Annotated in this window: 84 protein-coding genes and 2 pseudogenes (1 of these 86 running past the window's edge); 44 read left to right on the top strand and 42 right to left on the bottom strand. The window is 61.0% G+C overall.

Annotated elements, in window-relative coordinates:
- From SM755_RS15620 to SM755_RS15610, 3 genes are all read right to left on the bottom strand, one after another.
- On the bottom strand, positions 1-55 hold the 5' end (the start) of the coding sequence (locus SM755_RS15620; protein ID WP_323173484.1) for an aldehyde dehydrogenase family protein. 1,466 nt of this gene lie to the left of the window's left edge; the window shows 55 of its 1,521 coding nt (coding positions 1-55); the start codon lies at positions 53-55; its stop codon lies off the left edge, out of view.
- 389 nt (positions 56-444) lie between these two features.
- Positions 445-1,650 (bottom strand): iron-containing alcohol dehydrogenase, encoded by a 1,206-nt coding sequence (locus SM755_RS15615; RefSeq protein WP_323173483.1) that lies wholly within the window; start codon positions 1,648-1,650, stop codon positions 445-447.
- A 417-nt stretch (positions 1,651-2,067) separates the two neighbouring features.
- Entirely contained in the window at positions 2,068-2,874 is an 807-nt protein-coding gene (locus tag SM755_RS15610) for an IclR family transcriptional regulator (RefSeq protein WP_323173482.1), read from the bottom strand.
- Between the two features lie 1,607 nt (positions 2,875-4,481).
- Between SM755_RS15610 and SM755_RS15605 the strand changes: the two genes are divergently transcribed.
- Together SM755_RS15605 and SM755_RS15600 are read left to right on the top strand one after the other, a co-directional pair.
- Positions 4,482-5,492 (top strand): SRPBCC family protein, encoded by a 1,011-nt coding sequence (locus SM755_RS15605; protein ID WP_323173481.1) that lies wholly within the window; start codon positions 4,482-4,484, stop codon positions 5,490-5,492.
- A gap of 469 nt (positions 5,493-5,961) precedes the next feature.
- Positions 5,962-7,080, top strand: coding sequence for a GTP-binding protein (locus SM755_RS15600; protein WP_323173480.1), 1,119 nt, complete (start codon positions 5,962-5,964; stop codon positions 7,078-7,080).
- Between the two features lie 242 nt (positions 7,081-7,322).
- Here the strand turns inward: SM755_RS15600 and SM755_RS15595 are convergent, their stop codons facing one another.
- Positions 7,323-8,480: a glutathione-independent formaldehyde dehydrogenase gene (locus SM755_RS15595; protein ID WP_323173479.1), complete on the bottom strand. Its 1,158-nt coding sequence runs from the start codon at positions 8,478-8,480 to the stop codon at positions 7,323-7,325.
- A gap of 389 nt (positions 8,481-8,869) precedes the next feature.
- Entirely contained in the window at positions 8,870-11,560 is a 2,691-nt protein-coding gene (ppc, locus tag SM755_RS15590) for a phosphoenolpyruvate carboxylase (protein WP_323173478.1), read from the bottom strand.
- 804 nt (positions 11,561-12,364) lie between these two features.
- Here ppc and ppsA point away from each other — a divergent pair.
- A complete protein-coding gene (gene ppsA, locus SM755_RS15585; protein ID WP_323173477.1) occupies positions 12,365-14,716 on the top strand; it encodes a phosphoenolpyruvate synthase in 2,352 nt (783 codons plus the stop codon).
- A gap of 590 nt (positions 14,717-15,306) precedes the next feature.
- On the opposite strand, the gene SM755_RS15580 is transcribed toward ppsA, so the two are convergent.
- From SM755_RS15580 to SM755_RS15570, 3 genes are all read right to left on the bottom strand, one after another.
- Positions 15,307-15,666 carry a hypothetical protein gene (locus SM755_RS15580; RefSeq protein ID WP_323173476.1) on the bottom strand — a complete coding sequence of 120 codons (360 nt, stop codon included), beginning with the start codon at positions 15,664-15,666 and terminating at the stop codon, positions 15,307-15,309.
- Positions 15,667-15,724: 58 nt separating this feature from the next.
- Positions 15,725-16,858 carry an aromatic ring-hydroxylating dioxygenase subunit alpha gene (locus tag SM755_RS15575; RefSeq protein WP_323173475.1) on the bottom strand — a complete coding sequence of 378 codons (1,134 nt, stop codon included), beginning with the start codon at positions 16,856-16,858 and terminating at the stop codon, positions 15,725-15,727.
- A gap of 414 nt (positions 16,859-17,272) precedes the next feature.
- Complete coding sequence (locus SM755_RS15570) at positions 17,273-17,716, bottom strand: heme-binding protein (RefSeq protein WP_323173474.1); 444 nt, start codon at positions 17,714-17,716, stop codon at positions 17,273-17,275.
- A 443-nt stretch (positions 17,717-18,159) separates the two neighbouring features.
- Between SM755_RS15570 and SM755_RS15565 the strand changes: the two genes are divergently transcribed.
- Both SM755_RS15565 and SM755_RS15560 read left to right on the top strand, forming a co-directional pair.
- Positions 18,160-20,733 (top strand): FAD-dependent oxidoreductase, encoded by a 2,574-nt coding sequence (locus SM755_RS15565; protein ID WP_323173473.1) that lies wholly within the window; start codon positions 18,160-18,162, stop codon positions 20,731-20,733.
- Positions 20,734-21,188: 455 nt separating this feature from the next.
- Entirely contained in the window at positions 21,189-22,955 is a 1,767-nt protein-coding gene (locus SM755_RS15560) for an aldehyde ferredoxin oxidoreductase C-terminal domain-containing protein (protein WP_323173472.1), read from the top strand.
- Positions 22,956-23,241: 286 nt separating this feature from the next.
- On the opposite strand, the gene SM755_RS15555 is transcribed toward SM755_RS15560, so the two are convergent.
- Positions 23,242-23,517 (bottom strand): hypothetical protein, encoded by a 276-nt coding sequence (locus SM755_RS15555; protein WP_369335252.1) that lies wholly within the window; start codon positions 23,515-23,517, stop codon positions 23,242-23,244.
- 273 nt (positions 23,518-23,790) lie between these two features.
- On the opposite strand from SM755_RS15555, the gene SM755_RS15550 reads away from it, so the two are divergent.
- Positions 23,791-25,314 (top strand): NADH-ubiquinone oxidoreductase-F iron-sulfur binding region domain-containing protein, encoded by a 1,524-nt coding sequence (locus tag SM755_RS15550; RefSeq protein WP_323173470.1) that lies wholly within the window; start codon positions 23,791-23,793, stop codon positions 25,312-25,314.
- A complete protein-coding gene (gene fdhF, locus SM755_RS15545) occupies positions 25,311-28,646 on the top strand; it encodes a formate dehydrogenase subunit alpha (protein ID WP_323173469.1) in 3,336 nt (1,111 codons plus the stop codon). The genes SM755_RS15550 and fdhF overlap by 4 nt, the downstream gene beginning before the upstream one ends.
- Positions 28,647-28,983: 337 nt before the next feature.
- On the opposite strand, the gene SM755_RS15540 is transcribed toward fdhF, so the two are convergent.
- On the bottom strand, positions 28,984-29,145 hold the full coding sequence (locus SM755_RS15540) for a hypothetical protein (protein WP_323173468.1): 162 nt from the start codon (positions 29,143-29,145) through the stop codon (positions 28,984-28,986).
- Between the two features lie 237 nt (positions 29,146-29,382).
- Positions 29,383-29,763, bottom strand: coding sequence for a Rid family detoxifying hydrolase (locus SM755_RS15535; protein WP_323173467.1), 381 nt, complete (start codon positions 29,761-29,763; stop codon positions 29,383-29,385).
- A 138-nt stretch (positions 29,764-29,901) separates the two neighbouring features.
- Between SM755_RS15535 and glyA the strand changes: the two genes are divergently transcribed.
- Complete coding sequence (glyA, locus tag SM755_RS15530; protein WP_323173466.1) at positions 29,902-31,152, top strand: serine hydroxymethyltransferase; 1,251 nt, start codon at positions 29,902-29,904, stop codon at positions 31,150-31,152.
- 383 nt (positions 31,153-31,535) lie between these two features.
- On the opposite strand, the gene SM755_RS15525 is transcribed toward glyA, so the two are convergent.
- The 3 genes and pseudogenes from SM755_RS15525 to SM755_RS15515 all read right to left on the bottom strand — a co-directional run bounded on the left by SM755_RS15525 (position 31,536) and on the right by SM755_RS15515 (position 34,990).
- Positions 31,536-33,095, bottom strand: a complete 1,560-nt coding sequence (locus SM755_RS15525) for a BCCT family transporter (RefSeq protein WP_323173465.1) — start codon at positions 33,093-33,095, stop codon at positions 31,536-31,538.
- A gap of 360 nt (positions 33,096-33,455) precedes the next feature.
- Positions 33,456-34,051 (bottom strand): annotated as a pseudogene (locus SM755_RS15520) (IS6 family transposase).
- 171 nt (positions 34,052-34,222) lie between these two features.
- The gene (locus SM755_RS15515; protein WP_323173691.1) at positions 34,223-34,990 is read right to left on the bottom strand and encodes an MBL fold metallo-hydrolase; all 768 of its coding nucleotides are present in this window, start codon (positions 34,988-34,990) and stop codon (positions 34,223-34,225) included.
- Positions 34,991-35,873: 883 nt separating this feature from the next.
- Between SM755_RS15515 and SM755_RS15510 the strand changes: the two genes are divergently transcribed.
- The 5 genes and pseudogenes from SM755_RS15510 to SM755_RS15490 all read left to right on the top strand — a co-directional run.
- Positions 35,874-37,163, top strand: coding sequence for an orc1/cdc6 family replication initiation protein (locus SM755_RS15510; protein WP_323173690.1), 1,290 nt, complete (start codon positions 35,874-35,876; stop codon positions 37,161-37,163).
- Positions 37,164-38,733: 1,570 nt separating this feature from the next.
- The gene (locus tag SM755_RS15505) at positions 38,734-39,921 is read left to right on the top strand and encodes an ABC transporter substrate-binding protein (protein WP_323173464.1); all 1,188 of its coding nucleotides are present in this window, start codon (positions 38,734-38,736) and stop codon (positions 39,919-39,921) included.
- Between the two features lie 1,644 nt (positions 39,922-41,565).
- A complete protein-coding gene (locus SM755_RS15500) occupies positions 41,566-42,456 on the top strand; it encodes a ParA family protein (protein ID WP_323173463.1) in 891 nt (296 codons plus the stop codon).
- Positions 42,453-42,923 (top strand): hypothetical protein, encoded by a 471-nt coding sequence (locus SM755_RS15495; RefSeq protein WP_323173462.1) that lies wholly within the window; start codon positions 42,453-42,455, stop codon positions 42,921-42,923. Before SM755_RS15500 ends, SM755_RS15495 begins: the two co-directional genes overlap by 4 nt.
- Positions 42,924-42,935: 12 nt before the next feature.
- A pseudogene (locus SM755_RS15490) lies at positions 42,936-44,036 on the top strand (RNA-guided endonuclease InsQ/TnpB family protein); the annotation flags it as partial.
- 85 nt (positions 44,037-44,121) lie between these two features.
- Here the strand turns inward: SM755_RS15490 and SM755_RS15485 are convergent.
- Together SM755_RS15485 and SM755_RS24475 are read right to left on the bottom strand one after the other, a co-directional pair.
- Positions 44,122-45,351, bottom strand: a complete 1,230-nt coding sequence (locus SM755_RS15485; RefSeq protein WP_323173461.1) for an HAD-IIA family hydrolase — start codon at positions 45,349-45,351, stop codon at positions 44,122-44,124.
- A 218-nt stretch (positions 45,352-45,569) separates the two neighbouring features.
- Positions 45,570-45,761, bottom strand: coding sequence for a hypothetical protein (locus SM755_RS24475; RefSeq protein WP_369335251.1), 192 nt, complete (start codon positions 45,759-45,761; stop codon positions 45,570-45,572).
- A 511-nt stretch (positions 45,762-46,272) separates the two neighbouring features.
- On the opposite strand from SM755_RS24475, the gene SM755_RS15480 reads away from it, so the two are divergent.
- The gene (locus SM755_RS15480) at positions 46,273-47,616 is read left to right on the top strand and encodes a glycoside hydrolase family 68 protein (protein ID WP_323173689.1); all 1,344 of its coding nucleotides are present in this window, start codon (positions 46,273-46,275) and stop codon (positions 47,614-47,616) included.
- A gap of 964 nt (positions 47,617-48,580) precedes the next feature.
- Here the strand turns inward: SM755_RS15480 and SM755_RS15475 are convergent.
- Both SM755_RS15475 and SM755_RS15470 read right to left on the bottom strand, forming a co-directional pair.
- Positions 48,581-49,273 carry a lipoate--protein ligase family protein gene (locus SM755_RS15475; RefSeq protein WP_323173460.1) on the bottom strand — a complete coding sequence of 231 codons (693 nt, stop codon included), beginning with the start codon at positions 49,271-49,273 and terminating at the stop codon, positions 48,581-48,583.
- Between the two features lie 138 nt (positions 49,274-49,411).
- The gene (locus tag SM755_RS15470) at positions 49,412-50,488 is read right to left on the bottom strand and encodes a 2,3-butanediol dehydrogenase (RefSeq protein ID WP_323173459.1); all 1,077 of its coding nucleotides are present in this window, start codon (positions 50,486-50,488) and stop codon (positions 49,412-49,414) included.
- Positions 50,489-50,611: 123 nt separating this feature from the next.
- On the opposite strand from SM755_RS15470, the gene SM755_RS15465 reads away from it, so the two are divergent.
- Genes SM755_RS15465 through SM755_RS15455 form a run of 3 tightly spaced genes read left to right on the top strand, consistent with a single transcriptional unit; the run spans position 50,612 to position 53,685 of the window.
- The gene (locus SM755_RS15465; RefSeq protein ID WP_323173458.1) at positions 50,612-51,658 is read left to right on the top strand and encodes a thiamine pyrophosphate-dependent dehydrogenase E1 component subunit alpha; all 1,047 of its coding nucleotides are present in this window, start codon (positions 50,612-50,614) and stop codon (positions 51,656-51,658) included.
- Positions 51,655-52,659, top strand: coding sequence for an alpha-ketoacid dehydrogenase subunit beta (locus SM755_RS15460; protein WP_006667684.1), 1,005 nt, complete (start codon positions 51,655-51,657; stop codon positions 52,657-52,659). Before SM755_RS15465 ends, SM755_RS15460 begins: the two co-directional genes overlap by 4 nt.
- Before the next feature lie 6 nt (positions 52,660-52,665).
- Positions 52,666-53,685: an NAD(+)/NADH kinase gene (locus SM755_RS15455; protein WP_323173457.1), complete on the top strand. Its 1,020-nt coding sequence runs from the start codon at positions 52,666-52,668 to the stop codon at positions 53,683-53,685.
- 167 nt (positions 53,686-53,852) lie between these two features.
- Here the strand turns inward: SM755_RS15455 and SM755_RS15450 are convergent, their stop codons facing one another.
- The 3 genes from SM755_RS15450 to SM755_RS15440 all read right to left on the bottom strand — a co-directional run bounded on the left by SM755_RS15450 (position 53,853) and on the right by SM755_RS15440 (position 57,294).
- On the bottom strand, positions 53,853-55,178 hold the full coding sequence (locus SM755_RS15450; protein ID WP_323173456.1) for an E3 binding domain-containing protein: 1,326 nt from the start codon (positions 55,176-55,178) through the stop codon (positions 53,853-53,855).
- Between the two features lie 219 nt (positions 55,179-55,397).
- Positions 55,398-56,210: an SDR family NAD(P)-dependent oxidoreductase gene (locus tag SM755_RS15445; RefSeq protein WP_323173455.1), complete on the bottom strand. Its 813-nt coding sequence runs from the start codon at positions 56,208-56,210 to the stop codon at positions 55,398-55,400.
- Positions 56,211-56,352: 142 nt separating this feature from the next.
- Positions 56,353-57,294 (bottom strand): alpha/beta hydrolase, encoded by a 942-nt coding sequence (locus SM755_RS15440; protein ID WP_323173454.1) that lies wholly within the window; start codon positions 57,292-57,294, stop codon positions 56,353-56,355.
- A 110-nt stretch (positions 57,295-57,404) separates the two neighbouring features.
- Here SM755_RS15440 and lpdA point away from each other — a divergent pair, with 110 nt between their 5' ends.
- The gene (gene lpdA, locus SM755_RS15435) at positions 57,405-58,823 is read left to right on the top strand and encodes a dihydrolipoyl dehydrogenase (RefSeq protein ID WP_323173453.1); all 1,419 of its coding nucleotides are present in this window, start codon (positions 57,405-57,407) and stop codon (positions 58,821-58,823) included.
- 274 nt (positions 58,824-59,097) lie between these two features.
- Here the strand turns inward: lpdA and SM755_RS15430 are convergent, their stop codons facing one another.
- From SM755_RS15430 to SM755_RS15420, 3 genes are all read right to left on the bottom strand, one after another.
- Positions 59,098-59,349, bottom strand: a complete 252-nt coding sequence (locus SM755_RS15430) for a HalOD1 output domain-containing protein (RefSeq protein ID WP_323173452.1) — start codon at positions 59,347-59,349, stop codon at positions 59,098-59,100.
- 277 nt (positions 59,350-59,626) lie between these two features.
- Positions 59,627-60,394: an IclR family transcriptional regulator gene (locus tag SM755_RS15425; RefSeq protein WP_083873455.1), complete on the bottom strand. Its 768-nt coding sequence runs from the start codon at positions 60,392-60,394 to the stop codon at positions 59,627-59,629.
- Between the two features lie 858 nt (positions 60,395-61,252).
- Positions 61,253-61,531, bottom strand: coding sequence for a hypothetical protein (locus SM755_RS15420; protein ID WP_323173451.1), 279 nt, complete (start codon positions 61,529-61,531; stop codon positions 61,253-61,255).
- A 164-nt stretch (positions 61,532-61,695) separates the two neighbouring features.
- Between SM755_RS15420 and SM755_RS15415 the strand changes: the two genes are divergently transcribed.
- Positions 61,696-62,439, top strand: a complete 744-nt coding sequence (locus SM755_RS15415; protein ID WP_323173450.1) for an SDR family oxidoreductase — start codon at positions 61,696-61,698, stop codon at positions 62,437-62,439.
- A 12-nt stretch (positions 62,440-62,451) separates the two neighbouring features.
- Here the strand turns inward: SM755_RS15415 and SM755_RS15410 are convergent, their stop codons facing one another.
- Both SM755_RS15410 and SM755_RS15405 read right to left on the bottom strand, forming a co-directional pair.
- Positions 62,452-63,213, bottom strand: coding sequence for an IclR family transcriptional regulator (locus SM755_RS15410; RefSeq protein WP_323173449.1), 762 nt, complete (start codon positions 63,211-63,213; stop codon positions 62,452-62,454).
- A gap of 282 nt (positions 63,214-63,495) precedes the next feature.
- Positions 63,496-64,407: a mannonate dehydratase gene (locus SM755_RS15405; protein WP_323173448.1), complete on the bottom strand. Its 912-nt coding sequence runs from the start codon at positions 64,405-64,407 to the stop codon at positions 63,496-63,498.
- A 234-nt stretch (positions 64,408-64,641) separates the two neighbouring features.
- On the opposite strand from SM755_RS15405, the gene SM755_RS15400 reads away from it, so the two are divergent.
- The 14 genes from SM755_RS15400 to SM755_RS15335 all read left to right on the top strand — a co-directional run bounded on the left by SM755_RS15400 (position 64,642) and on the right by SM755_RS15335 (position 79,153).
- Complete coding sequence (locus SM755_RS15400; protein WP_323173447.1) at positions 64,642-65,430, top strand: 3-oxoacyl-ACP reductase family protein; 789 nt, start codon at positions 64,642-64,644, stop codon at positions 65,428-65,430.
- A gap of 91 nt (positions 65,431-65,521) precedes the next feature.
- Positions 65,522-66,529, top strand: a complete 1,008-nt coding sequence (locus tag SM755_RS15395) for a TRAP transporter substrate-binding protein (RefSeq protein WP_323173446.1) — start codon at positions 65,522-65,524, stop codon at positions 66,527-66,529.
- A 54-nt stretch (positions 66,530-66,583) separates the two neighbouring features.
- Positions 66,584-67,147, top strand: a complete 564-nt coding sequence (locus SM755_RS15390; RefSeq protein ID WP_006667670.1) for a TRAP transporter small permease — start codon at positions 66,584-66,586, stop codon at positions 67,145-67,147.
- Positions 67,140-68,444, top strand: coding sequence for a TRAP transporter large permease (locus tag SM755_RS15385; RefSeq protein WP_006825769.1), 1,305 nt, complete (start codon positions 67,140-67,142; stop codon positions 68,442-68,444). The genes SM755_RS15390 and SM755_RS15385 overlap by 8 nt, the downstream gene beginning before the upstream one ends.
- 88 nt (positions 68,445-68,532) lie before the next feature.
- Complete coding sequence (locus SM755_RS15380) at positions 68,533-69,720, top strand: UxaA family hydrolase (protein ID WP_323173445.1); 1,188 nt, start codon at positions 68,533-68,535, stop codon at positions 69,718-69,720.
- Complete coding sequence (locus SM755_RS15375) at positions 69,717-70,028, top strand: UxaA family hydrolase (protein ID WP_323173444.1); 312 nt, start codon at positions 69,717-69,719, stop codon at positions 70,026-70,028. The genes SM755_RS15380 and SM755_RS15375 overlap by 4 nt, the downstream gene beginning before the upstream one ends.
- Positions 70,028-71,164 carry a UxaA family hydrolase gene (locus SM755_RS15370; protein ID WP_323173443.1) on the top strand — a complete coding sequence of 379 codons (1,137 nt, stop codon included), beginning with the start codon at positions 70,028-70,030 and terminating at the stop codon, positions 71,162-71,164. The genes SM755_RS15375 and SM755_RS15370 overlap by 1 nt, the downstream gene beginning before the upstream one ends.
- 186 nt (positions 71,165-71,350) lie before the next feature.
- Positions 71,351-72,376 carry an NAD(P)-dependent alcohol dehydrogenase gene (locus SM755_RS15365; RefSeq protein WP_369335256.1) on the top strand — a complete coding sequence of 342 codons (1,026 nt, stop codon included), beginning with the start codon at positions 71,351-71,353 and terminating at the stop codon, positions 72,374-72,376.
- A 50-nt stretch (positions 72,377-72,426) separates the two neighbouring features.
- Complete coding sequence (locus SM755_RS15360) at positions 72,427-72,858, top strand: universal stress protein (protein WP_006667664.1); 432 nt, start codon at positions 72,427-72,429, stop codon at positions 72,856-72,858.
- Between the two features lie 115 nt (positions 72,859-72,973).
- The gene (locus tag SM755_RS15355; RefSeq protein ID WP_323173441.1) at positions 72,974-73,486 is read left to right on the top strand and encodes an LUD domain-containing protein; all 513 of its coding nucleotides are present in this window, start codon (positions 72,974-72,976) and stop codon (positions 73,484-73,486) included.
- Entirely contained in the window at positions 73,479-75,692 is a 2,214-nt protein-coding gene (locus SM755_RS15350) for an LUD domain-containing protein (protein ID WP_323173440.1), read from the top strand. The genes SM755_RS15355 and SM755_RS15350 overlap by 8 nt, the downstream gene beginning before the upstream one ends.
- A gap of 70 nt (positions 75,693-75,762) precedes the next feature.
- Positions 75,763-76,857, top strand: a complete 1,095-nt coding sequence (locus SM755_RS15345) for a mandelate racemase/muconate lactonizing enzyme family protein (RefSeq protein WP_323173439.1) — start codon at positions 75,763-75,765, stop codon at positions 76,855-76,857.
- A gap of 470 nt (positions 76,858-77,327) precedes the next feature.
- Positions 77,328-78,059, top strand: coding sequence for a fumarylacetoacetate hydrolase family protein (locus SM755_RS15340; protein WP_323173438.1), 732 nt, complete (start codon positions 77,328-77,330; stop codon positions 78,057-78,059).
- A complete protein-coding gene (locus tag SM755_RS15335; protein WP_323173437.1) occupies positions 78,056-79,153 on the top strand; it encodes a Gfo/Idh/MocA family oxidoreductase in 1,098 nt (365 codons plus the stop codon). The genes SM755_RS15340 and SM755_RS15335 overlap by 4 nt, the downstream gene beginning before the upstream one ends.
- 780 nt (positions 79,154-79,933) lie before the next feature.
- On the opposite strand, the gene SM755_RS15330 is transcribed toward SM755_RS15335, so the two are convergent.
- The 3 genes from SM755_RS15330 to SM755_RS15320 form a co-directional block, all read right to left on the bottom strand.
- Positions 79,934-80,890 (bottom strand): Gfo/Idh/MocA family oxidoreductase, encoded by a 957-nt coding sequence (locus SM755_RS15330; RefSeq protein ID WP_323173436.1) that lies wholly within the window; start codon positions 80,888-80,890, stop codon positions 79,934-79,936.
- 125 nt (positions 80,891-81,015) lie between these two features.
- Positions 81,016-82,863 (bottom strand): ABC transporter substrate-binding protein, encoded by a 1,848-nt coding sequence (locus SM755_RS15325; protein WP_323173435.1) that lies wholly within the window; start codon positions 82,861-82,863, stop codon positions 81,016-81,018.
- Between the two features lie 181 nt (positions 82,864-83,044).
- Entirely contained in the window at positions 83,045-83,305 is a 261-nt protein-coding gene (locus tag SM755_RS15320) for a hypothetical protein (protein ID WP_323173434.1), read from the bottom strand.
- Positions 83,306-83,500: 195 nt separating this feature from the next.
- On the opposite strand from SM755_RS15320, the gene SM755_RS15315 reads away from it, so the two are divergent.
- The 4 genes from SM755_RS15315 to SM755_RS15300 all read left to right on the top strand — a co-directional run bounded on the left by SM755_RS15315 (position 83,501) and on the right by SM755_RS15300 (position 88,157).
- Complete coding sequence (locus SM755_RS15315) at positions 83,501-85,693, top strand: ABC transporter ATP-binding protein (protein WP_323173433.1); 2,193 nt, start codon at positions 83,501-83,503, stop codon at positions 85,691-85,693.
- 44 nt (positions 85,694-85,737) lie between these two features.
- A complete protein-coding gene (locus SM755_RS15310; RefSeq protein ID WP_323173432.1) occupies positions 85,738-85,959 on the top strand; it encodes a hypothetical protein in 222 nt (73 codons plus the stop codon).
- A gap of 73 nt (positions 85,960-86,032) precedes the next feature.
- Positions 86,033-87,055 carry an ABC transporter permease gene (locus SM755_RS15305; protein ID WP_323173431.1) on the top strand — a complete coding sequence of 341 codons (1,023 nt, stop codon included), beginning with the start codon at positions 86,033-86,035 and terminating at the stop codon, positions 87,053-87,055.
- Entirely contained in the window at positions 87,042-88,157 is a 1,116-nt protein-coding gene (locus SM755_RS15300; RefSeq protein ID WP_323173430.1) for an ABC transporter permease, read from the top strand. The genes SM755_RS15305 and SM755_RS15300 overlap by 14 nt, the downstream gene beginning before the upstream one ends.
- A gap of 58 nt (positions 88,158-88,215) precedes the next feature.
- On the opposite strand, the gene SM755_RS15295 is transcribed toward SM755_RS15300, so the two are convergent.
- Complete coding sequence (locus tag SM755_RS15295) at positions 88,216-89,427, bottom strand: aminotransferase class V-fold PLP-dependent enzyme (protein ID WP_323173429.1); 1,212 nt, start codon at positions 89,425-89,427, stop codon at positions 88,216-88,218.
- A 193-nt stretch (positions 89,428-89,620) separates the two neighbouring features.
- Between SM755_RS15295 and SM755_RS15290 the strand changes: the two genes are divergently transcribed.
- Entirely contained in the window at positions 89,621-93,376 is a 3,756-nt protein-coding gene (locus SM755_RS15290; protein ID WP_323173428.1) for a hypothetical protein, read from the top strand.
- Positions 93,377-93,435: 59 nt separating this feature from the next.
- On the opposite strand, the gene SM755_RS15285 is transcribed toward SM755_RS15290, so the two are convergent.
- Genes SM755_RS15285 through SM755_RS15270 form a run of 4 tightly spaced genes read right to left on the bottom strand, consistent with a single transcriptional unit; the run spans position 93,436 to position 99,224 of the window.
- The gene (locus tag SM755_RS15285) at positions 93,436-94,200 is read right to left on the bottom strand and encodes a sugar phosphate isomerase/epimerase family protein (RefSeq protein WP_323173427.1); all 765 of its coding nucleotides are present in this window, start codon (positions 94,198-94,200) and stop codon (positions 93,436-93,438) included.
- Positions 94,201-94,224: 24 nt separating this feature from the next.
- A complete protein-coding gene (locus tag SM755_RS15280; RefSeq protein ID WP_323173426.1) occupies positions 94,225-96,273 on the bottom strand; it encodes an acetylxylan esterase in 2,049 nt (682 codons plus the stop codon).
- Between the two features lie 46 nt (positions 96,274-96,319).
- Positions 96,320-98,029, bottom strand: a complete 1,710-nt coding sequence (locus SM755_RS15275) for a family 20 glycosylhydrolase (protein WP_323173425.1) — start codon at positions 98,027-98,029, stop codon at positions 96,320-96,322.
- A 28-nt stretch (positions 98,030-98,057) separates the two neighbouring features.
- A complete protein-coding gene (locus SM755_RS15270) occupies positions 98,058-99,224 on the bottom strand; it encodes a HEAT repeat domain-containing protein (protein ID WP_323173424.1) in 1,167 nt (388 codons plus the stop codon).
- A 135-nt stretch (positions 99,225-99,359) separates the two neighbouring features.
- Here SM755_RS15270 and SM755_RS15265 point away from each other — a divergent pair, with 135 nt between their 5' ends.
- On the top strand, positions 99,360-100,451 hold the full coding sequence (locus SM755_RS15265) for a Gfo/Idh/MocA family oxidoreductase (protein WP_323173423.1): 1,092 nt from the start codon (positions 99,360-99,362) through the stop codon (positions 100,449-100,451).
- A gap of 72 nt (positions 100,452-100,523) precedes the next feature.
- On the opposite strand, the gene SM755_RS15260 is transcribed toward SM755_RS15265, so the two are convergent.
- Both SM755_RS15260 and SM755_RS15255 read right to left on the bottom strand, forming a co-directional pair.
- Positions 100,524-101,417, bottom strand: coding sequence for a Gfo/Idh/MocA family oxidoreductase (locus tag SM755_RS15260; RefSeq protein WP_323173422.1), 894 nt, complete (start codon positions 101,415-101,417; stop codon positions 100,524-100,526).
- Positions 101,418-101,610: 193 nt separating this feature from the next.
- Complete coding sequence (locus SM755_RS15255; RefSeq protein WP_323173421.1) at positions 101,611-102,759, bottom strand: GNAT family N-acetyltransferase; 1,149 nt, start codon at positions 102,757-102,759, stop codon at positions 101,611-101,613.
- Between the two features lie 153 nt (positions 102,760-102,912).
- On the opposite strand from SM755_RS15255, the gene SM755_RS15250 reads away from it, so the two are divergent.
- Complete coding sequence (locus tag SM755_RS15250) at positions 102,913-104,391, top strand: sulfatase (protein ID WP_323173420.1); 1,479 nt, start codon at positions 102,913-102,915, stop codon at positions 104,389-104,391.
- A gap of 9 nt (positions 104,392-104,400) precedes the next feature.
- Here SM755_RS15250 and SM755_RS15245 read toward each other — a convergent pair whose 3' ends face one another.
- On the bottom strand, positions 104,401-105,264 hold the full coding sequence (locus tag SM755_RS15245; RefSeq protein WP_323173419.1) for a sugar phosphate isomerase/epimerase: 864 nt from the start codon (positions 105,262-105,264) through the stop codon (positions 104,401-104,403).
- 225 nt (positions 105,265-105,489) lie between these two features.
- The gene (locus SM755_RS15240; protein WP_323173418.1) at positions 105,490-106,740 is read right to left on the bottom strand and encodes an Nramp family divalent metal transporter; all 1,251 of its coding nucleotides are present in this window, start codon (positions 106,738-106,740) and stop codon (positions 105,490-105,492) included.
- Positions 106,741-106,966: 226 nt separating this feature from the next.
- Here SM755_RS15240 and SM755_RS15235 point away from each other — a divergent pair, with 226 nt between their 5' ends.
- Together SM755_RS15235 and SM755_RS15230 are read left to right on the top strand one after the other, a co-directional pair.
- Entirely contained in the window at positions 106,967-107,947 is a 981-nt protein-coding gene (locus SM755_RS15235) for an LLM class flavin-dependent oxidoreductase (RefSeq protein ID WP_323173417.1), read from the top strand.
- A gap of 2 nt (positions 107,948-107,949) precedes the next feature.
- A complete protein-coding gene (locus SM755_RS15230; RefSeq protein ID WP_323173416.1) occupies positions 107,950-109,056 on the top strand; it encodes a Gfo/Idh/MocA family oxidoreductase in 1,107 nt (368 codons plus the stop codon).
- 15 nt (positions 109,057-109,071) lie between these two features.
- Here SM755_RS15230 and SM755_RS15225 read toward each other — a convergent pair whose 3' ends face one another.
- On the bottom strand, positions 109,072-109,806 hold the full coding sequence (locus SM755_RS15225; RefSeq protein ID WP_323173415.1) for a fumarylacetoacetate hydrolase family protein: 735 nt from the start codon (positions 109,804-109,806) through the stop codon (positions 109,072-109,074).
- A 214-nt stretch (positions 109,807-110,020) separates the two neighbouring features.
- Here SM755_RS15225 and SM755_RS15220 point away from each other — a divergent pair, with 214 nt between their 5' ends.
- On the top strand, positions 110,021-110,164 hold the full coding sequence (locus tag SM755_RS15220; RefSeq protein ID WP_323173414.1) for a hypothetical protein: 144 nt from the start codon (positions 110,021-110,023) through the stop codon (positions 110,162-110,164).
- On the opposite strand, the gene SM755_RS15215 is transcribed toward SM755_RS15220, so the two are convergent.
- The 3 genes from SM755_RS15215 to SM755_RS15205 all read right to left on the bottom strand — a co-directional run bounded on the left by SM755_RS15215 (position 110,158) and on the right by SM755_RS15205 (position 113,243).
- Positions 110,158-111,204, bottom strand: coding sequence for a Gfo/Idh/MocA family oxidoreductase (locus SM755_RS15215; protein ID WP_323173413.1), 1,047 nt, complete (start codon positions 111,202-111,204; stop codon positions 110,158-110,160). The genes SM755_RS15220 and SM755_RS15215 overlap by 7 nt on opposite strands.
- Before the next feature lie 84 nt (positions 111,205-111,288).
- Positions 111,289-112,284, bottom strand: coding sequence for a Gfo/Idh/MocA family oxidoreductase (locus SM755_RS15210; protein ID WP_323173412.1), 996 nt, complete (start codon positions 112,282-112,284; stop codon positions 111,289-111,291).
- Entirely contained in the window at positions 112,281-113,243 is a 963-nt protein-coding gene (locus SM755_RS15205) for a Gfo/Idh/MocA family oxidoreductase (protein ID WP_323173411.1), read from the bottom strand. The genes SM755_RS15210 and SM755_RS15205 overlap by 4 nt, the downstream gene beginning before the upstream one ends.
- Positions 113,244-113,705: 462 nt before the next feature.
- On the opposite strand from SM755_RS15205, the gene SM755_RS15200 reads away from it, so the two are divergent.
- Positions 113,706-115,154: a hypothetical protein gene (locus SM755_RS15200; RefSeq protein ID WP_323173410.1), complete on the top strand. Its 1,449-nt coding sequence runs from the start codon at positions 113,706-113,708 to the stop codon at positions 115,152-115,154.
- The last annotated feature ends 189 nt before the right edge of the window (positions 115,155-115,343 follow it).

Below are 115,343 nucleotides of genomic sequence, written 5' to 3'. Positions count from 1 at the left end.
CTCTGGCTTCAGCGTGATTCTCCTGTAACTGGCCGCTAACAGTCTCTGATGCCATCTACAGGAAGTGGTTTGTTACCATCCTCCATATATTTTAGCATAGGCTCATCACCGCTAGAGCTTCGCGTTCGAGAATCGGACCCGCGAACGAAACTCCTGCTACACCGTTCTCGATGATCGACGGGACTACCGATGACCGATGTCCGCGGCGGAGCGGTGAATCCGACGCGGTCGCGTCGGTTCGGAACTACCCGTCTCTTCCGTCGAAACCAACGCACCACCGTCGGCCGTCGCTCCGTTCGAGTCGCCGGTTCCGAACGTTCATCCTCCGGCAGAAGGCGGGGAAACCGAATCACTCCGACGGTATCGGAAACGGATGTGCTCGGCCGAGTCGACGGGTAACGGGGCCAACTCTCTCGATCGGCTGCGTTTCGCGATCCGCGACGATCAGTACGCGTCTCGAGCGACTTCCAGGAGGTCGTCGGCGTCCGCATCTCGAGGATTGTCGTGGATCTCGATCGTGTCCAACGACTTCTCCGCGATCGTGGGGAGATCGTCTTCCGCAACGCCGAGTTCGCGGAGGCTCGAGGGGAGATCAACCCTGTCGATGAGGTCCTCCACGGCGTCCACCGCTTCCCTCGCGGCTGCCTCGTCGGATAACCCGGACACGTCCACGTCCACGTCCATCGCTTCGGCGACTTCGGCGTATCGTCCGGGAACGGCTTCGATGTTGTATCGCATCACTGCGGGCGTGTACGCGGCGATGGCCTCACCGTGTGGAATGTCGGGATACATGCCGCCGGTCGTTTCGGCCAGGGAGTGGATCGCTCCGAACCCGGCGAAGTTCTCGCAGATCCCCGCCACGTGAGAGCCGAACATCATCTGTTCGCGTGCCTCCATCTCACCGTCCTCGTAGGCGGCGGGGAGGTGCTCCGAGACGAGTCCCATCACGTGTTTGGTCAGCGGTTCGACGAGGGGCGGGCGGGCGGAGGACACGTGATTCTCGAGCGCGTGGGAGAAGGCGTCGAAGCCGGTTGCCGCAGTCTGTCTCGGCGGGAGCGTCTCCGTCAGGGCGGGATCGACCAGCGATATTTCGGCGCCCAGGTACGGTCCGCTCGGGTACAGCGGCGATTGGCCGAGGGCCATCTTGAACTCGCGCTCTTCGTCGGTGATGACGGCCCAGTAATCGACCTCGCTGCCGGTTCCGGCGGTCGTCGGTACCGTCACCAGCGGGAGGGGGTGGTTCTCGATCGGTTCCTCCATCACCTCCTCGGCCGACGTCACTTCGTAATCGGCGATCTCTCCCGGATTGGTCGCCATCAGTGACGCACCCTTTCCGACGTCGATCGAACTTCCGCCGCCGACGGAGACGATGAAGTCACATCCTTCTCTCTCCAACAGTTCGGTCGCTTCGTCGACCATTCCGGCCGTCGGGTTGGGCTCGACGCCGTCGTAGGTCGCGTACTCGATGCCTTCGGCAGTGAGCGACGTTCGGATCCCGTCGACCAGGCCGGCGCCGAGGATCCCCTGATCCGTGACGATCAGCGCCTTCTCCCAGCCTTGAGAATCGACGATCGATCCGATGTTCTCGCTGGATCCGTTCCCGAATTCGACCCAGATCGGGAAGGTGAGCGTGTAGTCGCCGAGGCTCATCAGCGCTCACCCTCGCGTTTCGCGTCGAGAATGCCGGGTGATTCCGTGGCCGTACCGTCTATGGACGTCTCTCGGTCCGCATGGGTGACTTTCTCTCGCATTCCAATCGAGGATTCCATATTTTAGTATATAAATCTTAGTGTCAGGTCACGCCCAGTCGCGATTTCGCGACCGTCGCGTCTGCGTCCGTGTGACCGGCAGAAGCCCGCTCGCGACGAATACGATCCACCGGCTATACTACACCTCGCTCGAGGAGGAGCTCTCGGTTCTGACGTCCCCGTTAGCCGTCCAAACAATTCGTATACGGTAGATTGACAGTATCCCAGTCCGATGCGTTTCGAATGTGGAAACGGTCCCCGAGTAGCGATGATCGACGAATTCGCGAGTCGCCGTCTCGGAGAAGCCGCGTTCGATCCGCTACGGACCGTCACTACGGTCGTTCATCAACCGTCGCTCGAACGAGTCGACGGTCCGCTCGAGCACCGGAATGATATTTTGCTCGATCACATCGTCGGTGATGCGATAGCTCGGTCCCGAGACGCTCATGGCACCGATGGGCGGGACGTCCGGTCGCTCGACCGCCATCCCGACGCTGCGTAGTCCCTCGGTGAACTCTTCGTCGTCGATCGCGTATCCCCGATCGTCGACGCGCTCGAGTTCCTCGAAGAAGGCCCGACGATCAGTGATCGTGTTGGCCGTGTTCGCCGGTAGTCCCCACCGATCGAGGATCGCTTCGGTACGCTCCCGGGGCAATTCGGCGAGAATCGCTTTCCCGGACGCGGTAGCGTGCATGTGGTAATACGTCCCCATTCGGGCACGGTAGCGGTTCGAATCGCTTTCGTCGGGGTGTTTCACCCACTTGTGGTACGATTCCGAGATCGTGACGACGCGGCCGTGGTCCTCGATCACGAAATCGACCTCTTCGTCGGTCGCGTCCGTCAGTTCCCTCACGGCGTCGTCCGCGAACTGGTAGCCCACCTTTCGGCTCCGGGCGTGTTCGCCCAGGTCGAGGAATTTCGGACCGATGTGGTATTCGTCGCTTTCTTTCACCAGATAGCCGCACTCGTACAGGGTACTCACGTGCTTGTATACCGTGCTTTTAGCGAGCGATAGATCCTCGGCGAGCTGGGGGAGGTTCGCACCGCCGCGTTCCCGTATTCGATCGATCAACGCCAGCGAGCGGGCGGTCGTTTTCAATGTCGGATCCTTCGGTCGGTCCATCATGCGGAATGTCAATATATACCATGGTAATTAAGAATTTCGCAAATCGAAACGCCGGCTCGAATTTCGCTCCTCAGAGTAACTGGTGGCGGACCCGGGACTGTTATCTCAGTATTTCGACGATCCACAATTCATAGGGAGTGTTACCATTCATATATTCGAAATCACCCGTCGTTCACTCGCAGTTGGTGAGATAACACCACGGTCGCCCGAAAGCACCGTGATAACGCCTATGTATGGGGGCAGCTCTCGGTCTCGAGACCCGCTCGCCAATCACAGTGCCGAATCAAGCGTCGAGGAGCGAGTCGAACAGTCGGCGGGCGACACTGTCCTTCCCTCGGGTTCCGTTTTCAGATCCGCCAACCGGCCTCCTCTACGGTTGTTTCTCCTGTCCGACTACGGTACATCGGTCCTCCTCGGCCAGTCCATTACACGCGTACATCTGTAATTCTCCACATTTACGTCCGCCATCTCAGTATCAAGACCGATACATACGGCCCCTTCTCATCGGCGCGATAGGCAGTATCTGCCGCTAAGTCCTGACATCACGTACCGAACTGCAGGTCCGAACGAGGGCCACTGAGGTCGTGGTAGCCTGATAGGCCGCGGCGAACTGCGATACCGGAACTGCGATCCCATCGTCTACTTTTACGCATTCGAAACGTTCGGGCGATATTACGTCGGTCATCCGTGGTCGTACGTAGCCGGCAGCAGTTCTATGTCCTCCTCTTTTGTGCCGAAGTCGGAGTTCCGTTTGGAAACGTGGTCCCGAGATATCGTGCACCATCAACGAAAGGCAAGACTTCTAAGGTGTTGTGTTTCACAATCCGGGCGGACTGAAAGACGACAGTTTCGGGGGCTGTCAACTGTCACTACCTCATCGCTTCCGACGTGATTCGGACTTACATCAGACACCGGTCGCTAATTATGCATCTACGCGCAGTCGTACTGTTTTCCGACTACGTTCACCGCGAGCCGATCGTCAATCCACTCCGAGGGTCGGCACGTGCCCGCAGTGATCGCACATCGGCGTGGATCGTTCGTACGGTTCGACCACGTCTATTCGCAGTTCGGACATCGCATCCCACCCTTTGTGGCAACTCAGCACATGATAAGCGTGGGGGTGCTAAATGACGAGTCGTTATACCGGACCGTCGATAGCAGCAAACGCGACACTATGGGACCAGCAGACGGGTGGGCCAGTCTCCGACGGAGATTTACAAACAGTTTGTCGGCGAGGCCGGCCGCGACAGGTCGACGCAGACGTTGATCCCTACCGTAACCTCGGTGACTTCGGTAACCGCGTCATCAGTGTGATCGTGGATACCTTCAAAGACGGAAACGGGTTCGATCAGTTCTCCTGATCTTCCACTCGGTTCCACCGGCGCGGCACCGATTCAGTATACTGACAATTCGCTTCCTATCATGTTCGACTTCTCGCTGCCGGGTATCGTAGCGCTTCAAGAGCGTAAAGCGGCGAGCCGATGGCTCGAGAAAGTCGAATCGGTGTCGCAGAGTAATCCGATATTCGGATCTAGAAACCGGACATATAATGGGATTCTATATAACTGGTGAACGTTTTTTCGGAACGCCCTCAATTGTGCTACTGCATGACGCAATGGAAACGAAGCCAGACCGAGGCAGTGAGCGCAGACATCACGGAGAAGACGAACGCGCTGCCGGCCCGGTACTTCACCGATGACGACGTTTTCGAGATGGAGAAAGAGAAAGTGTTCGGCCAGTACTGGGTCTACGCCGGCCACGCCAACAGCATCAGCGATCCCGGGCAGTACTTCACGCGAACCGTCGGCGGGCGCGATCTAATCGTCGCTCGAGACGACGACGGTGACGTCTGCGCCGTGGAGAACTTCTCCGCTCGCGACGGCGACGCGCTCCTCGAGGACGCGCCGATGACCGATCCCGAACGCGTCGATCCGGACGCGCTCGACGATGCAGAGTCGGTGCACGTCGACAGCATCGGTCCGCTGCTGTTCGTCAACCTCAGTGAGGATCCGATGCCACTGGCCGAGCAGGCCGGCGTGATGAAAGACCGCCTCGAGGCACTGCCCCTCGGGGAGTACGAACTCGCCACTCGGATCAGTTCGGAGGTCGAGTGTAACTGGAAGGTATTCGCGAGCAACTACTCGGAGTGTGACCACTGTCAGGCCAACCACCAGGACTGGATCAAGGGCATCTCGCTCAACGACTCCGAACTCGAGGTCAACGACTACCACTGGGTGCTCCACTACACGCACGCCGAAGACGTCGAGGACGAGATGCGGATCCACGACGAGCACGAGGCACAGTTCCACTACTTCTGGCCGAACTTCACGGTCAACATGTACGGCACCGCCGACGGCTACGGCACGTACATCATCGACCCGATCGACACCGACCGCTTCCAGCTTATCGCGGACTACTACTTCCGCGACAGCGAACTCTCCGAGGAGGAACGCGAGTTCGTCCGCACCAGCCGCCAGCTCCAGGAGGAAGACTTCGAACTGGTCGAACGCCAGTGGGACGGGCTCAGAACGGGCGCGCTCGCCCAGGCCCAACTCGGCCCCAACGAACACACCGTCCACCGCTTCCACCAGCTCGCTCAGGAGGCCTATAACTCATAACTGATCTGAAACGCCAGAGGGGGACCCATCCGACTGAGTATATCGTTCCGTTTTTCGGAACACCGGGATTCGTCATCTGAAATTGTTGCGACGACACTCTCCGATCTGGAGTCGCGTTTCGCACCGCCTCTGCTGGCCGACCGGCTGCATCTTCTGATGGAGTCGTCGTCGAGTACCTGCGGAAGCAGGCGTAATCGCTCAGAGGCGACGAGAGCGTGAGTTCCTTCCCGTATTGCGCTAGACGAAATGATACGTTTTCCCGTTCTCCGCAACACATCAAGTAGATTAGCTGTTGTGGGCAGTGCGAGTGAGTCTATAGCGGACGTGTCCCCGTTCCGACTCGATGCCAGCCGCGAACACAGAACTGCGATAACGGTCTCTATATTGCCGCTATTGGGGCGGACAACGAACTATCACTCTCGGCGATGACGGGAGATTCATTATACGTCGATACGAGATGTTATACGGAATGGTCACGTCTCCATCGGAGATTCCGATCACCGTTATCAGTGGACCGCTAGGTGCGGGTAAAACGACGCTGGTCAACCGACTGCTGAACAACCCCGGCGATAGGCGAATCGCCGTCATCGTCAACGACATGGGCGAGGTCAACGTCGACGCGGAGTTGATCGCCGACGAGACGGAGGAGGGTGTCGTCGACCTCTCGAACGGGTGTATCTGCTGTCGGCTCCAGGACGATCTCGTCGCTCAAGCGACGCGGTTGGCCGAGGAGCGCTCGTTCGACTACCTCGTCGTCGAGGCGTCGGGAATCAGTGAACCGGTTCCCATCGCTCGCGTGCTCACGGAGGGGACAAAAGAAGGCAGCCTTCCGGACCGGTTCCGCCTCGATACGACAGTTTCGGTCGTCGACGCCTATGGGTTCTGGAAAGCGTTCGATTCCGAAGAATCCCTCCCGGATGCTGCTCCGGATCCGGAGCGCCCGCTGACCGAGGTGTTAGTCGACCAGATCGAGTTCTGCGACGTGTTGCTGCTGAACAAGTGCGATATGGTACCTGATGATGCGCGGGAGTCTATCGAGGCCGCCATCCGCGAACTCCAGCCGCGTGCGACGCTTCACCGAACGACGTACAGCGATGTCGACTCGAGTGCCGTTCTCGATACCGGATCGTTCGACTTCGAAGCGGCACGGCGACAGCAAGGCTGGAAGCGAGCCCTATCCGAAGAAGCAGCAAACGAGCATCCGGACCACGACCACGGTGACGATACCGTTTCGGCGGCCGAGGCACACGGCGTCGAGTCCTTCGTCTATCGGCGAGAGCGCCCCTTCCACCCCGAGCGGTTCGACGCGTGGCTCGACGACTGGGACGGCAAGATTCTCCGCGCAAAAGGGTTCGCGTGGGTGGCGAGTCGCCCGGAGACGGTTCTCGGGGTGAGTCAGGCCGGCCCGTCCGTTCAGGCTGGCCCGATCGGCGAGTGGGGAGACGACGACCCGGCAACACGGTTAGTGTTCATCGGTAGCGACCTCGACGAAGCGGCCGTGACTGACGAACTCGATGACTGTCTGGCGGCGTCCGACGAACGCACCGAAGCGTACGCTACCGATCCCTTCCCCCGCGGATCCGCTTGATCTCCGCCCGAATCTGATCCCTTCACTAGTCGTTCCAGCGCCCGCATACTCTTCGCAGCCGACGTTGACTGATCACCGGTGACTGCCCGGTCCGCGTCGTACTCAGGTACTTGGCGCGTCTCGTACTCGGTCCCTCGCGTCCGGCCGTCTAGGAACGAAGAATCCTGTGCGAGTAGCGTATTGTCAGATAACGTAGAGTGACGTAGTCACGCTAAAAACGGAGGCGTCTGATCGCGCGAGGGTTACGGTTCCAGCAGGACCTTCGTGACACCTTCCTCGCGGTTGTCGAATTTCTCGTACATCTCCGGTGCGCCCTCCAGGTCGACGCGGTGTGAGACGACCCAGCTGGGATCGGCGCGCCCTTCGATGATCATGTCGCGGAGTTCGCGGTTGTACTCCTTGACGTTGCACTGGCCGGTACCGAGCGCCTGCCCCTTCTCGAAGAGGAGACCAAAGTCGATGCCGAGACGTCCCTGTGCGGCCATGTCGTCCGGTGCACCGGGGTCATCGGGGACGTACAGTCCCGGAATCCCGAGTTCCCCGGTCGGGCGGACCGTCCGAATGAGATTGTTAATTACGACAGCCGGATTCTCACGAGCGGGGTCGTATGCGTCGTCGCCTTCCTTATCCGGGTCGATAGCCTGGTATCCGACGGCGTCGACGCCCTTGTCCACGCCCCCGCCGTGGACCTCCTTGATCTGTTCGACCGGGTTGCCCTCTTCGAAGTTGATCGGCGTCGCGTCACAGTGTTCCTCGGCCAGTTCGAGGCGACTGGGAACGCGGTCGACGACATAAATCTCTGCAGCACCCTTGAGCTTGGCACTATAGGCTGCCATCAGGCCCACCGGCCCGGCGCCGTAGATAGCGACGGAGTCACCGGACTGGAGGTTGGCGAGTTCCGTGCCGTGCCAGCCCGTCGGGAAGATGTCCGCGAGCAGTGCAAACGAGTCCTCGTGTTCGTCTCCGTCGGGCAGTTTGAGCGCGTTAAAGTCCGCGTACGGAATGCGGAGTTGCTCGGCCTGTCCGCCCTGGTACGGCCCCATCGCGACGTATCCGTACGCGCCGCCGGCGAATCCGGGATTGACGTTCGTACAGAAGCCGGTGTAGCCGTTCTCGCAGTTCTCACAGAAGCCGCAGGCGACGTTGAACGGCGCGACGACGCGGTCGCCCACCTCGAGGGAACTCACCGCATCGCCGACCTCGGTCACGGTCCCCATGTTTTCGTGCCCGAACACGATCCCCGGCTCTGCGGCCGTCCGCCCTTCGTACATGTGTAGGTCGGACCCGCAGATACACGTTGTCGTGATGTCGATCACGACGTCGTTTGGGTGCTCGATTTGAGGTTGTTCGACTTCTTCGACCGCGACCTCGCGTTCGCCTTTGTAAACGACGGCATTCATGGACATTGATCGATATCTCCATTCTCATCCACGAGCGGACTATATTTATATTCGGTGTTTATACTGGCGGTCAAAACTCAACATGTAAAAGTCCCAACCTTCGATGGCGTGTCTGTGTATTCTGTCGGATCTAATTGGCGGCCTTTGTTTGGATCTGATACGGTTCTTCGATCTCGTAATCCGCGCTGAGCAGGTCTGCGAGCCGCATGACTAACTACGACCTGCTCGCTTCGTACATTGCGTTACCGAAACGGTGCCTCTGGTTGCATCCGTTCTCGACCGAGAGCGACACCTCCAGCAGAGCCGATGACCGGTTCCTTTACCGGAACGGAGAGATCGGCGTTAGTAGTGCATTCGTTCGGCTCGTCTCAGCGTCTCAGTAGGCCGTTTCATCCGGTGTTTTTCATTCCGGCAGCGATTCCCTTTACCGTGAGCCGGAGCGTTCGCTCCTCGATATCCGTGCGATGGGTCTGCTCGAGCAAATGGACCTGCAGTACGTTTAGCGGATCGACGTACGGATTCCGGCGTTCGAGGTTCTCACCGAGCCAGTCGCGAGGATGGAGTTCGTCGCGTCGGCCGATCTCGGTGATCAGTTCGAGCGCACGTTCGTACTCAGCAGTTATGCGTGAGAAGAACCGCTCGCGAAGGTCGGGATCCGCGATGTCCGCGTATTGCGCAGCGATCTCGAGATCGGTCCGGGACAGCGAGAGCGCCGCGTTGTCCAGCGTGGTGCGGAAGAACGGCCACTGGTCGTACATCTCCCGAAGGATATCCATCGAGCCACCGTTGTCCAAGTACGCGTCGATACCGGTCGCGAGGGCGTACCAGCCGGGGAGGATACATCGCGACTGCGTCCAGGAGAACACCCACGGGATCGCCCGGAGATCCTCGACGCTGCGCTCGCCGCTACGGGAGGCCGGCCGCGAGCCGAGGTTGAGGTCCTCGATGACGGTGATCGGCGTCGCCTGCTCGAAGTACCGGACGAAGCCGTCGCTCTCGAGGAGGTTCCGGTACTCCCGGCGGGCGGCATCGGCCATCGTCTCCATGGCGTCGATCCACTCCGCGATAATCTCTTCTTCGGGTTGGTTGATCGCCTGCTTGCGCGCCCGGAGCTGGGCGTTGAGCATCTGCTCGATGTTGCGCTCGGCGATTCGAGGATTGCCGTACTTCTCGGCGATGGCTTCACCCTGTTCGGTGAACTTGACCTGGCCCGTGATGGTGTTGTTCGGCAGCGCCAGCAGTGCCTCGTTCATCGGGCCGCCGCCACGGGAAATCGATCCACCTCGGCCGTGGAACAGCCGCATCTGGACATCGTAATCGTCGCAGATCTCACCCAGCCGCTGTTGGTTTTTAAATAGTGACCAGTTCGCCGCCAGGAACCCGTTTTCCTTGTTCGAGTCCGAGTAGCCCAGCATGATCTCCTGGGTCCGCCCGCGGGCCTCGAGAGCCTGACTGTAGGCCTCGTTTTCGAACAGCGTGCCCATGATCCGGCGGGCCCCAGAGAGGGCGTACTCGGTCTCGAGCAGCGGAACGATGTCGATCCCCGCGTGTTCGGGAAGCGCGACCACGCCGGCCTGATCCGCCAGAAACAGCACCTCGAGGACGTGGCTGGGCTCGTCAGTCATCGAGATGCAGTAGGTGTCGATCGTCTCGACGCCGTATTCAGTTTGCCAGTCGGCGAGGCCGCCGAAGAGTTCGAAGACGCGCGCCGAGTCCTCGGAGATCCCGTTGGTTTCGCTCAGGTCGAGTACGGGCTCGTCCTGTAACACGGCGTCGGTCAGGAACGTGACGCGCTCCTCTTCCGAGAGATCGTAGTAGTCGATCCCCTCGCTCTCGAGGGCCTCGGCGATAGCGTCGGTATGCTTCTGCTGATGTTCGCGCAGGTCGAGGCTGGCCAGCGAGAAGCCGAAGGTGGCGACCTGGCGCCGGATCGGGTCGACGTGGGCCTCGACGACGTTTTCGGCCACGTTGTTACAGAGGCTCTGTGCGATGACCTCGAGGTCGTCGAGGAGTTCGTCGACGTCGTCGTAGCCGCCCGGCCGGACATCGCCGACGCGCGCGAGGCGCTCGCGCATGAGTTTGAGCTTCTGGCGGTACGGTTCGTCGGGGTAGCGTTCTTCGGCCATGCGGGCGCTGCCGGGAAGCCGTTCACGGTCTTCCTCGAGGGAAGCCTCGAACTCGCCGCCGGTGTCGATGCGGCTGCCGTCTTGGCTCAACACGCCCGAGAGGCGCTTGAGTTGCTCGCGGTACTTCTCGAGGACGACCTCGCGCTGGCGTTCGAGCGTGTTCGCGGTCACCTCAGGCGTGACGTAGGGATTCCCGTCTCGGTCGCTGCCCGCCCATGAGCGGAACTCGAACAGCTTCGGAATCTCGAGGTCGCCGTCAACCTCGGCGTCAATGGCGTCGGCGAGTTCGTCGTAGACTTCATCGACGACATCGAACAGCGTGTTCTCGAGATACCACTGGACGTTGCGCGCCTCGTCCTCGGGTTCGGGCTGGCGGTTGCGCACCTGTGGGGTCTGCCAGAGGCTCGTCACCTCCGCGTCGATGTCCCGCCACACCTGCTCCTGCTCCTTGTCGGTCAGCAACTGTTCGTCCAGCGTCTCGAGATGCGTCGAAATCTCTCTGAGTTTGGATTTGACCGTTTTCCGTCGCGCTTCGGTCGGGTGTGCGGTGAACGTCGGTTCGATTAGCACATCGTCCAACACCTGATAGACAGTATCGACGTCTTCTTCGCCCAGTTCTGCGGCCGCAGCGTCGAGACCGTCCTCAAGCGTTCCCTCGTTCGATTCAGTGCGGATAGTACGCACTCGCTCGCGTTCCTCCGCAAGATTGATCAGTTCGAAGTAGGTCGTAAACGCACGCACGACGATCCGCTGCTGATGGGGCGACAGCCCCTCAAGTTCCGCTACCAGCGGGGCACGGGACTCGCGCTCTCCGGAGCGGTATTCGACCGCGGTCTGACGACACGACTCGACCGTTTCGAACGCCTGTCGCGATGTCTGGTCCTTCAGTACCTCGCCCAGCAATTCGCCGAGTTCTCTGACGTCTCGTGAGATTTCTCTATTGTGAGTTGGCATGATCTCCCTCTGGTGATTACATCGAATACCCACATAAAGTCGATGATTATTGATAATAGCCCCATCTATACGGACGTAGACCGGTATCCGTCTCGGTCCTGCTCTCGGACTCTCGAACGCCGGAATCGGGATCGCAGAGTTCGTCGACGGAGGCGCGCCGAACCGTATCACCCATCCTGACGTCGTCGGTGGTCAGTTGACCGATTGCGCGGACGGATTCACTGTCTCCGTCGAAATCAGGCGGTATAACCGTTCTTCGCTCCCTTCGTGAGATGTGTGCTAAGACAGCCGAGTTTCCCGCTTCGGGTACAGAGCCTCATTATGTAATTATATGGATAATGGTTCCACAGCCGATACCGCGACCCCAACGTCTCTCATCCTTGCTGTTTCGCGTATCTAGATAGCACTGAAAGGGTCACTCTCTCGTCAACAGTACCGGTCCTCGTAGGATCAAGACGCGGAACCATTCGACGCAGCGTCGAGGGTACCGTCATGAATGCCGCTGTATAGCGGATCGATCCGAACGCGAGAACCTCCGAATCTTCCGTGGTCAGACACATATACTACACAAATTCACTTGTAAATACTCACCTTCCACTCGCGATTTCCAATTCTAAAACCCATAATATATATCAAATAACATTTAGTGTTTAATAATTCAAACGAAATCCTCTCATACACGACTCTTTCGGCCGATCACGGCCGTTCACATCACAGTTGTTTCCGGTTGCCGTCTCGGAACAGAGTCACGTTCCGTGGAAAAGGCGAAAATACCTTGATACAGCAGCTATTCTGTCGACATCAATGGCTGTACGCTGGTTAGACACGGTCAGTGCCGACGATCTCGAGACGGTCGGTGGTAAAGGCGCCTCCCTGGGCGAACTCATGGGAGCTGGGCTGCCCGTTCCTCCGGGATTCGTCGTAACCGCCGGGACCTATCGATCGTTCATCGAGGAAGCCGAAATCGACGAGGAACTGTTTGCGGCCGTCGACGTCGATGCCGACGACTCGGCGGTGCTGGCCGAGGCGGCCGACCGCGCCCAGGAACTCATCCTCGAGACACCGTTCCCCGACGAACTCCGCGATGAGATCCTCGAGTCGTATCGCGAGATCAGTGAGGGAGAGGCGTTCGTCGCAGTGCGGTCGTCGGCGACGGCCGAGGACCTGCCCGACGCCTCCTTCGCGGGCCAACAGGAGACGTTTCTCAACGTCACCGAGGAGGCGCTGCTCGACCGCGTTCGGGCGTGCTGGGCCTCGCTGTTCACCCAGCGGGCGCTCTACTACCGCCAGGAGCAGGGCTTCGATCACTCTGCAGTGAACATCGCGGTCGTCGTCCAGCAGATGGTCGACGCCGAGAAGTCGGGCGTGATGTTCACGAGCCACCCCTCGACGGGCGACCAGACGATGATCATCGAGGCCGCCTGGGGCCTGGGCGAGGCCGTCGTCTCTGGCGCCGTCTCGCCGGACAACTACGTCGTCAGCCGCGACGACCGCTCGGTCGACGTCACCGTCGCCGAGAAGAAAGTGATGCACGAGAAAGACGACAAAACCGGTGAGACCGTCGAGCGGGAGGTCCCCGAAGACAGACGTAACACACGCGTGTTGGGCGAGAATGAGATCGATCAGCTCGTCGACCTCGGCGACCTCGTCGAGGACCACTACGGCGAACCGCAGGACGTCGAGTGGGCTATCGTCGAGGACGAGGTCTATATGCTCCAGTCCCGGCCGATCACGACCATTGACGACGATTCCGGCAACGCGGCCGAAGTGACGGATACCGTCGACGAGGTCGGCGACGCTGCGCAGGGACTCACTGACGGCAGCGGTGTCCAGGCCGCAGAGGCGAGCAGCGCTCCCGGAGCGGACGGCGACGCCGGCGAGATTCTCGTCGATGGCCTGGGCTCGAGTCCGGGAACGGTCAGCGGTCCCGCAAAGATCGTCGAAAAGCTCGACGATCTGGCAAAGGTCGGCGAGGGCGACATCATCGTTACCGAGATGACGATGCCAGACATGGTGCCCGCGATGAAACGCACGTCGGGGATCGTCACCGATGAGGGCGGCATGACCAGTCACGCCGCCATCGTCTCCCGCGAACTCGGCGTTCCAGCCATCGTCGGGACGACCAACGCCACGACCGTCCTCGAGGACGCCCAGATCGTCACGCTCGACGGTGACAAGGGCCAAGTCTTGGAAGGCGAAGAGGTCGAACCCGACGAAGAGACCGACTCCGTCGAGGAGGTCCGCCCGCAGTCGCCGGTCAAGCCCATGACCGCAACCGAGGTGAAGGTCAACGTCTCGATTCCAGAGGCCGCCGAACGCGCAGCCGCGACCGGTGCCGACGGTGTCGGCCTCCTCCGGACCGAGCACATGATCCTCTCGCTGAACCAGACGCCTGCGAAGTTCATCGACGAGAACGGCACCGGCGCCTATACGAAGGAACTGATCGACGGCATTCGTGGCGTCGCTGACGAGTTCTACCCCCGCCCCGTCCGCGTCCGAACGCTGGACGCCCCAACCGACGAGTTCCGCCAACTCGAGGGCGGCGCGGACGAACCGAAGGAACACAACCCGATGCTCGGCTACCGCGGCATCCGGCGGTCGCTCGATCGACCGGACGTCTTCGCCCACGAACTCGAGGCGTTCCGGCGGCTCTACGAGATGGGCTACGACAACGTCGAGATCATGTTCCCGCTGGTCACCGATGCCGAGGACGTTTATCGGGCGAAGGAACTACTGAAAGAGGCCGGTATCGATCCCCAGACGCGCCGCTGGGGCGCGATGATCGAGACGCCGGCGTCCGCGCTGGCGATCGAAGAGCTGATCGAGGCCGGTATCGACTTCGCCTCGCTCGGGACGAACGACCTCACCCAGTACACGCTGGCCGTCGATCGGAACAACGAAAACGTCGCCGACCGATTCGACGAACTCCACCCCGCTGTCCTGCAGCTGATCAGCGGCATCATCGAGACCTGCCGCGAACACGACGTCGACACCAGCATCTGCGGCCAGGCCGGCTCCAAACCTGAGATGGTCCAGTCCCTCGCCACGGAAGGGATCACGTCCATCTCGGCGAACATCGACGCCGTCCGCGACGTCCAGCACGAGGTCAAGCGCGTCGAGCAGAAGCTGCTTCTCGAGTCGCAGAGAACGGAGTGACTTCGACGGACAAAACGTGACTCGAGACTGTGGGCGGATCGGACGAGGGTCGACGCAAGCGCTGACCGAGCGACCGGGGCGTCGGCCCTACTCGAGGGTGTCGTCCGATTCGCCAGGTATCGGTCGAGAGGCCGAACGGTTCCATAGAGTCACGGTCATTTGACGTGACGGTCATTACGGTATATCGATGTTCGGTGAGATGAAAGGTTAATTCGAGAACTGTCGATCGTTCGAAAACGCCCGCTTCGGCAGTCCGATAGTTTGTTGTCCTCGTCATCGGACCGCCTTCGTCGCGTCCGTTGCTCGACGAAATCGTCGATGACTCCGATCGTGGTCGCGGTCTCGTTTTCGGTATCTCTGTTACTGTGCACTGGGAGATCGTAGACGGTAATTTCCGCACGCTTGAGGGCGGTTAGATCACCCTCACGGCACTCGAGGTTGAGGATCTCGCCGGCGAAGATAACGACCGCACGATGGTCGTGGACATCGAGAAACGGGATTTCGAGTCGGTCCAGAGGAAGAACCCGAACTCAGCTGTCAGCGGCGACTTCGAAGCACGCGACTCGGGGACTCGGGGATCGGGACTACCGTTAGAACGCGCCCAGATGATCGTCCTGTGGTTCGTACAGGCCGCCGGTCATCCGCACCTCGTGGATCTCGTCTAACGTCTCGCCGATCGAGAGTCCGCGGTCGGACATCACCGCCGCGACGACGCCGATCGGGACGCCGTTCTCGTACTGCTCTTGTAGCTGCCAGATAACATCCTTGAGACCGTCATTCGTGACATCCTCGTCTACATCCAACTGCGCGTGTTCGAACTCTACCTCGTGACCCGTCACGCGATAGTGACGGCGGTGGAAGTCGACGATCTCGTTCGGAGCGTCGGTTTGCAGATCGACATCGCATTCCGGACAGGACGCGACGTACGGAGCCTGATCTTGGGTACTCATGGGTTCTGGTTCTGATTGTCGTGTTTCAGTGCCGATCGGTTATGCAGAGGCGATACCATCACGAGTCGTAGGCCTCCTGGGCGAGCTGGTGGAAGCGGTGGACGGTGTGTTCGTTGGGGCCGAGTTGGGCCTGAGCGAGCGCGCCCGTTCTGAGCCCGTCCCACTGGCGTTCGACCAGTTCGAAGTCCTCTTCCTGGAGCTGGCGGCTGGTGCGGACGAACTCGCGTTCCTCCTCGGAGAGTTCGCTGTCGCGGAAGTAGTAGTCCGCGATAAGCTGGAAGCGGTCGGTGTCGATCGGGTCGATGATGTACGTGCCGTAGCCGTCGGCGGTGCCGTACATGTTGACCGTGAAGTTCGGCCAGAAGTAGTGGAACTGTGCCTCGTGCTCGTCGTGGATCCGCATCTCGTCCTCGACGTCTTCGGCGTGCGTGTAGTGGAGTACCCAGTGGTAGTCGTTGACCTCGAGTTCGGAGTCGTTGAGCGAGATGCCCTTGATCCAGTCCTGATGGTTGGCCTGACAGTGGTCACACTCCGAGTAGTTGCTCGCGAATACCTTCCAGTTACACTCGACCTCCGAGACAATTCGGGTGGCGTGTTCGTACTCCCCGAGGGGCAGCGCCTCGAGGCGGTCTTTCATCACGCCGGCCTGCTCGGCCAGTGGCATCGGATCCTCGCTGAGGTTGACGAACAGCAGCGGACCGATGCTGTCGACGTGTACATCGTTCAGGGCGTTCTCTTCGGCGTCGAACTCCTGTACTTCTTCGTCCTCGAGGTCGGGGTTCAGACCGGCTTCATCGAAGCTCTTGGGCGTGCTTTTGAGCTCTCCCTCGAGGTCGTACGTCCAGAGGTGGTACGGACACTTGATTCGCTTTGCATCGCTGGGGTCAGTCATCGGCGTATCCTCGACCATCTTCGAGCCGCGGTGGGCACAGACGTTGTCGAATGCTTTGATGTCGCCGTCGTGACCGCGGACGATGATCAGTTGCCGATCGCCGATGGTCCGCGTGAAGTATTGCCCGGGATCGCTGATGCTGTTGGCGTGGCCGGCGTAGACCCAGTACTGGCCGAACACCTTCTCTTTCTCCATCTCGAAAACGTCGTCATCGGTGAAGTACCGGGCCGGCAGCGCGTTCGTCTTCTCCGTGATATCTGAACTCACTGCTTTCGTTTGTGATTCGTCCCACTGTGTCATACAAGGCCACAAATGACACACCTATAAAAAACAGTTCACCTGTGATACTGAACCTTAATATAAACTAGTGAGGATTCGGGGTGTGGACGAACGGACGGAACACGATCCACAGAGGAGGACGGAAGCGTATTCTTGATCCGGCCCGTGACCAGTCGATACATTCCGGGTAATCAATGACGGTTCCAGGTATTGAGTTGCAGCGACAGTGATCAGGGAGGTATCTCAGAACAGCTCTATCTCGTCAAGCGTGACCCCGTCTCTCACACCGTTCTGATGGTCGAGACGTTTCCAGGAACGTACTCGTCTAACCCCGGTAGCGTCGACGGAGAGAGCTCTATTTGTACTCCCCCGTCGCCTGGGGTGACGCATCAGTTCCAGTTGCTTACCGTATGAGTGTCTCGAGTCTCTCGCCGATCAGTCGTCTGCCGTGACCGCTTCCTCTTTGATGAGTTCGTTCCACCGTTCGACGCCAGCTTCGGCGACCTCGCGGTCCTGGCTTACGGCGCCGCCAGAGACGCCGATCGAGCCGACGATGTCGCCGTCTCGTTCGAGCGGATAGCCGCCACCGAAGATGACGATCTGGTCGTCGTCGGTCGTCTGGAGGCCGTACAGTGAGTTGCCTGGCTCGGAGGGCTCCGCCAGTTCGTGTGTTGGCATCTCTAGGGCAGCCGACGTGTACGCCTTGTTACGCGAGATGCTCACGGAGGCCAGCCAGCCGCCGTCCATGCGATGCTGAGCAATGAGGTTCCCCTCGCTGTTTGCGACCGTGATCACCATCGGGTTGTCGATCTCGTCTGCTTTCTCTTCTGCCGCTTCTATCAACTCTGTCGCTGTCTCCAGCGGAATGGATTCTACCATGCAAGCGGAAGATGCAGAGTTATCATGAAATAAGTTGTCGTTATTTCTTCGATAGGTGATATAATTTCGGGAAGTTAGTTGAGAATACTGTTTTGATGGGGCCCTCTATGTACGGAAATTCTAGGATCTGCTTGATTAGTCCTGATAGCTGCATATGGAAGCTGTCACCCCCCGTCCCAGCGTTACTATCGCCAAAAGTGATACCAAGAGATCATTTTGTGCTTCTCTACGACCTTACCGAGGCCTCTGACGGCTGGTGGCGTGTCCATGCACGAAACCGAGCGCTGTCGCTTGGCGATGGTGCCGTAGAATAACAGTGGTATCATCGTTAGCCACAGCCACCCCTCGAAACTCTAATTATAATATTTCTGCCACCATATGATGAAGATCCGGGTGAGCGATACTTATATTTGTACTCGACTGGCACCACGGAGTGTACACTTATGAACGCAGATGATAGCTTGCCGGACCAAGCAGACACTGTTATCGTTGGTGCCGGTATCGTCGGGTGCAACCTGGCGTACCAACTCACTGAACTCGGCCGAGACGATGTCGTTGTCGTCGATCAGGGACCAATGCCAACCACTGGTGGATCTTCCAGCCACGCGCCGGGGATCATGTTCCAGACCTCCGAGTCGAAGATCCTCTCGAAGTTCGCCAAATACAGCCGTAACCTGTACTCGGACCTGGAGGATGACAACGAGGTTCAGGCCTACAAGGAAGTCGGCGGCATTGAGGTCGCGCGGAGCGACGAGCGGATGGACTACCTACAGCGCCGCGTCGAGTGGGCCGAATCCTGGGGGCTTCCGAACCCGGAGATTCTTTCGCCCGAGGAAGTAGAAGCAAAGCTGCCGCTCGTCGACAGCGACGTGATCCAGGGTGGGTACTATTCCCCGACTGACGGCCAAGTGTCTGGCGTCGTCGCCTGCGCTGCCCTCGCCAGAGAAGCCATGGACCGGGGAGCAAAGTTCGTTCCGCATACCCGCACCGAAGACATCGAGACCGAGAACGGGTCGATCAGCTCGGTTATCACCGAAAACGGGACGATCGAGTGTAACGAAGTCGTCATCGCGACGAATATCTGGGCGCGTCAACTGGGTGAGAAACTCGACGTTCACCTCCCGGTGACGCCGGTCGAGCACCAATACACGATGACCAAGTCGCTTGAGGAACTCGCCGACAACCAGATCGATGTCAGCGATCACCCGCTGTACGAGAACTATAAGGGCGTCTCCGGAGATAAAGCCGACCGCCTGCTCGCGGGTCCCGACCGGCCGATTCTTCGCGATCAAGACAACGCGATGTACTTCCGGACGCACGGGGACTCCTACGGAATCGGGTCATACAACCACGAACCCGTCGTGCCTGATCCGCAGGACCTCGGCGGCAACGAGGAAGATGCCGAACAGGGCTCGGTCCACGAGTTCACCGAGTACCACATGAACAACGCGACGCATCCAGACCGGCCGGACAAGGCGCCGCGACAGGCAAGCGACGAACTGTTGCCAGCCACGGAGGGCAAGGAACTCGAACACAAGTACAACGGCATGTTCTCGGAGTCCCCGAACGGCCTGCCGGTGATGGGTCCGGTCCAGAAGTACGACGGTCTCTGGACCGCGGCTGCCATCTGGGTCACTCACGCCGGCGGCGCTGGCAAGGCGCTCGCCGAGTGGATGGAAAACGGTGTCCCCCGCCTTCCCGACGGACCGATCGACCTCCGGCATTGCAACGTCAATCGGTTCGACGCCCACGAAGGCAGTTGGGACTTCGCGCGAGACATCGGCGGCGAGGAGTACCGTATCGTCTACAACATCATGCACCCGAAGTGGGTGTGGACGGATCACCAGCGCGACATCCGCCGCACGCCGATGTATCACAGCCACAAGGAACTCGACGCCGAGCTGTGGGCTGAAGCCGGTTGGGAGGAACCGCAGTGGTTCGAGTCCAACGCCGACCTGCTCGCTGAGTACGGCGAGCAGATCCCAGATCGTGAGGGCTGGGAGGGCAAGTACTGGTCGCCCATCGAGGGCGCGGAGGCGCTTCACGTCCGCAACAAAGTTGGCCTCCACGATATGACGTCGTTCAACAAGATGGAGGTCATCGGGAACGACGCCGGTGACTTCGTCCAGCGCCTCTGTACGAACGACATGGACCTCGATGTCGGCGATGTCCGGTACACCCTGATGTGTAACGAGGAAGGCGGCATCCGCGCGGACATCACCGTCACGCGCGTCGACGACGACCGCTACCTCCTTCTGACGACCGGTCGCGAGGTCGGAAACAACCACGTCGCGTGGGTCCGCGAGCAGTCCCCCGAGGATGTGGTCGTCAACGACGTTACCTCCAGCCTGACGGCGATGGTCTGTACCGGTCCGAACGCGCGGAAGGTTCTCTCGAAGGTGACGGACGTGGATCTCTCCGACGAGGCGTTCCCGTTCTTCACGAGTCAGCAGTTCTTCATCAAGAACGTGCCTGTCACCGCGCTCCGGGTGTCCTACGCCGGCGAACTCGGCTGGGAGCTGTACACGCCCTCCGAGTACGGCGAGCAGCTCTGGGAACATCTCATGGAGGCTGGCGAAGAGTACGACATTCGCCCGTACGGCAACGGTGCGCTGAACGCACTGCGCATTGAGAAGGGCTTCCGGCTGTGGGGAGAGGACCTCCACACCGAGCACAACCCCTACGAAGCGGGTCTCGGGTGGGCCACCGACCTGGAGACCGACTTCATCGGGAAGGAAGCAGTCGTCGAAGCGGCCGAGGGGAACAACATCGACCACAAGGTCGCGTGTCTGACCCTCGACGACGAAGCGGCGACAATCCTCCCTCACCGTCCGATCTTCGACGGTGATGAACCGATCGGCTACGTCCACAGCGCCGAGTACGGGTACACGGTCGGCGCCTGCGTCGTCTACACGTACCTCCCACCGGAGTACGCGGAGCCCGGGACCGACCTCGAGATCAAGTACGAGGGCGAACGGTACGACGCCACCGTTCGCGAGGAACCGCTCCTCGATTGAAAAGGGCGCACTCGACGGCGCAATGCAATATTGTATCTAGTCTTTCATTTTCTCTCGATGGGACCGACGCTCTGTCGTGCGATTAGGGGGACCATCGTCAGCAAAACCTGAGCGTATATGCGCACCTCGATCGGGGAGCCCTAGTCCACCCGGCCGTTGACCACGAGTTCGTCAGTGACAGTGGCAGCCCGATCCGCGACGCAACGTCTCAGCGGAGTCGCCGGCAAGGTCGGTGACCGCCTTATCCAGTTCGCTGATACGGTCTGCTGTAACGATTTACCGACACAACCGCAGGACGGGCGCGGTTGCGCCGGAAATAACTTACAGCTGCCCGTATGAAGCACGTCGAACGGCTGCCGGCGATTGGGGCCCACGCGCAGACACCACGGTTGTCCGCGCGGTGCTATCAGTTCGGAGACGAGATACTTTTTGCACTGCAAGGGGATACGTAATCCATGCACCTTCGCGCGCCCGACCGACTCCTCCGCGTGGATCTCTCGACGGGGTCGGTGGACCGCGTTTCCATTCCGGACGAGTGGCGACGACGCTACGTCGGCGGCAAGGGTCTCGGAGCGCGGTACCTGTACGAGGAACTGGATGCCGATACCGATCCGCTCGGGCCGAACAACGTTCTGCTGTTCATGCTTGGCCCGGTCTCGGGACTCCTGCCAGGAGAGAGTCGCTACGCGGCTATTACGAAGTCCCCGCTGACCGGGGGCTTCCTTGACTCGTACGCTGGAGGGACGTTCCCGGCAGTGCTCGCGGGTGCGTTATACGACGCCAGTGGCATCCTCGTCACCGGTCAGGCGTCAGAGCCAGTCCGACTCGTCGTGGCGGACGGAGACGTGGATATCGAGTCGGCCGAGACCTGGGGAGCGGATACCGTCGCCACTGACGAGCACTTTTCCGACGCTGCAGTCGCCTGTATCGGTCCCGCTGGGGAGAATCAGGTCGCCTACGCGACCATTTCGTCCGACGGCGGTGACCACCACGCCGGTCGGGGCGGCGCGGGCGCCGTGATGGGCGCCAAGCGGCTCAAGGCTGTTGTCGCCCGGGGTGATCCCCCGTCGGGCCTCGGGGACCTGCGCGAGCGGTACGCGGAACGCTATCGCGAATCAGACACCGGGAAGTGGCTGCAAGCGAGCGGCACCGTCGAAACGGTCGACTTTGCCAACGAGACCGGCGTCCTCCCGACGCGCGGATGGCAAGACGGGCAGTTCGAGGGCGCCGACGACATCGGCATCGCCGCCGTCCGCGAACTGGCGCGAGAGCGGGAGTACCCGGACGACGACCCCGGAGGGTATCGAGTCGAGACTGACGCGGGCGAGAGCATCCCCCGCGGTGCGACAGCGATGACGCTCGGCGCGGGCCTGGGCATCGACGATTTCGACGCCGTGGCGGAACTCGGGGCGACGTGTGACCGCCTCGGTCTCGATCTGATCAGCGCGGGAAACACCGTCGCGTGGGCCGTCCGTGCCAGCGAAGCGAACCTGCTCGATCACTCGTTTGCGTTCGGTGATCCCGACGACGCACGATCACTGCTCCGCGACATCGCGACCCGAGAGACGACGCTCGGCGACGTACTGGCGGATGGAGTCGACGCGGCGGCCGAGCGGTTCGGCGGCGACGAGTTCGTGCCGACGGTCAAGGCGATGGAACTGCCCGCGTACGATCCCCGGGGCGCCGAAAGCATGGCGCTGGCCTATGCCACAAGCGATCGCGGCGCCTGCCACCGGCGAGCGATCCCGATCGAGCGGGAGATCTTCGAGGACTGGAGTCCCGGGCGGGCCGCCCGCACCGTCGCGACTGAACAGGACCAGCGATCGATTCTCTGGAGCCTGATCGTCGACGACTTCGTCGGCGACGTCTTTGAGGATCTCGGTGCCGAGTGGCTAGACGCCGTGGGGTTGGACACCGACGGAGATCTACAGACAATCGGAGAGCGCATCTGGACGCTCACCCGGTTGTTCAACGTTCGCGAGGGAGTCTCTCGAGCGGACGACGAACTACCGCCCGCGCTCCGAAAACCCTTGGAGTCGGGGCCGAACGACGGGCAGGCGGTAGACGAGGACCGTTTCGAAGCGATGCTCGACGCCTATTACGCGGAGCGGGGATGGGGAGCCGACGGTCGACCGGCCCGCGAGACGGTCGATCGTCTCGGGTTGGACGAGGTCGTCGACGACGAGACGCCGCTGGCCGAGCAACCCATGGAACGAAATTGAAGCACGCACCGACGGCGCTCGTTCGACAGAATCTCGAGCGCGCTATCCGCTGCTATTGATTCGATATCGGTGGGATCCATCCCCGGGACTGCAGCCAAATAGGGATGTTATCTGGCATTATAGTTACTCACTTCCTCATTATGCTAAAAGTGTTTTCGCCTACCCAAACACAGAACTACGAAAGTAAATAATTCGGACATGTTATGTTTTATAGTCTGCACCACGGAACAGCGTGTGGCCGTGTTAACCGAGCGGATTCGGCCACGAAATCCCAGCCATCAAGCGCTCACCGAAGCTCCATTTGCTCGGCGCGCTCGACTGCGAGATCGGCTATCTCCTCGACAGGGCTGTCGGAACGGTCGGCGAGTACGCGCACCAGCATGCCGAGGTGAATCGCTGCAGCCTCCCGAAGTTCGGCCGCTTCCTCGGTATCGTTCCCGAAATAGTACTCGTGGCGACCGTCTTCGTGGACAATCCCGGTGTACACCGAACGGAGGTCGTCGCCGGAGACTGCCTTCGCCGCTTCCGTTTTGACTTCCTCGAATCGAGGGTTCGTCATCATGCCTGATATTAGCTCAGGGGTTCCTAATCTCTTCGATACCCCACGTGGGCGATCGTTGAGGGACCGACGCGCGTCGGTTCGCTGGAACCAGAGTGGCAGAGTGGCTGTGGGTGAGATGGGCGAAGGACCTATAACAGAGAATACCGAACCTCGAAAGCCTGGTTCTGGCACCCTCATGGCTTCAGTCGTGGATTTTGTTCCCACATAATGAAAAAATAATTACAGTACCCTGGTTATGAGAGTTTTTATCCCTGCGATTCAACGGTATAACCAATGAAACGGGGTACAAGTACCGCTGGTCGCTCACCTCTCGTCCGCGTCGCGACCGACCTCGCGACGAACGGCGACGAACAGGTCGTGACGGCGATGCGAGACGAAGCCGATTCGATACCGGTAATCCGCACGGGACCGACCGGTGTGACGGGGAGCGAACCCCTCGTCATGGCGACGCACGAGGGCCGGACGGCGTTCTTCGCCAAACCGGAGTCGTCGACCGCTCGAGACGTCGTCGACACGCTGGAAGACGGAACCGTCCCAGCGAATGACGCTGACATGGTCGTCGAACACGGGCCCGAGACGACGTCGCTCCCAATCCCGAATACGGGCCCACTCTCGGTCGGTCAGCGGTCGGTGCTCGGCCGGTGTGGATGGGCTGATCCGCTCGGGCCGAACGAATGGCCGATCGTCTCATCTGACCGAGCCGCCGAGACGGTGACCGATACCGGACTCCTTGGCCGGGGGCGTGGCGACGCCGCCGCCGATGACCCTGTAGCCGACGTGTGGGAGACCGTACGGGACGCGGACGGAGACCCGGTCGTGGTTGCCAATGCGAACGAGACACGCGACGAACAGCGAGCGGACGAGGTGCTGCTTGGCGGAGCGCCGATAGCCGTCCTCGACGGGATAGCGACCGTCGCCGAGTACGTGGGTGCTGACGACGCCGTTGTCTACCTCAACGAGGCTGATAGCCATTTACATCGACACCTCCGCGAGGCGATCGATGCAGTCGCCGGCGAACTCCCGATCGTTCCGCAGCTGGTCGCTGGCCCCGACGAGTACCGGGCCGGCGCCCCGACGGCCGCGCTCGAGGCGATGGAAGGCGCTGACCGCATCGAACCACGTCTCCAGCCACCGTCACCCGCAACGCACGGTCTCTACGGACGGCCGACGGTCATTCACACGCCGCGGACGTTCGTACAGGTACGGCGGGCTATCCGCGATCCGGACGCGTTCGACGCGGATGTCGCCGATCCGGGCACCCGGCTGATCACCGTCACCGGCGACGTCGCTAATCCGGCGACCATCGAACTCCCGTCAGACAGCAGTCTTTCGGTGGTACGAGACGCCGTCGAACTGACAGGATCGTTCAAGATGGCCTGCGTCGGCGGGATACTCGGCGGTATGACGCGGGACCTCGATGTCACCCCGACCGCACAGTCGCTCGCTGCAGCCGGACTCGGGACCGACGGCGTAGTCGAATTGCTGAACGATGATCGGTGCGTGGTCGCCGATGTCGGCGAGCGCGCCCGATTCGCGTCCACCGAGAACAGCGGCCGCTGCGTGCCCGGCCGCGAAGGGACGAAACAGCTCACCGAACTCCTGCGAGAAATCTACCACGGATCGCTCAAGGCCGACACGATCCGCGAACTGGGTCGAGTGATGGAACGATCGAGCAACTGCCAGATCGGCGCTCACGCACCCCGCCCCGTGACGACCGCGCTCGACGAGTTCGAATCGGAATTCCACGCACACGCCGACGGTCGCTGTCCCAGCGGCACCTGTACTGAGAAACTATGAGCACTGACCACACTCTTCCAGGCGTTCCCGATATCGAAGACTCGCAACCGAATACGCCAGTCTCCGCTACGTTCGAGACCGGCACCGCGAACGACCCCGTCGTCGGTACCGACGGTGACGAGCCGACGACAGTGACGATCAACGGCGAACCGGTGACCGTCCCGCCGGATTCAACCGTTATCGACGCGATGCAGGCCGTCAGCGACGAGATGGTTAGCGTCGACCCCGGTGCGGACGGTGTCGAGGACGACGTCGATGTCCCCGCGCTCTGCTACTACGACCGCGACGGCGACTGCAGCGGTGAGATCGGACCGCGAAGCGAGTGCCGGACCTGCATGGTCGAGACCGACGAGCACGGTCTCGTTCCCTCGTGTTCGTTCCCGGCCGAAGACGGGCTCTCCGTGCAGACGGATACCCCTGACGCCGAGGAAGCTCGGAGCGTCAACCTCGATCTGGTCCTCTCGAACCACAACCTCCGGTGTACGACCTGCAACGGCAACGGCCGCTGCGAACTGCAGGATACCGCGATTAGCGAGGGCGTCGACCATCCGCGCTATGGCGTCTTCGACGACCGTGATGAGTACGAACCCCTCGACGACAGTTCGTCGTTTATCCAGATCGATCGGAACAAGTGTATCCTCTGTAACCGGTGCGTCGAGGGCTGTAACGACGTCCAGGTCGAGGGCGTGCTCCGCATCGAGGGCCACGGCGAAGACACGCGCATCGGCTTCCAGTCCGATGCCGAGACGATGGCCGAGTCGGACTGCGTTTCCTGTGGTCACTGCGCGACCGTCTGTCCGACTGGCGCGTTAACGGAGAAGGACATCGGCGGCGCTGCGACGCTTCCGCTTCCAGGGTTCACCCAACGTAACTCCATCGGGACGGTTATCGAGCATGAGGAAGTCGAAACGCTTGACGACACGGCGGCACCGAATCGCTCGCCCGACCCCGGCGGAGAGAGTCGGATCGGAACCAGTCCCAGCGTGAGCCCGGACGATCGAAGCGGCGTCGCCCGATTCATGGCCCAAAGCAGGCGCCGCGCGTCGGACCTCGCCACAGAGTACAGTCGGAAAGCCATGCTGGCCGGCGAACACACCGCCGAGAACGTCGCCGCGACGGTGCTCCCCGAGGGACGACTGTTCGACGTCGCGTCGGCCGTGAGCGGCTACCGACTCGGCAAGATCGACACGGAGGAGACGACGTGCGGGTTCTGTGCTGTTGGCTGTCGGTTCGAGATGTGGGGCAAAGACGGCGACGCGATCGGTGTCCAACCCGTCGAAGACCCCGCGAATGCGCCAGCCAACAACTTCTCGACCTGCGTGAAAGGGAAGTTCGGCCACGAGTTCGCCAACAGCGATGAGCGACTCACGGAACCGCTCGTGCGCAACGATGCCGGCGAGTTCGAGACGGCGTCCTGGGACGAAGCGCTCGATCGCGTCGCGAGCGAACTGCGCGCGATTCAGTCCGAACACGGCGTCGACGCGGTCGGCTGTCTCGCATCCTCGAAGGGGAGCAACGAAGAGGCGTATCTCGTCCAGAAGTTCGCCCGACAGGTTCTCGGGACGAAAAACATCGACAACTGTGCGCGGCTCTGTCACTCGACGACGGTGGCGGCGCTGCAACAGACCCTCGGGTACGGTGCCATGACCAACCGTATCAACGAGGACGTCGGCGAGGCCGATGCCTACCTCATATCCGGGTCGAACACGACGGAGTCGCACCCGGTTCTGGCAACCCGCATTAAGCAAAACGTCCGAGACGGGGCCGACCTGGTCGTCTTCGACCCCCGTGAAGTCGGCATCGCCGAGCACGCAGACCAATACACGCGGACCAAACCCGGGTACGACGTCGCCTGGATCAACGGCCTCATTCGATATCTCATCGAGAACGACCTCCACGACGAGGCGTTCATCGAGCGCAACACGAAGGGATTCGAGAAAGTCAAGGAGAAGGTGCAGGCATTTCCGCCCGAGAAAGTCGAAGAACTGGCGGGTGTCCCGCCCGAAGAGCTGAAGTCCGCCGCCGAGACGCTCGCCGACGCCGAGACCGTCGTCTTCGGCTGGGCGATGGGGATGACCCAGTCCAGCCATGGCACGCAGAACCTCCTCGCGATGGCCGATCTCGCCCTCACGCTTGGCCAGATCGGCAAGCCCGGTGCCGGACTCTCACCCTTCCGGGGACAGAACAACGTGCAGGGCGGCGGTGGCGATATGGGGACGCTCCCCGGAAGCCTTCCAGGGTATCAGGACCCAGCGGACCCCGAGGTCGCCGAGAAATTCGAAGACGCATGGGATAAGCGTCCGCCCGAGGAGCCGGGGCTCAAGGTGCCGGAGATGCTATCGGAGGCACACGAAGGTAACCTGCGGGGAATGTACGTCGTCGGGGAAAACCCCGCGCTGTCCGAACCTGACATCCAGCACGCCGAAGAAGCACTCGAGAAACTGGAGTTCCTCGTCGTCCAGGACATCTTCATGACGGAGACGGCGACGCACGCGGACGTGATCTTGCCCGCAGCGACGTCGCCGGAGAAACACGGCACGTTCACGAACACCGAGCGCCGCATCCAGCGGGTGCGCCCGACTGCGACACCGCCCGGGACGGCGCGCCAAGACTGGGAGATCACGCAGGACCTGGCCAACCGGCTCGGGTGGGACTGGGACTACGACCATCCGCGGGAGGTCATGGACGAGATCAGCGACCTCACCCCGATTTACGGCGGTGTCAGCTATGACCGTATCGAATCGGGCGACGAGCACGGACTCCAGTGGCCCTGCTGGGACGAAGACCACCCCGGAACGCCGTATCTCTACGATTACGAGGACGGAGCGTTCAACTTCGACGACGGCATGGCGCGCTTTGTGCCCGCGGACGGTGGACACCCCGGCGAGCTACCCGGCGAAGAGTATCCGCTCACGCTCACCTCCGGGCGGGTGCTCTACCACTGGCACACCGGGCAGATCACCCGCCGTGTCGAAGGACTCATGAGCCACGTCGGCGAGAGCTTCGTCGAGATCAACCCCTCGACGGCCGACGAACTCGGCGTCGCCGACGGCGAGTACGTCCGGGTCGAGTCCCGCCGTGGAGATATCGTCGTCAAGGCGAACGTAACCGACCGCGTCAGCGAGGGAACGTTGTTCATCCCGATGCACTTCGCTGCGGGCGCGGTCAACAAACTCACCCAGGAGAGCTTCGACCCGCACACCGGCATTCCCGAGTACAAGGTGTCGAGTGTCCGTGTCGAACCGCTCGGACCGAACGCCGACCCGGACGTGCTGCGGGCACCCGACGCCGGAGCCGATAGCGACGGCGGAACCGCAGCCAGCGACGACTGATCGTCGCGGGCATCTCGCTCGTTGACTGCTTCGGTTCGAGCGAACATCTTGTGTTAGGGCTGTCACGAAGTCGCCGAATCACTGCCCGGTTCGGGCGCTCTCGAGTCGCACGAGCGGAAAAACGAACGCTGACCAGCGAGCCTTTCGCCGGCCGTGTCGAGAGACTCAGTCTGCCGGTTCGTTCGATTGGCTTCCCTGTACGGCCTCGTCTCGCGTCTGGTCGGGGAGTCAGACCGATTTTCTCGGCGGGGATGACCGGCGACCGGCGCGGATCGACCACGTAGATTGCCGCGTACGCCTGGAACTCGGATGGGGAAACGTCATCCGAATTGATCTGTCAGAACGCGCCGTAGCCGATGTCCTCTCGAAGTTCGTCCCACGATTCGTGGAATCCGTACGTTGCCTCTGACTCTGTACTGACAGTGTTCTGGTACACGTCGTCGTACTGTAATAACTGCGTCCAGCCGTCGTGGTACCGGTAGCTACAGTATTGACACATAGACGAGCATATACCGCCAGCCGAAAAAGGAGTATCGGTAAAACCGAGCTACGACTGATGTACCGGAGTCGAACCGAAGCTCGACCGTGTGAATGCGGCGAAATCTCTCTACACGCTACGGACGGGCGATCGCTCCTATAGTAGCCACTGATACGATTCACATACTGATCGTGATCGCGGAGCCATCCTGTGATCAGATGTACAATGACTTCCAATGGCTGCTATAGTCGACCGGGATTACTCGACTACCGCGAGCGCCTCGATTTCGACTGCGGCGCCTTTGGGAACGCGGCCGACCTCGACGGCGCTTCTGGCGGGCGGCTCTTCGTCGAAGAACTCGCTGTACGCCTGGTTGAAATCGTCGAAGTCATCGATATCGTTGAGGAACACGGTCGTTTTGAGGACGTCGTCTATCGATCCCTCTTCGGACTGGAGGATCGCGCTAACGTTTTCGAGACATTGTCGAGTCTGTTCATCGACCGGCGCATCATCGAGAAGTTCGCCGTCGGTTGTAAGCGGGAGCTGACCCGCGGTGAAAAGCAGCTCGCCGTTCGTCGTTGCCTGACTGTACGCGCCCACGGCTGCCGGTGCATCGTCGGTACTGATTGCGCGCTTCATAGCCACCGATATCCGCTCCTGTCTCTTAAAGCCAGGTAGTGCGCGGACTTACCAGCATATACCATCATATATATTACTTTTTGAGGTTGCAAGCCCGCTGCACGCAAGATACTTACCGTCTATAATCGACGTCTAGATATGGCGTTCAAACACTCGCTCGAGCAGACAGATCCGGATACGGCCGAGGCCATCGACCTCGAGCGGGAGCGGCAGGAATCGACGTTGGGGATGATCGCCTCCGAGAATCACGTCTCGAAAGCCGTGCTCGAAGCACAGGGGAGCGTCCTCACGAACAAGTACGCCGAGGGGTACCCCGGCGGGAGATACTACGGCGGCTGCCAACACGTCGACACCGTCGAGGAACTCGCTATCGAACGCGCGAAGGAACTGTTCGGGGTCGACCACGCCAACGTGCAACCCCACAGCGGCACGCAGGCCAACATGGGCGTGTACTTCTCCGTGCTCGAACCGGGCGACAAGATCCTCTCGCTGTCGCTGTCGCACGGCGGCCACCTTTCTCACGGCCACAACGTCAACTTCTCGGGACAGTTCTACGACGTCGAACAGTACGAGGTCGACCCCGTGACAGGGTACATCGATTATTGCGAACTCGAGAGCCACGCGCGCGAGTTTGACCCGGACATCGTCGTTAGCGGCTCCTCGGCGTATCCCCGCGAATTCGAGTACGACCGTATCGGCGAGATCGCAGACGCGGTCGACGCCTACCACCTCGCGGACATCGCTCACGTGACGGGGCTCGTCGCCGCCGGCGTTCACGCCTCGCCCGTTGAACACGCGGAGTTCGTCACCGGAAGCACCCACAAGACGATCCGCGCCGGCCGCGGCGGGATCATCATGTGCGACGAGGAGTTCGCGGACGACGTCGACTCCGCAGTGTTTCCCGGCGCGCAGGGCGGGCCGCTGATGCACAGCGTGGCCGGCAAGGCCGCAGGGTTCGCAGAAGCGAGCACCGATGCGTTCCAGTCCTACGCCGTGCAGACCATAGCCAACGCGAATACGCTCGCCGACGAGTTCAACGACCGAGGACTCTCGCTGGTGAGCAGTGGAACGGACAAGCACCTCATGCTCGTAGACCTCCGTGACTCCCACCCCGACATCACGGGAAAGGAGGCCGAAGAGCTACTGTCCGACGTCGGCATCATCGTCAACAAGAACACCGTGCCCGGTGAAACGCGGTCGCCGATGGTGACCAGCGGGATCCGCGTCGGCACGCCGGCGCTCACGACCCGGGGATTCAGAGAAAAAGAGATGGAGACCGTCGCCGACCTCATCGTGAACGTGCTTGACAATCCCGAGGACGAGGACGTTCACGACCGAGCCGCCTCGACGGTCGAACACCTTTGCCAGGAGTTTCCCATCTACGGGTAGTGGGCAGGCTATCGCTCCTCGAGCGTCGTTTCTGCGGACTTCAACGGGGGTGAACTCGCCGACGCGGAGAGAGTACTCGTCGCGGTGGCGCACAAGTGTTCGCGGAGAGCGTGGCGGTCGAACACCTGATCGACACGGTCGAGTCCGCGATGACGCTGTACGAGGTCCAGCGGGAGTTATACCTTAAACGTATCGAGACGCGAAAAATGCTGGAACGACTAGGTTTGTTAGCTCACGTCGATAATCGGTACTAACAACAGGCCAACGGTTGGACCACCGAGGTCAGTAGTCGCAGATCAGTTCCAACAGAGTGCCGCGAACGGCGCCTGAAAGCCGATATACGAGGTGGGGAGAACACGGACCGGCCAGCGAAGGTGGCGATGTTAGTCGTCGTCGTCCGTGTTCGTCGCAAACACGGGCGGCGACTGTTCGTCGATTTCGGTGGACTGATCGTTGGTGTTCGTCTGCAGGACCGGGCGGATACGCTGGAACTCCAGACACATCCCGATGATAGCTAGGACGCCGATGACGGCAAATGGTCCGCCGGTGATGATAGCCGAGGAGCGCAGCGCGTCGAGGCCGCCGCCGACGATGAGCAGCGATGCGAGATCGCCCACCAAGCCGCCCCAGAGCACGCGATTGATGGTCGAGGGGTGTTCCTTGCCGCCGGTCGTGAGCATTCCCAGCGCCAGCGTCGAAGAGTCGGCGGAGGTCACGAAGAACGTGAGCACGAGCATCATGAAGATGAGCGACAGCAGCGACCCCAGCGGCAGATTGGCGAACAGCGGAAACCCGGAGACGGCGACGCCGTGTTCCGAAACGGCGGCGAGCATCGGCGCAGCACCAGTCTGTTCGAGATGAATCGCCGTTCCCCCCATTGTCAGGAACCACGGGATGGTAGCGACGGTCGCGCCGATCAATGCCGTCGCGGTCACCTGCCGGATAGTTCGTCCGCGAGAGATGCGTGCGACGAACAGGCCGCCGAACGGCGCCCAGGAGAACACCCACGCCCAGTAGAACACGGTCCAGTTGCCGACCCATTCCCCGGACCCCGAAGCGTTCGTGTACAGACCCATCCGGAGAAAGCCGTTGGCGTACTCCCCGGTGGCCTGCAGACCGGTGTTCATGATGTAGGTCGTTGGACCCAGCAGAAACGTGGCTAGACACAGCAGAACGAATCTGTACATGTTGAACATCGAAACTTTCCGAATGCCACGCTTGACACCCAAGACGACCGAAGCAGTAAACGCCAGCGTCATCCCCGTAATGACGAGAATGGTACCGCCATCGCTGAGAGTGACGCCGTAGTTGTACTGCAGACCGGTCAGGAACTGACTTCCGACGAACCCTAGGGTTGTCGCGATACCGCCGATAGTCGCGAACACCGCCAGAATATCGACGACCTTGGCGATGGGACGGTCCAAGTTATCGACGCCGAGAAAGGGAGCCAACAGCGTCGAAATGCGCATGGGCGCGTCTCGCCGGTACGCAAAAAAGGCGATCGGAAGTGCGACGATCAGGTACGGAACCCAGTACGAGATCCCCCAGTGGAATAGCGTGTACTGAATAGCGCCGATCGCTGCCGACTGAGTCTGTGACTCCGCACCGATCAGCGGCGGGACCGTGTCGTAGTTGAACAGCGCCTCCGCCGGGCCCCAGAACACGATACCCGCCGCGATACCCGCCGAGAACATCATCGCGAAGAACGCCGGGGTGCTGAACTCGGGCGACTCGTCCGGACCACCGAGCTTGATGTCTCCCCACGGGCCGAACATCAGCCACAGAGAGAACACGACCATGAGAAACATCGAGAACACGTATACCCACATGAACTCCGACCAGAGGTACTCGTTGACTGCGTCCATCTTTTCGGCGGACGCCTCTGGGTTGAGGAAAAACACGACGATCGCTATCAGTGCTACGCCGAAGCCAATGCTGAACACACCCGCATTAGTTCCTCGACAAAGCGTTCTACAGCGTTCCGTATTTTCATACGTGACTCTTTCTCACAATTACCGCGTGTGAACTTGTGTGTGTAGAATATATCGGATATCTATTATATCGGTGAATCTGTCCACCGGCGGGAGTCACTAGCGGTGATGTATTCTTGCGTCACGTAACTCATGATTGACAGCGGACGTCACGCGACGAAAACAGGCCATGAGCGAACCCGACCGCGGATACAGCAGATAACGTAGGCAACGAGCGTGACAGCGGGTGTCTCGGCGCACAACGGTGGTATTTGTACCGCACAGAACGATTCGCGAAATAACAGAGTGAAGCTCCCACTTACTGGGTCGTCTTTAGTTTGTAGCATTGTGCCAGACGGCGAAAGCTTGAGCCACGAGTCGGCTGTTGACGGTTGTGCGTGACTGAAACAGTTTGGGAACAAAGAAGTACAACTTTTTATATTATAGGGGACATTTTCTGAAACGTTTCGGTTTCCATGTTTTTCGTATCGAAATCGGAGCCCAGATCGACGGAATGCAGTCTGGAGATGGTTCGCTCTATCGACAAGGAACACGGTATCGGCAAGGTCATGTTTCTTAGTAAGTTCGTGGAGAACACGTTCTGCCAACGCGGTTGTAGTCGTCGAAAACAGCCGTATATGGAGGATATTGTTCGTGTCTGGATCGGCGGCAGTGTACAGCCAATAGCGATGTTTGTCAAGTTGAATCACCGTCTCGTCGAGTGCGACGTGATTCGGTTTCTCGTTATCTGCCGGCTGTAGATCGCACTTGTGAACCCAGTCATGGACTGCCTTGCGACTGCGTCTGACACCAAACTTCTCTAATTCCCGAACAGTATTCGAAAGGGAAAGGACAGTAAGATGGAGTCGAATACCAAGTTCTATCAGTTGACGTGGTGTCCGCTCTCGCTTCACAAAACTCAAATCGATCTAATCGCTATACCCCCTGAGGCGGTCGATTTTTGGCATGGACACCACAAAATCGTGCTGTCTCACTTTTCACGCTTCACGAAACAGTACCCTCCCAACAGAACTGGCAGAGTAACACCCTATAACGGGGTTTCTAACCGCGGTACGGTTGTCAAGGAAATCGCTCTCTCGTTAGAGACTGAACTGTTCGCCGTCCTCGGGAACGTGTACGTCCTCTGTCTCCGCTCGCAGTTCCTCACGGGAGAGCAGACAGTGATTGATCGCTTCCATGTGGACGACGACGATCTCGGCATCAGTGGCCTCTCGGACCGCGGTAATGTCTTCGACGCCCATCGTGATCGGTTCCCCCTGGTCGAACTGTGCTTCTCCACCGTTGAGGACGACCAGATCAGGGCCGAACTCATCGAGTGTCTTTTCGACCGGCTCGTACCAGATTGTGTCGCCAGCGACGTACACCGTCTGCTCGCCCTCGAAGACGAAGCCCGAGACTGGGGCCATCCCCTCGGCGAGCTCGCCGTGCCCGTGCTGACCCGGCGTCCGGTGGATGGTGATACCGTCGAACGTCATCTCGTCGTTGACCGGCCGGACATCAGTGAAGCCCTCGTCAGTGAATTCGTCCGCGTCCTCGGGCTGACAGAACAGCGGCACGTCTGCGTCGAGTTCCTCTCTGGCCGCCTCGTCCCAATGGTCAGGGTGACGGTGCGTGACGACCACGGCGTCGTCCGAGAGGTCGACGTTGGGGAACGGGACGAGTGGGTTCCGTTTCTGGTTCTCCGTCGTCAGAAACTCAGGAACGCCCGGAGAGTCTGTCACGGTCGGCATCTCGTTCTGTGGCGTAAACATCGGGTCGACGAGAAACGTCGCGTCATCGATGTCCAAGAGGACCGTGGCGTTACGAATCAGCTGTCCGCTGGCACTATAGTAGCCACTGAAAGTCAGTGTACACCTGATCGTGCGACAGCTGTACGGTCAGTGTGTAAACCGTTTCAGTTGTTACTATAGTTGTAGACATATAGCGAGCTACGGAAGCCACCGGGGTAGGAGTTAGTTTGGCATATTTCAACTGACGCAGCATCGCCCCGCGCTTACTGAATGAACTCGATGTCCTCAGGGTCGAGATTCACGTGTCCCCGCAAGGCGACGATCACAATCAAGGAAATCAACGATAACCGCTACTACTGGCAGTGGCGGGAAGGCCACAAGGTGACCTCCAAATATAAGGGCCCGGTCAACCTCAATAAATAGGGCGGCTCACATCAACGATCAACGGTTTTGCTCTCCGCGTGCAAATTGAAAATCGGCGATAAGCAACACAGAGAAAGCCAAGAGAGACTGGTTTTCACATCGATGACGGGGAGTGTGTGAGATGGGATTTTACACTTCGAAGACGGGGTGTCAGATGCACGGCTTACACATCGACAACGGGGGGTGGGGAGCATAGTGACCGATCTAAGAGATGCAAATTCACAGGAAGTTGAGAGGGGCTATAGTTACACATCGATGACGGGGGGTCTTTGGGACGGGTATACTTCGGTGGTGGTCTATTGATTAGAACCTGTAACGGGAAAATACTCGCACTATGTCCGCCGTATCCTCTGAATAAACATCGATAGAGGTGAATATTTTTAATGCTCGGGTGAATAGCAACCATATGGTCGGTAGTGATCAGGATGACGTGGAGCAATCTACTCTTGATGGCGGAACTCGGTCGGAAGTTGACGGTGGGCAAACAAACACGCCTGGTGAAACGTCTACAGACGAGGTTACGGACGAAGGGAATGAAGCATCTATTGAAGAGAGCTCTCAGCGGTCGATTCGGGACATGCTCGACGATGAGGGGGAATCATCAGTTTTCGTCAATAGAGACCTCGTTGAGCCGGACACAATAATCGATGAAGAACGAATCGTTGGCCGTGATGATCAGCTTGAATCGGTCGTCTCGTTTCTGAAACCGACACTCCAAGGGAATCGCCCTCCGAATATGCTACTGTACGGTCCCGCCGGAACGGGAAAATCGCTTATCATCGGGGCAGTCACACAGCAGATTATTGAACTCTGTAAGTCGAAGGGTGAACGGTTCGGGGTCGTCGATATCAACTGCCAGCCGATTAACACCCTGGACCAAGCCGTCTACGAACTAGTCCAGACCGTCGCGAAAGATGTCGATGCCAACATCGGCGTTCCTGAAACAGGTGTCTCCACGAAGCGCAAGTACAGACGGTTGTACGAACTCATCAACGAACATTACGACTCGGTGATCTTCATCCTCGACGAGATCGATCTACTTGTGGGCCGCCGAGCAAACGATGAACCTGCCTATTCGAAGCTGCTGTATCAACTGTCGCGTGCGAGTAACACGAACGAGATTGAAGGACGTGTCTCGGTCGCAGCATTGACGAATGACCCAAAGTTCATGGAGGACATCGACGGACGGGCTGAGAGTTCGTTCAACCCACGAGATATCTACTTTCCTGATTACGATGCGAACCAGTTGCGCGAAATCCTCAAGAATCGGCGGGATGCCTTCCGACAAGACGCGCTCGAGGATGACGTGATTCCTCTTGTGGCGGCGTTCGCAGCGCAAAGCCACGGTGACGCACGAAAAGCTATTGACCTTTTCCGGGGTGCTGGCGACCTTGCAGATGAACGTGGAGACGAGATGGTCACGGAAGACCACGTTCGTGAGTCCCAGGAGGAGATCGATAAAGACCGCTCGCTGAAACTCGTAGAAGGACTTACTACGCAAAAGAAAATCTCGCTATACGCGACTGCGGCTGTCGCCTGTCACTCGGAACAGACGGGAAGTTCTGTCCCGAGCCCGGTTGGATTCAAAGTCTATCAGTGGGTGACTGATGAGCTTGATGCCGACCAGATGACGCGCGAGACATATGTCAAATACGTCAAAGAGCTCTCTACCTATGGATTGATCTCGGCATCGCGAAAGAGCCGAGGACGGGGAGGTGGGATGTATATGGAATTTACTTTCACCGGAGATCCGGAAGCGATGATGGATCGGATCGTCGACGACACACGGTTAGAGGGGATGACTGAACAAAAAGACCTCCTTCGGACAGTCGTTAACGCCCAACTGAAGGAGTTCCACAAGCAGTAGGGGGAATTAAATATCTGAGTCTGTTTTGTGTGTGCCTCCCCCCGTCATCGAAGTGTAAACTTGACCTGCCAGGGTAAGATACTCGCTAGAAGTCAAGAACACCGATCATCGAACAGACTGAATTGAGAGTGTCATATGATATTCATTCCAGTCATAGATTTGCGGGAAGGATCTTTCAATAGAAGAATTGCTAGGCCCCCTCCCCCCGTCATCGAAGTGTAAACAACAGGGAGACAGGCTATCCTCGTTGGCCACGATGACAGCGTGATCAGGAAGAGAGACTACGAGAGCCCTGAAAATGGCACTGAGAGTAGAGTCTGTAAGGGTTGCGGTAGATGTCGTTACTGCAAATTAGTTGTATCTGTCATTCTATTACTGATTGTGCCTAGGTCCACTACGGTTACAGTTACTACGCCTAGCACATAAAACTTTGCTATATCTTGGGTGTCCGTTATGCAAATATAATTTTACGGGTTGAGGTCATCTCTGGCACGTTTTTAACGATATCGACGGTTTTGGTACCTCTTTCGCTCTTCCCCCCACTCCCTTCAAACAGTTTTACACATCGATGGCGGGGGGAGGGAGTGGTGTGAGTCACTCCTACAATGAGGTTACTCATCACTCCTCGCCGTGAACACAGCTAGATGTATCTCCTGAGTCTTGGAAGTTCTCGGCAAATCCTTATTTTATCCCATTCAAGAGGAGAGAGCACGTCTTCGGCAGCTCGGACAAGCTGTGTCTCATTGTTTGAGGGGCCATAGGTATCGATCAGGGTAGTGAGATGCTCGCCACGCTTCCGACGTTGTTCAAACGTGTGGTTCGAAACGGCTTCGCCGTTTCGTCATCACGAAAGAGTTCGCTCTGTCAAACGACGACAAGAAGTGTGCAACGGCGGTTGTGGCCGAGTGTCGGTTTGGTAGGGGTGGGACACTCCGAACTGCCTGTAAAGGGAGATCGCCTGCGGAGTCCAGGACCATTGTGGGCCTGTTCCTGCACGTTCCGACACAGAAACAGGAAGCCCCGAACTCAACAAGCGAGGTCGGGTAGGCTCGAACGCGGTAGGTCGGGGTCGTTCACTTGGGCTTGAACTGTCCAACGAAGCTTGAAGGGACCGATTCACCAGATTCGTAGAATCGGCTCCGAGCATTGTACCCCATTCGAATTCGTCGTTCCCCTTCAATGTGAGTTCGAGCGACCTCATAGATTCGCTCACGGCTGTTCTCATGATTCTGAACGACGATTTCATCGCCAACGGCTACGGACAGGTGATTCCGGACCGTTTCACTGATCGAACAAGACTCTTCGTCATTAAGGATATCCCAGCTTGAGTACGCACTGCGCACTTCCATAACAGTAGATAGTAGTACGATTTCTTTATTCAGTTTCGCACCTGAAACTGAAACAGGCGATTCGGTAACTACGTATGCTTATTGACCGCTGGGTTCTTACCAATCAGCGTATCTCTTCGAAAGGTCGTGATGAATACACAGCGCGAGTCGGTCACGGGGCCGATTAGGTGAGCTCGTCTGGAGATCAAAGCAGTTATAATATTTTAGGCGGACCTAAAAACATGTCCGGAAATAGCGGTGAGCACGAGGCACCGACGCGCAGAGAGTACATGAAGTACGGCACCGCGATTGTGGGTGGGGGACTGCTCGCCGGGTGTGCTGGACAGTCAACCACTAACGACGAGACTGAGGGCGGGAGCTACAAGGTCGAGATGTTCCCCGTCGGTGAGGTGGAGTTCGAAGAGGTCCCTGAGACGTGGATGGCGTACTACCGGGACGGCTGGGGAGACATGGCGATTGCACTCGGACAGGCTGAGGGGTCACGCACGGCGACGCTTAGACGACAGGAGATGTTCTTTAACGAAGTCGGCATTGACTTAAAAACCGACTGGACGGAGTTCTGGCAGGATGGCCCCTCGAAGGAGGCACTCTTCGAGTTGGACTGTGACGTCCACTTGTGGGATCCAATCGACCTGAAACAGCGGGACGGCTGGGGAGACACAGACATCGAAGAAGTAGAGACGAACATCGGCCCATTCTTTGGGTGCTACAACCGTCGGCTGAACAGCAAGTGGCAACTTGAAGAGGGATATCCCGAGAAAGCGCCGACGATGCTCGAAGCGTTTGAGAAACTCGGAGAGGTGTTCAAACAGCCTGAGCGGGCCGAAGCGTTTCTTGATCTCCACGACGAGGTGCAAGCCGAGGTGGAGTCTCGTCTAGAGGGAGTCGAACCGGTCGAGATCGGTCTCGTCAACAAGGCATCAGACCCGGAAAAAGGAGAGTTCTATCCACTTGACCCGACGAAAGCCGGCTACGAAATGAAACAGTACCGAGACCTGAACGTTGCGAATGGATTCGCTAACATAATCGACGACGTGTACGGCGGAACAATCGACTACGAGGGACTTCTAGCTGCTGACCCTGACGTGATCGTCCTCCATTGGGGGATCGTCAACGACACCGATAAGCACCGATTCGATGCTGATCTGTTCCAGCGCGAATTTGTCGAGAAGATGGAAAACGACGAGGTCGGCCAAGATCTCACTGCTGTCCAGAAAGGTAATATTTACCCGGGAGCGTGGCCTGAACAGGGCCCAATCACGAACTTGTTCAATACTGAACTGGCCGGGCAAATCCTCTATCCAGACCAGTTCGGGGAGTTCCCATTCGAGCAGTATCCCACGATCCCGGAGGAGAACCAGCTATTCGACCGCCAGCGCGTTGCGGACATCATCAGCGGGGACTTCTAACCACGGACTCACATACCTCTCTTCTCGGCGCTTGATACCCACTCCCAGTATCGGCGCGTTCAGTTCCCCCACTGTGAAACACAGACCAACGAATTGCTGCACACATCCTCTATATTCAGCAGGTTGTTTCTGACACCTGTCAGAGGGGTAGGTAACTGCTCCGGTAACGTCTCGGCCTGTACTTACCGCGATTTTCACGGAGAACTCTGAATAAAAAAACCGTGCTACCAACTACTGATAAGCGACCACTTGCCGAGATCATGACCCTGTACACTTGTGTCAAAGAGGGATGGAATGTCACCACTGTAGAATCGATCTCTGGCGTTTCGGCCCATTCGGATGGTTCGTTTCCCGCCATCATTATGGGTTCGGGCAATAACGAAGGGTCGGATCACGTCGTTCAACTCGTTTCGGACGAGCAGATTGCCCCCGATCCGAACCGGGAGGCGTCCGAGGAATAGTTCATGAACCGAACACGCAACGGCTTGACCTCCTCCACGCCCTGAAGGACGTGGAATCCGACCATCGGATTTCCGCCGAGTGTGGCGTTTGAGGTTCCAACCCGCACTCACGGGGAACCGGCAGCATACCGGAGGAACTCTCGTTTCCTCCCCTGTATAGGGCTGTGGCCCGGTCAAACAGGCCCCGTCAAATACCATGTCATCGCCGTGCGAACCACTGCTGGTCCGCTTCCCCTTGTGGTTCGAGGACGGCATCTCACGGTATTCGTAGCACTCTATGCTATGTGGGGCCACACCAAAACGGTTACGAAGGAAATCCAGTCTGGCTATCGATGTCGGACGCTGCACCGAGCCTACCGCTCGACCCGCGCCTGAAGACGCGGGTATGCGCTTGCGGTTTGTATCACTCGGTTGTTTGTAATTGTAATCCTTGGCCCCGGGTCATGTTGGGCGGGAGAGTTCTGGTTCGACCGTTGATTCTCAGTTACCATCACTGGCATTCTCTCTCAACGCTTGGTGAGCATTCTGGTGCAATATTCGAAATACACGTACTGTGAGTCGGTTATCGAGGCATGTGATGTTGACATCGACTAAACCAGCACGTTCAGCCCGGTAATGTTGATTATTTCATGTTAATATCAATGAATAGGATGGGTTTGACTGTGAGTTCGAAATCTCTTTTATTCTCAATAGTTCACAGAAGTGTAGGACAAATAGAGTTCCAACAGAGCGAGATATTTCTGCTTTGCAGTCACCACACACTTCTATCGAAGTGTACCTACCTTCCGGATCTTGGAATTCGTTTGAATGATACTTCGTAGTTTGAATGGTGGCTCCTACTCCACCTCTCCAAAGGAATAGCTACAATAGCTACAACAGGTCCAATAGGTAGTGCGAGTACGGATTGTTCAGCAGATGTACTACATCCACTTTGCTTCAGTAGATTCACTGGATTCAGTCCGTAGTGTAGCTATCTTCCCTACAATAGGTACTCCAGGTAGGGTGGGTGGTGTACCTATTGCATCTATTGGGCCTAATCTACCTATTGTACTTGGACAAGCTATCTCTCTATCAGTAGGAAATATTAAGTTGATGGGGCGTAATTCCTTCTCTGAGCACTGAAATAGCGGATATTGGGACAATAGGTCCCTATTCCGTTTGTCAAAGCAAATAAAATCCAACAATGAACGCTACTACGACCGAGTCTCGTGCCGTAAGCGTGGTAATTCTGAAAGGCGGTGTCGGAAAATCAACGACGTCGATAAATCTCGCGCGTCAACTTGCTGAGCGCGGTAAGACCCTCTTCGCTGATCTCGATCCAAACGGTCACGCGACGAATGGTCTCGGTTTCGATGCCGCATATCAAGGCGAGATCAATTTAGGAGACGTGATTCTCGAAGGGAATGCAACCCCACACGACTTGATACGACCGACTGACTATGGATTCGATTTGCTCCCTTCGTCCGATACGCTCGAGGATGTAGAGAAGGATCTCGCAGGTGCGATGCAAGGGTCGGCGCGAATCAAATCAAAAATCGTCGATCCACTCCTCGGTGATGAGTACGATCACGTTGTCTTTGACTGTCCAGCGTATCCGGGAATGCTCAATAACAACGCACTTGTCGCAACGGGAAACGTTGTCATCCCGATCGAACCCGGATCAAGCGCGATTGGTGGTTACAAGCGAACGATGGAGCGACTAATCGAACCAGCACGGGAGTACATCGATGTTGATGTCCTCGCTGTCGTTCCAAACAAGCTTTCCGATCGAATCGACCAACAGACTGAGGACCGAGAACTCCTCGAGAATTTGAATACTGCGACATACGAGGTTAACCCCGGCCAAGCGCTTCAGGAAGCAGTTCCGAACTTTGCTCGGATTACTGGCGATGAATTTGACGCAATCGACGCTGACGAGCTGACTCCACCGAAACCGGGTATTCGTCACCGGTCAGCACTGTCACGATCGTTGCAGCACAACCAACCGCTTCAGGACTACGACCCGGAGAACGACCAGATCGATTACTACGAAGAACTCGCCGAAATCGTCGCTACCGGAGGGATCGAACGATGAGTAATCCGTTCGACGATCTCAAAACAGACGACGAGTCAGAGTCCCCCTCAGAGTCCGGAGATACGGATGATTCCGCTTCAAAAACCGAAACTGACTCGGTAGCAGTGGACGGCGAGTCATCAGCGCCAGAGACATCTTCTGTGAAGACAAGCAACGAACAGACCACTGATCCATCCGAACAGAGTGTCTCTGATGAGACGCCTCCCGCTTCTGCATCACCTGCAGAGACTGGTCCAGCGTTCGAATACAGCGAAGTCCAACAGAAGCCCTTCTACGCTCGTACTAAGACGGTGAACGAGTTCGAGAACAAGATTCGGACGACGATCGTTCCGAAACTCGCTGAAGCGGGCGTTCTCGACGAGGAAAACCGCGAAATCCACGATGCAGCTCTCCGTCTTGCCAATGAGCGCCCTGAGCGGATTGCCGAACTCATACTTGAAGAACGCCGACAGAACGATTCTCATTGAAACGTCTTAATTAAACCACCGCGCGAGTTCCACAGTTCCACAGTTTCACGTACAACCAGTCTGGCTTCAAGCTCGACAAGAAGGGCGGCCAAACTGTGCTGTCACTCTCGAAACTCGCAGACATTCCAATCGGATTCCATCGAGAGATCCCCGACGACGCAAAGCTGAAGGAAGTCACACTCAAGAAGGAGCCGACGGGCGAGTGGTTCGCCACGTTCAGCGTCGAAATGGGTCGAGAGCCGCCAAAGAAACCAGAGAATCCAAAGAAGTCCGTCGGCATCGACGTGGGCATTCTCAAGTACGCTCACGATACCGACGGCCACGCGATCGAATCGGTCGACCTCTCGAAAGAGCGCGACCGGCTTGAGCGCGAGCAACGGAAACTCTCGCGGAAAGAACACGGCTCGAACAACTACGAGAAGCAACGCCGTCGTGTGGCCGAATGTCACGCCGACCTGAAGCGAAAGCGCCGGGACTTCCTGCACAAGCTCTCGGCGTACTACGCTCGAGAGTACGACCTCGTGGCGGTCGAAGATCTCGATGCGAAGGGTTTGGTCGAACTTGACGGCAACTCCCGGAACCGTGCCGGAGCGGCGTGGGGAACGTTCTTCCGGATGCTCGAGTACAAATGCGAACGCGAAGGCACGCACTTCGTTGCTGTCGATCCGGCCGGGACGACCAAAGAGTGCGCGGCCTGCGGTGTCTCGACCGACAAGCCGTTGTGGGTCCGCGAACACTCGTGTCCGTCGTGCGGTTTCACGGCGGACAGGGATTGGAATGCAGCGTGGAACATTCTTTCTCGCGGTATCAAGCACGTAGGAGCGGGACGCTCCGAATTAACGTCCTCAGAATCGCAGAGCGATTCTGGTGTCGAGGCGAATCAGAGATTCGCCGACCATTGGAGAGCTTTGCTCTCCAAGAGGCTGCGAAAATCGCAAAGAGATTTTCGAACGCCTGTGGAGACTGCGCTCCCTACGGGAACCAATTCGGTTCCTGCAAAGCGCGTTCGTGAGATCGCATCTCACGGGCTGTCAGACGCAGTCTGACAACGTCGTGGAAGCAGGAAGCCCCATCTGCTCACGGGCGCGAAGCGCCCGTTCGCATGGTCCGTGAGACCTTCATCTCACGCTATCCTCAAGGAGCGAACGGCGTCAGCCGTGAGCGAGTAGGGTGGGGTAGTTCACTACAGTATGTGGACTTATCGAGTCGCAGGAGAACCGCTTATATCAATAGCATCAGCTATCCACTGCGGCTGCATCGAAAGAATGTTGGATGGCAGGTCGTTCACGTCGAAGAACCCGACCTCAAGAGCTTCCTCCTCATCGGCTTCAGGTATCCCCTCTTCGACAGTGCACCGGAAGCAATTCGTGACGAAGTGCACTATCTTCCCGGATGGATACGAAAACACCTGCTGCTCTGGATGGGAATACACGCCCGTCAACTCCTCAACCTCGGCATGGAGTCCCGTTTCCTCCATGACTTCTCGTGAGATAGCCTCTCGAACTGGCTCACAGCGTTCGACCGAGCCCGTTGGAAGCGCCCACTGTTCCTTGTCAGCGCGTTTCAACAACAGTATCTCATCCGCATTGGTAACCACGACGGCAGCGACGCCCGGACGAATCTCATCCGGCCAAGAATACGGAGGCGATTCCCACGTTTCGATACCATTCGTGAACAGGTTTGACAGAGTCGAAATAGTTAGGTCTGGCTCCTGCAGGTCACGAGCGGATGCAGCAGTCGGTTCCTCGTCAGCCACTAGAATCCCGGTGTGCCCCGCGCGGTGAGCACCGAGAATGTCCGTGGCCGGATTATCTCCAATCACGACAGCGCTCACATCGTCGGCCAATCCATTAAGGGCCATCTCGAACATGAGTGGCTCAGGTTTCCCGACGATCGTTGGTTCCGTTCCTGCGGCTGCTTCGACCGCTCGGACAATGGCCCCGGCACCGGGTGCAGGGCCATCTGGAGTCGGGAATGACCCATCGGGGTTGGTGCCCACGAACACTGCTCCCTCATCGATATGCCTCGTTGCCCGCTGGATGTCCCGATACGATGTCTCTTCATCCGCGCCGACAACCATCGCTTCTGGATCCTTGTCCGTGATCTCAATTCCCTCTGCTTGGAGTTCGGTTTCCAGTCCCTCACCACCGACGACAGCTGCCGTGGTCACACTCTGCTGGGCGAGATACTGTGCAGTAGCCCAGCCTGATGTGACGACCTCGTTTTCTTGTGCGTTGATCCCTAACTCTCGAAGATTGCTTGCAATCGTCTGTCTTGTCGGGCGAGGGTCGTTTGTCAGAAACCGTAGTTCCTTGTCCAACTCGTAGAGACGGTTTACCGAGTCAACTGCATCAGGTAGTGGCTTATCCCCGACGTAGACCACCCCATCAAGGTCAAGCAAGAACACGTCGAATTGCTCAGCAATCATGCTACAGAGCAGTACGATCAACTACTTATATTTCCTTGTGATAGCCAGAATAGGCCACTACGCTCGTATCTGTCGTGTAACGTAGATTCACCTAAAGAAGAGGATTTCAACAGAGCTATCTCACTATATTTAGATAGCTAACAAAGTTTGAGAATAGGTATATTCGATATTTTACTTCCTGAATGATATTCTCAATAGCGTTCCGGTTTTTTCGTCTCTTATATTGAAATCGGAGTCCACACCGACGGAGTACCGTCTGAAGAGGGGGTAGATTCATCGACGAGAAATACGGTGTCGGAGACATTATGTCTCTCGACTAATTCACTGAAGAAGATCTCTGTTAGCGCCGTCGTAGTCGTCGAAAACAGTCGTATATACAGCAGTTCACTGGACTTGGGATCGACAGACACATACAGCCAGTATTGCTTATCGTTGACTCGAACTACGGTCTCATTAAGTGAACTGTGATTCGATGACACATCATCGGCCGGCTATAGGTCACATTTGTACACCCAATCGTGAACTGCATTTTGCGACTGTTTAATTCCAAACATCTCTCGTTTTCGAACAGTATTCGAAATCGATAGTCAGGGGAAAATATACACCAAATATTCAACTTCCTCTGTTGGCCGGTGTCTGCTCGCGCTCTACAAATCCAAATCAATCCAGTCGCTACTATTACTACTACTAAAGAATGCAATTTCTGCTATGAACCAGCTGAAAATCAGCGTACCTCGCTTTTCATACTTAACTAAATCTCCCGCGTAACTTTCGCTGAGCAGGTTTGCGAGCACCTTGTCAAATAAAACCAATTACTTCTTAATCTGATTCAATCAGACAGTATCGATAATGAAATATTCTCCATTTAGCATAATCAAGATAGAAATCTTTTAGTACAGAGTGAGTAAATACTCGTTTGGAATGGGAGATAGAAGTAGTAATATTGAGTTGAATAGACGTGGTGTACTCAAAGCAACCGGCGCAATTGGCGCGGCCGGCCTCGGACTGGCAGTCGGAACTGGATCTGGGGCCGCACGTGAAACGGGCGAGGCCAGCGCGTGGACGCGTGAACATGCGAATAACATTGAACTCACAGATGATCTGACTGCGCCAGTGATCAACGAAAACCCCGACGTGATCTCGGACGACTACTGGATCTGGGATACCTGGCCGCTTCGATACCGTGACGGTTCAATCGCAAAGATCAACGGCTGGCAAGTTGTCTTCTCTCTGACGGCGCCGAAGGACCTCGTACCCGGTGCTCGTCACAACGAGGCAACAATTCGATACTTCTATTCCCGAAACGGCCATGACTGGCAGGAGGGCGGCACGGCCTTGGACGACCCACTCGGCCATCATCAGTGGGCCGGATCCGCGATGTATGACCGCAGCGAGGACCAGATCTATCACTTCTACACGCCAACCAGCGCAGAACCGGAGTTCCGCCAGCGGCTTGCGCTTGCGAAGGGCGCGACGCTAGAGACAGGCCCGCATGGCGTTGAGGTGGTTGGAGAGCAAGAACACATCCTCATTGGTAAGGCTGACGGGGAACTTTACCAGACCTTAGAGCAGTCCCGGGACCAAGGTATCGTTTATGCGTTCCGTGATCCGTGGTACTTTCAGCACCCTGAAACGGGAGAGGACATGGTCGTGTTTGAAGGGAACACGCCCACGGAAGGCGAGAACCCGGACGACCCACAGAGCTATAACGGGAACGTTGGCGTGGCACGAGCGACGAACGACGGACTCACTGAGTGGGAGCTGCTCCCGCCGAACCTCGAAGCCATTGAAGTCAACCAGCAACTTGAGCGCCCTCACTACGTCTTCCAGAACGGCAAGTGGTACCTGTTCGTGCTGAGTCACGAGTTCACCTTTGCTCCCGGTCTCCAGGGCCCTGACGCACTGTACGGGTTCGTGAGTGACTCGCTCTATGGTGACTACGAGCCGCTCAACGGCAGCGGACTGGTCATTGCCAACCCCGAGGAGGCCTCCTTCCAGGGCTATTCATGGCTGGCGATGCCCCAGGGGAACGACGCACTCGTCGAGAGCTTCGAGAACTTCCGTGGCCTTGACGACACTTCTCGGGGTGAAATTAGTCTTGACGAAGTCGGATACCTCCCTCCCGAAGAGCAAAAGGAACTGTTTGGTGGTACGCTTGCCCCGAGTTTAAAGCTGCAACTCAATGGGACGGAAACGCGAGTCGTAACCGAACTCAACGATGGCCATTTCCTCCCCTCGGGTGGATCGAACGGAAGAGGGAAATAAGAGAATCCAATTGCCCAGTGAGTGCTGCTATTCGCTTGGTTTAGATCCCTGAAAAATAGACGGAGAGGGGGAGGGATTTACTCCGTCATGAGGACGGCCATGGTAGTCTTAGCGAGCGGTCTTGTGAAACACATTGTTGGTGGAGAGCTGTCTGGTGGTTTCGACACAATACAGAGTTCATCGAGCGCCGATCAAGCTACTGATTTGAGCATCTATGAGGGTGGTTTTCCAGTCGGCTCTGCACGCTAACCGTGGGTACCAATAATCTCCTTCACAAAGGGATTTACAATAGTACATTCGTAATACATTCGCTTTTCCACCGTTCGGTTCAACGCCGTCTCTCTATCTCACTTTCCCACTGTCCTCATCTGCAACCGTGATACTCTATCCGGATCCTCAACGGTGTTTGTTGTTGGTGAATCTTCCCGGAACCACTTATCCGCTGGACGTAGTCATATCGCTCGGTATTCTCAGTGATAGTCACAGTCATGTATTTCAGTGAAATTCGAAATAGTCGTAATAGCCACCCTTTATTTGTTACCACCACTCATGTCATGATGGGGCATTCGGGAGACATTCTGACTATCTCGAATAGCCTCTAACCCAGAAGTCTCTTTCCGATACATACACTTGTATCAATCATCATCCATAGGATGGAAATAATGGGTTATAATGAGGGGAACCACAGTAGTGTACAGGACGTAAACGCATTCAGCGACGGGGATACGCGTTCGACAACGAGTAGTGCTTCGAGGTAGATTCATCTATCGGATGAGCGTGCATCGACATTCTTCAAGGAAATCTCGAATACTCGCGATCGCTTTCGGTTATCCTGTGAGTTCGCTCTCCAAGTTCTGTCTCACTCATTTCGCACCGATCTCAGCGGCCTCTTGCAACGGAGACGATCGTACAGTACAGGATTTCCGGCGGCGTCGAAATATCCAACTGTGGGCCGATTGCACTGTTAGATGCCCACGGAGACGCGTTCTCGCTGGATCTGTGTAGCATCCTGTTCACTTCCAGCGACTAATGCGTCTTCGATAGCTTGACGGACGCGTTCGGGACTCGCCTCGCTACCCGCCTGACGGACGCTCCCCAGGGCGTCCGGATCAAACGGGATATCGAGTTCTGCATAAACCGGCTCAAGGACGGCGATAAGTTCGTCGCGGTCGCGAGGGACGACGATGCCGGCCGTCAGCGCCGCGTTCTGGCGAACGCGTTGGGCGATGCCGACGAGCTTACCACCGGCCGATAGGGAGTGCGTTCCGGGACAGAAGGCTGCCTCGGGCTCGCCCCGTTCGGCCGCCACATCGACAGCATCGAGTGCGATCCGTAGTCGGTCGAGAATCCGCTCGTAGCGGCCCGTCAGTCCCGCTCGTTGGTCGGCCACCGTATCGATATGTGCGAAACAGATGGTCGTCCCCGTGTACGCCACTGCCCGGCCACCGACGCTGCGCTCGTACGTTCCGTACCCCAGCTTTCTGGCGGTTTCACACGCCCGTTCGTACCGATCTTCCCGGACATCGCGAGGTCCGAACGCGACGTGTCGAAGCGGACGCCACACCCTGACGGCGGTTTCGATCGGTTCCGAGAGTAGTGATTGTGTTACCGCGTGATCCCGTTCGATGGTGGACGCTCGACCGCGGAGTACACGCATACAACCGACAGACGTTGTCCCCCGAAATAAGCGTTATAGGTACTGATCAGTAGATGGCCAGCGCTGGAAGGGAGTAGAGTGCGTGAGGAGGGCTACTCGGACGGTACCTGCAGCGAGTCGGCCGCTCGGTATTCGCCGCTAGTCATTCGGCCTGACAAGGATTTTGATGTGATCGCTTTCAGGATCGATGAGCCGCTCGAACCCGTCGTCGACGATTTCCTCGAGACCGATCCGGTCGGTGATAAACGGGTCGGGATCGAGTCGACCGTCGGCGAGCATGTCGATCACCATTCCGTACTCCTCGTCGGATCGAGGGCCGCCGAGATAGGCGAGCGTTCCAGTGACCGTCCGCTCACCGAGCACGAGATTGTTCGGATGAGTGCTCACTTTTTCCTCCCAGATGCTCACGACGGTCGTCTGACCGCTCGGAACCGTACTCTCAATTGCCGCGTTGAACGAGGCTTCGACACCCGCGACCTCGAACGAAACGTCGACGCCGCCATCGGTATTCGAGGCAATGTACTCGACGGGATCCGTACTCGCTGGATCGATGAGTTCGTCCGCGCCACACGCTACTGCGCGGTCGCGCCTGGCCTCTCGCGGTTCGGAAACGAATATCGACCTCGCGCCCGCGACCCGGGCGCACTGAATCACGGCCAACCCGATCGGTCCCGCTCCGAAGACTGCGACCGAATCACCGGAGTGAAGTCCGGAGCGTCGCACCGCGTGCAACGCGACGGTTAGCGGTTCGACCAGCGCACCGTACTCGATCGGCACGTCGTCACCGAGTGCTACGGCGTGTTCCGCGTCTAGGACGACGCTTTCGGCGAATCCACCGCCGCCGCCGGAGAGTCCGATGAAGCCGATCGAATCACAGATGTGGTAGTTTCCTTCCCGACACTGGCGACACTCCCCGCAGGAGAGGATTGGGTTGACGGCGACAGCGTCACCCGAATCCACTCCCGTTACCCCCTCGCCAACGTCAGAAACGGTTCCGCTGAACTCGTGTCCCATCCTTATCGGTGCCGTTTCCTGTGACACTGGATGCGGTTCATCATCGGGTACGAAGATCGGTCCGGCAGTGTACTCGTGGAGATCTGAGCCACAGATACCGCACGAATCGATCTCGATACGAACCTGCCCTCTCCCGACTGACTCCTGTTCAACGTCCTCGACACGGATGTCTTTCCGCCCGTGATAGGTAACAGCTCTCATACCAATCGATAGTTACCATACACCGTGATAAATATAGTGGACGAGTACTGCTCCCCCAGTGAGGGGTCTTGGATGAAAAATCGATAATATTATGTCTTAATGTATGGTAGGCGTTAACGGAGCATGGCAAATTATACGCTAGACACGGAAGACGGCAGACTCGAAGCCTTGCGTCGAATGCTGACGATCCGTGAATTCGATACGAAAGCCGGCGAGTACTTCGCCGACGGCGAGATTCCCGGATTCGTTCACTTGTATATCGGTGAGGAGGCGGTCGGTGTCGGGACATGTGCTGCTCTTGAACCGGACGATTACATTACCAGTACACACAGAGGCCACGGTCACTGCATCGCGAAGGGGCTGGACACCAAGCTGATGATGGCCGAACTGTTCGGCAAACGGAGCGGATACTGTAACGGGAAGGGTGGTTCAATGCACATCGCCGACGTGGACGCCGGGATGCTGGGTGCAAACGGCATCGTGGGTGCGGGCCCGCCGCTTGCGACCGGTGCCGCGTTGTCGATCGACTACCAGGACCGCGATCAGGTCGCGTTGGCCTTCCTTGGCGACGGAGCGGTCGCACAGGGACAGGTCCACGAGGCCGTGAACATGGCCTCGACGTGGGATCTTCCGGCGGTTTTCCTGGTCGAAAACAACAAGTACGGTGAGGCCACGCCCGTCGAGAAGCAGCATAACGTCAAACAACTCAGTGACACCGCACAGGCCTACGATATTCCCGGGGTCACAGTCGACGGGATGGACGTGACGGCCGTAACCGAGGCCGTCGAAGAGGCGCGAAAGCGGGCGCGAGCCGGTGATGGGCCGACCATGATTGAAGCCGAGACCTACCGCTACAACGGCCACTACGAAGGTGACGAACAGAACTACCGTGACGAGGAAGAGGTCGCACAGTGGAAGGAACGCGATGCAATCGAGTCTTTCAAGGAGCGACTTATCGACCGCGGCGAACTGACCGAGGCGGAGTTCGAAGAGCTCCAGGCCGAGGTCGAGGACGAAATTGCTGACGCAGTTGAATACGCACAGAACTCCGACCTGCCGGAACCCGAGGAAGCTTACGAAGACATGTTCAGCGAACCGGTACCCGAAGTCGAACAGTTCGCAAGCCGCCTCCGTACCGACGGCGGTTCCAGTGGAGGTGATTCGCGATGACTGCTCAAGCAGAACTCGAGCGGGAAGAGACGGAGACGATGACGGTCCGGGAGGCTATCCGAGAGGCATTGCGCGAGGAGTTGGCACGCGACGAGGATGTCTACATCATGGGTGAAGATGTCGGTGCGTTCGGCGGCGTCCTCGAGGTGACCGGTGACCTTTACGAGGAGTTCGGCGAGGAACGGGTCCGTGACACGCCCATCGCCGAAGCCGGGTACGTCGGTGCTGCGACGGGAGCGGCCGCAACCGGAACGCGCCCTGTCATCGAGCTCATGTTCTCGGATTTCATCGGCGTTTCGATGGAACAGATCATGAACCAGATGGCGAAGATGCGGTACATGTTCGGTGGGAAGACCGAGATTCCTGTCACCGTTCGCGCAACCGAAGGTGGTGGGATGGGTGCCGCCAGCCAGCACTCCGGAACAGTTCACGCGTGGATCTCACACTTCCCCGGCCTGAAAGCCGTCGCGCCGGGTACTGCTGCTGCCGCGAAGGGGTTGACGAAGGCCGCCATCAGGTCAAACGATCCCGTGTTCGTCTTCGAGAACAAGATGATATACGAGCAGCAAGGGGATGTTCCAACTGACGAGGACTATATCGTTCCAATCGGCGAGGCGGCCGTCGAACGCGAGGGCGAGGATGTCACCGTGGTTGCGACCCAGCGACTTGTCGGCGAATCACTCGATGTCGCTGACCGCCTGGCCGGTGACGTGAGCGTCGAGGTCATCGACCCGCGTTCGCTCTATCCGCTCGACACTGAAACTATCGCCGAGAGTCTCAGAAAGACCGGACGGATGGTCGTCGCCGACGAGACGCCACTCTCGTATGGCACCCACGCCGAAATCATCACGCGGGCACAGGAAGAGGCGTTCTTCAGCCTCGACGCGCCCATCCAGCGCGTCGGTACGCCCGATACGCACATGCCGTTCAGCACGCCGCTCGAACAGGAGGTCCTTCCCGACGGCGAGGGGGTCGAGAATGCCATCAGGCGGATAACCTGACCACACGTGGCCCACGTTGGACTCATCGTCAATCCATCGGCCGGCCGCGACATCCGCCGTCTCACCGGCGGTGCGAGCGTCGTCGACAACTACGCGAAACGCCGTGTCGCCGAGTGCGTTCTCGACGGCCTCTCTCTCGCCGTCGAGTCCCCCAGTGTCGCCGTTATGCCGGACAAGACTGGTATCGCCTCGCACGCCATCGCGGAAGCACCCACCAAGATGGACATCGAACCGGTCGAGATGCCAATCACAGAATCAGCCGCGGACACGCGGCGCGCCGCAGCGCATTTCCGCGAGAGCGCCGATGTCGTCGTCGTTCTCGGCGGCGACGGGACGAGCCGCGACGCGGCGCTCGAACTCGGCGACGTTCCGCTCGTCTCCGTCTCGACGGGAACGAACAACGTCGTGCCGACGCCCGTCGATGGAACCGTCGCTGGCGCGGCCGCCGCCGCCGTCGCGAACGACGCGGTCGACGCCGACGCCGTGACCTACCGTCACGGACGGATCGACGTCCGAGCCGACGACGTCACCGGAGAGAAGCGACTCTCCGGTCTAGCGACCATCGGCATCATTGATCGGCCGTTCATCGGAACGCGAGCCGTTATCGATCCGTCGGAGCTGCTCGGTGGCGTCGTTTCGCGGGCACATCCCGCAGCCATCGGACTCACCAGCGTCGCGGGGTGTATCGAACCGCTGGCTCCAAACGCACCCGGTGGTGCCGCACTTCGCCTCGGTGACCCTACTGAGACTGACCGGTCCGTCCGTGCGGTTCTCGCACCGGGAATGACGACGACGGTCGGTATCGAGGCACACGAGCCGTTAGACTGGGACGAGCCGGCAACCTTCGCGGTAACGGACGGCGTCGTCAGCGCGGACGGAGAGCGCGAACTCGAGCTCACCGACGCGATCGTCAGTATAACGCCCACCGCCGACGGGCCGCGTCTCGTGGACGTAGACACCGCCTTAGAGGCGGCCGCAGCAGCTGGATCCCTCGTCAGCAGCGAGACACCGATCGGAGACCGATAACCTCGTGTTCCGTTTTCGCCACTATCGAGTCGATTATACCTACAGACCTATCGTGTCCGTTTCGACGGATCGTCTCGAGTGACTCGACCAGCTTCGAGAATCTCGGTTGGTCCGAAAATGGATTCGGACAGAGTTCAGATAGACGCTCGATGAGGAGTGATGGCTTCTTATTCCGTACCGCGATACGATTCGAGAACGAGTTCGGACGCGCGTTCGGCCCGCTCGAAGAGCCGCTGTAAGAAGGCGTCGGCCTCGGATCCGTCTATCGCTCGCGTGTCGTAGGTCAGACTGGCAGTCACGAGTGGGCGGAGATCGACACCGCTTCCCTCTGGAACCGCCCGCTGGCCAGTCGCATCGAACTCGAGAGCCGCGACGCACGGTGGATTGACGAGCATCCCGTCGGAGTCCGTCTTGGACGCGTTTGCGAGGGTGAACGAGGGCTCCCCCTCGCTGTCATCGTCGAGCCGTTCGCGTGTGTCGACGATCTCGGTCAGCGACTTCTCCTCAACGTTCGGAACGACGCCCGTGTGGAGTTCGCCGTCGAGTTCGGTCACGAGGGCGATGTCCTGGCTTTCTCGGAGCTGGTGCGTCGATTCCGCGTAGATTCCGTTCATGAGCGGTCGATCCGCGAGCGCCGCCGAGGCGACCACGAGCAACACGTCGATACTTGTGACCCGCTCCTCGAACGCCGACCGAACCGCTTCCGTGGTTTCGAGCAACGCCGCTCCGGCGGACGGGTCGGCCACAGCTGTGGCTCGCTCGAATCGGTTGGAAGCGGTCCGCTCGGGGGTGATTTGCCGAACTTCCGAACCACTCTCCCGTGTGGCTTCAGCGGCCGCCTCGACGTCGTCTTCGGTGATCGAATCCATCGGTCCGGTACCCTCGACGGACGTGAGGTCGACGCCGGCCTCCTCCGCGCGCTTTTTGGCTCGGGGAGAAGCTTTGATGGACTCTTCTCTCTCTGTCCCATCGCTGACTGCCGCCTCGACGTCGTCCTCGGTGATCGAATCCATCGGTCCGGTACCCTCGACGGACATGAGGTCGACACCGAGTTCCTCCGCTCGGTTCCGTGCTCGTGGGGACGCCTTCACTTCGGTCGTCTCCTCTGTGGCCGCGGGAGCGGCCGAACTTCCCGCGGACGCGGCCGATTGCGTCTCGACCGTGACGGCATCGTCTTCTGTGTCCGATGGTTCGGCTGTGGTATCCCGTTCTGTCTCCGTCTTTCCGTTGATTTCGGCCTCGGCTTCGGCCTCGAGATCGGAGATATCAGTATCGGCCGCTGCGAGGATGCCGATCGGTGTGCCGGGTGGAACGGATTTGCCTTCCTCGACGTAGATCCGGCGGAGGACACCGTCTTCACGCGCCTCGACCTCGCCGATACTCTTCTCGGATTCGACTTCGGCGAGCTTGTCTCCTTCCGACACGTCATCTTCTGACTCACGGAACCATTCGAGGACGGTCCCCTGTTCCATTTCGAGCCCTAGCTTTGGCATCTTGATAATATACGCCATTATAAATCATCCATGTGCGCCAATCTACTAAAACGTATCTCTTGAACGATGATGATTTCGACGGAGTACGTGACAGGTTCGGCCCGCGAGGCGCTCGCGTGCAGTCATTCACGCCTCTCTTCTCCGAATCGGAATCAGCCGAGAAGCCGGTTACGTCGACCACACTATTGGATAAAAACATGCTGCGCCGGGAATCCTCCTCTAGAGGACGTTCTGGAGAATGCCACCGTCGACGACCACGGACTGTCCAGTGACGTTCCGGTTCTCCGCGAAAAAGACGGCGAGTCTCCCCATGTCCTCAGGCGTCTGGTCGCGCCCCATCGGAATGGCTCGGTCGATAGTCTCGTCGTACGATTCGCCGATTTCCGGCGTCAAAACGTCTTCCCACATCGGTGTCTCGACGATTCCTGGACAGATAGCGTTGACCGTAACATCCGGCGCCAACTCGAGACTGAGCGACTTCGTGAGCCCGAGTACGGCGTGTTTCGACGCACAGTAGTGTGCGAGGCCGGCGGCGCCGATCTCACCCGCGATGGAGGCGGTGTTGATGATGGTCCCCTTCGACTCGCGGAGGTGTGGAATCGCGGCGCGTGCCGCGAGGAACATCCCCTTCGCATTCACGTCCATCACCGTCTCCCACTCCGCTTCCGCCATCTCCTCGACCGGTGTGGCGGTGATGACGCCCGCGTTGTTCACGAGGATGTCAATCCGACTGAACTCGTCGATGACCTCGTCGACCATCGCGTCGATCTGATCGGATTTCGTGACGTCACAGTCCACGACGTGTGCGCGCTGGTCTTCCGACTCGATGCGATCCACGAGTTCACGTGCACGCGTCGCCCCGCCGATCTCCGCGGATGATTTCTGGTTGTACTCCGTCTCCAGGATGTCCACGTCGGCGATAACTATGTCACTTCCCGCCGCCGCGAGTTCTGTGGCGATCCCACCACCAATGTCTCCGCCGCCACCGGTCACAATCGACACCGCTCCGTCTAGTGTGTTCTTGTCTACCATCGTCTCTCGATTAGAGGTGGTATATGATTATAAATCATGGTGGTAGTCAGAACCGAAACGGGTGGAACGCGACAGACAATGGGACTGGTATCGGATGACGGAGACTCGTCGTGGCTTGTCCTCGAGAGGTGGGTGAACTCGCTTACTGCAACTCGTCTCGAACTCTCTCACCGATTTCCTCGAGAGCCTCGTGTGCCCGATCCAGTTCTGGATCAGAGAGCATGATCAGGAACCCATGAATCATATCTTCATACTGCACGTGGTCGGTCGAAACGCCGGCTTCAGACAGCCGACTTGCGAGTTCCGTGCCGTCGTCGCGAAGCGGATCAAACCCGCACGTCAGAACGAGCGTGGGCGGGAGCCGGTCCAGGCTCTCGGTACGAAGCGGCGACGCGTACGGATGCTCACCGTCCAGTTCGCTCTGGAGGTAGCCGTCCCAGAACCGCTCCATGTCCTTTCGCGTGATGAAGTATCCCTGTGCGTTCTCCTCGTAAGAGTCCGTATCGAACGCGTAGTCCGAAGCGGGGTATGCGAGCACTTGATAGTCGATCGCTGGTCCATCCCGATCGCGTGCCAGGAGCCCGACACCAAACGCGAGTGATCCCCCGGCGCTGTCTCCGGCGATAGCCAATGTATCGGGCCTGGCATCGATCGCTTCGGCGTTGTTCGCGACCCAACACGTCGCGGCGTAACAGTCCTCGAGTCCGGCTGGGAACCGGTGTTCGGGCGCACGTCGGTAGTCGACGGAGATGACGATGCACTCGGTCGCGTTCGAGAGCGCCCGACACAGCGCGTCGTACGTCTCTAAATCCCCGAGCATCCATCCACCACCGTGGAAGAAGACGAGCGGTGGATGCGGTCCGTCCCCAGTTGGCTTGTAAATCCGCACGGGGATATCCGTCGCTGGACCCGGGATAGTGCGGTCTATCACGGATGCGACCGAGATTGGAGGTTCACTGGGAATACTGAGATCGCGATATGTCTCACGGGCTTCTTCTAGTGACAGCCGGTAGAGCGGTGGTAAGCCCTGTTCTGACAGCCCGTGAAGGTACTTCTCGACTTGCGGGTGGAGTGTTGATGACATTGCTTCACTTACGCCATCTGTCTAGAGCGGCATAATTGTACCTTTTATCAGACGAAATAGAGAACGAGAAGGGTTCTCTTTTTTATCCTTCCGCGTGACAGTGACAGTAGATGGTTGAAGAATCCATCCCGGTAGAAACGGATATCGTAGTGATTGGTGCCGGTCCCGGCGGATACGTAGCCGCTATCCGGGCTGCCCAATCCGGCTTCGATGTAGCGCTCGTCGAGAAAGATGCCTACGGTGGGACCTGCCTCAACGTCGGCTGCATTCCTTCGAAGGCACTCATCGCAGCGGCCGATATCACACACGACGCTACTCACGCTGAGCACATGGGGATCCAAGCCGAACTCGATGTGGACTTCAGTCGAATGGTCGACTGGAAGAACAATGTCGTGAAGCAACTCACCGGTGGCGTCGAGAAGCTCTGTACGGCCAACGGTGTAACCCTGATCAACGGAACTGCGACCTTTACAAGCGAAACAGCGGTCCAGATCATGCGGAACGGAACGAACCTCGGGTCGATCGCGTTTACTCACGCCGTCATCGCTACCGGATCGCGTCCGGTCGAACTTCCCGAGTTCCCATTCGATGGCGAACACGTTCTCTCCTCGACGCACGCGCTCGGACTCGAGTCGCTTCCCGAACGGCTGCTCGTCGTTGGCGCGGGCTACATTGGTATGGAACTCTCGACGGTGTTTGCCAAACTGGGCGTCGACGTGACGGTCGTCGAAATGCTCGATCAGATACTGCCCGGCTACGAGCGGGATATCGCCCGCGTCGTCAGGAAGCGTGCCGAAAGCCTCGGTATCAACTTCCACTTTGGCGAGGGGGCTCAAGGCTGGGAGTCAACCGGCCGCGGCGTCCGCGTCTTCACTGAGAGTGACGACGGCGATCAGTCCGAATACGAGGCCGACCGCGTGGTGGTCGCCGTCGGACGAGAGCCCGTCACCGACACGCTCAACCTGGGAGCAGCAGGTATCGAGACCGACGACCGGGGGTTCATTCCGACCGACAAGCAGACTCGAACTGTCGCCGAACGGATTTTCGCCGTCGGCGACGTCGTCGGCGAGCCACTGCTTGCTCATAAGGCGAGCAAGGAGGGCGAAATTGCGGCCGACGTTATCGCTGGTGAGGCGGCCACATTTGACTCCCGAGCGATTCCGGCCGCCGTCTTCACCGATCCCGAAATCTGCACGGTCGGGATGACCAAGGACGAGGCCGAGAACGCAGGTCTCGATCCAGTCGTCGGACGGATGCCGATGCGAGCCTCGGGGCGTGCACTCACACTCGGCGAGACTGATGGGTTCGTACGTATCGTCGCGAACGGGAGATCAGGCGCGGTCCTCGGCGCGCAGCTAGTCTGTCCCGACGCCTCGGAGCTAGCTGCTGAACTCGCCCTGGCTATCGAGACGGAAGCCACGCTAGAAGATATCGCAACGACGGTTCACACGCATCCGACTCTCACCGAGGCGGTCATGGAGGCAGCCGCGAACGCTCGCGGCGAAGCGGTCCACACGCTCAACAGCTGACGAAACAGTAGCCGCCAACTCAGTTACGGTGCGACCGGCGGCTAGGATGGGTACGAGACCCGAAACGAGATGCGTCCGTCGTCTCGTCTACGCGCTATTTATTTACATTTGTCTCTTCCATCGGGGGCGATCAATCTTGATTGAGGGTATCCGCTAGCAGCGTGTCATCTATTCAACGATCCCGCGGGTATACCGTCCTGACAGCTTCGATCGGCAGGATGAAACGCTCCGCTACGAGAGCCGCATTCCACGGTTACGTGCCGACTATCGTACGCTACTGTTCGATTCTGATGACCGGCTCGTCCTCGTACTCAATCGTTACCACGTGTCCTGCGTACAGAAAATCGATTTTCCCCGTACGCATCGTCCCACCCTCCGTCCGTGTGAAGATCATTTCAAGCGCCTCCGCATCTATTGCTTCGTAGAGCGGTGGAAGTTCTGCCGGGTCCTTCCCTTCGAGATCCGCAACTTCCTTGACGATTCGTTTGGAGAGACACCAGGCATCGGACCGATCGCTCTCAGTCATCCACCACCCTTCTCTACGACGTTCCCCTTACTGTTTTCGATCGTCTCAGTCTCAGTAAACGAGAGTCGCAAGGTATGCGGATCATCCATACGGACGTCACGCGATTTGGCGGAAAAGGGACTCGTAGGATTCGGTGACGATGATTTCTCAGCGTTAGCGTGATGCTTGTTCCGATTTCAATAACTGGAGTCGCTGAAAAGCCAGCGAAACGTCTTCCAATTCGCAACGCACAGCGTTACTGAGTGTAGAATAGAACTGACAATATTCACCCATGTGATCACGAATATTCCAGATTTCCCTGGATGATGTTTGCATATTCCTGCACTACTGATGGATACTTTTTGAAGAAAACGTCATCAGTTAGACGACTCGGTGGCCCATACAGTGCGATACCACCCACGAGATCGTCTGTTTGACTAACGACCGGAACGCCAATACCACGCATCCCATCGAAGCATTCCTCGTCATCAAGCGCGTATCCACGTTGACGAATGAGCTCAATTTCTTCGAAGAGAGGATCAATTTCAGTTATCGTGTTGTCTGTTCTGGGATGGAGGCCGTATTGATCTATTACATCCTGAATCTCTTTATCAGATAATTGGGCTAAAATTGCCTTTCCATAGGCTGTCGTGTTGAGTCGGGATTTGACGCCTGGATGTGTCCGGCTGACTTGGAGCCGTTTTACCTTGTCCCCTTTTTTCATCGATAATAACACTCCGAGATTGTCCTCTTTTACCATTAAACCGGCGAACTCTCCCGTTTCTTCGGCCAACCGTCGGGTTTCCGACTCTCCAACCCTATAAATAGCATAGTTCCGTCGAACTTGATTTCCGATCTCGAGAAAGGAAAGGCTCACACAATAGCGGCCATTTGGTTTCTTGGTAATGTAATTGATCGTCTCGAGCGTGTTCACATACTCATACATCGTGCTTAGCGGCATATCAAATTCGGCAGCTAACTCACTTACAGATGCGGACTCCATTTCGACAAGCCGTTCTACGATACGATTAGCGCGACAGAGAGATTTGAGTGGTTGTGATGACATGGTAACAGACTCTCAATCAACCTCCATTATAGTTCCGGTTATTTCGAAGAGGGAAGCGTTGAACTGAAGAATAGTGGTCTGCTATGATTGTGTGAGCGAGTTAGGCAGATTGATAGGAGTCTATTCGAAATAGTCGGAATGGATTCTTGAGAAGAGGCACGATATAAGTAGAGGCTAGAACTCCGGTGATCTCATTCTGATTATTTCGAATTCTTTCTGATGATCGAGTCTATGACTCTCATTATTCAGCACTGGTCAGCACTGCCACGATCGTTGCAGCACAATCAACCGCTTCAGGACTACGACTCGGAGAACGACTAGATCGATTACTACAGAGACCTTGCCGAAATCGTCATAATTTGTTGGATATTAAATATGAATCCCAATATGAACTGGGTAATCGATTCTCCTCAGTTCCCGTACTTCCCCCTCGATAGCGGCAGTGGGCCGTAGAACGGATTACAAACGTACACATGTAATTATCGAGGGGGACATCTGACTCCCGCTGAGGCGTCACTGAAACGCAGTCGTGCCGGGAGAACACTCCGGCCCGTACCTACTGGAGCGGACAGAGCGCATGGATCAGAGACAGTGTCCAACGACAGTGGACACCAATGGGCGCAACAGTGCCCTGCTGACGGTGCCGCTGGCTGCGTCCGCGTTCCACCGGAGAGGAGATCGGACACGTTCGCAAGCCACGAGGCCGCTCGCGCACTCATGGTCATTTCGGGGCTCAAACCAGGCTTTCAAGGTCAGATCTGTCCCCGTTCTAGTCGCCCCACGTTCCCAGCGACGATGTCGGCCAGTTGTAACCTGTATTCGAGCACCTGTTTGGCGTATGGATGCCCGAGATGTTTGTCACTGCAACGCCGTGGTCGGCCAGCGCGTTGAGCGGCGGTGGTCGTACCCCACCGCGGCGACTGTGAATAGTTCGAGTTCCGTCGTGTTGTCGAGCAGGGCCGCGTCGGGGCGGATCGAGCTGATCACCATAGTGTTCGCGGCGAGTTGCCGCTTCCTGGGTACCGGTGCCACCTCAATGCGGTGATCGGGTAGCCGGTCTCGCAGTGCGGCGGCATAGTCCGCCGCGGGTATCCCGTGGGTTACGCTTCGCGGGACCAGCACGTCGATAGTACTCATGGGCGTGTAGTGATTCTGAACGAATGCGTACCAATGCTTTTCTCTGGAGGCTACTGTCGGACCGATTTGACCGTGGAGCCAGCCGTGTCCAACGACGTTGGATCCGTGGCTCAGTTCCGGCCCAACCCGAGGAATTATTCCGCAGGCAGACGGACGTGGGGGCGATGTCGAGAGACCTGTACGGTAAGAGCGCGTTCGTTGTCGGAGCGAGTCGCGGGATCGGGAAGGCGATTGCTGAGGAATACGCTGATCGGGGAGCTGATGTGGCCGTGGTCGCCCGGTCCTCGGACGACCTGGAGACCATTGCTGAGTCGCTGCCGACTGAGTGCGTGCCGATCGAGTGCGATGTCCGGGACGATGAGACCGTCGACCGGGCCGTCACGGCTGCGGTCGACTGCCTGGGAGCGATCGACGTGGCTGTCAACAGCGCGGGAATGATCACACGAGGACGTCTTCACGAGGCGGACGAGGCGGATATGACCGCGGTGCTCGACGTGAACCTTCTCGGCGCGCTTCGGGTCAGCAAGCATGTCCTGCCAGCGCTGATAGAGACGGAGGGGACGCTCCTCCATATCACTTCTGAAGCGGGGTCGGTCGGCGTGCCGGAGCTTCCCTCGTACTGCGCAAGTAAGGGTGGCCTCGATGCAGCGGTCCGGCAGCTCGCGGTCGACTACGGCTCTGACGGTGTCTCAGTGGTGGCGATAGCTCCAGGGACAACGAAGACATCGATGAATGAGGAGGTCAGGGCGGAGGACCCGTCGTGGGTCGAGGAGCGGGCCGAGAACGTCCCGTACGGCCGCCTCGGGACGCCGGAGGACATCAGCGACCTCGCGGCGTTTCTCGCGCGGGATCAGTCGGACTACCTTACCGGCGAGGTGATCCACGTCGACGGCGGATCGACCGCGTGAGGGTGGTAGGGCTCAGTAGTGTTTGGTCTTGAGTTCGACTACGTTCGCAGTGTTCTGGAGCGCCGGGAGCAGCTCCTCCTGGATGCGCTCGGGGGTGAACTCGTGTTTCGGCCCGGCGGCAGAGATGGCGGCATCGGGCGTCTCACCGTCGCTTTCGACCTGGACGGCGACGGACTTGACGCCCTTGACGCGCTCCTCGTCCTCTATCGCGTACCCCTGCAATCTGATGGTCTCTATCTCGTCGAGCAGGGCATCGCGGTCGACGATCGTGTGCTCAGTCGCCCGCGGGAGCCCGTGGCGGTCGGCGATCTCAGTGATCTCCTCGTCGGACTTCTGTGACAGTATCGCCTTGCCGAGTGCCGTCCAGTGCATCCGGGTGTACTCGCCGGTCGACGCGTTGTTGAAGATGGCACCGGTCGGCTCGGTCCGGTACAGCATCACCCGGTAGCCGTTCTCTTCACAGCCGATGGTGGCGACCTCACTTATCGTCCGGGCCAAGTCGTCGACCTCGTTGCGGCCCACCTGGTAGAGGCTGTTGTTGTGCCGGACCTGTCCCCCTACGTTTAGGAATCGCAGGCTGAGCTGGTACTGCTCATTCCGCCTGACCACGTACCCGGTGTCTTCCAGCGTCTTGAGGTAGATATGGGCTGTGCTCTTCGGGAGGTCCATGTGATCCGCCAGCTCCCGGACCCGGCAGCCGTCGAGCTTCCCCACGTTCTCGACGATCTCGAATACGTTCTCGACCGCCTTGATCCGGTTTGGACCGTTTGTCATTGTGTATGTATCACGTACCAACCCATCAATATTCCTTTCGAAATTTGTCCAACGATACTGGAACCGTATCCTCGGTATCCAGGACCAATATTCGTTATAGCTTGGGTCGTCAACGGCCGCCGTGAGGGTGCCAGCGAAGCACCGGATAAGCATGAGCGACTGACTGAGGGACACGGGAGAGAGGCGACTATGGCGGAACAACGAATAGCCGTCACACTGGACGGGAGAAAGAAACTGTGTGCTTACGCGTCGACGCGGCAGGCCGACGACGCGTCAGTCGTACTACCGCTGGGTCTGTTCTAGCAGACCTCGCATGTAGCCGACCGCGAACAGCCGTCCCTTCGTGTGGTAGCCGGGGTTAGAGTTATCCTCGCCCACCATTGTCGGGACATGGTCGGGGCGCATCACCACGTCGTCGTCGACGGCGTCCTGGTAAGCCTCCATCGCCGCGAGCATGTCGCGGGGGCCCTCGTCGTGCCACGTCTCGACGAAGTCGTCGGCGTCGCCCTCAATGTCCCGAAAGTGAACGAAGTTGATGCGGTCGCCAAACCGCCGGATCGTCTCTGGGAGATCGACGCCCATCGCGGCGAAGTTGCCTTGGCAGAACGTGATACCGTTGTGCTCGCTGTCGTAGCTGTCGAGAACGCGCTGGTACGCCTCGGTGCTGTTGATGATTCTGGGGACACCGCCCACCGACTCCCGAGGCGGGTCGTCCGGGTGGAGGCCGAGCTTCACCCCGGCCGCCTCCGCGACCGGCGTCACCTCCTGTAGGAAGTACTCCAGCGCGTTCCAGATTTGCTCGCGCGAGGCGTCGACCGCCGGTCCCGCCCTACACCTGTGCATCCGGTCGTTCGAGTACGCGGTCACCAGCGAACCGCCCCGAGACTCGACGTGGGCCTCCGTGCGCGCCCAGCGGATGCCGACCATCCAGTCGTAGCAGACGACCGGAATATCGAGATGTCCGCAGTGCCGGATGAACTCCTTGAACTCCTCGATGTCCTCGTCGCGCCCTTCCATCCCGAGCCTGACGCGGTCGGTCAGGGGGACGCTCCCCTCGATGACGCTGACGTCGAGCCCAGCGTCCTCGTACCAGTTCTTGAGATGTAGCAGATCGTGATACGACCAGGTGGTCTTGCCGTCGCCGATCTCCAGGGTGTGTACGACGGCGTTTTCTACGCCCATCTGCTTGGCCATCTGCCATCTCTCGTCCGGCTGTGGCGGTAGGACTACCGCTAAGTCGACCATAGCGTGACGAATTGGAACCACGGTTAAATAGCTTTCTTTTAGTCGGGTTGCTGCCGAACGGGCGGCGGGAAGCTGAGGCGTGGCGAGCGAGTGGGTCCGCGGTATGCGAGCGGAACGGTCAGGACAGGTGAAAAGAGGGAAAAATAGAAACTCCCCGCCATGTGAGTCTTCGATGGATCACGAATGAGCGATACGTTCGCAGGAGACGCGGCCATCGTTACGGGCGCATCGAGAGGCATCGGTAGCGGAATTGCAACCAAGCTCGCGGAGCAGGGAGCGTCGGTGGTGGTCAACTACCGTTCCTCCGAGAAACAAGCGGAGTCGGTTGTCGACGAAATCGCTGACCAGGACGGCGAAGCCGTCGCGGTGCAGGCCGACGTGAGCGACGAGGATGACGTGGCGGCGATGGTCGAGGCGACCGTCGACCGCTTCGGCTCGCTGGACGTGATGGTGAACAATGCGGGCATGACGACGCTTGGTCCGGCGGAGGAGATCACCATTGAGGACTGGCGGCGGGTGGTCGACGTCGACTTGACGGGCGTGTTCATCAGTAGCCGTGTCGCGGGGCGACAGATGCTCTCCCAGGACGACGGCGGGGCAATCGTCAACGTGGCGTCGATGATGGGTGAGATGGGCTTTCACATGCGAGCGCCGTACTGCGCGGCGAAGGCGGGCGTCATCAACCTCACCCGGACCCTCGCCGTGGAGTGGGCGGAGGACGGCATCAGCGTGAATGCGCTCGCGCCGGGATTCATCAAGACGGACATCACAGACCAGACGCAGGACTCGGCGAAGTACACCGATATCGACATCCAGCGGCGGACGCCGATGGCGCGATACGGTACCGTCGAAGAGATGGCCAACTGCGTGAGCTTCCTAGCGCGGGCCGACAACTACGTCACCGGCGAGGTGCTCCGGGCCGACGGCGGATGGACCTCGGACGCGTGGCGATACCGCGAGAACCGCGCGTAGCGGTCGAACGCGCTATCCTCGATAGAGTGGTGGCGAAATTCACCACAGGGGAAAGTTTTTTACTATTAACGCTGAATCTGTGTGATGAACCATGTTAGATGGAGCTTCCGGTGTCAGTAGACGCTCGGTCATCAACGGCATCGGCGCAGGCGCAATCGCGGCAACAGCCGGCTGTGCCGGCGGCGGCAGCAGCGGTGTCGAGATGACGATCGCCAGTACATTCGAACCGGGTCACATCCTGGTCCAGGCCGCCGAGAATTTCAAGGAGCAGATTGAGGAGGAGTCCGACGGCGATATCTCCGTTGAGATTAGTCCTGGCGGCTCCTACGGGTCGGAAGACGAGATCGGCGAGGTCGTCAGCCAAGGCGGCGTTGAGGCGCACTCTGCAGGTAGTTTCCCCTACTACCAGTTTGCATCAGAATACTGGTTCTTTGGCTGCCCGTTCGTCCTCTCGGGCTACGATCAGTTGCTCTCAGTGCTCGAAAGTGAGCAGATGCAAGAGGGCCACGACACGCTCATCGAAAACGGAAACCAGCGGCCGATCGGCCAGCAGATCTACCGCGGTGCTCGGCACTTCACGTCGAACACGCCGATCCGGGAACCGGGCGACGTCAACGGGCTCAACCTGCGTCTCCCGGAACTCGACCCGTGGGTCCAGACCTGGGAGCAGGTCGGCGCCTCGCCGACTCCGGTCGCGCTGGACGAACTGTATAGTGCGCTCGAACAGGGCACGGCCGACGCCTCGGAGGGCGGCGCGGAACAGATCAGTTCGTTCAACCTTCACGAGGTCCAGAGCCACCTGAGCCTGACGAGTCACCTGATCGCGAACGGGAATATCTACATCAACGAGTCCTTCTACCAGGGGCTCGACGAGACCAACCAGGATCTGATCATGGAGGTCGGCCAAGAAGCGACGCAGTCCGCCGCCGAGAAGTCCCAGGAGCGCGAGCAAGAACTGATCGACGAACTCGATGATCAGGGTATGGAGGTCATCGAAGACGTCGACACCGAAGCGTTTCAGGAGGAGGCGTCGCCCGCCGTGGAACAGTTGTTCGACGAGACGTGGGCTTTCGACTGGGAAAGCGTCCGGAACATGTAACTGTGAACCGGCGACACACGTTACGTACCTACAATCATCACCCTTTCACTGATCATGGAAATCGACCAATCACTCGACCTGAAGCGCGATCACGTTTTCGACAAGATCGTACTCTACAGCGCGACGGGGCTGTTTACGTTCACGATCGTCTTGACCACGCTTCAAGTTTTCATTCGATTGTTGAGCCTCCCCACGTTCGGGTTCCTTCACTGGACCGAACCGGCGGCACGGTTCGTACTCATCGTCGCGACGTACCTGGGTGCTGCCGTTGCCGTCCGGAACAACGAACACATCTCGATACAATTCCTCCTCGAACGCCTTACGAGGTGGAACTCCAGTATCGGTCTGCTGGTCCAAATTCTGGGCGAACTGATCGTCATCGGCTTCCTGTCAGTCGCCCTCTGGGGAGCCATCCGTACAACCATCGGCGACTGGACGACGTCGATCGGCGGGATCGAGGCCGTTACGTCAGGACACCTCTATCTCGGGATCACGATCGGCATCGCGTTGATGCTGATCTACGCTCTGATCGACATCGTAACGTTGGGACGCGAGATAGCGGCGTCCAGGACCGACAACGCCGCCGCCCAGTTCGAGGAGGGGATAGCCGATGAGTGAGCTGCTCGTAATCGGCACCCTGTTCCTCGGAATGCTCCTCGTCATGTACGCGCTCGGCGTCCCGGTCGGGATCGCGATGGGCGCGACGTGCGTCCTAGTGATGCTCTCCCCCTTCGGAAGGGGCCTCAACTACGGCCTCATCTCCCAGCAGTTGCTCTACGGGCTCAACAGTTTTACGCTACTCGCGATCCCGTTTTACCTCCTGCTCGGGCGGTTGATGAACCGCATCGGGATGACGCAGCGGATTTTCGACTTGGCGAACTCGATGGTGGGACAGTTCCGTGGCGGGATCGCCCACGTCAATATCGTCGCGAGCATGATCTTCTCCGGGATGTCGGGCCTCGCTGTCGCCGACGCTGCGGGGCTTGGCCGCGTCGAGTACGCCGCGATGCGCGACCAGGGGTACGAAAAAGACATCTCGCTCGGCGTCACTGGGTCGTCGGCCATCATCGGTCCGATCATCCCGCCGAGCGTTCCTATCATCATCTATGCCGTGCTGGCCGAGGAGTCGATCGGTCAGCTGTTCCTGGGTGGGATCATCCCCGGGATCCTGATCGGCGTCTTCCTGATGGCGCTTGTCTTCCTGTTCGTGTACCTGCGGGAGTACGAGACCGAGGACTCCTTCGACCTCGCTGACTTCTGGAAGAGTTTGAAGGAGGCGGTGTTCCCGCTGTTCGCGCCGCTCCTCATCATCGGCGGGATCCTCTCCGGCACATTCACCGCCACCGAAGCGGGCGCAATAGCCGTCGTCTACACCATCCTCCTCGGAATGTTCGTCTACAGAGATCTCACCCTCGAAGGGCTCTTCGAGGAACTCCAGTACGGGATGGTCGAGACGTTCTCGCTGACGTTCATCATCGGCGTCGCGTCGCTGTACGGCCTCGTCGCCCTCCAGCTCCGCCTGCCGATCCTGATGGCCGATTCGATCACGAACTTCTCCAGCGATCCGACGGTCGTAATGTTGCTGCTGGTCGGGCTTCTCCTCGTCGTCGGGACGTTCATGGAGACAATCGCCGCGATCACGATCCTCGTCCCGATCTTCATGCCGATCCTGGACATCACCGGCATCGATCCGCTCCACTTCGGTATCGTGATGATTCTGACGCTGATGCTCGGCCTGTTGACCCCGCCGTTCGGCGTCATCCTCTTCGTCCTGGAGAAGGTGACTGATGCAACACTGGAGGAGGCGATGAAAGCGGTGTTGCCCTACTACGTGCCGATCCTCCTGGTGTTGCTGCTCACCATCTTCATCCCGGAGATCGTCACGTACCCGGTGACCACGCTGATGGGTGCCTGACGCGGTGATCACGCTCGGTTGTTCGTCCCGTCACCCGGCGACGGCTGCTGACGGAAACGTTTTTCCCGGTTGACAGTGAGACTCAACCATGGCAACGTTCGATGGATACCCACGGGAGAGCGGTCCCGCCGGGGTACGAAACTACGTCGCAGTGATACCGTTGTCGGTCACGGCGTCGCCGATCGCCGAGGCTGTCGCCGACCGGACGGCCGGAACCGTCAGAGCCACGCCCCACCAGATGGGGACGGACCCGCCAGAGGCGGCTTGCAAACAGGTCGAGCGGACGCTGTCAGGCGTCGCCCGCAACCCGAACGTCGGGGCGGCGCTCGTCGTGTCGCTGGGCACGGAGACGGTGGACGCCGACGCCGTCGCCGACGCGGCGGTGGCTGCCGGGCGGGACGTCGAGACCCTCTCAGTCCATGAGGCGGGTGGGACGGCCGCAGCGGTCGACGAGGGAACCGAGCTGGCCCGCGACCTCCACGCCGAGATTACCGACCGACGCCGGGAGGAGCGCGACGCGAGTGAACTCGTCTTCGGCGTCGAATGCGGCGGTTCCGACGCGACGAGCGGGATCGCGGCGAATCCCGCGGTCGGCGCGGCCTGTGATCGCCTCGTCCGAGACGGCGGCACGGCGACGTTCTCGGAGACGCCGGAGTTCATCGGCGCGGAGCACGTCCTTGCGGAGCGGTGTGTGAACGAGACGGTTCGCGAGCGGCTTCTGGAGCATGTCAATCGCCGGGAGGCGACGGCCGAACTGATGGACGTGGACCTGCGGGGCGCACAGCCCAGCCCCGGCAACCAGGAGGGCGGCCTGACGACCATCGAGGAGAAGAGTCTCGGGGCCATTTCGAAGGGTGGGACGACCCCGGTCCGCGGCATCGTGGACTACGCCGAGCGGCTTCCGGTCGGCGGTGGCCTGGTGCTAATGGACACGCCGGGGTACGATATCGAGAGCGTCGTCGGCAAGGTCGCAGGCGGGGCGCAGGTCGTCGCCTTCACCACCGGGCGAGGGTCGACGACCGGGAACCCGCTAGCCCCGGTGATCAAGGTAACCGGGAACCCGAAGACAGCGGACCGACTCGCGGCGAACATGGACGTGGACGCGAGCGGCGTCATCGACGGCGAGCCGATCGACTCGGTCGGCGAGCGGATCTACCGGACGCTGCTTGACGTTGCCAGCGGCGAGTGGACCGCCGCGGAACGCCGCCAACTGGAGGAGTTCGCGGTCAACGAGCTCCAGCCGAACGAGCTCGCCGAGCTGCGGGGGGACGCATGAAGGGGACGGTCCTCGGCGACGCGGGGCTGCACATGGCCGCGCAGGACAACGTCGTCACGGCCATCGACGACCTAGATGCAGGGGCGGGGATACCGTACGACGACCGGACGGTCGAACTCGTGGAGGCCATCCCGTTCGGCCACAAGGTCGCGTTGGTCCCGCTGGAGCCGGGGGACGCCGTCGTGAAGTACGGCGAGACGATCGGCGAGGCCGTCGAGCCGATCGCCCCCGGCGAGTGGGTGCACACGCACAACTGCGAGAGCAGGCGCGGTCGGGGCGACCGCACCGCAGACGGGGAGGTGGCCTGATGTCGTCGCCGAGTGGAACCTCACGGCGGCGCGTCCCGGAGACGTCGTTCGACGCGTACCGGCGATCGGACGGGCGCGTCGGCGTGCGGAACTGCGTACTGGTCGTCCCGTCGGTGATCTGCTCGCACCTCGTCGCCGAGCGGATCGCCGCGGAGCACGACGACGCTGTCGCGGCCCCGCACGACCACGGCTGCGGTCAGGTCGGCGATGACCACGAGCGCACGGAGCGAACGCTCCTGAACCTCTCCCGCAACCCGAATGTCGCTGGCGCGCTCGTCGTGGGGCTGGGCTGCGAACACCTTCAGAGCGGCCCGTTCGCCGACAGGATCGGGGAGCGCGGTGTAGCGGTCCGCGAGACGGCGATCCAGGACGCGGGCGGGACGGAGCCCTGCGTCAAGGAGGGCGTCGCCGCGACCGCCGACCTCGCGGACGCCGCGGCGGACGCGGACCGCGCCGGCACTGGGCTCGCGGACCTCACCGTCGGCGTCGTGAGTTCGGATCTCGATGGCTCGACGCGCGCGGTCGCGGATCCGCTCGTGGGCGAGGCTGTCGACGCGCTGGTCGACGCCGGGGCGCGCGTCATCGTCGCCGGGACGGAGCGGCTCGCCCCCCACACGGACGCCGCCGCCGCCCGCGCTACGACGGTGGCTGTCGCCGACGCGATCCGCGAGGTCGGAACGCGCCACGCAGGCCGCCCCGGGAACGTCCGACGGATCGCCCGCCACGCTGCGGACGCACCGTTCGACGAGGTCGTCGGCGTGTGGGGGAGCGCGAGCGTCGACGAGTTCATTCCGTACGGTGGCCGGGCGTCGGCCGACGCCGGGGTGACGCTGGTCGACTCCTCTTCCCGCTTCGAGGAGGCGGCGACCACGCTCGCGGCGGCTGGGGCGTCGGTCGTCATCCACGTCACGGCCGACGGGGTGCCGACGGGCCACCCGGTCGTCCCGGTCCTCAAGGTGACCGGCGACGGGACCACGGCGGACGCGCTCGCCGACGACATGGACCTCGACGCCCGCGGGGCCGACGCGGATGCGCTGCTATCCGAGATCGCTCGCGTCGCCGACGGCGGCCGGACGGCCAGCGAGGAGCACGGACTCACGTCGTTCGCCGTCAGCCGCATCGGACCGTCGCTGTAGAGGACCATGTACCGCTGGCGGCGGCGTGGACACAAAGCTTAGGATGCCTACTCGCGGAGTACTGGATGAGATGGCACTGCTCGAACGGCAGTCCACGGCGGAACAGGAGCGCCGGGAGCCGACGCTCGGCGACGACGCGATAGAACGGATTCACGGAGATGTCTCTGCGGTGCAGGGGTGGCGAGCGTGAGGGCGGTGTCGCTCGTCGAGTCGGGGACGTTCGAACTGAACGCTCGGGAGCGCCCCGCGCCCGGCCCGTCGGAGGTGCTCGTCGAGGTGAGCGATGTCGGGATCTGCGGCTCCGATATCCACTGGTACGAGCACGGCCGAATGGGTGACCTGGCTGTCGAGGAGCCGCTGGTGCTCGGACACGAAAGCGCGGGCACGGTTGTCGAAGTCGGTGCGGACGTCGACGGCCACGCTGTCGGCGACCGGATCGCGATCGAACCCGGCGTTCCGTGCGGCGAGTGCGAGTACTGTTGGCGGGGAACGTACAATCTCTGCCGGGACGTCGAGTTCATGGCGACGCCCGGCACCGACGGGGCGTTCAGGGAGTACGTCGCCTGGCCCGCAGAGTACGCCTACGGCCTCCCGGACGCCGTCTCCACCCGGGAGGGGGCGCTGTGCGAGCCGATCAGCGTCGGTATCCACGCCGTGCGGCGCGCCGACGTGGGAATGGGTAACTCGGTGCTCGTCATGGGCGCGGGTCCGATCGGGCTGCTCGCTGCAGACGTAGCGCGGGCAGCGGGAGCGGCGGACGTGGCCGTCGTCGACGTGGTCGACTCGAAACTCGACAGGGCCGTCGACCGCGGGGCCGACCTGGCTATCGACGCCCGCGAGGCGGATGTCGCGGCGGCGGTCCGCGAGGCGTTTGGCACGGGCGTCGATGCCGCGATAGAGGCGACCGGGGCCCCGCCAGCGATCGAGTCGGTACTCGACGTTACGCGGCCGGACGGCACCGTCGTCCTGGTCGGCCTCGCGCCAGACGCCGAGGTGCCGGTGGACACGTTTGAACTGGTTCGGCGGCAGGTCGACGTACAGGGGAGCTACCGGTTCGCCAACACGTACCCGACGGCGATATCCCTGATAGCGGGCGGTGACGTGGACGCGGCGGAGATCATCGACTTCGACCTGCCGCTCGACCGCGTGAGCGATGCGTTCGAGCGGGCCACGGAGCCGGCCGTGGTCAAGGGCATGATCTCGATGGATTGAGGCGGACCCCCAGGCTAACATTTATATTCGAATGGATACCTCCATTCAGCATGGTCATCGTTGCAGCGATTAGTGGTTCCGATCAGTCGACAGCGATCGCCGCGCAGGCCGATGAACTCGCACGGGCGTTCGACGACGAACTCCACCTCGTCCACGTCATCGAAGAGACCGAGTACACGCGGCTGGTGGAGAAACGGTCCAGCGTGCGGGAGACCGGGCCCGAGGGCTCCATCGAGGACGACGCTGCGGCCGCCGCGGCCGAGGGGATAGACGAGGCACTCGACGCGGACTACGAGGTCGTCGGCCGGGTCGGGACGCCGAGAAAGAAGGTCGTCGAGTACGCCGACGAGGTCGACGCACGGTACGTCCTCGTCGGCGGGCGGGCGCGGTCCCCGACCGGGAAGGCGTTGTTCGGCAGCGTCACGCAGTCGATCCTGCTGAACACGGAGCGCCCGGTCGTCACCATCATGGAGGCGGAGTAGGCAGCCGTGGATCGACCATGGAGTCGCCACGAACCACCGGTCCAGTGGGCCGATCCCCGGCCGGGACGGACGGGAACAATGCAAGACGTATTTCGATACAATCCATGAAGAAGGTATGAGCACGGGTTCGGTGGAGCAGTTTCAGCAGTCGCTGTCACGCCTGGACACGGCGTCGACCGCCGTTGCACCCGACGAGCTGGTGTCGACGGTGGCCGACCTGGTCGAGCCCCCCGCGGTCGGGGCCGAACTGCCGTTCGACGGCCTCTCGCTCGCGGACGCGCCGGTGACGCTCGATCCGTCGCCCTCCAGGCTCAGCGAGGCGGTGACTGGCGTGAGCGGATCGCGAATGGGCATCGCCTCGCTGGGGACCGTCGCGGTCGAGTCCCGGGCCGAGGGCGACGAATTCATCGCGCTGTACCCGGAGCGGCACGTAGTCGTCGTCAGGGCGATCGACCTGCGGACGGATCTGTCGGACGCCTTCGGCTGGCTCCGGGCGGAGTTCGAGGAGGACCGTCAGTCGTTCATCCTCGCGACGGGGCCGAGTTCGACGGGCGACATGGGCGCGCTCGTCCAGGGCGTCCACGGGCCGGAAGAGGTCCACGTCATCATCGTCAGAGACAATGAGTGAATCACAACAACTGGATGCCGACCGCATCCGCACGCTGCTCGAATCGGAAGGCGACGAGATAAAGGAGAACACGCGTTTATTCAACACCGAACGGTACGACGCGGTGAAAGCCGTCGGCGAAGACGCACACGAGGACAACCGCTCCCAGGCGCGAGCGATAAAAGCGGACGCGATCGAGCGCCTCCCCGAACTCATCGACCGGACACGGAAGGCCGTCGAGGCGAACGGCGGGACGGTGTACGTCGCCGACGACGCCGAGGACGCGAACCAGTACCTTGCCGAGGTAGCCGACAATGTCGACGCCGACAGCGTCGTGAAGTCGAAGTCAATGACTACCGAGGAGATGGACCTGAACGAGGCCCTGGAGGCCGACGGATTCGACGTCTGGGAGACGGACCTCGGCGAGTTCGTCATCCAAGTCGCCGAGGAGGCGCCGTCGCACATCGTCGGCCCGTCACTCCACAAGTCCCGCGAGGAGATCACGAAGCTGTTCGAGGAGGAGTTCGACCCAGACGAGTCGCTCGACTCCGCGGAGAAGCTGACGGCGTTTGCGCGGGAGTACCTCGGCGAGTGCATCGACGACGCTGAGGTCGGGGTCACGGGCGCGAACTTCGTCCTAGCCGAGAGCGGGTCGATAGCGCTGGTGACCAACGAGGGCAATGCCCGCAAGTGTGCATCGATCCCCGACACGCACGTCGCCGTCGCCGGGATCGAGAAGATCATCCCATCGATCACGGAATTGGAGCCGTTCGCGGAGCTCATCTCGCGGTCGGCGACGGGTCAAGACATTCCGCAGTACCTGTCACTGCTGACACCGCCGGTCGACACGCCGGCGATCGACTTCGACAGCAGTGATGAGCCGCACTTCGGGAACGGCGATGCGGGCCGCGACTTCCACCTCGTGCTGCTCGACAACGGGCGGCGGGAGATGCGCGAGGACGACGATCTTCGCGAGACGCTTTACTGCATTCGATGTGGGGCCTGTGCGAACTCGTGTGCGAACTTCCAGTCCGTCGGCGGCCACGCCTTCGGCGGGGAGACGTACACGGGTGGCATCGCCACCGGCTGGGAGGCCGGGATCGAGGGAAACGACGTTGCGGCGGAGTTCAACGACCTCTGTACCGGCTGCTCCCGCTGCGTGAACGCCTGTCCGGTGAAGATCGATATCCCGTGGATCAACACGGTCGTTCGGGACCGCATCAATCGCGGGAAGGACCCCGGCTTCGACGACGTGCTAGTCGACGGCCTCGTGCCGGACGAGGAGGAGCCCGGGACGTCGCTCCGAAAGCGTTTCTTCGGGAACTTCGAGGCGGTGGCGAGGATAGGCAGCGCGACCGCGCCGCTGTCGAACGCCGTTGCCTCGACGGGGCCCGCGCGGAAGGTGATGGAGTCGGTGCTGGGGATCGACACCCGGCGCGACCTACCGGCGTTCCGGCGCACGACGCTCCGCGAGTGGGCGGCGTCGCGCGAGTCCCGCGTCGCCGACCCGGAGCGCCGCGTCGCGCTGTACCCGGACGTGTACACGAACTACGTCCGGGCGGAGCGCGGGAAGGCCGCAGTTCGCGTGCTAGAGGCGCTCGACTGCGAGGTCGTCGTCCCAGACGTGGGCGGCTCCGGCCGCGCGCCGCTGTCTCAGGGGATGATCGCCACGGCCGAGAAGAAGGCCGAGACCGTCGCGGAGTCGCTCTTGACGTACGTCGAGGACGGGTACGACGTGGTCGCCGTCGAGCCTAGCGACCTGGCGATGTTCCGCCGGGAATACGAAAAGCTGCTCCCTGAAGCGGCGTACGAGCGGCTCGACGGGAACAGCTACGAGGTGTTGGAGTACGCCTACGGCCTGCTGGAGAACGGTGCGGACCCCGACGCCCTGCCCGCGGGTGACGGCGACGGCGTCGCGTACCACAGCCACTGCCAGCAGCGGACGCTCGGCTTGGAGGGGTACACTGAGGCGGTGCTGGAGCGGCTCGGGTACGACGTGTTCACCTCCGATGTCGAGTGCTGTGGGATGGCTGGGAGCTTCGGTTACAAGAGCGAGTACTACGACCTGAGCATAGACGTCGGAAAGACGCTGGCCGACCAGTTCGAGGGGGCCGCTGTCGAGCGGACGGTTGTCGCCAGCGGCACCTCCTGTATGGAGCAGCTCGACTCGCTGCTGTCCCCGGAGACGCGCCACCCGGTCGAGCTGCTCGATCCCGAACGCCAGTAGGCGCAGCGCACGGGTCGCTCCCGGCCGCGGGAAACTGATTTGTACCGAGGAGGCGATGTCCGAACGAGCCATGAGCTGGACAGCGACGAATACGATACGCACAGCCGACACCAACCTCTACCGCGTGCCGAACGACCAGGCACTGGAGGACGCCACGCAGTCGTTCGACACGCTGGAGGTCATCGCAATCACCCTGGAATCGGAGGACGGCCACCGCGGCCTCGGATTCACCTACACCATCGGCCGCGGCGGTGCGGCGACGAAGCAGTTTCTCGACGACGAACTCGTCCCGCTACTGGAGGGACAGCCAGTCGCCCCGCGGACCGTGCGCTCGAATCTGCGCGGAGAGACGACGTTCATCGGACGGGAAGGAATCAGCGAGTTCGCCGTCGCGGCCGTCGATGTCGCCGTCTGGGACCTACTCGGGAAGGTCACGGGGCTCCCGCTATGTGAATTGCTCGGCGGGAGCCGGGAGGCGGTACGGATGTACGAGACGGACGGTGGCTGGCTCCAGTACGACGCCAATACCCTTGTCGAGAACGCGCGGAGGATTGCCGAGGATGGGTTCGCGGGGATGAAAATGAAGGTTGGATCGTCGGTCGACCGCGATGTCGAGCGCGTGCGGGCCGTCCGGGACGCGCTTCCGGCCGACCTGGACCTGATGCTCGACGCCAACTGCTCGTACACGGTGCCCGAGGCGCGGGACCTGACCGGGCGCTTGGACGACGTCGCGATAACCTGGCTGGAGGAACCGCTCCCCAAGGGCGACTACGCGTCGTATGCCGATCTCCGGGAACGAATCGATGTCCCGATTGCTACCGGCGAGAACTTCTACAACGAGACGCAGTTCCGGCAGGCGATCGCCCAGGACGCGGTGGATTACGTCCAGCCCGACGTCTGCCGCGTGGGTGGGATCACGCCGTGGATGAACGTCGCCGAACAGGCGGCCGCGATCGGCCTCGCCGTGTCGCCCCACTACATCGAACCGCTCCACGCCCATCTCGTACGTGCCGTCGACAATGTCCCCTACATTGAACACCATTCAACCGTGTTGGACGAGCTGCTCGCCGACCCTGTTCCGGTCGAGGACGGCGAGATCCGGCCGCCGGACCGGCCGGGTCACGGGATGACCTTCGAGGATGCGGACGAGTACAGGGTGGACTGATCCACGACGGCAATTGGTCAAATTCAGTGGTAGAGAACACTAAAGGATACGAAAGCATTCCTCATATCTTTATTTAACAATATTGGACAAGGTGTGGGGCGAGTCAACACGGATTGGCCCTCGGAAATTACAGCCATATGTTCGTAATCCTGCGGCCGCGTTCAGAGATAGACATAACGGAACATCTCGCGTTCCGCGATCAACGGTGTTGGACGCCGTTCGGGCGTGTTTCGTTGTTTCCAACTTTGTTGGACACTGTCGAACCGCGTCCCAGAGTGGGGGCGTAACAGTCAGCTGAACGAGAACACCAGCTTGCAGGTCCCGACGTTCACGAACGCCTTGAGCGACGCCGTCGGGTCGTCGATGTCGAACGAGGCGTCGAGCATCGCCGACGGCTCTATCATCCGTTGCAACCGGCGAGCGATGCGGTCATCAGAACGCTTTTGACGGTTGGTACTGACTCACACCGTATGCGACGAGTTCGATTCAGCGACCCAGCGGGGAGCGTACGGACCGGCTTCTGGACGGACGACGGAATCGAGTTCGGTGGACGGACGTACGACCCCACCGAGGTCGACGTACTACCCCCGGTCAAGCCGAGCAAGATCGTCTGCGTCGGCCTCAACTACGCCGACCACGCCGAGGAAGAGGGGATGGAACTGCCCGACCGGCCGATGCTGTTCCTGAAGCCGCCGAACACCGTGTCTGGCCACGGCGACACAATCTCGCTCCCGCAGGGCAAGGAGACGGTTGAGTGGGAGGCCGAACTGGGCGTCGTAATCGGCGAGCAGTGCCGCAACGTCCCCGAGAGCGAAGCGATGGACGCCGTCGAGGGGTTTACCTGCCTCAACGACGTGTCGAATCGCGACGACCAGCGCGTCGAGCAGAACTGGGTCCGCGGGAAGGCGTTCGACAACGCCGCGCCGATCGGCCCGGTCGTGGCGCCGCCAGAGGCGGTGCCCGACGACGCGGGCATCGAACTGCGTGTGAACGGCGAGGTCCGCCAGGACTCCGGCCGCGACCAGTTCATCTTCTCCGTCGAGGAACTGATCGCCGAGATCACGGCGTACATGACGCTGGAGCCGGGCGATGTGATTTCAACCGGGACGCCCGCGGGCGTCGGCCCACTCTCGGACGGAGACATCGTCGAGGTCGAAATCGAGGGCGTCGGCGTGCTGGAAAACGAGTTCACCCGACAATGACGTACCGAGCCGGGATCATCGGCACCGGCGGGATCGCTGGGATGGGTATCCTCGGGATGCACAACGAGGAGGCCATCGGACAGGAGAAGATCCGCGCCAGTCACGCCGGTGGCTACGACGAGACGCCGGGCGTCGAACTCGTCGCAGTCGCCGACATCGACGAGGAGAGCCTCCACAAATTCGGCGAGGCGTGGGATATCCCGCCGGATCGCCGCTACGAGGGCCACGATACGATGCTGGCCGCCGAGGACCTAGACGTGGTGTCGGTATGCACGCCGTCGTTCCTGCACCGCGACCACGTCGTCGACGCCGTCAAATCCGAGACGGACCCGGATGTGATCTGGTGCGAGAAGCCGATTGCCTCTGCCGTCTCCGACGCCGAGGAGATGATTGAGGCCTGTGATGACGCCGATGCGGAGCTCCTCGTGAACCACTCGTTCCGGTTCACCGACAAGCTTCAGCGGCTCCACGAACTGGTCCAGGAAACGGGCCTGCTGGGCGACGTTCACTCGGTGTCGAGCCAGTTCCGGATGGAACTGCTCCGGAACTCGACGCACTTGCTCGACACGCTGGTCTACCTGCTGGACGCCCGCGCCGACCGGGTGTCCGGCTACATCTCCGGGGAGAACGAGGCGGTCAACTCGCTCGATGCCGGCAGGGCCGTCGATGACGCTGCGGGCGGTGGCTATGCCCTCATGGACGACGGCACGTTCACCACGATAGACTGCACCATTCCCCGGAACGACTCCTCGATGACCCTCTCGTTCGTCGGGACCGAGGGCAAGCTGTACATGAACAACGACGACGGAGAGTGGCGCTACTGGTCGCTGGAGGACGGCGAGCACGTCGAGGAACCGCTGCCCGGCATCGAGGGCGCGTGGACGTGGGAAGACGACTACGAGTCGGCGTTTAGCAACGCGGCGAGCCATGTCGTCGAACTTCTCGACGGCGAGGCGACGAACCGGTCGCCGGGCCGGGAGGCCACCCGGTCGCTGGAGATCATCGTCGGATTCTACATCTCCCACTACACCGGCGGGGACGTGTCGATCCCGCTTGACCGGCCACTCCGCGACGTGACGATCACCTCCTGGTGATGGTCGAATCGCCCAGTTCGGCCCGGGACCCGACGCACGAAATCGTGCCGAATCGTAGCCGCTAAACACATCAAATTTCACTCTTAAATGGTGCCGCGGTCGCCCGTTTGTGTAGGCCGATCGGGCCCCTGGTACGATCGGCCGCTTGAACTCCTTGCCTGTGAACCCAAGCGGGAAACATGTAGGGAAATCGACTGCTCAGTGAAGCCTGGTTGATCTCCTCAAATGCGGACCAGTCGTTTCTGGCACCGATTTGTCTCCTATAGAACTACCGACTCGGCCAGATCATGGCTTACCGCTTTCGTTACTCTTCAAAATGCAACGTTCTACCCTTGATATCCATAACTTACCTAAACCTGTGAAATATATCGAGTAATAGTGAATAAGTCCATAGCTACTTCGTCACATATTCGAAGTAACTAATTTTCGTTCACTATCATCTTCTGTTTAGTGATATTAAACTCGTGTCTCGAAAAACACATTATATATCTGTCTGGAAATAGACAGAATATATTCATTTAGTGGGTATTTTACAACTGTACTCCCGTAACAGATCGCGATACACGTCGAAATTTGATACTTGTGTCGAACGAATCTCAGCTCATCATTACAACTATACACTGTATTTGAGGTGCTGGCGTCTGCAGCCGTAGTGCAACGAACGGTTCTGTTTAGCACTGTAAAACGCTATCTCGGTCGAACGAGGACACCCGGTGGCCGACGGTCGAGTTCCTCGAGCGATATCGAATCACAGGAGCGGACCGAAATCTGATAGACCCGTCAGAGCGAGACTGGTTCGCCGGTTTCGATCGCCTCGTTCGCGGCCAAGGTCAACTCGAGAGTTCGTGCGGCGTCGGCGTAGTCGGTCCGGATAGATGACTCGTCTCGCTCGGTGACGGCGTCGACGAACGCATCCACTTCGCGGCGTAGCGACGACGCGGCGTCGTCAGGTTCGTACTGGATCGACTCGTTGTCGACCGTTCCGGTGAGCGTCTGGTGAGTGAAATCGATTTCGAGGGCGAATTCCTCGCCGGCCAACTCGAGTTTGCGGCCGACCGATGTCACGCAGTTCGTCGAGACGTAGCTGACGATCCCGTTCTCGTGTTTCATCGTGGTCGAGTTGACGTCCTCGAAGTCGATCGACTCGAGATTCACTCGCGAGCCGCCGACAGCGGCGAGGTGATCGACCTCGCCCCCGAAGTAGCGAACGAGGTCAAAGATATGCGTCGACAGTTGGACCGTGCTCCCGCCGGACTTGGCCTTCTCCCGCCCCCACTCGCGCCCGGGGACTCCGCCCCAGTAACGACCCTCGATGAGGCTGACCGTCCGATCGCTGATCACCTCCTCGGCGCGATCGACCAACGGCGAGTACCGTGAGAGGTAGCCCGACTGGGAGATAACACCGTGCTTCTCGATCGCGGTGCGAATTTCTGCAGCCTTCTCGGTCGTCCGCGCGACCGGTTTTTCGACAAACAAGTCGAGGCCGCGCTTGGCGGCACCGATCGCCTGGTCGGTGTGTGCGAACGAGGGGATCGCCAGAACGACGGCGTCGAGCGATTCGTTCCGGTAGAGCCGATTATGATCCGTGTATACCGTCGCGCCACGCGTTTCCGCTGCTTCGCGAGCGGTTTCCTCGTCGAGATCGCAGATCGCCACGATACGGACATCGTCGTGATGGTCGAACTGTTCGAGCAGGCGCTGGCCCATGATGCCGGCGCCGACGCAGGCGAGATCCATACCAGCAGTAACCAATTCGAATACTAATAAGCGTGCCGCCCGACGGGATTTGCCGATCAGCGGGCTCGAAAACGGATTGCGGATCGAAACGACAGATGGCGTAACCGTTCGAGTGCCGGGGCTTGCTAGTCCGACGGAGAAACGTGGCCGCGCTTCAGGCCACGGTACGCACCGCGGTACGCCTCCCAGTCATTGGTCTCAGTGTTGAACTCGTAGTCTTGGGTGTTGCCGAAGGTTCCGGTCTGCACCTCGACGAGGTTGACTCCGGGCAGATGGAAGTTCCAGTACCACGAGAACGTCTCGGCGATCTCCTGGTTGCGCTGTTCGTCATTGACGCTTCGCCATTCCTGGCCGAGTTCGAAAAGATTGACCTCCTCGGTCGACCCGGAGAGATCCTCCTGGCCGACCTCCGTCGGCACCTCGACGACGATCTCGCGGCCGTTATACGGCGATCGCGTCTCGCCGGCGTCGAGCGCCTGCTCGATGTCGACAGTTTCGCCGAGCTCGTTGCCCGCCGTGTGGTTGTGCCGGAAGTAGTAGAACGGGTGTGCGATCTGTCCGCCGTGATTCTCGATCGTCAGGTCGAAGTCGACATTGTTCGATTTCCGATCGTTGTACGTCGCCGACTCAAGGACGTTGAGATCGATCTCGAAGCCGAAGTTGATGAGTTGATCGGAGATTGTTCGGGCGAGGTTCGTCCGGAAGTCCGGGAGGACCAGCTGCAATGAGACGAGATCGCCGTCCTCGTCGACCCATTCGTCGTCCCTGAGTTCGTATCCGGCTTGTTCCATCAGTTCCGTCGCGCGCTCCTCGTCATCCTGAACCGGATAATCGATATAGGACTCGACGTAGCTATCGTCGAGCCAGTTCTCGGTTACCGCCGATGGGAGTCCGGTCTGTGCCTCCCGTGGGACGCTCTCGGTATTGTAGTTCGTCGAGATGTGTTCGAGGTTCAGGACGTGCGCGATCGCTCGTCGAACCTCGCGTCGGCGGAGGTGTTCAGCTCCTGGCCCCTGCCCAAAGAACTCGAGTTTTCGCATGAACGTATCGTTGTAGACGGTGATGTTGTCCATGGAGTTGGGCGCCGTTCCTTCGCCGACCCACTGCTGGAGCAATCCGAAACCGAAGTCGACGACGCCGCCCTGAATCCGCTGCGCGAGGGCATCGTCCTGTGCGAGTACGAACTCGAACTCGTCGATTTCGATCTCGTCCGCGTAGGGGTGGTCCTCAAACAGTTCGCAGTAGATCCCCTCCGTGTCGTAGTCGACGATCTGGAACGGCCCGTTCCCGAGTCCTTCGTCCATGACCGTCGAGATATGCAGCGGCATCTCCTCAGCCATCTCCTCTTGAATCTCCAGTCGTTCGTCGTGGTCCGCCGCATCCTGGAGTTCTTCCGCCCACGGCTTGAACTTGTCCCGATGAACGCGTTGCATCTCGCCGAGGTAGCCACCCAGCTGGTACTGGACCAACTCGGGGTTCTGGGGTTCCTTGTACACCCGGGTGAGTGTCATCTCGTCCTCGAGGATTAGTTCCTCGATGTCGCTGCCGTCTCCCTGGAAGAGGCGAGCGCACTCCTCGTACCAGTACTTGTCCTCGGCGGTGATCTGGTCGCCGTTCCACCAGTACCAGCCCTCCTCGAACTCTACGGTTACCGCCTGTTCGTCCGGATCGTACTCCCAATCGCTGATCTGCTCGAGCGTCATCGAGCCGTCAGCATAAAATCGCTGAACCGGCTCGAGGAGCATCCACGACTGCGACCACGGGTATCCCGTCGCCCATGAATTGAAATTGATCTCGTCCGGGATCGTCGGCTGCCACGAGGAGATCCCACCTTCTCCTCTGCCTTCTTTTTCACCACCCATGCAGCCAGCGACCCCCGCCGCGACCATCGCCGAACTCGCGGCGAGCATCTGTCGCCGCGTCAGGAACTCTTCGGCAGAGTCCACGGTTCCGTGTCTGTCACTACTTGGCATACAAAACTATCATTACAAGTCATGGGTTAAATATTTTTCTCGGGTTCGCACGTTCGGACCGACGGTACATTCACTTCGGAGAGACGTGACCCCGTTTCACGTGATTCTCCCGGGTCGCTCGCTAGTGACGGAATTACGGGTTTCTCGCCGATTCCCAACGCTAGACCGGATAGACGCCGGATCAGTTCCGTCGAAACCACGTCAACAGCACGTAAAACGATCCCGCAGAGACGATCGCCGTGATCCCAAACACGCCGAGTATCCCAGCGATGACACCGTCCTGACTAGTGAACTGGAAGGGGAGCTCGAAAACGACGCCGATGACCAGCAGGAGGACGCCGATTGCCACGGCCGACAGCAGGAGCGATCCCCGAAGTATCTTGAGAATCCTGTACAGTGGTTCGTCCGTCTGACTCGGGTCGCTCTCCGAAGCGGTTGCCATTGTGTCTGCTCTACGTTCTGTAAGATTCGATATAAAACTTTGTACGCCGTTATCGGGTTCGGTCGGCAAGACGAGACCGATCGGCGCAAAGATTAATATGTGTGTTGTGATAAACCATCCCACAGAGAAATACTGATGTATCATTCCGCCGAAGAATCGAGAGATGAGAAGCGACCGATAGCTGATAGCTGAACCATGACGCGAACCGAAACAGAACTCGAGATTACGCACGACGACCGTAGCTCGCACGACGTCATCCTTGAGGTACGCGACGTGGACGTGACCTTCGACATGGAACGGGGCACCTCTCGTGTCCTCGATGGCGTGAGATTCGATGTCCACCGGGATGAGATGCTCGGCATCGTCGGCGAGAGCGGGAGCGGCAAGTCGATGTTCGCGTCGGCTCTGCTCAACGCTGTCGTTGACCCCGGCCAGACATTTGGCGAGATCATCTACCACCCGCCCGACGGCGAACCCGTCGACGTACTTTCGCTGAGCGAATCCCAACTCGAACGGTTCCGCTGGGAGGAAATCTCGATGGTGTTCCAGGGAGCGATGAGTTCGTTCAACCCGACGATGAAGATCCGGGAACACTTCGAGGAGACGATCAGAGCCCATGGGGAGGACATCGAAGAGCGGATGGAGCACGGGTGGCAGTTGCTCGCGGATCTCTATCTCGATCCAGAGCGGATCTTCGACTCGTACCCGCACGAACTGTCCGGTGGGATGAAACAGCGGACGCTCATCGCACTGAGCCTGATACTCGAGCCGAAGGTCCTCGTGATGGACGAGCCGACCGCGGCCCTGGACCTACTCATGCAGCGATCAATCATGAGTCTCCTGGGGAACCTTCAGGAGGAATACGATCTGACAATCGTCTTTATTACCCATGATCTGCCGCTCGTCGCCGGACTGGCTGATCGGCTCGCCGTCATGTACGCCTTCGAGTTCGTCGAGTACGGTCCGAGCGAGCAAGTCATTCGCGACGCCGCTCATCCCTACACGCGGGCACTGTTAAAGTCGGTGCCGAGCGTGGACGCGTCGCTGGAGGATATGCACCCGATCGAGGGCGAGAGTCCGGACCCGGTCGACGCACCGAGCGGGTGTTCGTATCATCCGCGCTGTCCGCTCGCGACCGTGGAGTGCGTGCAGGCGGATCCCGACTATCACGAGTTCTCCGAGGAACGAGGGGCAGCCTGCTTTCACTGGGAACAGTCGGGCGACGAGATCGAGTACGCACTCGGCGTCGATCCGGATGAATTTCCGGAGTCCACCGCGGCGTTCGAGTCCGAGGAGGAGACCGTTGTCTCGCTGGACGACGTCGACGTCCACTTCGAACAGACGGGACTCATCGACGAACTGTTCGGCAAGGAGAGCGTGGTCCGGGCGGTCAACGACGTGTCGATCGAGCTGCGGGAAAACGAGGTCGTCGCCCTCATCGGCGAATCCGGGTGCGGGAAGACGACCCTCGGAAAGACCGTGATCGGACTCCAGGAGCCGACGGCTGGCTCGGTTAGCTACCGCGACCAGGACATCTGGGAGGCGAAAGCCGGGGGCGGCGACTACGAGTTCGACGACATCCGGCGCGCCCTCCAGATCGTCCACCAGGATCCGGGGAGTTCGCTGAACTCTTCCCGGACGGTCCGTGCGAGCCTGTCGGCGCCGCTGAAGCGGTGGCGGCCGGACCTCGGCCCGAGCGACCGGGAGACGGTGATCTATAACCTGCTTAAGCGCGTCGGCATGAAGCCGCCTGAGGACTACGCGGCGCGATTCCCCCACCAGCTCAGTGGCGGCGAGAAACAGCGCGTCGTCCTCGTCCGCGCGCTCCTGATGAGTCCTGATCTCATTCTCGCCGACGAGGCAGTAAGCGCGCTCGATGTCTCCTTGCGGGTCGAGATGATGGATCTGATGCTCGACCTCCAGGAGATGTTCGACACGTCGTACCTATTCATCTCTCACGACTTCTCGAACGCACGCTATCTCACCGAGAAGTCCGACGGACGGATCGGCATCATGTACCTTGGCAACCTCGTCGAGATCGGGCCGGCACAGGAGATCATCTCTGACCCGAAACACCCCTACACCAAGGTGCTCCGGTGGGCGACGCCACCGCTCGATCCGGACGAGGCCAAGGAAGCGAACGCCACTGATCCGCCGATCCGAGAGATCGACATTCCGGACCCGACCGACCCGCCGAGCGGCTGTCCGTTCCAGACGCGGTGTCCTGATGCCCGCGAGGTCTGTACCCGAGAGGTTCCCGAACTGCAAGACACCGAAGGGGCCGCTCGCGTCGCCTGCTTCCGCGAGGACGACGATCACGAGTATTGGGCGAGCGACCCGATCGAAAGCGACACCGTCTCGCTCACGACGGAGAGCGAAGCCGACTGAACCGACCGAAGGTTTTTGCTACCGTGACGATATCGCAGAGGTAGATGAGCAGAAAATACGACAAGACGTACCTCGATCACCTCTGTGATTACGAGAGCGCGTGGCGGATGCTGTTTACGTTCTCGTCCGGTCTGCTCGGGCTCATGGTCATCTGGCTCGTCGTCGCCGACTCGGGCAGTGAGACGTTCGTCGTCGCACTCATGAACGTCGCAGGACTCTCCGCACTCACGGCACTGAGCGGCGGGCTCCTGTGGCGGTGTCAGTAGTGTCCTGCGGACGCGAAAATTCATAGAAGGACAAAATATATCACTACTGGGACGAGATACCATACCATAGTAGATGAGATACTTTGTCAAGCGGGTCGTTCACGCAGCTGTGACGCTCGTCTCCGTGACGACGATCACGTTTGCGCTCTTTCGGCTCATGCCGGGCAATCCCTCCCAGGCGATGCGCGCCCAGTTCGAGGCAGATATGGAAGCGGGTGGCGGGACGGCTGATCCCGAAGTGCTCGACGCGATGGTCGAACAGCACATCGGATTCAATCCGGACCAGCCGTGGTACGTCCAGTACGCCGAGTACCTGCAGGATATCATTCTCTACCAGGACTTCGGCCAGTCGTACTTCTACAACGAAGCCGTGTTTGACATCCTGTTCACGGCGATGCCATGGTCGATCTTCATCAGCGTCTACGGCCTGGCGCTCGGCTACACGACGAACATCCTCCTTGGAGCGGCAATGGCCTACAAGGAAGGCTCGCGTTTCGACAACTACGCAACCGTGCTCGCGACGTTCCTGAACTCGGTGCCGTACTACGTCGGCGCGATCCTCTTCCTGGCGTTCTTCGGCTACGAACTCGGGCTCTTCCCGACCGGCGGCCGGTATAACACGGATCTACAGACGGGTCTAAACGTCCGGTTTATGGCGAGTATTTCCTACCACGCTGTCTTGCCGGTGATGTCTAGTTTCATCGTCGGGTTCGGCGGCGGCGCTCTCTCGATGCGAGGAAACTCCATTCGAATCCTGGGAGAGGATTACCTCCGGGTCGCGCGACTTCGTGGGATCAGTTCGCCGCGTATCGCGACCCGCTACGTTGCGCGCAACGCGATCCTGCCGCTGTACACCCAGATGATGATCGGTATTGCCACGGTGTTCTCGAGCAGCGTCTTACTCGAGTTCATCTTCACGTATCCCGGTGTCGGCTGGTACACCTACGACGCGGTCATGCGTCGGGACTATCCACTGTTGATGGGGTCGTTCCTCTTCTTCACGATCGTCACGCTCATCGGCATCCTCATCGCCGAGTTCACGTACGGACTCGTCGACCCGCGGATCGGTTCAGGTGATCACAGTGAGTCATACTAACGAATCAGGTTTCGAGACGGACGAACAGCTCACCGATGAACAACTGTTCGGCCACCTCGCCGAGGACGACACCGTTTCCCTCTCGAGACGGGAGCGATTCGAGCGGATCCTGGATGCGTACTTCCTCGCGCCGGGACGGGTCGCCTGGAACGACTGGCGAACGCGAATCGGAATCCTGGTCGTCATCCTGTTCGTCTTCTTCGGGACGATCGGGCCGCGACTGGTCACGCCGCCGGCGACAAACCAGGCACCGAACAACCTCCAGCCGTTCGACGGTGGCGTCGCCGCCTTCTGGGAGGAGGGTGGCTGGATCGATATTGGCGTCGACCATCAGCTGTCCATGGGGCCGATCTCCGTCCCGGGGGTCGACATCCGGTATCCGCTCGGCGCCGACAACTACGGGACGCCGATCGGACGCAACCTCATCCACGCGACGCCGGACATGCTAGAGATGGTGGTCGCCGGCGCGATCGTCTCTGTCGGTCTCGCCGCGATCTTCGGGATCACGGCCGGCTACAAGGGCGGAAAGACGGACGAGTTCCTCATGTACATCACGGACATCGTCATGACGATGCCCGGCCTGCCGCTGCTCATCGTGATCGTGGCGATTTGGTCTCCTCGCCAGGCGTGGCTCATCGGGGTCGTGCTGGCGATCGACGCCTGGCCGGGGCTCGCGCGGGCACTTCGCTCCCAGGTTCTGACCCTCCGTGAGGAGTCGTACGTCGAGGCCTCCCGGACGATGGGTCTGCCCTCGCGGACGATCCTTGCCAGGGACATCTCGCCACAGTTGATGCCGTACATCCTCATCAACTTCGCCAACGCGGGCCGCCAGGTCGTGTTCGGCTCCGTCGCGTTGTACTTCCTCGGCGTCCTCCCGCTTACGACCGCGAACTGGGGAATCATGATGGACACCGCGTACTCCGAGGCCCACGCGCTGGTCAACCTGAGTAACTTCTACCAGATCTTCTGGCCGATGGCCGCGGTCGTTGTTCTCTCGTTTGGGTTGATCCTCTTTGCACAGGGTATGGACCGCGTGTTCAACCCGCGTATCAGGGCCCGACACGCGAAGAAGGTCGGCAGCGACGAAGAGCAGATCAACTGATCAGTCCTGTTCCCCGTTCATCGTAGAATTCCGAGCCGTTTAGACGAGTTCGCTTCGCCTACGAGAGCGTCGCCCGAATGCGATCGACCACGTAGTCGGCCTCCTCGTCGGTGAGACACATCGGGTTGACCGTGAACTCCTCGGCGTCCAATCGATCGGCCCCGACGAACACGCGCGGGGTCTCTCGCCGGAGTGATTCGACGAGTCTCGTCGCGTCGGTCGCCGCGCGGTCCGAGTCGACGGTCGCAACCACCTGGGCGACGGCGTCGGTCTTGTCCCCGCCCTCGAGTTGCGTCTCGAGTCCCGTGATATCGGCCAGTCCCGCTGCGAGATGTTCCGCCCGCTCGTTCCATTCTCGGAGGCAGTCCCCGTGGTCCTCCTCGAGGAACAACTCGAGCGCGCGGATCAGGCCGACGATTTCCTCCTTGCCGACTTTCATCGAACGACCGATTCCCTGGCGTGGCACGCCCGGTAGCTCGTCAGTGGCGAGAAGATCGGCTGGCGGATCGTACACCGCGTCGGCCGCGTGCATGTCGAGGTGCTGGCAGGCGACCGATCGGATCAACGCTTCGTCGCCGGCGAGGATGCCCGTCGACTGGGGGCCACGAATCGCCTTCCCGCCGCTGAACGCGACGAGATCAGCGCCCTGCTCGACGAATCGAGAGAGGTTCTCGGCCGGCGGGAGCTCCGCCGCCGCGTCGACGATGACCGGCACGTCGTGGTCGTGGGCAATCTCGCAGACCGTCTCGAGCGGTGGCTGCGTGTAGGGTTTCTCCATGTAGGCGACGGCGGCGGTGTCGTTCGTGATGGCTGCCTCGATCTCCCAGGGCTCGACGTTTTCCGAGCCGGTGCCGAGGTGGTGGTCGTTCGTCCCGATGTCGACAATCGTCGCTCCGGGCAGGCGAAGGGCGTGATCGTAGCCGTTCCGGTGGGTCCGCGGCATGACGATCTCGTCCGCCACACCCTCGGTATCGGGGAGTCGAGCCATCACCTCGAGATCGTCTCCGGAAAGACACGCCGCGGCGGCCATCGACAGCGCGGCGCTCGCACCGCTAGTGACGTAGCCGGCGTCGGCGCTGGTCGCCTCGGCGACGAGTTCCGAGGCGCGCTGTTGCAGGTCCGAGATGCGGACGAACGAACGGGAGGCGTCGCGCATCGCGTCCGCCGCTTCCTCGCGCATCAGCGACCCGCTGATGCGGGTCTTCGTCCCGGTCGCGTTGATGACGGTCGGGACCTCGAGATCGTCGTAGATCGTCGCCTTGTCAGGCACTCCGAATCACCGACTGCGATCGAACTGACATACTTACTCGGTTCGAAAACGGACCGGAAAAACCTTCCGCCGTCGGGTGAGGGTTCAATTCCCAATGGAGATCGGTTCGCGAAGCGACCCAGTGGTCGGTAAATTTCACTCAGGACTTATGTAACCGAAGCTTATTTTATTGGTTACGGTGATGTGCTCATTGATGACACGAGACATACGTGACCAGGTCGATAGCCCCTGGTCTCGAGAGCGATTGTGTTCGGTAGCCAATAGCGGGGATGCGTTTGATCTGTCGCGACGATCGATACTTGCGACAACGGGTGCCGGAGCGTTCGGCGGACTCGTCTCGATCGGCGACACCGCCGCAGCGGCCGAGAACGACGAGCGGTATCACCTGAAGACTCGGCCAACGATGTGGACCGAGAAGATGCGGACGAACGCGCAGACGAATATCGATCGGTACAACTGGGCCGAGAGCCAGCGCGACAGCGCGGTTAGCGAGGCCGACACGCGTCTCGAACAATATGGGCCGGACCTCGAGAGCCTCTGGAAGCTGGTCACGTCCCAGAAGATCCCTCGCGGCGGCGGCGAGACGTTCGAGCGCCGCATCCTTGGCGGACACAGCCAGCCCGGAACGGACCGTCTCTGGAAGATCGAAACGACGGTTGAGAACCCCCACGGAGAGGGGAACCTGATCGTGCCGACGAACGACTTCGGGGCCTACCGGAACAGCGGGCTGGACGACCGCGGCATGTTCGATCCTGAGCTGGCCGACGATTCCTTGCTGGTCAACGAGGAACACCCCGAGATGGGCGAGGGCTGGGGCGTCGACGACGGCTGGGGCTGGCACGACCAGGACGACGACCTCGGCGGTGGCGAGGGGAACCGCTGGAACTTCGTCGCGTACTACAACCACTGGTTCACGTGGCGACCCGGCGGGATCAGACGACTCGTCAACGCCCTCGTCGACGCGTACCTGCTCACCGAGGAGTCGGAATACGCGATCGCCGGCCTGGTCGTCCTCGACCGGATCGCCGATGTCTACCCCGAGATGACGATCTGGGACTACCAGCGCGGAGAACACGGCTTCTGGAACAATTCCGGCGGCCGCCAGACCGGTCGTATCATCGGCTCCCACTGGGAAGGCAATCTCGCACGCAATCTGCTGGTCGCCTACGACGCGTTCTTCCCCGCACTTGATGATGCCGAGGCCGCGGACGCAGTGGTTGACTTCCTCGAGACCAAAACCGACGAGTATCCCGACCTGCCGGAGAAGGACTCGGTCGCGAAGATTCGCGAGAACATCGAGGAGAACTACCTCCAAGAGATGCTTCCGGCTGCGAAGGAATCGGACATGGCGCCGGGACGAGGACAGCTGTCGGCGGTTACGATCTCCGCGCGCGTCCAGGACGACACCCGCGAGAACGGCTACACGCGAGAGGCGCTCGAGTGGGTATTCCAGCCCGGCGACGAGTATTTCGACGGCGATCAGTGGAACGAAGAGCCCGAGAACTGGTACACGACCGGCGGGAACGTGCTCGCACCGATCGTCGACGAGTGCGATCGCGACGGCTACTGGCACGAGGGATCGCTGGGGTACAACCGGATCCGGATGTCGTCGATCCAGCAGGTGGCCGAGAACCTGGAGGGGTACGACGGGTTCGATGGTGCCGACCTCTACCAGCACCCGAAGTTCCAGAACGCACTCAAGATCAATGCCGACCTACTCCTGCTCGACGAGTTCTCGCCTGCACTCGGCGATACCCACCACCCCTCGAGAACCGAGTGGAGCCAGAGCGCGGTGTCCGAAGGGTACGAGGCGACGGAACGGCCGATCTTTGCCAAGCTCTGGCACTACTCGAACGGCTACTCGACGGCGGGCATCCGGGGATCGATCTACGAAGCCGAACCCGAGGGGCTTGCCGACGATATCCAAGCGGTCATCGACGCGGACGGACCGCTCGACCTGTCTAGTCAGAACCTCGCCGGGTTCGGCTTCGCCGCGCTTCGCGATGGCACAAATCACGAGATCGGGTCCATCGGCGAGACCCACGACACCTCTGCGCTGTTCGCTGAGGCCTCCGCACCCGTCGACGACAGCTTCGAGGAAGCCATCCAGTTCGAGGCGACCAAGGCCGGCGAGTGGTGGTCCTTCGAGTTCGACGTCGACGAGGCGGCGGAGTACGAACTCGAGATCGAGACGCTGTTCGCCGATACGTACGGGATCTACGAGTTGTACGTCAACGATGAGTACATCGCCACGGTCGACTTCATGGCCGACGGGACCGGGCAGGAGACGCTCGCGTACCCGCTCGACCTCCAGGCGGGCACCAACGAGATGCGCTGGGAGTGTATCGGCCGTAACGAGGACGCGAACGGGTACAGCATGGCGCTATACTACCTGACGGTGCTCGACGAGGGCGACCGGGAACAGCGGGACGCTGCTGACGAGATGGGGAACGCCAAGCGCGCCGTCTGGATGTACTACGGTCGTAACGGGAACGGGGCCGGCGGGACGACCCACGCCCACCGGGACGCGTTACAGATCGGCGTCGCGGCCAACGAGATGGAGCTCTCGCGCGACCTCGGCTACCCAGAGGCGACCGGCGACCACCCGCCGCGGCTGTTCTTCACGGACAATACGATCAGCCACAACACGGTTGTGGTCGACGAGCGCGGACAGGACCACCACTGGGTCGGCGTCCCGCGCCACTTCGACGGGAACGACGAGCGGGTGAGCCTGGTCGACGTTGAAGCACCCCACGTCTACGAGGAAACCGACGAATACCGGCGGACGATTGCCACGATCACGGTTGACGAGGAGCACTCCTACGCGATCGACTTCTTCCACGTCGACGGCGGCGACGATCACCGCTTCAGTTTCCACGCGACGGAGGCGGATGTCTCCACCGAGGGACTCGAGCTCGACGCCCAGAACGGCGGAACGCTGGCTGGCCCGGATGTCCTGTACGCCGACGACGACTATAACCAGGCTCGCTCGCCGAACTCGGCGGGCTCTGGCTTCAACTACTTCGATACCGTCGAGCGCGACGCTGATCCCGACCGGCAGGTTGTCGTCGACTGGGACGTCGCAGACCACTTTAACCGCCGCGACGACGACGCCGAGGACGTCCACCTGCGTCTGACATCGTTCGGCGAGTTCGACGAAGTTGCCCTCGCTGACGGCTACCCGCCGCACAGTCCGGAAAGCACCGCCCCGGAAGACAGTCTGCGCTACGCGTTCCTCAGCCGGCACGGTACGGACCTCGAGACGACGTTCACATCCGTACTCGAGCACTACGAAGGCGACCGCGTCGTCGAATCGATCGAGGACGTTCCGGTCACCGGCGAGAAGAGTCGTGCCCTCAAACTCGAACTCGCGACCGGACGCACCGACTACGTCGTCTGTACGGACGGGCAACCGAACCCGGTCACCGTCGACGACACGTTCAGGTTCCAGGGCTTTTTCGGCGTCTACTCGCTCGAGGACGGCCAACCCGAGTACGCGTACGTCCACGACGGGACGCTGCTTGCCCCCGTCGGCGGCGAGCCACTCGTGCAGGAATCGACCGGACAGGTGCGAGGATTCATCGAGGACTTCACGCGCGGCATGAGCCTCGAAAACGAACTCGACCTCCGAATTGCCAACGACCGAGACGAACTCGATCGGCACGCGGGGTTCGTCTACGTCGACAACGACGATTCGAACCAGTGGCGTGGACCGCCAACCTCGGAGATTCCCATCCTCGAGGGACCGCGCGCTCCCGACAACGGCGCGTACCCGATCGAGGACCTGGAGACCGGTAACGGGAACACGGTGACCGTCGATGTCGGCGAGCGGACACTCGTCCGGCAGTTCGAGGATCCGGACCAGCTCGAGGACGGCGGTTACGAGCACATCATCACGGAGAACGACGACATCAGAATCCCGCTGACGTCGACCTGGTCGCGGGAGTAACCCTCATCTCTCCTCCCTGGCCGTTCCGAGACGCACTTTTTCGACCCGCGGACGGCTTCCTACGACGACATCCGACGGAGGTACTCGAGGTCGGTCTCGATCGCCCGGCGGTAGGGGCGATCGTCGGCGACGAACTCGACGTTTACGAAGCCGGAGAAGCTGGCGTCCTCGAAGATCCCGAGCAGTTCCTCGAGGTCGAAGAAAGCGTCTTCGAGCGGGCAACGGTCGCGAGAGCCCCGTTTCGGAACCGCCTGGACGTGTGCGTTATTCGAGAGCGGCGCGAGGTTGCGGGCCGTCTCGACCAGCGCGTCGGGCTCCATCGAGAACGTGGGCTGCCAATTGAGCCAGCAGTTCTCGCGGTCGACCGCCTCGAGAAGCCGTCGCGCGCCTTCGCCGTCGTTCGTGAGCGTGTTCGCGTGCTTCTCGACTGTGACGCCGATCCCCCGATCGGCCGCGAGGCGGCTCGTCCGCTCAAGATCCGCAACCGCCTGCTCCCAGTGTGCCTCGTCGTGGTTACCGTACTCCTGGCTGCCGGCCCAGACGCGGACCAGATCCGCGTCCAGTCGACGCGCGATCTCGAGTTCACGCTCGACCGTCTCGCCGAAGTCGGGTGAGCCGACGCGCAGGTACGAACTGTAGACAGGGATCTCGACGTCCGCTTCGCGGGCGGTCTCGCGGATCGACCGACACGTCTCCGGATCGCCATTGCCGACATGGTCTTTGCCCCACACTTCGACGCCGTCGTAGCCCGTCTCGCCGGCCTGGCGAATTACGGCATCGACGCTCGCGTCCTGGTTCGAGATCGTACAGAGTCCGATCTGCATGAGAAACGCGTGAGTGCGAGCGGGCTAAACTGTTTCGTCGGCCGACGGGTGGCGGTACCGCGAGAGGTCGCCGTCCCAGTCGATGTCGCGGTCCTCGAGCGCCGGCAGCAGTTGCGGAATATCGAACTCGCCGACGATCCCGTGGACGTTCAGCCGGTGATCGACCGGGATCTCCGCGGTTGTAGCCTGCTCGTGGAACGAGGGGAACGGTTCGACGGCCGATACCGTCCGGATCGACGGTTCGACGACCGCCGTGAGCAATGCCTGGACCCCCCACGGACCGCGACTCTCGATCGCGAGTTCCGTGTTACCCTCGTCGAGTCGAGAGCGGAGGTACTCGGTCGCACGGAGGATGTCGAACGTCTGCAGCGCGAGCAGTGACGTGCCGAGCATCAGCGCGTCGGAGGCGAGCTTGTACACGGTGCCATGATAGTCGTAGTAGTCGCCACCGTTCTGCAGCCGCGTGTTGACGTCGCGTGCGCAAACGCCCCCGACGCCGCGAGGGTCGGTGACGACGACGGTGCCGTGTTTGCGCGCGAGCGCCGCGACCTCCTCGCGGCGTTCCTCAATCTCGTCGGTCCCCTCCTCGAGCAGCAGGACGAGCGGCTCCTCGGTCCCGCCGTCGTCGACGGTCGCGATGATCGCCGTAACGATGACCTCCCGCTCGCTCGGGAAAAACACCTTCTCCCACGTTACGTCGCCGTTGCGCTCGGTCTCGATCGTCCGCGGGTACAGATCGGGTCGGTCGCGCTCAAGGTCGAACCGGTCGACGAGGCGTTCGCGGAGCTGGCAGGTGTAGTCGTCCGTGTCATCGACCGCCGGAGCCGTCGCGGCCTCTGGCGCGGTCTCTGCGAGGTACTCCCGGTTGAGATCAACGACAGTTCGGCCGTCGGGGTATGCATCCCTGACCTCGCCGGCCTCGGTGCACCGAAGTCGCTCCCGATCCTCGGTCGAGGGATCGTCTGTCTCGAACGTCGGCGGCTCCCCGGCCAAGTGCCGTCGGAACCAGTTGACCGTCGCCTCGCGTAACTCCGGGCCGAACCCGTGGGTCGAGTCGGCGACCGTCAACTCGAGCGCGTCGCCCGCCTCGTAGAGGTTGTACACACTCGAGGCGCGCTCGTAGGACTGGTGGGTGCCCTCAATGCAGAGGAAATCGGACTGGGAGGCCCCGATCAGCGCGGGCTTCGGTGCGAACGCCAGCAGGAAGTCGTCGTAGCGGGGGCCGCGATCGATCGCGCGGTGGATGATCTGCTCGCCGTCCTGGCCTTGCCCGGTCCGCATGTAGGCCTCCTTCGAGGTGATAAAACAGCACGGCGCGGCGGCGGCGATCCGGTCGTCGGCCAGCATGAGGTAGCTGGTCTGCATCCCGCCGCCGGAGTTGCCGGTCACGCCGAGGCGGTCGGCGTCGACCTCAGGGCGGGACTCGAGGTAGTCAAGCGCGCGGATTCCGTCCCAGACGAAGTAGCGCGCGACGTTCGCGCCGGCGAACATACACTGACGGGCGAGGTAGGTGTGCTCGAGCGTGTTCACCCGCGGGTAGTCCCGCGAGTCATCGGAGATTGGAATCGACTCCGCCTCGGAGTCGTAGAACTGGTGGCGCTCGCCTTGGCCGATCGGATCCATCGCGAGGACGACGAAGCCGTTGCGCGCGAGGTCGATACACCCCTGCTGGTAGCCGTCGGCGGTCTTCGCAGTGGCGGCGTGGCCGCAGACGAACAGGACCGCAGGACGAGGATCGTCGGCAGAAGCACCCTCGGGGACGTAGACGTTCGTCGTCACGTGAAAGCCGGGGAGACTCTCGAAGATCACCGTCTCAACCGCGTACCCGTCGTACTCGAGTCGACCGGTCCGCGTCGCGTTCAGGTCCGTCCGCTCCTCGGGCAGGCCTCCGATCGCCTCGAGGAAGTCCTTGCGGACACGCTCGCGGTGTTCCTCGGCCGCCGCGACCGAGTCGATTGCCTCCCGACGCTCGTCGCCGCGCTCGAATTGCGGTTCGGCCAGCCGCCGGAGGTACCGCGGCAGCTGGTTCTCTACGTCGTAGTAGCCGTCGACGTTCTCGTCGAACTGTCTCATTGAACGGTCCGATACTAGCAGTAGGACGGATTATAAGTTCGGGTCCTCAGGGGCGGTCGATCACGCCGCGCCCCTCCCGGTCGGCGACCCCGACGAGCCACTCGAGACAGTCTCGGTACGCCGTCGCCGTCTCCGGATAAACCACCTCATCCGCTTCCGAAAGCGACCCGAGCGTCTCGAGGGTGTCTTCGTAGTCGTCGCGGGCCTCGCGCGGGGACCGATCCCTGAACGAGCGGTGCGCGTGGGCCGGCGGTGAGGGGGCGTTCTCCCCTTCCGTCGGGAGGATCGTCCCGCCGAGTTCACGGTAGATATCGAAGCCAGCGGGGACGAACGGGCCGAGCGCGTGTCGTGTCAGCGCTGTCGCGAACGATCGACGGTCCGCGATCGGGTCGGGGTTCCAGAGTCGGTCGGCAAAGACGGGAATCGCCGACGGAAGCGCGCGTTCGAAGTACTCGCGGGTCTCCTCGGCGGCGGGCTCCCACGCCAGGAGTTCGCCGCCAATCACCTGTTCCGCTCGTTCGTCCGGAATGGACGGGCGACTCCGCGGTTCCCAGCCGAGCAGGTACTCTTCCGAGATCCAGCCGTTGACGTAGGCTGCGTAGACGTACGAGTTGACGACCTCGAACTCCTCCTCGAGGAACCGCTCGAGGCTGCACCCCTCGACGGGGCCGCGTCCCTTCCCGGCGACGCGCCAGAACTGCACCAGCGTGTCCCGCGGCACGTCCGGCGCTTCGGCGATATCGATCTGGTCGTTCCAGCACATCAGCCGGCGGTCGTTCGCCTCGAGCATCTCGTGGAGCCGGCGGACGAACTCGTAGAAGTGCTCGGCGACCGTCTCCGACCCCTCGCGGATCATCCGTTCTCGGCACCGCGAGCACTCGTTCCACGAGCAGTTCATCGCCCACTCGTCGCCACCGACGTGGACCGTCTCGAAGGGGAACAGCTCGATCACTTCCCCGAGCAGCGTCTCCACGAACTCGTCCGTCCGCGTCGTTCCGAGACACAACGTCCCGTCGCTGGGCTCGCCGTCCTCGACGGTGCACTGAAGTTCGGGGTACGTTTCGAGGACGTGACTGGCGTGGCCGGGAACGTCGACCTCGGGGAGAATCTCGATCCCGTGGCGGCCGGCGTACTCGATCAGGTCCTCGATCTCTTCGGGGGAGTATGCCGGTCGATTCTCGCCGTCGGGGCCGCGGTTCAGTTCGGGAAACGCCTCGGACTCGAGGGCGTACGATTCGTGATCGAGCAGGTGGAGGTGAAGTCGATTCAGCTTCGCCCGGGCGGCCTGGTCGATCCGCCGTTTGACGCGTTCGAGCGGGAGAATACCCCGCGCCGGATCGAGCATGAACCCTCGCCACCGGGTCGCGGGCCAGTCTCGGATCTCGCCGGCCGGAAACCGCCAGTCCCCATTACGCCGTTCGAGACCCCCGACGATGGTCTGACAGCCGTGTCGCAGGCCGTCGGCCGTCGGCGATCGAACGATGATCCCGTTCCCGTCGGCCTCGAGGACGTACCCTTCCGAGTCGTCGACCAGACTCGAGGCAGCGTCGTCGATCGTCAGCCGAACGTCCGGCCCCTCGTTCGACCTGACAACCCGTTCGTTCGTCTCGCGCTCGAGGAGGTCCGACAGCAGCGCGACGACCGCACCCGCACCGTTGTCCGTTCCAACCATGAATGGGGCCTCGAGACGGACCGCCTCGCCGATCAGGTCCGCTCGACGCGGTCGGGGGACGACGTCGAGTTCGCGTGAAGGCATGTGGTGGGTAGCAATGAAGACGGACGCCTTAATGGTTGTCTACTGGCCGGTTCTCGTGTACGTGCTCGCCTTCGAGCCGTTCGAGTGCGCGCGTCGCGGCGTCGCGAACCACCGGCTCGGGGTCGTCCGCCACGAGCACCTCAAGGTCGTCGACCGCATCCCTGTAGCCGGTTAGCCCGAGCGTCAGCGCCGCGTTCGCCCGAACCGGTGCGTGGTCGTCCGCGAGGAGCTCGCGAACGCGCGGGAGCAGCCCCTCGACAGACGAGGGATCGACCTGCGTGACGTAGGTGAGGAGGCCGATTCCGACCCCCCGGATTCCGGGATCGCGCCGCTTGAGGAGGGCGTCGATGTCGTCGACGACTGACCCGAGGGCTGCGCCGACAAGCTCTGGATACTCACCGCCGACGGCGTTGAGCGCGTCCGCCGCGCGCCACGGAACGGGGTGGTCCGTGTCCGAAGCGAGGCGATCGACCAGTGCCGGGACAAACGGGGCCACCTCGTCGGAGTGGCCCTCGGCGAGCGACTCGAGCACCTCGCACGTTCCCGACCGGATCAGGTGGTGGTCGTCCTCGAGCAAAGCTACGACCTGATCGACGTGACCGACGATCGTCTCCGGCCGCTCGGCTGCAATCCGCGTGAGTCCAGCCATTGCCTGAACGCGAGTTGCCGACCTCCGGTCGCGTTCCGGGCCGACGCTCGACGACGCTCCCGGCGACGCGTCGGCCGGTGGTTCCGCCGAAACGACTCTAGCGTGGCAGACGTCGAGAAGGAGTTCAACCGCCCCCGTCACCGATTCGGGGCGCTCGAGCCCGATCGTGGCCAGCGCACGGACCGCGGCGTCGCGACCCGGCTCAGCGGGATCGCTTCCGATCGCCTCGAGCGGCGGGACAAGCGCTTCGAACGACTCGGTATCCGCCCCCTGTATCGCCGCCCCCGCCGAGAGCGCCGCCCTGCGGCGGACGTGCGGATCGCCGTCCTCGAGCAGTCGCTCGAACGCGGTGACGGCGGCTTCGGACGCCTCAGGCCGGACGTCAAGCGTGGCCTCGAGACACTTCATCGCAAGTCGGCGCGTCTCCGGGTTGCCGAGCACGAGCAGTTCGACGACGTGCGCGAGCGAGATCTGCGCGGGATCGGCCGTTGCCGCGTCCAGGAGTTCACTCGCGCGGTCGGTCGCGTCTTCGCCGGGCGAGATCATGGTACGTCGTATCGAGTCCCGTGCCCTCTTATAACTGCCGTCGCCGAGCGGACGACCGCGGGACTCGGCGACGGAGCACCGAAGTAAAGGGGTCCGGTACCTATTTGTTGATACGTTCACAACCATTCTGGCACCGTGTCAGACTACGACATAGCATTCATTGGAACAGGACCGGAGCCGGACAACCCGGTGTGGGGCGAAAGTGCGGCGATGGCGTACCACCACGCAAGCGCGTACGACGGGGACGAGCGCTGCTCGCTTGTCGCTTGCGCCGACATCGTCGAGGAGAACGCACTCGCATTCGCCGAGCGCAACGAGATCGATCCGGCGAACGTCTACACCGACTACGAGCGGATGCTTCGGGAGGTCGAACCCGACATCGTCAGCGTCTGTACGCCGGTGCCGACCCACGCCGACATCGTGACCGACTGCGCGAACGCGGACGGGCTGCGGGCGATCCACTGCGAGAAACCGATGGCCGATACCATGGCGGACAGCAGGCGCATGGTGGCGGTTTGCGACGAACGGGACATCCAGCTGACGTTCAACCACCAGCGGCGGGTCGCAACCCCGAGCCGGCGCGCAGCGGAGCTGGTCGCGGCGGGCGACCTCGGTGAGGTCACCCGCGTCGAACTCGCGACGAAGAATCTCTTTGACGCCGGGACCCACCTCGTCGATCTCTGTAATTCCATTCTCGACGATCGTTCCGCGGCGTGGGTGATGGGCCAGATCGATTACCGTAAGGAGAACGTCCGTTACGGTGTCCACAACGAGAACCACGCATTCGTGCGCTGGCAGTACGAGGACGGAACCGACGCCGTCATCGCGACCGGCGACGAGAACCCGTTCATCGACTGCGACGTTCGCGTCGTGGGGACCGAGGGCGTCCTCGAGCTCAATCCCGACGGCAACGCCCAGATCCGGGTGCGGACGGCCGACGCTGCGGCGTGGGACGAGATCGACACGGGCGAGCCGCTGGCGGACATCCCGGCCGCGGTCGGCGACATTATTCGCGGCCTCGAGACGGACGCAGAGCCCCAGTTGGGCGCGCGGCGGGCGTTCGCGACGATGGAGATTATCCTCGGCTGCTACGAGTCGGTGCGCCGGCGCGAGCGCGTGGAGTTCCCCCTCTCGATCGACGATAACCCGCTCGTCTCGATGGTCGAGTCGGGCGAACTCTCTCCCCGTCCGGCCCACGAGGAGGTCGCGCCGGACGCCGACTCCTGACCGAGCGGCGCGCGGGACGCGAAGCTACCTGCGAGAGCGGCGTCCGTTCTTCCGCCGCTCCGTGACGATCGTTCAGTAGTACGGTTCGTAGTCGGCGAGGAACGACTCGCTGTCGACCTCGGTCGTCTCGAGCGCGCCGGTGTCGGGTGTCACCGGATCACCAGTCTCGAGGGCAGTCTGCACGCCGACGAGGAGCGTCCCTGCGTCGGTGACGCGGTTTCGGTCGTCGCGTTCACCGCGGGCCGCCGCGAGGAACTCATCCAAGAACGGTTCGTACATCTGCTCGAGTTCGGCGGTCGAACTGCCAATCTGGACGGTTTGCGTGCGTTCGCCGACCGTGAGGAAGCCGAACGTGCCGTCGCCCTCCGGTCCGTCGAACCGGAGCGTCGCCGCGGAGCCGTCCGCGAAGTCGATCGTCGCGACCCGACCCGGGCCGTGGTTCGGCGTCACCTGCGTCCAGTCGGTCCCCGCAAGCAGTCGAACGCTGTCGACGAGGTGAACGCCGTAGTAGAACGTATCTCCGTAGCCGACGGAGAACGCTGTGTCCGGCATCGTCTCGGCGAGCGACGAAACCGACGGGTGAAACGGGAGTGCCGAGCCGCCGAACAGCGGCGCGCCGCCGCGGACCGCCGCCCGCTCGATCGCGATCACGTCAGCGACTGATCCTGCCACCGGTTTGTCGACCATCGTCGGGACACCCGCTTCGAGAAACGGCACGGCGAGGTGACGGTGCCCGTTCCAGTCGACCGTGAGGACCATCGCCGCATCGACGTCGCCGATCATTGCGTGCGGATCGTCGTACCTGGTCGCACCGTAGCGCTCGCAGAACTCGCGCGTGTACTCGCTCTCGCGGACGTCACCGCCGTCCCAGACGGCCGTAACCGACGCGTTGGACCGGCTTTCGAGAATGTTTGCGAATGTTTCCGAGTGACTGGTGTCTAGTCCGAGTACCCCTAGCTCGATCATTGTAGATACGTCTACTTTCTTGATATATAATTCTGATTACTGCTGAAACGGGTCTCGCCCTCGAACTCGGTGACAGAATGCGCGGGTCGACCGACCCAACGAGTTCGCCGGTGTGGCCGCGTCGTCGCGAACCGTCGTTGCGGCTCGCGACCGGGTAGCCTTGCGACCGGACCGGTTGAACGGCCGTGACGTTCTAGACGTGCTCCGTCGGCCAGATGTAGAACTGGAGCGGGAGTGTCGCCTCGAGGAACGGGTCCTGTTGTCGGAGCGTGCGCTTCCGATCGTGGAAGCCGAACAGCAAGCCCGTCATCGAAATTCGATCGAGCGAGAGATCGGGATCGTCGGCGACGCGCTCGACCGTCACGCGTCCCGGACCGTACGAGAGCTGAACAGCTGCCTCCTCTTCTTCGAGCGCCAGCGAGATTTCACCGGTCTCGGTCCGATCCCCGTCGCGCCAGCGCCGCTCGAACTGTCCCTCGAAGGCCTCGAGGAGTGCGGACAGATCCCGGATGTTCAACTTCCGGTGCGGTCGCTGTTGCCAGAACCGGCTATGGCGGTGAAACACGTCGTCGAGCGGGTGACGCGGATGGACACAGGCCGTCAGATCGTTCAGGTCGTACATCGCGAGCACGTGGCCGAGCAGCGCCTCGAGGCCGTGTTCGGAGCCGCCGAATTCCTTTATCGTGCGGCTACGACTCTCCCGTGTGAGGCTGAGGTACGCTGGGTCGCTGTCGTCCTTGTACAGGAGCGTCTCGAGCCCGCGTTGGCCGAACGTAATCCGGCTTCGCTCCCGGTCGCGCCGAACGCGGTACGGTTCTTGGCCGTGGATCCCGCGGAGCACCTCGAGGTGTGCGTCCGATCCGTCGTGAGTTACGACGGTGTCGACCGCGGGTTCGGGCGTCGTCGCGAACGAGCGTTTCGAGATCGTGTACCGGAGTTCCGCGCCGGCGTTCTCGTACCCGAAGTGGTTGTAGCGCTGGCGGTTCCCGCTGAGTTCCGACAGCGGGACGCCGGCGTCGTCCATCCGATCGAGCCAGAACTCGAGCAGCTGACTCATATACCCGTTTCCGCGGTACCGTTTGTCGGTCGCGACGCCGCCGATCCCCCAGCACTCGACGGTTCCCTCGCCGACGACGAGCGTCTGCGGTATCGCGGCAATGTGACTCACGATCTCCCCGTCCTTCTCGATGATAGCGTGGCGTTCGCTGCGTTCCGAGTCGTAGCAGAACGGGAGTCGAGCGGCCATTCCGTAGCGCTCGTAGGCGAAGTGTCGATCGAGCAGCGCCGTCATTTCGTGGAAGTCGTCCGCGGTCGCGAGCCGCGGACTCTCAGTGTCTGCCATGCGATACCGAGCCAGAGGAAGTCCTGTCACAAAAGCTTTGTCAGCGGTGTGCTCTGCAGCGGCCAACTGCGGAACGCAACTCCGGTTGTCGAAGGACGGAGCGACGAGTTGCTCGGGGAAACTTATTTTATCGATACTGGCCGTTATCGGTGCATGCGGATACTGTACATCGACTGCGACTCGTTGCGGCCGGATCACCTTGGCTGCTACGGCTACCACCGCGAGACGTCGCCCAACATCGACGACCTGTCGGCAGAAGGGCGAACGTTCACCACTGTCTATACTTCTGACGCGCCCTGTCTCCCCTCGCGGACGGCGTTCTACACGGGCCGATTTGGGATCCACACGGGCGTGATCAACCACGGCGGCCGCAACGCGGATCCTCGACGCCACGGCTCGAGTCGGCGCGCGAACTACCCGGGCCGGTTCAGGACGCTCGCGTCGGCACTGAACAACGCGGGAATTCACACGACGATGATCAGTCCGTTTCCGGACCGTCATGACGGCTGGCAGGTGGTCGAAGGATTTCGGGAGCTGTACGACACCGGGGGCAACGGTGGCGAGCGCGCCGACGAGGTGTACCCCTATGCCCGCGACTGGCTCGAGGCGCACGCGACGGAAGACGACTGGTACTGCCACGTCAACTTCTGGGATCCACACACGCCCTATCGCACCCCGGCGGAGTACGGAAACCCGTTCGCCGACGAGCCCGCACCAGAGTGGTTGACCGAGGACCTGATCGAGCAGCACTACCAGGAGTCGGGTCCCCACAGTGCGCAGGATCTCAAAGGGTGGGTCAGGTCGTGGGACCGCCCGCGGATGCCGCCGGAGATCTCCTCTCGCGAGGAGTTCAAGACGATGATCGACGGCTACGATGTCGGCGTCCGCTACATGGATCACTACATCGGGAAACTGATCGATCTCCTCCGCGAGCGGGACGTTCTCGAGGAAACGCTCGTCGTGATCAGCGGCGACCACGGCGAGAATCTCGGCGAACTCAACGTCTACGGAGACCATCAACTGGCCGACAATATGACGTGTCGGGTCCCCCTTATTGTTCGCGGTCCCGAAGTCGAGCCAGGAACCGACGACGATCTGCGCTACCAGCTCGATCTTGCACCCACGCTCGTCGATCTCGTCGGCGGCGACGTGCCCGAGGGCTGGGACGGCCGCTCGTTCGTCGACGCAGTTATCAACGGCTCCGCGGACGGGCGCGACGAACTGATCGTCAGTCAGGGGGCGTGGACGTGCCAGCGGGGCGTTCGCTGGGACGACTGGCTGTTGCTCCGTACCTACCACGATGCCTATCGGAGCCGCCTCGAGGACGTCATGCTGTTCGACCTCGCCGCCGACCCACACGAGACGACTGATCTCTCCACGGCGAAGCCGAACGTCGTCAATGACGGGCTGGCCAGGCTGCAGCGCTGGCACGACGACCGACTGCTCGAGGCGGCCCGCGGCGAGCGCGGCGGCAATCCGGACGCCCCGAACGGCGTCACCGACCCGATGTGGCAGGTACTCCGCGAGAAGGGACCCTACTACACCTGGGACCGGGTAGACGACTACGCCAGCCACCTCGAAGAAACGGGTCGCGAGGAACACGCGGCGGAAATTCGCGACCGACTCGAGTAACGGAGATACTCAGCCGAGCAACCGGTTCAGCTCCGCGAGTTCGTGCTCGGCGACCTCGCGTTCGTCCTCGAGGTCGTCCCGCGGAACGTGGCACTCATCGGTGACGTAGCCATCGTACCCCGCCTCCGCAAGTGCGTCGAACAGCGGGCCGTGGTCGACGGCGCCCTCACCGAGCAGCCGCGGCTGGAACGTCTCAAGCCCGTCGTCAGTTTCGAGTTCGAACGCGCCCGGCCGGTCCGGATCGTCGATCCGCTGCTCGTCCTTGACGTGGACGTGGACGAGGTCGTCCCCGAGTTCGCGCACCGACGCCAGTCCGAAGTCGTCGAGCGTGATGTACATGTTCCCAGCGTCGTGAATCGCGCCAACGTTCTTGCGGTCGATCTCCGCCAAGAGTCGTTGCGTCGAGTCGACCGTCTCGGCGATTGTGTGCGCGTGAATTTCGATGCCGATCGTCACGTCGTACTCGGCGGCGCGGTCGGCGGCGCGAGCGAGCCACGACGCGGCGTGCTCGTAGTCGTCGTCGGTCGCCTCCCGGACCGGCGGTCCGCCGGGACCGTGCCTGATGAGTCCGCAGTCGAGCGCGTCCGCGAACTCGAGGAACCGTTCGAACGTCTCAAGTTCCGCCTCACACTCTTCCCGGGTCTTGCCGACGTAGTGACCGGTGTACGTTGCCAGACACGGGACCTCGAGGCCGAGGTCGTCGAGATGATTGCGGAATGCGAGTACCTCTTTAAGCGAACGGTCTGCGTCGAGATGGGGGTCTCGGCACATCGGCTCGAACCCATCGTAACCGATCTCCGCTACGAGTTCGGCCGCCTCCTCGAGCGAGCGGTCGCGAAGCACCTTGCTAAACAGGGCTGTCCGTATCGCCATTGCGACTACGATCGCACCGCTGAACCTTAAAGTCTGGTGTACGATCAGTCTCGCTTACCGACGTCGAGGTCGAGAGCATCGAGGACCAGATCGCACGGACTCGAGAACATCGGCGCCGAGGTCGAGTTCGTTGCGAAACTGTAGCGAGGGGCTCCGCTCCGAACGGCCGTTATTTCGACCCACGAGAAACCAGCCGACAGCGGTGCTGTTGCCGAAGGCACCGCGTCAGAGATACTGCACGAGTTCGGAGACGACTTCGTAGAGGTAGTTGCCGACGATCCCGACGATGGCGAGGTAGCCGACGACGCCAAGAACGGTGGCGAAGCGGCCGTTCGAGTGCGACCCCATGACGTCGTCGCTGCTGGCGAGCGCGAGGATGAGGAAGCCGAGGATCGGGAACGCGACCACGGCGGCTGCCTGGGCGATGCGGAGCAGTTCGACCGGATCGCCCTCGAAGATCAGGACGACGACGAGTCCGAACACCACGGCAACCGTCGACCAGATCTTGACCGGACGACCGTCCATCGAGGGATCGAGGCCGAGTCCGTCGACCAGCAGTGTCGCCCCGATGAGCGCGTTGACGACGAGCGACGAGAGGCTTGCGAAGAAGAACCCGAATGTGAACAGGTAGAACGCACCCGATCCGGCGACGGGCTCGAGCTGGGTGGCCATATCCGTCGCCGAGAAGGCCGGTTCGCCCGTCCCGGAGATGACGCTCGCGCTGGTCAGGAGGATGACCGTGACGATGAGTCCCAGCACGGCGATCCCGAGGATGCTGTCCATCCCTTTCTCTGACAGCTGGTCGATGCCCCAGTCCTTCTCGTGCACCAGGTAGCTCTGGTAGGTCGCCGCGGCGATGGAGAAGGTCGTCGCGGCCATCCCGAGCGCGAGGAGCGCGGCGTCCACATCGGGGATGGTCGGTACGATACCGGTCGCGCCGGCCCGGATGTCGAAGCCGACGGTTGCGAGCGTCCCAACGAACGCGAGCAGCATGACACCGACGACGGCCTTCACCAGCAGTTCGACCTTGTCGTACAGGTCGGGCAACCAGAGGAAGCCGATCGCGGCGAGCGAGAAGATTGCGGCCCACAGGCGAATGTCGTAGCCAACGAGCGCATTCGTCGCGAACCCGATTCCGGCGTTGTTCCCGGCCTGGAACGCGAGGATCGCGAGGAAGCCGAAGAACCCGCCGGCCGTCGCGACCGCCGACCCGTATCGTCTCCTTGCGACTTGCAGGATCGTCTCGCCGGTCACCAGCCCGATCCGCGCGGCCATCCACGTGTACGTGATCATGAAGATTGTCGTCGCGATCGGTACCCAAAGCAGCTGGTAGCCGTACGTACTTCCAGCGATTGTGCTGAGCGCGATGCTCCCCGGACCGACGACGACTGCTGCGAGAACGAGCGCCGGTCCGAGCGCCCGCAGTTGATTCCACACCGTCCCGCCCGTTATGGCACCCGAGATGCGTGTCGCCATATATATTGGTACGTGATGACGTATCATAAATAACTACCGGCGAGACAGTCCGTCATGAGTGGATTACACGCGCCGCAAGCTACATTAGGAACTAGTTCGTCAAGCTAGATCAACGAATGCCTGTAAACAGCCATGTGTTCGGGGAGAGACCACGGTCCCTCCGCCGCACCGACGACAGAATTCTTCTCGCCGCGACCAACGGAACCGAGAACGAGGTGATGCGAGCGTGAAGTTCGGCGTTTTTTTGAATCAGTACTACACGCCCGACGACGAGTTCGAGGCCGCCGGTCTGTACGAGCAAGCCGAACTGATCGAGGATGTCGGCTTCGACGGCGTCTCGCTCGGCGAGCGACACGTCCACGACGAGGGCGTCGTCGAGCCGATCACGGCGCTCTCGGGGATCGCGGCGCGAACCGAGACGCTCGATCTCTCGACGATGGCTATGCTGCCGATGCTGTACAACCCGCTGCACCTCGCCGAGTACGTCGCGATGATCGACCGACTCTCAGGCGGGCGCATGCACTTTGGCGCCGCGGTCGGTTACCGCGAGCGCGAGATCGAACCGTTCGGGATCGACATGGAGGAACGATCGAAAGCGATGATCGAATCGCTGCACGTGCTCAAGCGGCTGTGGAGCGAAGAGAGCGTTACCCACGACGGCGATCAGTGGTCGTTCGAGGATGTGTTCGTCAGCCCTCGCCCGGAAGGGGAGCTGCCGGTCTGGATCGGCGGCCACGCAGACATCGCGATCAAACGAGCGGCCTACCGCGGCGACGCCTGGATCGCAAGTGCCTCCTCGACGACGGCCGACCTCGAGGAGCAGATAGACGTCTACGAATCCTCGCTCGAGGAGTTCGATATGGATCGCGAGGACAACGACGTCATCCTTATGCGCGACTGCTTCGTCGCCGACTCCGTCGAGGAGGCGAGAGATACCATCGAGCCCTACCTCCTGAAGCTCTACCAGATGTACGCCCGCTGGGGCCAGACATATATGGACGAACACGAGGTCGAGGTCGACTACGATGATCTCGAAGAGAAGTTCGCTATCGGCTCGCCCGCGGACTGTATCGAGCAACTTCGCGAGTACGAGGAGCTCGGCGTCGACCAGGTGTACGTCCGCTGTCAGTTCCCCGGGCAGCCCCAGGGCACGACCCTCGAGACGCTCGAGCGCTTCGGCGACGAAGTCATCCCTGCGTTCGAGTGACCATGGCCGGATCAGACACTGAGACTGGCAACGGCACTATTGGTGACGGGACGGAGGCTCCAACCGTCGGCTACGTCGGTCTCGACCACCACCACGCCGAGCCGTACCTGCGGACCCTCGAGACGCTACCGGCGACGGTGACCTGCGCCTGTGAGCCGAACGACGCGTTCGACGTCGACTCCGTGGCGAGCCTCGGCGACGTACCAGTCTACGGCGACCTCGAAACGATGCTCGCCGACGCCGCCGTCGACGCGGTGTTCCTGACGCTCTCGAACCGGGACACGCCGGCGGCCGTCGAACAGGCCCTCGAGCGCGGCGTCGACATCTACACGGAGAAGCCGGCGGGCCGAACCGCCGCCGAACTCGAGCCGCTGCTCGACCTCGAGGCCCGGACCGACGCGACGGTTTGTGTCTCCTACCCGTGGCAGAGCCACCCGATCGCCGCGCAGCTGAAGTCCCACCTGGACGACGGCTTCTTCGGCGACCTCCGCGGGTTCGAGGCGCGGTTCGTCGCCTCGCAGCTCGCGTACCGAAACACCGACCACTTCGTCTTCGACAGGGACGCGAGCCGCGGCGGCATCCTCCAGTGGCTCGGCATCCACTGGATCCAGTTACTCACTTGGCTCCTCGAGGCACCGATCGCCCGGGTGAACGCTAGCATGACCGCGGGGTTCGACGGAGTCGACATCGAAGACGGCGCAACGCTCCAGCTTGAGACCGGAACCGGAACGCTCGGGACCGTCCACTGCGGCTACTACCTGCGTGACGGAATCTATGACACCCAGCTCAATCTCTACGGCAGCGGCGGCCGAAGCAACTGGAATCCGATGGGTCGGACCTTCGGCTTCGACGGCGAGACCGAACTCGAACTCGAGTCGGCGGACGACGACTGGAGCGCAACGCCACACCGGACGATCACGCACGAGTACGAGCCGGGAGCCGGCTACGGCGGTACGTGGGGCCGAGAGTTCGTCCGGGAATTCTTTGCGGCCTGCGAAGCCGATGCGGAACCGCCCGTCACCCTTGAGGACGCCCTGACCGTTCTCCGGGTTCTCGATGCGGCGTACGAATCGGCCGAGACGGATCGGTGGGTGACAGTCGAGAAGTAGTTCGCCGACTCGTTCTCAGCGCGCGACGACGTGATTCTCGAGCGTCCCGACGCCTTCGAACTCGACCTCGACGACGTCGCCCTCGCCGAGCGGACCGGGGCCGAACGGTGTGCCGCTCGCGATGATGTCTCCGGGCTCAAGGGTGATGAGTTCGCTCACCTCGGCGATGAGATTCGGGACGGAGAAGATCATCATGTCACGGGTCGTCTCCTGTTTCACCTCGCCGTTGAGCCGAAGTTCGAGGCGGGCGTCGTCGGGCACCTCGTCGGGCGTAGCCAGCACCGGGCCTATCGGGAGCGAGGCGTCGAACGCCTTGCCGCGGACCCAGTTGCGTTCCTCGGCTTGGTCGTCGCGGTTCGAAATATCGTTCACGCAGGTGAACCCGCGGACGAACTCCATGGCCTCGTCCTCGTCGACCGCGCGACACTGCTCGTCGATCACGATGCCGAACTCTGCCTCGAACTCGACCTCGTCCCGTCCTGGCGGCAGTTCGATCGCGTCTCCGTGGCCGACGACGCAGTTCGGCGTCTTCAGGAACAGTTCGGGCCGGTCCGGCAGGTCTTCGAAGCCGGACTCCTCGCGGTGGTCCACGTAGCCGCCGGCCTGGCAGACGATCTTGGTCGGCTCGCTGGGTGGGAGAATCGTCACCTCGGCGGGGTCATACCGTTGGTTGCCGGCGTCGATACCGCTGTCGGTCCACGTTCCGGTCCGGGTGAGGCCGGACGGATCGCTGAATCGGACTGTGTGCATCCTCGTCCGAGCATTGATCTACCGGAGTAATGATCTTTCGGTTGCAGCAACGAATCGGTCGCGGCGGTCGGTTTCGATCGACAGGAATCGTCCCTGGCTGACTGGCACTACTCGTACTTCTCGTCTTCATCCCAGTCGAACGACGCACCCGATCCGCTGACGACGGCGTCGTACGTGAACGTCCCCGGCAGATCACCCTCGTCACCGTAAACGAATGGACCTTAGCGTCGAATCGCGCCGGAACTTCTCCGTCATCGTCATGTCGTTGTACGAACCGTTCAGCAGTGCAACCTGCAGCGTTCCCATGATCGGAACTGGTGTCTCCGGGGGAACAAAACCCTTCGTCGTCACCTATTGATACTCGGACAGCCGAACCGCTTCTCCGCGGTCGCTCGAGTCGTAGATCGCCCGCAGTACCCGCTGCACTGTCAGCGCGTCCTCGACGGTGCCCGCAAGGGCGGTCCGCTCTCCGGCGAGAGTCGCGAGGAACGCGCGGTCCTCCGCAAGATGCATGTCGCCTCCGTCGACCGAGAGCATCTCGTCGGGACCGGTCGGCCGACCGTCGGATTCGTCGGTCCCGACCGGGCGGGTATCGAACACATCGAGAGTCGGCTCTGTGACGTTGAACTCGACACCCGCGTCGCTCCCCCGGACGATGCACCGCTTCGAGGACGACCGCGTCGCTCGCCACGAGACCCGGATCGAAATCGTCCGGTCGTCGCCACACCGCACCAGCGCGTGCGCCGAGTCCTCCACGTCGTAGTCCCCGAACTCGCTGCGGGTGACGCCGGTCACCTCTCGAACGGTCGGATACTCGAGCAGATACAGTGCCAGATCGAGCGCGTGGACGCCGAGGTCCATCGCGACGCCGCCGCCGGCCAGGTCGGGATCCGTGAACCAGCCCCGTCCCTCGCCGGGCAGCGCGTTCCGCCGAAGGTAGGTCGCGTCGACATGACTGACCGAACCGAGGCGACCCTCGTCACGTAGCGCCGCGACCCGCCGTGTCGCGTTTGAAAAGCGCATCGTGAATCCGACCACACAGGACGCCTCCGCGTCGGCGGCCGCGGCCGCGATCCGCTCCGCGCTCTCTACGGAATGGGCCAGCGGTTTTTCAAGGAGGACGGCGCACTCGTGCTCGAGGGCGTCGATCGCGACCCGCTCGTGAACGCGATTCGGCACGCAGACGAACACGGCGTCGATATCGGCGTCGGCGAGCATCGTCTCGTGATCCGCGTACGTCGGGACGTCGTACTCGCCGGCGAACAACTCGCGGGCGTCGGTGCTGACGTCCGCGCCGGCGGCAAGCGCAGCGTCCAGTCGGAGGATTCGCTCGGCGTGAATGCGACCGATCGTCCCGAGTCCGACGATCGCGACGCGCGGTGGCGACTTGGGAGGCATCGAGATGACTAACGACCGGACCGGACAAAAACTGATCGGCAAGCGTCACCGTTCGACCGGGAAGGCAATCTTCGGCGAGGGTCCTCAGTACTCGACCTCGACCGGTCGTCCGGCCGACGCAGATTCGTAGGCTGCCTCGACGACGGCGACTGCCGCCAGCGCGTCCTGAGGTGAGACGGCGGGATCGCTCCCCTCGGCGACGCTGTCGACGAAGTCCCCGAGCATCTCGGCGTTCGGATCGGTTCCGTAGAAGACCGTTCTAATGCCCTCGTCAGCGCCCGACGCCGCCGTGTGACGAAGCAACTGATCGAAGCAGTCCACGGCGATCGTTCCCTCGCGGCCGACGAACTCGACCGTCGCGTCGCCCCACGTGTGCCATGCCTCCGGCCGGCTCCAGGAACCGTCGAGTAGGAACGTCGCCCCGTTGGTCAGCCGCATCGAGAGCACGTTGACATCCTCGACCTTGATATCGTGGAAGCGGGTCCCCGTCTCCGCATACACCTCCGCAACCCGCTCGTCGATGAGATCCGAGATCAGATCGACGATGTGGACGGTGTGATCCATCACCGCGCCGCCGCCGGCCGCGTCGGGATCGGCGAACCAGCCGCCGGGCATCCGCCCGCGGTTCGTCCCGGAGATCGATTTGACGGAGCCGATCTCCCCGGACTTGAGCGCCGTCCGAGCCCGCTTCGCCGGCTCGCTGAACCGGAGGGGCATCGCCACCCCTAGCCCGACGCCGGCGTCGCGACAGCAATCGACGATCCCTCGGGCCTCCTCAAGGGTCGGCGCGAGCGGTTTCTCACAGAGGACGTCGACCTCGGCGTCGACAGCTCGGCCAACCCACTCGGCGTGGCGGGCGTTGCTCGAGCAGACGAGCGCACCGTCGAGTCGCTCAAGCAGCGCGTCGGCCTCCGCTTCGGAGACACACTCGACGCCGTGTCGGTCGGCGATTTCGCGAGCGCGGTCGAGTTCCGCGTCCGCGATCCCGACGAGCTCGGCATCCTCCCGCTCGGCGAGCAAGGCCGCGTACTCGCTCGCGTGGACGTGCGCCGCCGACAGGATGCCCAGGGAGACGGTCATCGTCCCACCTCCGTCGGCGAGACGGGTTCGCCGCGCTCTGCCGAGCGCCGCGCGGCGAGCGCGAGCCGGAGCGATTCGACCGCTTCCTCGAGGTCGACTTCGGGCTCCGAATCCGACTCGAGACAAGAGATGAAGTGGTCGAGTTCACGCCAGTAGCCGTCGGTCGCGAGCGGGCGTTCGACGGTCGAACCGCCTTCGGTCCAGTTCGCGTACGGCTCGCCGTCCTCGCTTGAGAACTCGACGAGCCCGTCGTCGCCCGCCAGTTCGAGTTCGGACGTCAGCGATCTGCTCGAGGGCTGGGCCCACGAGGCCTCCACGTATCCTACCGCCCCGTTCTCGAAGCGCAGCGTGGCAAACCCGTGTGTCGAATCCACCTCCCCGCAGGTTCTGGCGAAGACGCGCTCGACGGGCCCCCAGCACCACCGGAGGTAGTCAAGGTCGTGGATCGCCAAATCGACGAAGATCCCGCCGCTCTTCTCAGGATCGGCGAACCAGCCGTCCGATCCCCAGTCGGGGAACGGCGAGAGTCGACGCGCCCGCGCGACGCCCGGGGATCCGATGTCTAGCTCCTTCGCCCGCCGGTACGCCGGAAGGAACCGGATGACGTGACCAACCATACACGTCGCGTCCGCGTCGTCGACGAACGCGGCCAGCTCGCGGGCATCGGCGAGCGAGGAGGCGACGGGCTTCTCGAGGAAGACGTCGAGCCCCGATTCGATCGCGGTTTCGACGATCGGGACGTGCGTGTGCGTCGGCGTACAGACGTCGAGGAAGTCGAGGTCTTCCCGTTTGCACATTTCGCCGACATCGGTGTAGGATTCGGCTTCGAGGCCGAACTCCTTGACCGTCTCCTCGGGACCGCTCGGGGACGAGACCGCCACTATCTCGACATCCAGTTTTCGGTACGCTTTGAGGTGCGTTCGCGCCATGAAGCCCGCACCCGCGATTCCGGCTTGCATATGGCGTGCGTGTCTATCACAGGACAGATAATTGTTTGGTCCATTGAAACCTCTTGAGCGACCCGGATCGCGTCCTGCGAACGGTCGCAAGCGATCACGTCACGCGCTCGATGTCGTCCCCCTCGTCCTCGATGGTCTCGATGGTTCGGCCCGCGTGACCCGCGCCGCTCGTCTCGACGAGGAAGACGAGGTCGGCCTTGCTAACCAACAGTGAGCCCTCCGCGCGATAGTGATGGACGGTCCGGATGTTCGCGCTGTGCCTCGGCGATACACGAGATGTGGTCCGTCTCTCCGGTCGCGCCGTCGATGCGAACGCGCAGGCGGGTGAACCGGTTCCGCGAAGTGAGTTTGCGGTACACCTCCGTCGGAAGCAGTACTGTATGTCGTCTGCCCACCCGAGAATACTACTATCCTCGGATTCGTTCCGCAGAAATTAAGAGAATTCGAAGAGTGAGCATGTGTATGACAATCAGCGTCCGTTCCGTCGACCAGTACGTGCTGGACATGGAACTGCGAATGCCGTTTCACTTCGGAAACACGACCCTCACCGAACTGCCACACCTGTTCGTCCGGATCGAGGGCGGCGACGATCTAGACGGGCAGGAGGGCATCGCGGCCGAGGGGCTCTCTCCGCTGTGGTTCCTCAAGGAGCCGGGTGTCACCTTCGCGGACGGGCTCGACCGGATGCTCGAGGTGATCGACAAGGCGGCCGCCCGTGCCGCGGAGATCGAGGCTGACACAGTCTTTGACTTCTGGCTGGCGCTCTATGAACGACAGTGCGAGTGGGCCACAATGACCGACCACCCGCCGCTGCTGTGGTCGTTCGGCGTGAGCCTCGTCGAGCGCGCGGTGATTGACGCGTTCTGCCGGGAGCGGGAAACGACGTTCCACCAGGCGGTGTGCGAGAACGCACTCGGGATCGAACTCGGAGCGATCTATTCTGCGCTAACGGGCACCGAACCCGCGGACTATCTGCCAGACGAGCCCCAGCGGACGACGGCGATCCGGCATACGGTGGGGTTCACCGATCCGCTCACCGAGGCCGACCTCGACGCGGAGAGCCGACTCGACGACGGACTCCCACAGACACTTCGCCAGTACATCGAACAGCAGGGTGTGTCGTACTTCAAGATCAAGCTCGGCGGCGACGTCGAGCGCGATGCGGACCGTTTGACGCGGCTGGCCGACGAACTTGCGGAACTCGAGGAGTACGCCGTGACCCTCGACGCGAATGAGCAGTACGGCGATGCCGACTCGTTCCGGACGGACTGGGAGCGGTTGACGGACGAACCGGGAATCGATCCGCTGCTCGAACGGTTGCGATACGTCGAGCAACCGCTCGCTCGCGGCGACGCTCTCACCGACGCCACCCGTGAAACGCTTGCCGAGTGGGACGATCGGCCGCCGATGATCATCGACGAATCGGACGGCGAACTCCGGAGTCTGGGACGGGCGCTCGAGTGTGGCTACGTCGGGACGAGTCACAAGAACTGCAAGGGCGTCTTCAAGGGCCTCGCAAACGCCTGCCTGATCGAACACCGCCGCCGCGAGGACCCCGACGGCGAGTACGTCATCAGCGGCGAAGACCTCTCGACCGTCGGTCCGGTCTCGCTCCCGCAGGACCTGGCCGTCATGGCGACGATGGGAAAGCGCCACGTCGAACGAAACGGACACCACTACTTCCGCGGGATGGCGATGCTCCCGACTGACCTTCAGGACGACCTCCTTGCGACCCACGGCGACCTCTACCGGGAGCACGACCAGGGGTTCCCGACGCTCGACATCGACGACGGCCAGACTGAACTCGAGTCGGTCGTTGACGCATCGTTCGGGTACGGCGCTGCTCTCGATCTCGACATCGAACAGTTCACGCCACGAGTGGAGTGGGAATTCTCGCCTTCGAGCGACTGAACTGAACATCGTCCGTTTACTCTTATTAAACGCTGCTCTCAGCTAGGCGATTGCGCGAACGCATCTATCGCTATGAGTAGCGGTAGTTGGACTTCGTATCCGGAGAGCGCCCAATCTCATCATCAAGGAGACACTTTTCCCGAACTGACGTTTGACACATCCAAACATTTAATCTGGTACGTAGTATCA

This window comes from Natrialba sp. PRR66 (assembly GCF_034808065.1).
GTDB classification, from domain to species: Archaea; Halobacteriota; Halobacteria; order Halobacteriales; family Natrialbaceae; genus Natrialba; species Natrialba aegyptia.
Note: the sequence above shows the minus strand (reverse complement) of the source record. Positions and strands in the feature narration are given on the sequence as shown.

Bases quoted from the DNA above. Each gene is read 5' to 3' on its own strand.
- SM755_RS15215 (WP_323173413.1), bottom strand. From the start codon at position 111,204: ATGCCTCCCAAGTCGCCACCGCGCGTCGCGATCGTCGGACTCGGGACG.
- SM755_RS15395 (WP_323173446.1), top strand. From the start codon at position 65,522: ATGTTAGATGGAGCTTCCGGTGTCAGTAGACGCTCGGTCATCAACGGC.
- SM755_RS15350 (WP_323173440.1), top strand. From the start codon at position 73,479: ATGAGTGAATCACAACAACTGGATGCCGACCGCATCCGCACGCTGCTC.
- SM755_RS15535 (WP_323173467.1), bottom strand. From the start codon at position 29,763: ATGAAGCGCGCAATCAGTACCGACGATGCACCGGCAGCCGTGGGCGCG.
- SM755_RS15595 (WP_323173479.1), bottom strand. From the start codon at position 8,480: ATGAATGCCGTCGTTTACAAAGGCGAACGCGAGGTCGCGGTCGAAGAA.
- SM755_RS15510 (WP_323173690.1), top strand. From the start codon at position 35,874: ATGCTCGACGATGAGGGGGAATCATCAGTTTTCGTCAATAGAGACCTC.
- SM755_RS15400 (WP_323173447.1), top strand. From the start codon at position 64,642: ATGAGCGATACGTTCGCAGGAGACGCGGCCATCGTTACGGGCGCATCG.
- SM755_RS15430 (WP_323173452.1), bottom strand. From the start codon at position 59,349: ATGACTGAGAGCGATCGGTCCGATGCCTGGTGTCTCTCCAAACGAATC.
- SM755_RS15245 (WP_323173419.1), bottom strand. From the start codon at position 105,264: ATGGCGATACGGACAGCCCTGTTTAGCAAGGTGCTTCGCGACCGCTCG.
- SM755_RS15565 (WP_323173473.1), top strand. From the start codon at position 18,160: ATGAACGCAGATGATAGCTTGCCGGACCAAGCAGACACTGTTATCGTT.
- SM755_RS15220 (WP_323173414.1), top strand. From the start codon at position 110,021: ATGGACCTTAGCGTCGAATCGCGCCGGAACTTCTCCGTCATCGTCATG.
- SM755_RS15555 (WP_369335252.1), bottom strand. From the start codon at position 23,517: ATGATGACGAACCCTCGATTCGAGGAAGTCAAAACGGAAGCGGCGAAG.
- SM755_RS15275 (WP_323173425.1), bottom strand. From the start codon at position 98,029: ATGCCTTCACGCGAACTCGACGTCGTCCCCCGACCGCGTCGAGCGGAC.
- SM755_RS15610 (WP_323173482.1), bottom strand. From the start codon at position 2,874: ATGATGGACCGACCGAAGGATCCGACATTGAAAACGACCGCCCGCTCG.
- SM755_RS15570 (WP_323173474.1), bottom strand. From the start codon at position 17,716: ATGGTAGAATCCATTCCGCTGGAGACAGCGACAGAGTTGATAGAAGCG.
- SM755_RS15200 (WP_323173410.1), top strand. From the start codon at position 113,706: ATGACAATCAGCGTCCGTTCCGTCGACCAGTACGTGCTGGACATGGAA.
- SM755_RS15340 (WP_323173438.1), top strand. From the start codon at position 77,328: ATGCGACGAGTTCGATTCAGCGACCCAGCGGGGAGCGTACGGACCGGC.
- SM755_RS15240 (WP_323173418.1), bottom strand. From the start codon at position 106,740: ATGGCGACACGCATCTCGGGTGCCATAACGGGCGGGACGGTGTGGAAT.
- SM755_RS15285 (WP_323173427.1), bottom strand. From the start codon at position 94,200: ATGCAGATCGGACTCTGTACGATCTCGAACCAGGACGCGAGCGTCGAT.
- SM755_RS15385 (WP_006825769.1), top strand. From the start codon at position 67,140: ATGAGTGAGCTGCTCGTAATCGGCACCCTGTTCCTCGGAATGCTCCTC.
- SM755_RS15460 (WP_006667684.1), top strand. From the start codon at position 51,655: ATGACTGCTCAAGCAGAACTCGAGCGGGAAGAGACGGAGACGATGACG.
- SM755_RS15375 (WP_323173444.1), top strand. From the start codon at position 69,717: ATGAAGGGGACGGTCCTCGGCGACGCGGGGCTGCACATGGCCGCGCAG.
- SM755_RS15425 (WP_083873455.1), bottom strand. From the start codon at position 60,394: ATGTCATCACAACCACTCAAATCTCTCTGTCGCGCTAATCGTATCGTA.
- SM755_RS15540 (WP_323173468.1), bottom strand. From the start codon at position 29,145: ATGTGTCAATACTGTAGCTACCGGTACCACGACGGCTGGACGCAGTTA.
- SM755_RS15330 (WP_323173436.1), bottom strand. From the start codon at position 80,890: ATGGATCTCGCCTGCGTCGGCGCCGGCATCATGGGCCAGCGCCTGCTC.
- SM755_RS15480 (WP_323173689.1), top strand. From the start codon at position 46,273: ATGGGAGATAGAAGTAGTAATATTGAGTTGAATAGACGTGGTGTACTC.
- SM755_RS15600 (WP_323173480.1), top strand. From the start codon at position 5,962: ATGGTCACGTCTCCATCGGAGATTCCGATCACCGTTATCAGTGGACCG.
- SM755_RS15320 (WP_323173434.1), bottom strand. From the start codon at position 83,305: ATGGCAACCGCTTCGGAGAGCGACCCGAGTCAGACGGACGAACCACTG.
- SM755_RS15310 (WP_323173432.1), top strand. From the start codon at position 85,738: ATGAGCAGAAAATACGACAAGACGTACCTCGATCACCTCTGTGATTAC.
- SM755_RS15250 (WP_323173420.1), top strand. From the start codon at position 102,913: ATGCGGATACTGTACATCGACTGCGACTCGTTGCGGCCGGATCACCTT.
- SM755_RS15605 (WP_323173481.1), top strand. From the start codon at position 4,482: ATGACGCAATGGAAACGAAGCCAGACCGAGGCAGTGAGCGCAGACATC.
- SM755_RS15575 (WP_323173475.1), bottom strand. From the start codon at position 16,858: ATGACACAGTGGGACGAATCACAAACGAAAGCAGTGAGTTCAGATATC.
- SM755_RS15345 (WP_323173439.1), top strand. From the start codon at position 75,763: ATGAGCTGGACAGCGACGAATACGATACGCACAGCCGACACCAACCTC.
- SM755_RS15420 (WP_323173451.1), bottom strand. From the start codon at position 61,531: ATGAGTACTATCGACGTGCTGGTCCCGCGAAGCGTAACCCACGGGATA.
- SM755_RS15500 (WP_323173463.1), top strand. From the start codon at position 41,566: ATGAACGCTACTACGACCGAGTCTCGTGCCGTAAGCGTGGTAATTCTG.
- ppc (WP_323173478.1), bottom strand. From the start codon at position 11,560: ATGCCAACTCACAATAGAGAAATCTCACGAGACGTCAGAGAACTCGGC.
- ppsA (WP_323173477.1), top strand. From the start codon at position 12,365: ATGGCTGTACGCTGGTTAGACACGGTCAGTGCCGACGATCTCGAGACG.
- lpdA (WP_323173453.1), top strand. From the start codon at position 57,405: ATGGTTGAAGAATCCATCCCGGTAGAAACGGATATCGTAGTGATTGGT.
- SM755_RS15335 (WP_323173437.1), top strand. From the start codon at position 78,056: ATGACGTACCGAGCCGGGATCATCGGCACCGGCGGGATCGCTGGGATG.
- SM755_RS15465 (WP_323173458.1), top strand. From the start codon at position 50,612: ATGGCAAATTATACGCTAGACACGGAAGACGGCAGACTCGAAGCCTTG.
- SM755_RS15280 (WP_323173426.1), bottom strand. From the start codon at position 96,273: ATGAGACAGTTCGACGAGAACGTCGACGGCTACTACGACGTAGAGAAC.
- SM755_RS15415 (WP_323173450.1), top strand. From the start codon at position 61,696: ATGTCGAGAGACCTGTACGGTAAGAGCGCGTTCGTTGTCGGAGCGAGT.
- SM755_RS15560 (WP_323173472.1), top strand. From the start codon at position 21,189: ATGCACCTTCGCGCGCCCGACCGACTCCTCCGCGTGGATCTCTCGACG.
- SM755_RS15315 (WP_323173433.1), top strand. From the start codon at position 83,501: ATGACGCGAACCGAAACAGAACTCGAGATTACGCACGACGACCGTAGC.
- SM755_RS15225 (WP_323173415.1), bottom strand. From the start codon at position 109,806: ATGCACACAGTCCGATTCAGCGATCCGTCCGGCCTCACCCGGACCGGA.
- SM755_RS15270 (WP_323173424.1), bottom strand. From the start codon at position 99,224: ATGATCTCGCCCGGCGAAGACGCGACCGACCGCGCGAGTGAACTCCTG.
- SM755_RS15305 (WP_323173431.1), top strand. From the start codon at position 86,033: ATGAGATACTTTGTCAAGCGGGTCGTTCACGCAGCTGTGACGCTCGTC.
- SM755_RS15255 (WP_323173421.1), bottom strand. From the start codon at position 102,759: ATGGCAGACACTGAGAGTCCGCGGCTCGCGACCGCGGACGACTTCCAC.
- SM755_RS15615 (WP_323173483.1), bottom strand. From the start codon at position 1,650: ATGAGCCTCGGCGACTACACGCTCACCTTCCCGATCTGGGTCGAATTC.
- SM755_RS15355 (WP_323173441.1), top strand. From the start codon at position 72,974: ATGAGCACGGGTTCGGTGGAGCAGTTTCAGCAGTCGCTGTCACGCCTG.
- SM755_RS15410 (WP_323173449.1), bottom strand. From the start codon at position 63,213: ATGACAAACGGTCCAAACCGGATCAAGGCGGTCGAGAACGTATTCGAG.
- SM755_RS15370 (WP_323173443.1), top strand. From the start codon at position 70,028: ATGTCGTCGCCGAGTGGAACCTCACGGCGGCGCGTCCCGGAGACGTCG.
- SM755_RS15445 (WP_323173455.1), bottom strand. From the start codon at position 56,210: ATGGTAGACAAGAACACACTAGACGGAGCGGTGTCGATTGTGACCGGT.
- SM755_RS15405 (WP_323173448.1), bottom strand. From the start codon at position 64,407: ATGGCCAAGCAGATGGGCGTAGAAAACGCCGTCGTACACACCCTGGAG.
- fdhF (WP_323173469.1), top strand. From the start codon at position 25,311: ATGAGCACTGACCACACTCTTCCAGGCGTTCCCGATATCGAAGACTCG.
- SM755_RS15390 (WP_006667670.1), top strand. From the start codon at position 66,584: ATGGAAATCGACCAATCACTCGACCTGAAGCGCGATCACGTTTTCGAC.
- glyA (WP_323173466.1), top strand. From the start codon at position 29,902: ATGGCGTTCAAACACTCGCTCGAGCAGACAGATCCGGATACGGCCGAG.
- SM755_RS15450 (WP_323173456.1), bottom strand. From the start codon at position 55,178: ATGCCAAAGCTAGGGCTCGAAATGGAACAGGGGACCGTCCTCGAATGG.
- SM755_RS15210 (WP_323173412.1), bottom strand. From the start codon at position 112,284: ATGACCGTCTCCCTGGGCATCCTGTCGGCGGCGCACGTCCACGCGAGC.
- SM755_RS15485 (WP_323173461.1), bottom strand. From the start codon at position 45,351: ATGATTGCTGAGCAATTCGACGTGTTCTTGCTTGACCTTGATGGGGTG.
- SM755_RS15505 (WP_323173464.1), top strand. From the start codon at position 38,734: ATGTCCGGAAATAGCGGTGAGCACGAGGCACCGACGCGCAGAGAGTAC.
- SM755_RS15550 (WP_323173470.1), top strand. From the start codon at position 23,791: ATGAAACGGGGTACAAGTACCGCTGGTCGCTCACCTCTCGTCCGCGTC.
- SM755_RS15230 (WP_323173416.1), top strand. From the start codon at position 107,950: ATGGCCGGATCAGACACTGAGACTGGCAACGGCACTATTGGTGACGGG.
- SM755_RS15260 (WP_323173422.1), bottom strand. From the start codon at position 101,417: ATGATCGAGCTAGGGGTACTCGGACTAGACACCAGTCACTCGGAAACA.
- SM755_RS15380 (WP_323173445.1), top strand. From the start codon at position 68,533: ATGGCAACGTTCGATGGATACCCACGGGAGAGCGGTCCCGCCGGGGTA.
- SM755_RS15475 (WP_323173460.1), bottom strand. From the start codon at position 49,273: ATGCGTGTACTCCGCGGTCGAGCGTCCACCATCGAACGGGATCACGCG.
- SM755_RS15580 (WP_323173476.1), bottom strand. From the start codon at position 15,666: ATGAGTACCCAAGATCAGGCTCCGTACGTCGCGTCCTGTCCGGAATGC.
- SM755_RS15440 (WP_323173454.1), bottom strand. From the start codon at position 57,294: ATGTCATCAACACTCCACCCGCAAGTCGAGAAGTACCTTCACGGGCTG.
- SM755_RS15325 (WP_323173435.1), bottom strand. From the start codon at position 82,863: ATGCCAAGTAGTGACAGACACGGAACCGTGGACTCTGCCGAAGAGTTC.
- SM755_RS15360 (WP_006667664.1), top strand. From the start codon at position 72,427: ATGGTCATCGTTGCAGCGATTAGTGGTTCCGATCAGTCGACAGCGATC.
- SM755_RS15470 (WP_323173459.1), bottom strand. From the start codon at position 50,488: ATGAGAGCTGTTACCTATCACGGGCGGAAAGACATCCGTGTCGAGGAC.
- SM755_RS15495 (WP_323173462.1), top strand. From the start codon at position 42,453: ATGAGTAATCCGTTCGACGATCTCAAAACAGACGACGAGTCAGAGTCC.
- SM755_RS15290 (WP_323173428.1), top strand. From the start codon at position 89,621: ATGACACGAGACATACGTGACCAGGTCGATAGCCCCTGGTCTCGAGAG.
- SM755_RS15205 (WP_323173411.1), bottom strand. From the start codon at position 113,243: ATGCAAGCCGGAATCGCGGGTGCGGGCTTCATGGCGCGAACGCACCTC.